Source organism: Kitasatospora sp. UYEF31 (assembly GCF_057291755.1).
Genome location: NZ_JBXAWK010000019.1, coordinates 1 through 101,209, shown reverse-complemented (window position 1 = coordinate 101,209; position 101,209 = coordinate 1). Strand labels below are relative to the sequence as shown.

The following is a 101,209-nucleotide window of genomic DNA, read 5'->3' as shown; positions in this document are numbered from 1 at the left end:
GGCTGCTGCTGAGCGTCGGTCACAAGATCAATCTACCGGCCAGGCAAGACCACTCCGCACCAGACCGCAGCTCACCGACCATCCAAAACAGTCACCTTTAAAGTAGGTACTTGCTGATGGGATCGCGCAAAAGAAACCATGGTGTCAACGCCCCGCCACCTGCGCAGGGGCGAACACCTTGGAGACCCCGTGAGCACGCACAAGAACACCCCGGTCATCGACGGCGGCGACTACACCACCACCGAGGTCATGGACCTCAACTTCAACAAGGGCGCCCTGGACAGCATCGTCCAGGTGAGCCTGGACCAGGGCATCGGTGTCGAGGTGATCGCTCCGATCAAGGCCCTCATCGACCGCCAGATCGCGGCCGGGCACGGGGCGGAGAACTTCGTCCGCATCACGGAGGGCATCAAGGCTGATGTCAAAGCGGGTCTGGGAAACCGCTCGGCGTAGCGGCGTAAAGTGGTACTCCAAGTGTGATCAACGCGGGGAGTGCCGCCGTGACCCTGTTGCACGTGTTCGACATGGACGGAACGCTGCTGCGCGGCAGCACCGCGAGCCTGGAGGGCCTGGCGTCGTTCGCCTATGAGGGCGACGACTTGTGGGAGGCCTACACGGCGGCGCGCCGGGCGGCGGGCGTGTGAAGGACGATCTGGGGCTGACGGTCCAGCACAGGGACGATCTGGGGCTGACGGTCCAGCACAAGGACAAGCCGCAACGGGTCGTCTCGCTGGTGCCGTCACTGACGGAGTCGATCGCGGCGACCGCCCCCGGCGTCCTCGTCGGCGCGACGGACTGGTGCTCGCATCCGGCGGACCTGGAGACGACCAGGGTCGGCGGTACGAAGAACCCGGACGTCGAGCGGATCATCGGGCTGGCCCCGGACCTCGTCGTCGCCAACGAGGAGGAGAACCGGGTGCCGGACCTGGACGCTCTGCGCGCGGCGGGGGTGCCGGTCTGGGTGACTCAGATCCGTACGGTGCCTGCGGCTTTCGCGTCGTTGCACCGGCTGCTCACCGTCGCGTGCGGGCTGGACCGGCCCGGGTGGCTCGACGAAGCCGAGGCAGCGTGGGCGGCCGTGACGCCGGGGGTAATCCGTACGGCCGTCGTTCCCGTCTGGCGAAAGCCCTGGATGGTCGTCGGCCGGGACACGTTCACGGGTGACGTCCTGGCCCGGCTCGGGATCGGGAATCTGTACGGGGAGCACCCTGAGCGCTATCCCAAGGTGCCGATCGGGGAACTGCGGGCGGCGGGGCCTGACCTGGTCGTCCTGCCGGATGAGCCCTATGCCTTCACGGCGGAGGACGGCCCTGAAGCCTTCCCCGGGATCGAGTGCGTGCTGGTGAGCGGGCGGCTGCTGACCTGGTACGGGCCATCCCTGGCTGACGCGCCGGGGCTGTTCGGTTAATGCTTTGCGGTGCCGCCGTACGAGCTTGGAATATGGCGGCATGAGACTTCCCCGCGCCCCGCGGCCTGTCCCTGCCGCAGACGGCGGACACCGACAACAGAACGCCACCTCACCGAAGGCCGCGAACCTGCCGCAGCGGTGACCGCCGCGTTGGTCGCGGGGCTGCTGGCCGCCGGCGGCGGTCTTGTCGGCCGGATCCTCACCGGACCGCGCGGCCAGCTGGTCACCGCGCTCACCTCCAGTGTGGTGATCGGAGTATTGGCGATCCTGCTGATCGTTTCCGGATGACACCATGGGCCCATGACGCTCAACGTTGAATCAGTCAGTCCCGGACAGGTGGAGGAAGCGGTCGCAGCAGCGGTGGACTGCCTCAAGGACGGCGGCGACGCCGACTGGACCGTACGGGCCGGGAGCCTGGCGTGGGACTGCCGGTTCACCGTGCAGCACGTGGCGAGTGAGCTGGCCGCCTACGCCGGGCAGTTGGCGGGCCGGGCGCAGCAGGGCTACGTCCCGTACGACCTCGTCATCGACAAGGACTCCGACCTCGAGGAGTTGCTGAGCGTCCTGACGACGACCGGCGCGCTGCTCTCCTCGGTCGTGCGTACGACTCCGGAGGGCGTGGTCGCGTGGCACCCGGCGGGGATGGCGGACGCCGGGGGGTTCGCGGCGATGGGTGTGGCCGAGGTCCTGGTGCACACGCACGACCTCGCCGAGGGCCTCGGTCTTGGGTGGGACCCGCCGCGCGGACTGTGCGCGGCCGTGCTGAACCGACTGTTCCCCGACGCGCCTGACACCGCGGAAGGTGTCGACCCGTGGCCGGTGCTGCTGTGGGCCACGGGCCGGGGTGAGCTGGACGGGCACAAACGGCTCACGGTGTGGCGCTGGCACAACTAGGGCTTGTTAGCGACAACGTTCGTACGGATTTCATCGTGGCCGCGCGCCGGAACCGCGACCGCTAACCTCTCCCAGTCGATCCACTGACGGTGGATCACTTATCGGGAGAGATCGCATGAGCACGACCGACCGAACCACGCTGCGGCGCGCCAAGGACAAGGGCCGCCACGACCGCGGCTCCCTGCTCGCCGTACTGAACGCCGGTTTCCTGTGCCACCTGGGTGTCGTCGTCGACGGGCATCCGATGGTCGTGCCGACGGTGTACGGAGTCTTCGGCGACGAGCTGCTCTTCCACGGTTCGGTGGCCTCCCGCAGTCTGGCCGCCGACCCGGCGGCGGTCGTGTGCGTCACGGTGACGCACGTGAACGCGCTGATCGTGGCCCGGTCGGTGTTCGAGCACTCGGTGCGGTACCGCAGTGCGATGGTCTACGGCGTGCCGCGGGTCGTGACCGACCCGGTAGAGAAGCTGGCCGGACTGCGGGCGATCACTGAGCGTGTGACACCGGGGCAGTGGGACTACGCCCGGCAGCCGATCCGCAAGGAACTGGCCGCGACCACGCTGCTGGCATTGTCGATCGACGAATCTTCGGTGAAGATCAGCGACGGCTGGCCGGACGATGAGGACGAGGACCGGGCGCTGGACGTGTGGGCCGGGGTGCTGCCGGTGGAGCAGGTGTGGGGGAGTCCTGTCCCTGATCCGGATCTGCGGGCAGGTATTGAGCTGCCGGAGCACTTGAAGCGGGGCTGATCCGCCGTACGGGGTGGACTTCCTCCGTACGGCCCACTCAATCCGCCGTTGTCGGTGCCCGCTGTTAATTTTCCAGCAACAACCACAGTGCGGTCACCACCACGCGTCGCCAAGGAACAGCCACCATGCGCATGATCTTCGTTAACCTTCCCGTCAAGAATGTCGCCAAGTCCCGCGAGTTCTTCGGCGCGCTGGGTTTCGGGTTCAACCCGGTGTTCTCCGACGCGACGACCGCGTGCATGATCGTCGACGAGAACATCTTCGTGATGCTCCTTGAGGAAGCCCGGTTCAAGGACTTCATCAACGGCGGGATCAGTGACGCCACGAAGGCGACCGAGGTGCTCACCGCCCTGTCCGCGGAGAGCCGCGCGGAGGTCGACGACACCCTCGCCAAGGCCCTCGCCGCCGGTGCCACCGCGTGGAAGCCGGTCATGGACATGGGCCCGATGTACGGCGCCAGTTTCCAGGACCTGGACGGCCACGTCTGGGAGTTGATGTACATGGACATGAGCCAGGCGCAGTAGAAGACGTGCCGTGCCCGCCCTCTTTGCGGGCGGGCACAGTGCTTTCATGATGCGGATGACATCCCCTCGACTTGAACCGCACTTCACCTTCCACGCTGATCACCTGTCGGTTCGCAGGGATCAACTCGGGGAGTGCCGCGATGTCAGCAAAGACGGTTGTACGGGGAGGCGCACGCATATCCGTGCCGGTGCTGGTCGTCCCGGCCGCACTGCTGATCCGGCCGGCCCTCCGTACGATCACGGTCGTCGGATCGTCGGAACGCCCCGACACCCGGCGCACCCTGTGGGCCGTGGCCACGGCGGCCGGCGCGGTCGCGCTGCACATCGGCGGCCAGGAGCGCGGCCTGACCGCCGGGCTGGTCATCGGCGCGGGAGTCGCCGTACTGATCGTCTCCGCCCCGAAACTGCTGCCCCGGGGAACCTTCCGGATGAAGCGCGGACTCCCGTCCGTGATCGTGCTGCGCGGCCTGGCCGGATCCGCGATGGTCGGCACGGAGGTGTTCATCCCCCTACTGCTCGTCCGCGAACGCGGCCTGTCGACCACGGCCGCGGGTTTCGCCCTCACCGCGGGGGCCCTCGCCTGGTTCGGCGGTTCCTGGTACCAGGGCCGACGCCCCGTCACAGCCGCACGCACGCGCTTGCTCCGCTTCGGCATGCTGCTGCTCCTGGCGGCCGTCGGCTCGGCCGCGCTGACCGTGTCCCAACAGATCCCAGTGTTCATCGGAATGGCGGGTTGAGCACTGAGCGGCCTGGGGATGGGTCTCATCTATCCCGTGTTGTCCACCCTGACGTTGGAACTGTCCAGGCCTGAGGAGCAGGGCGTCAACAGCTCTGCGCTGCAATTGGGGGAATCCTTGTTCACCACCACGGTGCTCGCACTGGGCGGAACGGTGTTCGCGGTGCTACTGAGCCACTCAGCCGACGCGGCCTATCTGACCAGCTTCGGCATCAGCGCGATGCTCGCCGCAGTCGGCTACGTCGTCGCCGGGCGGATCGAATGACCGGCGGGCGGGCCACTCCCCGGAGGTGAACCTTCAGACGTGGCCCGCCCGGTGGTCAGCCGAGCAGGCGCCGGCAGTCGGCCCAGGCGGGCTCACTCAGGAACGGCCTGAACCCGGTGAGCAGGTCCAGCACTCTTCCGCCCCACTGTTCGCGGGCCCGCGGGTTGATCCGCATGATGTCCAGTTCGTTGGCCGCCGTCAGCTCCGCGAAGTCGCGCAGCCGCTGGGGGGCCGGTTCGTACGACTCCCCGGTGAACCGGTCGCGGAAATCGGCGAGATCACCGTACGACGCCTTCCGGTCGCAACTGGCGTAGAAGTAGACCAGCGCTTCGGCCTCCTCGCCGATCGTGTCCTTGAGCACAGCGCGCTGCTCCAGCGGGAGCAGTGCGGTCCCGAAGCCGTCGGTTCCGTAGAACGCGTGGCAGACCCCGGCGGTGACCAACACCGGCCGGGCGCCCCAGGTTTCCAGGAGTCCGCCGGTGCGTTCGAGGTGGGCGAGCAGCGTGCCGCCGGGGTGTTCGATGCCCTCCGCGCCGTACCTGATGAGCAGTTCCCTCAACATGGTTCCCCCTTGTGTCTAGAGACATCGGCAGGCTGCCGTCCTATAGTCCCGCCAACGACACCAGGGGTGGAACATGGCCGACACAACCGGCAACAAGAAGCTGGTCGAGCAGTTCTGGCAGGACCTGTACGTACGGGACTTCGACAAGGTCGGGGCCTACTTCGCCGAGGACGGCCACTACACCGACGTCCCCGCACCCGGACCGGGCGCGACCGGCCCGCAGGCCATCGCGGCACGCCTGCGCCTCGGTCTGGACCAGCTGTCCGGATACGAGCACTTCCTCAAGAACATGGTGGCCGAGGGCGACCTCGTCATCACCGAGCACGCCGAGGAATGGCACTGGAAGACCGGCGAGAAGGTCCTGCTCCCGTTTGTGTCGGTGCACGAGTTCCGCGCGGGCAAGCTCATCCGCTGGCACGACTACTGGGACTTCAACACCCTGATGAACGCGGCCCCCGCGTGGTGGCTCGAACACATCGCCAAGGGTTACGTCTGAGCTGTGTACGGGGGCGGGGGTAGTGGTCTGATAGTGACCATGCCTCCGTCCCGTATCGCCGTAGCCGTCGACACCCCCGCCAGCGCCGGGCAGTTGTTCGACACGCTGACCGACTGGCCGCGCCACTCCGAGTGGATGTTCCTCACCTCGGCAACCGTCGAGACCGGCGACGGCCGCTCCGTCGGCACCCGCCTCGCGGCGTTCACCGGCGTGGGACGGCTCGGTTTCCTGGACACGATGGAGATCACCGAGTGGCAGGCGCCTTCACTGGTGACCGTCACCCACACAGGTCTTTTCGTACGGGGGACGGGCTTCTTCCGGATCACTCCCACGGCCGCTGGAAGCCGGATCATCTGGGCTGAGGAGTTGGAGCTCCCGCTCGGCGCGCTCGGCCGGTTCGGCTGGGTTTTTGTGAAACCCGTGGTCGCGTTGCTGCTCCGCAGGTCACTGCGCAGACTCGGTCAGGTCGCGACGGCTGCGACGACAGCCCGCAGATAGCTGTCGATCGCCAGCCGCTGGATCAGCCGGCTGACCGGAGTCCCGAGCCGGGCGTACCACGTCGCCATCTTCGAGAAGGCCGTCACCGCGAACCAGACGTCGCCGTCGGCGTCCCTGGACACCATGAACGCCTCTTCGCCGCACTCCGGGTGGCCGGGGAGCGTTCCGTACGCGAAGCCGACCCGGCCGGGCTCGTCGACCGACCACACGATGCGGCACGGGATCACCAGGTGCAGTGCTTTGGGGTGCGGAAAACGGATCTTCATCAGCACGGTGTCGCCCGGCGTGGTCGACGGTCCGGGGTAGAGCGCAAAACCGGACCCGCGCTGCGCACCCCAGCTCTGGACCGCGGCGCCCGCCCGTTCGAAGACCCGCTGCCCGTTCCCGAGCCGGATCCTGCGGTCCACATACGTGTAACCGGCCGACATCGGCCGGTCGAGCGTCGCTCCGACCTCGGGGTAGGTGGGCGCCGCGGCGCGCGCGGACCGGAATCGGCGCTGGAGATCACGTGGCACGGCTGAAACTGTAGGCCACCACAAGGACTGTGCGGTCCACAGCCCCCGTGGAATAACCCGGTGCAGCGTGCATGTTCCCCACATGTCCAGCCCACCGAGTACATGGAGTAACAGCAATGCGCGTCGAGATCTGGTCCGACATCGTCTGCCCGTGGTGTCAGGATTGACAAACATTAAAACCGCAGGTCACCCTACCTGTGTGGGTATACCTAGAGCACTCCTGATGACCCGTCTGTCCCGAGCTGACGAAGGCTTGACCTCCGCCGTTCACCATATGGAGACCGTGGAGGGGTTCTCTACCGCGCACGGCTTCGAAGTAGTCGCCCGAGTCCCCGACCTCCGCACACGAGGCGACCTCGACCTCTGGGAGCGCCCCTTGGTGTCTCCATGGCTGACCACCAAGAAGGACGAGTGGGATGTGATGGTCTGGCCAGCCATCGACCGAATAAGCCGGAAGGTCAAGCACATGGCCGGCTTCCTCGACTGGTGCAAAGACCACGGCAAGAAGATCTACGTAGCCGACAAGGGCTACGACCTCCTAGACCCCCTCGTTGGGTCGATCATCGTCTACGTCTTCACGGCACTGGCCGAAGGCGAACACGACAAGATCAAGGAGCGCTTCGCCGCCGGCCGTGCAAGCTCACTCAAAACGGGCAGGTGGATCGGCGGTCGCGTGCCGTACGGGTACATGCCCGTCACCACCTCTGACGGAGTGGTACGCCTGGAGATCGACCCTGAGACCGTGGGATACGTCCGCGAGGCGGTGGCGCGAGTCATCAGCGGCGAGCCGGTCACAAGCGTGTCCAAGGACTTCTCCGCGCGGCAAATACCTCCGGGATACGTCCGCACCGCTCAGAGGGACAAGAAGGACCCTGAGGCCCCGGACGTCGAGCTGAAGCCATGGCACAACACATCACTACGCAAATTACTTCAAAGCCGGGCGCTCCTCGGCGAACTGGTCTACAAGGGCACGGTGGTACGCGGCTCAGACGGGTTGCCGTTGAAGAGAGCGGAGCCACTGATCAGCCAGGGCGAGTATGGCGAACTTCAGAAGAGGTTCAACAAGATGGCCCCCCGGAGCAGGAAGACGAGCAACTTGCTTGGAATCCTCACCTGCGGCAACTGCGGCCGCAACCTCAACTCTGTCCGCTCCACCCATGAACTTAAGGCACGGCAGGTCACCTACTACAAGTTCCGTTGCTACGTCCCTGACCGGGTAACACAGTGCGGAGTTTTCGTTTTGGGCCTTGCCATCGAGGAGTACATCGAGGGCGCGCTCAAGGACCTGGTCGGCGACCTCCCCGAAGAGCGGCGGATCTTCATCGTGGGGGAGGACCACACAGAACGCATGGACTTCATCAAGAGCGCTCGGGCTGACCTGCTCGAAGACCGCGCTGCCGGGGTCTACGTCACCAAGAGCGAAGTCACAGAGTTCCAAGAGCGCATGGTCTCCTTGGGACAAGAACTGGTCCGTTTGGAAGCACTTCCACAGGTCGAGTCCGGATACGCATGGGAGAAGACCGGCAGGACCTACGCCGAACACTGGGATGCCGCAGAGTGGCCCGAGCGACGGAAGCTGCTGCTCAACCTCGGCGTCAAAATCGTGGTCCACTCCGAGAACAAGTGGGATGCAGACTTCAGCAAGCTGCGGGACCGCATCCGCGATGTGGTGGCCGCGACCTACGAAGAGTGAGGCCGGCCGCCCCCTAAATTGCGGATTGCAGGCCCCAGAAGTAGGCGATGCCCCGCCGAGAACCGGCGGGGCATCGAGTAGCGCGGGCAGGGGCTACGCAACGCCTTCGAGGAACTTGGCCCATGCCTCACGGGGGAAGCACAGAACAGGGCTGCTGCCCGGCTGCACCCTCTCAAGCTTGGTGTCACGGACGGGAACCACACTGTTCAGGTTGGTGGCGCAGTCCACGCAGTCCCCACCCTGCCCGTTGCTGTAGGTGCTCTTGTGGAACTTGGCTTGGCTCAGGTCGTACTCACGGGGGGTGGTGCTCATATCGGTAGTGCCTCCATCGCCTTACGAATCACGGCCACTGAGTGCTTGCGCGAGAGTGAACTCTCTACTAGCAAATCGTAGGTTAGGCCGAACTCGGCGACTAGTTGCGGAACCTCAATCAACTGCCCAGTGAAGCTGCCTTCGAGGTAGGCCACGGACGGGCCGTTAGGCAGTCCGAGGAGAGTGAGGCCGCCACCCATTGCGGCGTGCGCTCCAGCGACTAACGGCAACACCTGGACGCGGACATGCCGGTTTTCGCAGATGCTCAGGAGGCGTGAGAGCTGCGCTCGCCACACATCTGGGGCTCCCACCTGGCGCAGGAAAATCGCCTCGTCCAGCACAAAGGACAGGACCGGGGGGGCCTCGCGATGCAGTACCTCCTGACGCTCCAGCCGAGCGTGCACACGGACCTCAATTTCCTCGGCGGAGTCACGTGGCCGGCCTGCGGCCAAGATCTCGCGGGCGTATCCCTGTGTCTGAAGTAGGCCGGGCACGATGACCGAGTACTGCCGAATCGAAGTAGCCAGCTCCGACAGTTCGATGTACCGACGTACCCAGTCGGGGTAGCTGGCGACCTTGTCGACCAGACGCCACAGCTCCTCAAAGACACCAGCCAACCCAAAGGCGGCATCGAACGCTAGTGCGTTCTCTCGGCTTGGGGCAACGTGCCCACCTTCGATCTGAGCGACGCGGGACTGAGACATCAGGCCGGATTTGTCGCCGAGTTCGCTCTGCTTCCAGCCTGCTCGCAGGCGCATGCGTCTCAAGATCACACCAAACGTCTGCACTGGCCCATCGTGCTCGCCGTGCGTTTCCATACGCAGCGCCCCCACATTACGACTGAGAGTTAATGTCGTCAGTCCTTGGACTGTAGCGCCGTCGAGAGGAGTGTGGGTGTGAGAAGGAAACAAGACACCCCAGCTTGATGTGACGGAAGGCGTTCCGATGGGCAGCGCGCGGTACCTGGTGGACACCCGAGACGGGAGGATCGGCGAAGTCCTCTTTGAGAACAGGCAGTTCGTTCGCCTGCGTTCGCCTGAAGGCGGAGACGAGTGGGTGTGCGGGTACCTCGACTCACGGCCGGCCACGCCGGTTGAGCACATGACTTTCCTGGTGAGCGAGGCCGCTGCCGAGCAGCGCGGGGGGTCGGTAGCGTGCCCGCAAAAACTGACGTAGAACTCATGGGTCACCGCGCATCCATGACCGAGGCCTCCCGTCGTTCACACAGGAGTCCTACCCAGGGTCGGCGGGTATTGCTGGTCGCGTGGGGAGCTACCAGCGCGGACCTGGCCCTCGCCGAGTGGGCGGCGGCCAGGCAGGCGCAGGGTGCCGGACTTAGCGTGTTCTCGACAATTCGCAGCGTCGGCGGCTCCATCCGGGATGCCATGTTGTTCGCGCAGGCGTCGGCGCTCGCAGTGGAGAAGGGCTCTGACTACTTCCAATCGTGGTGGTTTGTGCCGCATGATGCGATTCACCCGGATGTGCTGGCTGCCGCGAGGCTGCGTAATTCTCGGGACCTCAGCTTTGCGGCTACCCGCCCCGACTACGCCAGTCCTCAGGCCCTTGCTGATCGGCAGGACGAGGCGATCTAACCCAAAGACTCCCGCCGGGGACAAACCGGCGGGGTGTGGCCGTTGGATCAGCACCGGTTCGGACAGGACGTGGACACCGCACCGTCCGTCCGGAGAAGCACGGCACGCTGGTCCGTCGTACGGGGACCTCGTGAACCCCCGTGCGGTGGCGAACGGCCACACAACTGCCTCGGTCGGTGTGCACTCCCACCCCGCCGGCCGGGGCACCTAATCGGCCCCGCCTGTGAGCTCCTGGTCGATCCCCACAGGCGGGGCGCACCACACCTAGTGATCTCTATCGAGGGAGCATCTGTGAGGTACATCCGTATTGCGGACGTGTTCACCCTGAGTTCAGGAGAGACGACCACCTGTCCGACCTGCGGACAACTGGTCGGGAAGAACGGCACCCCGAGGGGCACCCGAACGCCCCACCAGAACAAACAAGGCAAGCTATGCGCAGGCAGTAACGGATAGCGCCCAATAAAGAAGGCCCGAGCCCTAGTGGGCTCGGGCCTTTTCTGTGTTCGCAGGTGTTAGAGGACCGCGGGGAAGTTGTAGGCGTTGCCGTTCGGCCACGGCGTCGGACGGTCACCGGAGCGGAGAAGGTGGCGGATCTGCACGAAGTTTTTGGCGCCGCTATGGCTGAGCACCCGGCAGCCGTACGACGTGGTGGAGTAGATGCTTGGCGCAGTGCTGGAGGGGGTGACCGTTTTGATTTCGTCACTCCCAGCACTGACCACGGCAGAAGCGATGATGTGCTCGACATACGCGGCGTGGATTCTTCCGTCTGTCGGCGCCGGGAATTCGGGCAGCTGAGAGGCGGGCTCGCCGAGCTTGACCGGTTCCTCCCCGAGCATCTTCAAATCCGCCTCCGGGGCGGTGCAGACGATGCCGATGAGGGCGGCAGCTCCGCCGGGGAGGTCCAGGACGAATCCGAACTGCCCCTCGGGGGGGTAGCCCGCCTCGTCGATCGTCCGGACGGTGTGCCCAGCAGCCATTAGGGAGTCGATGAGAAGCTGATGGAACCTGGCAGGGCGCATGATGGGAGTCCTTCTCAGGGTCGGCCGACACGGGGTTCCAGGGTATCGAAGCGGCGGCGTCCACCAGCGGGACGCCATCAGTCACGGCGGCTAGCACCGCATCTCGCTGGGCAGACCGTGGCGCGCCGGCCGGGCCGCGACAGCCCAGTGATTCTCTCCCCCCGGAGTGGTCCTCATCGCTGGTGACATGGGGGGGCGGAGGGGGTTCCACGCAGTATCCGCAGATCAACGCAGGCGACGACGTCGTGGTGGAGATTCGAGACATCCCCCGCTCGTCCCTGCGTGCGGAGAGCGCCGACAAGTACGAGATCGTGGAGCAGAGCGTAAATTTTGACGCCCTACGCAGTGAGCGGAAGCAGCTCCAGGCCAGTCATACTGAGATCGACGCCTTGCTAGCCTCCGCGCAGGTCACGCAGTAGCTTCAGCACCTCCGCTACCCCTGAGTACCCCGCCTGGACCTACCGGGCGGGTGTTTGTGCGCGCGCCCCTTCGTGGTGGGGGTGTCGGCCGGGCTCTGTGCACTGGCTGATGGCAAGCTCACCTGACCCCCAGGAATTAATTAGTTAGCACGAGACTCCTTCAGGGGAGTCTCGGCAGCTGAGGTCCTCAGGTATATAACCCCTCACCTAATTTGTACGTGTCGGGAGCCGGTTCGGCCGACAAGATTCGCTCAGAAGAGACGTAGATCACAAGAAAGAGGCTCCGGAAAGGCTTGACGGGGCGAGGAAGAGGCCAATCAGGGCCTCAGAGAAGGCCGGCGGGAGGCCGCGGAGCCCTGGTCACGCAGAGTGAGTCGAGTTAGCCATACCTGTCCACGAAGGACGGAAGGCACTCCTTGTGGGTGCTCTTGAGATCGAACAGAGCATTACCCCCCATATGCACATGGATACAGACATCTATTAGAACATGAAATGCGCGCTAACTGATTCATCTATTAGTTAGCACGAGACGATTCAACAATCGGGTACCCATGGGAAATGCCTGCGGATATCTATTCGGCACACAGGAGTGCGAATAGGCGTACGTGCGTGGCAGGCATTCACGCCCGACACCTCTACCCATAGGCACGAGCACAACGGGCCACGTAGGGCCCTCACAGGCGAGGCGACGCGGCCCGTACGACATTCGGTCGCAGGCGTCAGACACGACCGGCGGTCGTCACCGTGGAGCACCCTTAGCACATAGGCAGCGGACCCGCGACATCAGGGTGACCATACACACTCCATACCAGATGTCACGAACACGCCTCACGCCGGGATCAAGAGAGCATTTGAACACGTTCAATGTCGACTATTGAACACGTTCAACATGTGACCTGCCTCACGTCAAAAGCATTACTTCATGTGTGGTATGACGCGGGTGCGCGGCGCGCGAACAGTGCGGACCCATGCATTCAAAGTTGGCATACAGGACGCTTGACCACCTGTGTTCAGAAGAGGAGTGTTCTCCCCGTCAGCACCGCAGCAACCGCCCGACAAGCGCCACTCAGTACCGGCCAGAGCGAACCGCTCGGCACTCAGGGAACGGCAGGCAAACGCAACGGGGTCCGGTAAGCGCGACCGACAGAGTGCCAGAAGCCGCTCACAAAGCGGCCTAAGGGAACTCCAGCTCATTGAGAACTAAATACCGAGAATCACCCGTAGCAACCACTACGAATGCCTCCGGATACTGCAAGGCAAATGCCATGCAAGCCCGGTAGACAGCGCCAACGTAAGCCGTGCCACTAGGTACGCCGTATCAGCCGCTGTAGGGGTTCATAGAGGCCGGTAGCGGGGCGAGTGATCGGAGAGTGTAGATAGCCGCTTAGAGGTGCCTTTACGGGCCGTGTGTGCGGGTCTCACTGAGTAGCTACACAAGCCGCTTTCGAACGTCTGGCAAGACGTGTCCGTTAATTGCATGACAACGGATGGATGACAAATGCGAAGACTGCCCAGACATTGCCCGGCAGTTCCCTTATGCAGAAACACGCCTTTCGGGGTGTGTCTGCCGCTAATAAGCGGTGCCGAATGAAGCTGGGGAGACATGAATATGAGCGTCCACTTTGACGAGATTCAAATCGAATTGGACCGCGCCATTCGGCGTGAGAATATGTGGGAAGAATGGTCCGAACTCAATCGAGCTGGGTACATAACGAGTGGCGATAGCATCCGCCCGAACGGTTACCCGCTTAGCCGCGTAATTTACGTAACCGTTAGCAGGTCCGGGAGAAATGCCTTCGTTGAATTTGCGAGTTACCAGACAGGAGAACCTTACGAAATTATGGTCCCTGTCGAGTCCTCCATTCCTTGGATGCAAGGTTAAGGAGAGTCCTAGGTCGGGTCCGTAAGGACGCCGTGCGCAGCAAAGCGGCCTAGGGCGCTAGGGATTCGATCGAGTCCCTCACAGAGGCACACAGACGCCTTTAAGGGGTGCGTGGTGGTTGACTTCAAAAAGCGCCAGTGTGAATTCGTCGTAACATCCTCCGGCGAGTGGGTTATGCACTGCCTGAATCGCGGGTACCGGGGGTACTTCGCGTCCTACTCGAATAACGGAATAACGAGTGGCGCATTCTGCGAAAGGTGCGCCATGGAAATGATGCGCTCCAATTCGGTTCGGGGCGATTTCTGGATCACGGAGTCCGAGGCAAACGCCATGGACTACGAGGGGTCCGTTACGTACGTCTGCCCCAACGGGTACAACGAATTCGCATGTGATGGGTTTTGCGGTCCGCACCAACATGGTGATGTCGGATTCACCGCAATGTTTATGAGCTAGTGGATTCAGTGGCGCACGGATATACACCGTGCGTTTGCTGTGGCCAATAGGTCAATCGGTAGGCATCACACTCAGGGAGAAAGCATGTCTGTAACCCTTTTCCGCGCCGACCGCATTACCCTTTCGGAAGATGTTTCCCGCTATATCCAGGACTATGCCGGATACTGTTTCGACCATGATGATGTGCGGGAATTGGCCGCTGAGAACGAGTGGGTGTCTGTAGGGGTTGTGGTAAGCGTCAACGGCCCCATTAACGACCCTGGCGACTACTGGTCCGGACATGAGTGTGAGTGGAACTTGGACGTCGTTAACTATGTGGCGGTCAAGTCCTTCTTTAAGCACGAGGCAAAGCCTAGCGATTGGGCGGAAGTTCGTGAAGGATTCTTCTACAACGCGGCGAACCCCGCGCTTGTGGCGCTTGTCCAGTCACTGGAGCACGCCATTAGTGACGGGGGATTGCGGGACTCTGAGGAGTACTCCGATAGGGAGTACGACACGGCCGTAAAGCTGATTGACAACTGCCACTCCCTCCCCGGTGGGGTTGACGCGGGGGATGTGATTTCCAATCACCCGGACGGGTATTTCGCATTCTCGTGCTCCGGCTGCGGCACGGAAGATGCTGACGAGGTTATCAAGAGTCTTGGTTACCGTGAGTGCGACTCTTGCGACGGATGGATAAAGACGGAGCATTCCCGTGCGGTTTGTTACGACTGCACAGACTCCTTTCGGGTGTCCGACGATTGCGAATGCATCCCGGTAATGGTTGATACCTACCGGCACGGCGGTCATGTCGTGACTGTGCCTGATCTCAACGCTACTTTGCAGGGTTGTGATACGTGCTACCCGGACGCTTACCCCTATGGAAAGTAGCGATGACTCTCACCCTGGATCATGTGGGGACGGTCGGAAAGTCGAGCAACCCATATTTCATGCGCGCTGGTCTTTATGGCCGTACGGCATGCGGAAAGCAAACTGCCCATGTGTGTGCACCGTTCAAATCTGACGCTGTTCTGACGGTCAAATGCGGGAGTTGTTGGCGAATACATGGGAAGGCCGCAAACGTTGCGGACTCTCTGTGTCAGCTCCTGCTGTTCTAAGAGTCTGCCGGGTAACGGCGGGGGCCTTCCTAAGGGACGGCCCTCCCCGTGGCCTTACAGGGTCACTCAGTGAATCAAGTAGAAGGCGAGAAAGTCATGACATGGGGTTACGAGCAAATTTCCCAGGCCATTAACGATGGTACGGATATGGTCGCAGATGAGTTCAATGCGGGAGACCGTGACACGGATTTGCTGAATCTCGTGGTGAATGCTGCCTTGCATCTCCTGAAGAACCCTGGCACATCGATGGAAGAAATCGTGAACGAGTGCTATAGCGAAAGCCTGGAAGAAATTCGTTCGTGGTGGAGCGACTGGGCCTAAGCACCACGATCAAGCGATGTTCAGCAGCTAGAAGGAGGATTACGCATGTCTGCCAGCAAGCTTGCGGACTGGTTCATCAGTACCGCTCTAGTCGTCAAGGATGGCGATCTCTACTCGGATCGCTTTGTGATTCTTGATGCGGAAAAGGCCGAGGTGAAGATACCCGCGCGGGTTTCGGAGGATGGTATTTACGAGCTGTTCAAGACTCGACCGGCGGTCAAGACGGGTAATCGCTTTCCCCCGTTGGCTGGGCACTTTCCGAAACACGGTTCGGACGGAGATCGGGTAAATGTGAGTGCGTGGACGTGCAATAACAGTGGCGTTCCCTATCGAGTGTGCGTCTCAGAGGGTGAGTACTTCGGAATCAATGAGGAGTGGATCTCTCGGCTGCCCAAGGGTTTCTATCTTATGAGGGTGAAGAGCCAGGAAATCCTGTCGATCGTTCGGGGGGCGGTCACCGTCGGTGGAATCCTTCCGATACGTGTCCATAGCGGGACGGCTGTACATGAGGCGATAGCAAAAAGCTCGTAGCGGCCTCTCTCGCTAGCTAGTGAGACACGGGAAACCCGTGCCTTGCCAGGTGGCGTGAGCGACCTTTCCGCAGTCGCCGAACACGTGCGGGACGGGATAAATCCGGATGAGTTCCCCGCGTGGGCACACCTTCACTTCCGTGCGATCTCCGAGAGTGAGGCACACGATCGGATTATGGGTGGCGACACGTACGGAGTTTATGCGGGCACCCATGTTTGGCGCCTTCTCCGCAGCAACTGAGGCAATTACACAGAGTTCGGTCAACCGCGACTCTATGCGACACGGGTGCGAGCTTTAAAGCGACGTAGAGACGCACCTGTTGCCTGTCAATGCCGTGGATGCAACGTATATATAGCCCTAGGCCGGGTCCGTAAGGACGCCGTACGCAGCAAAGCGACCTAGGGCACCGGGCGCTCAATCGAGCGCCTTACACGGCAGAAGAGACCATCTAGGGGATTCCATGTCCATGATGGACGAATACATAAACTTGGGCGACTACGTGGACGAGCGAGCGGACCACATTCGATCGCTGGCCGACGTATTCCAGATGCCTTACGAGTTGCTGAAACTCCTACAGGAGGTCGAGACCGCATGCGAGCGGTTCGCCAACCCGGATGCGTGCGAGGTCAAGTTCAATTCTCAGGCTCTCTACCGGTTCCGGCTGGATGAGTGGATTTCCAACCACAAGCCTGAGGGCTACAACGTCTGGACCATCGCAGTTGCAGGAAGCGAGCATCACGGCGGGGAGGACGAGCCGTACACCTTCGTTCTTAACGCTCATGAGTTCCGCGACGCCTACTCCAAGGCCCTTGCTCACCACATCCTCAACACGTGTGGCGACGACTCCGATTTGCTCATCGTTACGGGGCTGAGCCACAAAAACACCCCTGCTGTCGACTGTGGTTACCACTGGCAGGACTGCCGCTGATGACCGCCCCTGCCGAGATCCTCGCACTCATCGACAACTTCTTTGCGGGTTGGGATGAGCACCTCGTAAATCACTACCCGGGGTACCACCCCGAGCGCGAGATTTACGACGACGTTCCGTTTGACATGAACGATTTCAACGAGGCCGACACGGAACGCTCACACGACGCGAAGTTCCTGCTCGGCGAAATTCGCGAAATGCTCGCACCGAACCCCGCTAACGCCCTGAAAGAGGATATCAAGATGATTCCCGCAGTCACCCGATTCACAGGATGGCGCCAAGTGGGCGCCCGCAAGTTCCCCGTGCGGGAGATCGTGGAGCCCTCGCGTGAGGTCAACAACGAGGACCGCGTTAAGTGGGGGATTGCCGGGCTCGTTGCGTACTCGGAAGCATGCGGGGAGGGGATTGAGGAGGAAAACCCGGATTTGATTGTTCGTAACTTCCTGGTAGAGCTTCGCCACGTGTGCGACAAGTGGGGAGTTAATTTCGCAGAGCAGATCGAGTCTTCCGAAATGCACTACGCATACGAGAAAGAGGACGCCGAGTTGATCGCAAAGCACGAAGGGTACCCCAAGGCTGTTTAGCAGCAATCGCCCGTAAGGGCGTCCTAGCTGCTTAGGCGCGCAGCCCGTTCAAGTCGGGCCTAGGACACAGGGCGCTCAAATTGAGCACCCCAGAAGGGCAACAACTGTGATTGCGCGCACCTGGAACTACTGGGCCGTTCTCGTCCCGCTCGAAGACGGGACTTTTGCTCACGTCCTCGTATCTACACGGGGCCGTCCGGCGGACCGCCTCATTGAGGAGCACGCGGCGGACAATGCGAAGCGGATCGGGTTGTCTGAAATTGACTACAGCGAGCCGTGGATTATCAGAGGCCCGTATCTCACGTACACACATGCGCAATCAGTCGCGCTCTGACGTGATGTGAATTTGTTCTGCTCGTAAACGGATGCCGGAAGAATGGAAAGTTCAATGTTTGTGATGGTCAAAGGAGTGCGTCGGTTCGGGGAGTCTCGCCATTTCTTCGACTTCCCGAGACCCGAGGAACGCGTTCAGGCATACGCGCCCCGGTTCGAGGTGCTGTTCTCCGTGCTTCTCGAATGGAGCAAGGAAATTGACCACGAAATATGCGCCTTCGTGGAGTATGCGAACGACGAATCCTCACTCAAACTTCCGCAGGGGGGACGGCTCTCTCTGTCAAGAACTGACGATGAGATGTTTTGGCGACTCGACACGATGCCGGGCGGCTGGGTGAAGGTCGGTCAGTACTAGTCCGGTGATGTTTGGCGGCGGATTTCAGAAATGAAGTCCGTTGTCATGGGTCCCCGAACTGGAAGGCTGAACCGTGGCAAGAAAGGTAGTCGAAATGGTGACCTGTGACGCCTGTTTCAAGCGGGACGGTTCGGAGGTTCCCGCCACACGTGAGATGACGTTCCCTCATGGGTTGTCTGATCACGCCGTAGATCTGTGCGACATGCACGCCGAGCGGTTCGGCGGGATGCTCGCCGAGGCGTTCGGGCTCCCTGCTGACGCGGTCGAGAGCGAGCGGGAAAAGGGAGACGGAGACCAGGACTTCGCGGATTACTGCGAGCGGATCACGGACATCCGGAAGGCCCGAAAGGGCAAGGCGCTGGAGTTCGGCTCGCAGGCCGCCCGGGTTCAGTACCGGACGCACCTCGCACGGTTCGCGAAGGCTTCGGCTAAGGAGCGGGAGCACCTGGCCGAGTGGTGCGAGCAGCACGGCCACGACAGGGGTCTCACTGCCTCGCACGTCATGTTCCGTGGGTGGCTCCGCGACAATTTCCCGCAGATCTCCGAGCGGTACACGCCGGCCTGAGTACCTTGCGCGGGCGGGGGCTCCCTCCCGCTGGCCTCTTGGCACACGTCTGTGCCGACATAGGCGCTCAAGTAAGCATCAGCAACTAATTAGGGCAGAAGGTAGTCATGTCGATTGACGCTCAGTACGTGAAGTCCGTGCGCAAGCTCGCGGACATGCAGCCCACCGCTAAGACACTGAACGCATTCCGGGACATCCTTGTGTTGGCCAAACAACTCAAAGACGCCGACGCGGCCGAACGGCTCGCCATGCGGAATCTCGGCGAAGCCCTGAGCGAAACCCTTGAATCTCTCTCCGATTTGGACGCCCTCGGCCTCGGCGACTCCGATCTCTTGGAGTCGCTGGAGGGCCTCCAGGGCGGCTTGCCTGATGACGAGTTGGACGATATCGAAGAGATCTACTACGAGCTTGAGTCCAGCGCGGACGCACTGGGCATTTTGCTTGACGACGGAGCTTCACGCGATGAGTGCGATGAACTGTGGGACGCAACGGGCGGAGAACTGGACCGTCTTGCGGACGCCGTAGAGGTCCTGATCAAGCGAGCCAACTAAACCGATGAGATCTCCGGGCGGCGTTTCGGACGCCCGTCGCTTCACGACCGACCCGGGGAGCTAAACCGCGCGTGCACTGTCGTACGCGCGCACTCAGACGCTGTTGAGAACACAAAGGAGGGCCTTTCTATGTCCGCGTTCAAGCCCATGGCCTATGGCCCCATCGGGGCAGCCGTTCACGAAGCGATGCCGCACACGGAGGCCGACCCCATCGGAGTGTTCGCGGCGGTCCTGGCGCTGTTCTCGTCGGCAATCAATGGTCATGTGATGTACGAGAGCGGGCGACCCGTCGTCGTCTGGACGGTCCTTGCGGGAGCCTCCTCGGTGGGCCGCAAGGGTTACGCGCTCAACACCGCAGAGAGGATCGTGCGGACGGGAATCGGGAAGTTCCTGGCCGCTCGTAGGACTGCCAATCTTTCCAGCGGGCCAAGCCTCGTCAACCACCTCTACACGCTCGAACAGGAAACGTTGACCCATGAAAATGGGGTCGACGGCCGGGCTGTGATCGTGGAGGACGAGTGGACGTCGACGCTGAAGCGCTCGCGGCGGTGCCCGACGTTCACCACTCAGCTACGGCAGGCATGGGAAGGACGGGAGATCCGGAACGTCACCAAGTTGGAGAGTCAGGAGATCGGCACGCCACTGCTCGGCTTCCATGCGCACATCACTCCTGGCGAGTGGGCCGAGTACGTACGCCCGAGCGATGCGCTCGGCGGAAGTTTCAACCGCCTCCTGCCCGTTATGGTGCAGCGCTCGAAGTACCTCCGGGGCAACCCCACACACTTTATTGAGGGGTCCAAGGATCTCCTGACGGCGTACCAGTGGGCCACGGAAAAGCCTCGGATCATGCGCATGAGCGGAGAGGCGGAAGACCGGCACTTTGAACTCCGTATGGAGATCGACCAACGCATTGAACTTATGCCTGAGCTGCTGTCCAGCTTCATGGAGCGGAGCGCCGAGCAGGTCATCCGCGTGGCCGCTGTCCTGACTGCGGCCGAGTGCCGGACTGAGATTTCACTAGAGGCCGTAGAGGCTGCCTGGGCCTTCGTCTCGTACTCCATGGCATCGGTCGAGCAGCTCGTCAACGATGCAGCCTCGAAGAGCGTTAGCACGCGCACGGTCAAGCCCGCCGAGGACATCATCCGAGACACCCTCGACAAGTACGACGGTCCCGTGAGCGCAACATTTATCGTCCGGGCGATGGGCTCCAGGGGAAACCTCGCTCTCCTGATGGAGACGATCGAGCACATGGACGACGTAGAGGCTTTCGTCCGGGAGGTGCCAGGGAAACGCGGTCCGAAGCCTACGTACTTCCGGTACATCGAGAACGCCTCCACGCCAGCGGAACCGGACGACGAAACGGCCAGCGGAAACCCGGAGCCTAAGGTGGTCCAGGTGCGATCCGTACCTCGCGCCCGCAAGGTCGAGCCGAAGCCTGAACCGGTCCCAACTCCCGCATCTACGGCGCCGTCCCAGAAGCCGACCGCAAAGAAGGCCGCAGCGAAAAAGGTCCCGGTTGAGCTGACCCCTGTCCCCGCGCGCGCGGTTCCTTGCCCCTTCTGTGGAGCTGAGGAAGACGCCCCGTGCATGAGTCACAGCGGAACTCGCGTAATGCGTAGCAACGTCCACCAGCCGCGAACGGCGGCGTTCAACGCGTCCGTGTCCGAGGCTTGCGCTAGGACTCAGCCCAAAGCTACTTCCGCCAAGCTCCCTGCCAAGAAGGTGCCCGCAACGAACCCCTTCGCGGCCCTCATTTGAGCAAGATGCCCAGAAACAGAGAAAGCCCCACCTCCAGATCTGGAGGTGGGGCTTTTTTGTTTTGTCCCAACAATCAATTAGTTAACACGGGCTCTCTCATTTAACCCAAGCGGCATCTCACCTCCGCTTAGCTGGTGGGGTGGCGGAACACGGTAGCCGTGCCCTCGTCCAAGTCGAGGCTCACAAGCTCGACCACCTCAGGCGCCACTGGGGCGACCTGGACTCGCTGATGAAGCTCTGCCTGTCGGAGGGTCGCGAGGTCCCACGGAGCGGACTCGTTCAGTGCCTCCTCAGTCTTCCGGTCCTCTGTCCGCTGGGCGACCTCGCCCACACTTAGTAGTGCGGCAGAGGCTGCGATGATGACTTCCCACGGGACATTTGGGTACGTGACCAGAAGCCACGGGGTCAGTGCTGCGAGAGCGGCGAGGATACGGACTACGTGAGCGCGGAAAAGGGTCATGATGCATCACTTTCGTTGAGCGAAACCGCCTTGCTAGGTACGGTGGTTGGCTTGGCGTCGGGCACAAGCACGACAGGCTTGACCGCGGTCTTCGGCTTCGCCTTGATCCGGGCCTTGAGTGCGGCTAGCTCCTTCTCCAGGGCGTCAAGGCGCTTGTCCTGCTGAAAATCTTTCGCCGAGGTCAATACGCGCGCGGGGTCGATCTTGGTCGGCTTCGGCTTGGCGTGCTTGGGCACGTAGGGCTTGGTCGGCACGGGCTTCGGAGCAGCCTTAGGGACTGCCTTCGGCTTCACCGCAGAACCTCCGAGGTTCAGCTTCTGGCCGGCGAGGATCAGGTTCTGATTGGCGACCTGGGGGTTGAGCCCCAGGAGACGGACGAGGGAAAGGCCGTGGGCACGGGCGATGCCGGAAAGGGTGTCTCCCGAGCGGATGACATATTCTCCTGTGGTCGCCGATCGGTGAGTCGGGTCCTTTGCGTCCTCACCGTCAACCACGCCGGTCGGCGGCACACCTTCCGCCAGTTCGGCCACGATGTCCGCCGCGGCCTCCTCGTACTTCGCAGGCTCCTTCGGGTGTGCGGACCGCTGGATCTTGTCCGACGCCTCCCAGAGGGGGAGTCGCTCCCAGCCGCTGATCTTCTCCAACTCGCGGTAGAACTTCGAGACGCTGACACGCACGTCCAGGCGCTCATTCGCCGGACCCCACCACGCGTTCCCCGGGCCGGGACGCTGCTGGAGGATGCCGAGGGAATCGGAGTCTCCGTAGGTCAGGTTCCTCATGCCGGACTCCTGGAGTCCGGTAGCGATGGCGATGACCGCGGCGCGGTCCCCTAGGCCGGCCTTTCGTGCCTCCTCGATGAACGTCTTTGCGTTCGCCTTCTGTTCACTCGTCCACGGCCACGGCTTCTGGATTCCCACGACAGGAACGGTAGTCGGGTCTGCATTCGTGGGCGGGGTCGGCTTGGTCTCAGGCTTCACAGGGACCGGCTTCGCAGCCGGTGGGACGTTGATCTCCTGACCCTCCGAGACCTTGTCGGGATTCTTGATCTGAGGGTTCACCGCCAGGAGCGCGGCGAGTGAAACACCCAGGAGCGCGGCAATACCGCTGAGGGTCTGTCCACGGCTGATGCGGTACTTCCCGCCGGAAACGGGCGGGGTGACCGTACCTGCACCGGTGTAAGCCGGGCGGCAGTACCCGTAGGGCCGGGACATCGGCACCCACTTCAGGTAGACCCCGTCGCCGTTCGCAGCCCCCGAGTTGTTGGTGTTGCCACCGATGGTCTGGATGCGCCGGCCCGCGGGGTCGACGGCCACGCAAAGTTCAACGTGCGTGGCGCCGTTGGCGCCGAACATGACCAGGTCGCCAGGCTTGGGATTCGAGGTGTAGAAGCGCCCACGGGCCTTGTACCAACTCGTGCACTCCGCACAGGAGGCGGTCTTAGGGATGACGTCGGAGTTGCCCGACTTGTAGGCAAGCCAGGACTGGAACGACTGGCACCACGGGTACCCGTAGCCTTCCGCCGGATAGCCGGGAATCTTGCCGAACCAGTGGTTGTATTTGGTGTCGTTAGACGGGCCTTCGCGGTAGCCGACCTCAGGTCGAGAGGCGTTAATCATTGACGCAGCGGTATTCGCCACGGTCCCTCCTCGGGGTATACGAAAGGCCCCGGCAACTGCCGCGGGGCCTCATAGTGTTTGGTTACTCGGGCCTCTTCGCGGTCGTTATCGGGACGATGCCGTTCGCCTTGAGCTGGTACGCGTAGTCCGCGCTCACCGAGCGGTAATACTCCACCAGCTCCTGAAGCTCATGGACGGTCTCTTGCAGCTCCGCGCGCCACTCGGCCAAGTCTTGGATGTGCTGCGACCGGGCTTTGTTGAATCCGTCTCGGCGAACCTGTAGCGCTCGTGCCACGGCTAGAGCGGAGGTGGCGATACCTCCACCGATGATGGTTATAAGAAGTTCAATAGCCACTGCGACACCTCTGCGCTGAAGAAATTAAATGCGATTTACCCAAATGCGGATATGGCTGTGATGTTGATGTAGAGCTCAGTAAGACTGCTCGTTCTGGTGCCCATATTCCATCGGAACACCGCCGCGTTGATAACAGTGGGCGTTTCTGGCTGAGAGATAAGCGTGTAACTTCCGTTAAGGTACTGGGTCGCACTGTTTTCATACGGGGCGCCAGCTCCGGCGCCACAGCTCCTGTCAGAAAATGCGCCAGTAGAGGATGAGATCAGTCCGGAGTTTGCCCAGGGAGGCGCTACGGGGGTCGCATCACCAGCAAAGAAGCGACCCCCAAAGTCAACTAGAAGCAGCCTCTTTCTACTCGTTGCTGGTACGGTCAAAGTCAGGGCAGGGATATTGGTGAGGCCATCCGCCGAAAATCGGAAATCAGCACACGTAGTGCCGTAAATTGCCGGATCATTTTTAAGCTGCGAAGCTACGGAATCAACCCTCGCACTTACGGCAGCTACGGTATTAGTCGTGCGACTAAGGTCCGTACCGATCTGCTCGACAACACTGACCAATTCTTTAAAGTTTGCATGAACGGCCTCGCCGTTATCCTTGATCTCTTTGTTCATTTTGACTGCTGAGACAACCTCGTCCGGTGCCCAGCTCTGGAATGCGGGATACTGCATGGCTGCCTCACATGATTTTCGTAGTGGTCCCCAACTTTGAGTGGGTGGAGCTGCCTAGAATCCAGTACGGCGGAAGCTCGGTAAGGCCGCCAGGAATCTGAAGTGAGACGTACGCGGTGTACGGAACCGCGGTGTCGAATCGGAGCTGAGTGACTGCATTCGGCGCGTTCTCAACATCTGCGACAACGAGACTCATAGAGGAGTTCCCGTGACCTTCAATGGCGCCGAACTCCGCGGCCCTGGCATTGAACCTCTCGGGCCACTGCACGGCCGTCAGATCGACGGATAGCGGCATCGCCACTACGACCTGAGTGCACCCGCCCTCGAAGGGCGTAAAGTTAATTGCGCTTACGTTTTTCACGATCGTAATGGAACTCATCTTCGGAATCTGCGGCGTAAGGTCTGCAAACCTGTAAACCATGCTCACGAGAACACCATCGAAAAGTGCGCTGGTATCAACGGGCATCTCGGATGTTCCTGTGGTGTAGGGCAGCAGCCATGCCGAGAATTGCGAGCCATCATTGTACTCCCTGATGGCTAGATTGTTGGGCTGAGGCGGATTGGTTGCACGCCCGCCAGAGGCGGGCGATTTCATCCGACCACCCATGACGAAGAGAATTAGATCTCCGACACGGGTTTCTACAGGTATGGCTGCGGAAGTTACCTCCTGGCCTTTGAACCTGATGGCTTCGACCCCGATGCAGACGGGATACTTCACAATCGGGGCGACACTCCCTGTAGGAACCCACCGGGCGCCGTCGTACGTGAAGGACTCGCCCGGAACCCACCCTGCCCCGTTGAACACCTGAGGCCCGACAGGGAGCCAGGCGTTCCCGCTTCTGACGAATGCCGAGTTAGCCATACTTCACCCACACATCTCCGGCGACTGGAGACACCGGAGCTGTAGGCCCGGAGAACACACGGGCCGTGCCGACATTCGACGCCACGACCTGCCCCGTGGTGGTGACGTTGCCTCCCTTGGGAAGGTTGAGGTCCCCGGACTTCTGCACATTCAGGAGATCGACACTCCCGCCGGCCCTACCGTCGGAGATGACGAAAGCCTTACCTGTGCCTCCGTTCGTGCCGACTACGAGCGGGATATGAGGTCCGTTGGCGTCGACGTACAGTGCGCCTGACGCCTTAAGCCGGGTGAAGACCCGCTCGTTCTGCCAGGACGGAGCCTCGGTGGCGAGGCGGAAGACATCGCCGCCGGTGTCGCCCTTGCCCTGAGCATCGATTCCCGCAACTACCGCTTCCAGCCAGCCGGTTCCCTTAGCAACCAGGGCCTGATTGACGCCGGCCTTCGCCACGTAGCCCTGAAGTCGGCGGTTGGCCTCGGCCACACTGCCGTGCGGGTCGTCCGCGGTCTTGTGCGCCTGAAGCTCCGAATAGGCGGCCGTTGTGTCGAGCGCTACACGACCATCGCCGAAGTCCACCCAGACCCGGCTGCGGCCATCCGCAGGGCCGTAGAACTCGGGGACCATGCCTCGGTGATCAGAAGTCACGCTCTCAATGCGAGCACCATCAACAGTCAGAAGATCGGTGATACGTGACGCTGCCGCGTCTGCTCCAGTCCAGACGTGCCCCGAGGCGTTCGGTACACGTGCTCCGCGCGAATCCTCTGCGGCCTCGGAGGCGGTACCACCAAAAAGGTTACGTGCCATATCTGCTCCCAATTATCCGAACTGTCCGGTCTCGTACGTTCCTGTGAAATGCAGAATCGCACCTGCATGGAACTGGAACATGTAGTACAAATGCCCATCATCGTTGCCGCTTTGGTTCAAAATCCGAGCGTAGGTGCCACCCCAGTCCTTCCATGACATAGCGGCGATAGTTCGGAAGCTGCCTCGCCTAGCGTTGTGGTAGACCCCGCTGTGCACCTGCGCGGTAAAGCCGCTGGCACTCAGAGGCAGGGTGAAACTCAAGCCCTCGTGGGCTACGACGTCGTAGTCATTACGGTTCTCAATCGTCATCGAATACCACACCTGGCTTGGCCCGACATGCCGATAGAACCCCTCAAAGGAGATTCCATTTACTGGACCGTTGTGTCCAACGAGCTGCGGTGTATACGGGAACGTTTTTCCGTAGTTAACGACCGGAGTAGTTCCGTACTTCGTCTTGACCTGCGTCCGGTAGTCACCAGAATTATTAACGTCTGTGTCAAGCAGCTCTGAGTGAATGGGAAGGTGCTTCAGCACGTAATCGGCGTACCAAGGCGCCGCTACGGTCTGCGGCATCCGGTAAGGCAACGTCGGGATGATCGAGGAGGCGTTGTTGGACTTTGGCTCAATGCGGACTTCTGCGACGGCCATTTCCCAGATCCCACCTTTGGTTCGCTCAGGTGTGGGGGAAACCGGATTGGAAGCCGGCAGGCCCTTCTTCACGGCGAGGTTGACCGATCCCTGCGCAAGGTCGGCACGAAGGACTATGAGGTCAATCCGAGGCTGAGTCGAGAGGTTCTCCGAGAGAGTCACCATTGCCTGTTCGGTCAACTTGTAGTAGAAGCCGCCGATCCAGGCATTACCAGGCTCCACCGCGAGCACCCGGGCCGCGTTTGTATTCGTAACCCTCAGCGGGTGGTCGATTCCGTTGCCGTCCTTCAGTTCGAAGTCGGCACAGTCGGTCGCCCACAGAGTCGACATGGACTGCCAATCGGCTTGAGTGACAAGATCTGTACCACCTGTCAGGCTCTTGGCATTGAATGGGTAGCTAATCTCAGGCATGGGTTACTTCCTCGACTCCAGCCGCGCAAGGCGGGTACGCATTTCGTTGACTTGCTTGTAGAGGTTCAGCGGCATTCCCGTGCCTTGCTCGCCCAACTTGGGGGTGACCGTCGCCTTGCCCTGCTCAACTGAGATGGAGACCTCGTTCACGAATTCCTGGTACTCGACACCGTCAATAGAGACGGTGACTTTGTCGCCCACGAAGTAGTCACGGCCGAACTGGATCTGCTCCGTGTCGATGGGGTAGATCTGGAAGTTTCCGGTCTTCTCGCCTTCGGCAAGCGCGTCCTTAGCCGCCTCCTCGGCGGAGTCCAGCGCCGCCTTGAGGGCCTTCACAGGGTCGAGCGGCTTACCGTCGTCGCCCTGTGGAAGCTCGTCGTCCGGAGTCGCCAGGACGGGTTTTCCGTCCGGGCCTGTCTTGACGGGCAGGTCTCGGCGGTCAATGAACTTCTCAGCGATGACCCCCCATTCGGCCTCAGCCGCGGTGGCCCTCCGCTCCAGGAGGAAGCGGTCCTTCCCCTCGCCCTGGCACGCCACGATTGCCCGAGTGACCTTCGGAGCTTCGAGGGTCCAGGTGAGCTCACGCAGGTTGCCGAGCTCCTTGGCGAAGCGGATCTCCGCGGACAGGTCGCGAGGCTTGAAGAACTTGAACTCGATCTTCCGGGTATCCGGGTTGTAGACGAATCGGTAACCGAACTTCCGATCCTTGAGCCACTTCTCAAGCAGCTCCCCGAGGGCGTCATACCTCACGGTGTCCTTGACGCCGTCGGCCCACTGCGAACCCCAGAAAGAGCCCATCTCCACGCCCGCGACCCTGCGGTCAGCCAAGGCGCCGGCGCCCACGGCACGGTTGATCTCCCACCAGGACGCCGAGCCATACTCTCCGCTCGCCGAGCGGTTCGGCTGCGCGGTGAACTGCTTGTCAATCGCCTTGTCTGGATCGGGGAACGCCACCCGGCCATACGGGATGGCGTTGTCGCAGGTGCCGGAGAAGTAGGTGGACCCCGGCCCGGTGTGGTGCTCGGTCGTCCAGTAGCGGTTGAACTTCGTCACCGGTCCGGATAGAACCGGCTCGGTGACGCCGTCCTGCCAGACGACGATGCCGTACCCCATCTGGAGAAGCTGAGACTGCTCAGTGCCGTCCTTCAGAAGGAGCTGCCAGGAGCCCACGCGGCAGAACTTGACCACGAACTCAAGCTTGGTGAACTGGTCGATCTCTCCTACCCGGCGAAGCTCTCGATCCCTTACCTCGATGCGGTATCCCATTAGTAACACTCGTATCGTGCGCGGTAGTTCAGTCGAACCTCGGCCTGTGTTCCGCCCGTACTGCCGGGCGTGATGCTCACCGTGGGAGTGGAAGCGCCTGCGGGCAGTGCCCACAGGTGTGGATTGGCGCCAAGGCCGGGCCACCTGTTCGCGCCGAGGTCGTCACGGACGGTCTTGTAACCGGGACGGGTGTCGACGGTCAACGTCCGACCGGACGGAACGGCGTCCTGTCCGTTTTTGCCTGCGGCCTCGAAGGACTCGCCGGCCTCGGAGGTGAAGCGGAAGGATTGGACCGGACCCTTGATCTTCCAGATCGGCCACGCCTTCACGTCTCCCGGGTTGTCGATCGTGACCTTGTTGTCCACGATCCGGTTGTTCGAAAGCGAGATGGGCAGGAGGGGCTTCTGTGTGCCAGGCCGGGTCAAGAGGCCCCGGCCTTCGCTGAAGCTCCACTTCGCGGCCTGTGTCAGGTCGTCATAGAACCAAGGATCAAACGCTGTGAACTGGAGCCCGTACTTCGTCCAGGAGAAGCCCGCCTGATCGTCGGACTCGTTCCCCTGCATGCCGTCCTTGTAGTAGCAATACAGGTAGCGGTCCGAGCCGTCGGACTCGGTAAACCGGAGGACGCAGAAGCCGTTCTCGGCGTTGAGTTCCCGAATGAGCTGGGCCTTCAATGCCCGCACTGATCTGCGGTCGATCCCGTGGAGGTATACCGGCAGCATGATTTCGCGGGCCGCGGTGCGGGCACTGCGGAACATGGAGCCGTCCAGGTTCGGGCTCTCATCTGAGTGCAGTTCACGGGGCGCCGCATCTAGGCCGGTTGCGCCGGCCTGCATGAGAATCCCCGGCCACATGGGGCCTCTGAAGCCGGTCAGGGAGATCTCTCTGCCCTTCCCGCCCCTGCCGGTGATAGTGACCGACGTCCGCGCCCACTTCACGGGTGTGGGCGGCCTTTGCGATGGGTCAACTATCTCGCCTGAGTCGACGTCGTACTTTGAGGGGATTGGCATGTGTCGGACCTCCTTTTGGGCATGGGAAAGGAGGGGCGGAGTATTCGCCCCTCCCGTCCTCTTGCTTAGGCGTACATCGTTTCGGCGTACTGAAGAGCCCGCACGATTTCACGCTCGGTGGGTGCACCGGTCGTGTTGTGGATGTGAATCTCGTACCTCTTGCCGCCGAGGAGATCGCTCGTCGCTTCTGCGGTGTGGACACGCTCACCGCCACGGAAGTTCACCAGTTCCGGTCCCTTCTCCCCGAGGAGGGCGAGTCCCGGACTGGCGCTACCGGTTCCGTTCTCGTACCAGTGGTTCCGCTGCCAGAAGTCCCACGCCCCGTTGGGGTCGCCGTATCGGCCCTTGATGTAGTCCATCCCCCACTTGATCTGTGTGGCCGGGTTGGTCGCCCAGTCAGATCCTGCGGAGTCCATCTTGGATGCGGGGAGTGCCTGGAACAGGCCGTAGGCCCCCGAGGAAGGGTTCTTGGCCTGAGGGTTCCAACTTGATTCCCGGGTGAGGATGTTGTTCAGCGCATCCCACTGGGTCGACCAGCCCATTTGAGCGAGGGCCTGTCGAGCCGTGTCCTGAATGGAGCCGTCAAGGCCACCGTCGAAGGTTCCCCCGATCTTGGAAACCGAGCCAGGCCAGGCGTTGAAACTCGGCCCGTCGGCGTTCACGGCACCGCCTGTGGGACGGAGAGCTGCCGTAGCCGAACGCCAGTAACCCTGCGAGCGCTTCAGCGAGTTGGACTCGTTGCCTCCAACGGTCTCATCAGCACCCGTACGGATGTTGATGTGGCCGTTACCGCCGTAGGTCATCAGGTCGCCAGGACGCGACTCCGATATGGGTACGTGTTGCATGGCCGCGTTCCAGGTGGCCACCGCGGGCCACCGATTTCCCGGTGCTCCCATGGGGCTCCCGCCGTACGCGGCGTTCGCGCCGGCCTGGTCGACTACGTACGAGACGAAGTCAGCGCACCACGCCTCAAAGTTGCCCTGGTTGTACTTCGCTCCGCCCACCAACGGGGCTTCCTTAGCGAACTCCGCCAGGGCGGTTTTGACGACCGCCCCACCACCAGCGTTGACGTGCTCGTCTACCCACGACGCCCACTTCCCGAAGTGCGGCTTGCCCTTTTCGAACATGCCGGAAACGATCCCGCCGGACGTCCCGAAGACCCTGCGGATCTGTCCGAGCATGGGATCGAGAACCTCGGACCATCCTTTCCCGAACGCCGTAGCGTAGTCAGGGAGTTCATCATCCTTGTGCTTGCCGACCCAGTCAGCACCGCCCACGATGCCGCCGTTGGCGTAGATGTTTCCACCCTGCTTAGCCTGAGCGTTCCATCGGTGGATGGTCTCTACTCCCAGAGCCCGGACGACCTCCGGGCGAAGGATGCCTTCGCCCTCGGAGAGCATGGCAGGCACTGTGTCTACGCCGGGCCGGTAGCCCGGCACGACACCACCAGTCGCAAAGTGGAGCTCGGTCAACGGAGCCGGAGCCCCGGCGAGCCGGGCCATCGCCGACATCATCCCGACCGCACCTCGGTTGTACGGCCCTCCGACCGTGCTCCTGGTGGACGAGTCCACGTGGGACATCGCCGAGGACCAGGCGCTCCGGATCGTGGAGCCGGAGTTCTCGAAGTGGCCCTTCAGGCCCGTGATGCTGCCCTGAAGACCAGCGAACGAGGCCGCGAGGCTGGCCGCCATAGACGCGGCCAGGCCCTGAATCCCTGAGGTGGCAGATCCGACCGTGGACTGAATCCCCATCCAAACGGATCGGACCGTGGCCTCGAACTGTCGCTCGGTCTGCGTGAGCGGCCCTGAGAGGTGAGCGGACCACCGAACCTGTGCAGGGACGATTCCCTGATCAACCGAGGTCTGTACCGAGGTGGTGACGGCGGTCCAGGTGGACGCGGAGAAGACCCCGAAACTACCGAGGTCATCACGAACTCCCTTAAGGACAAGCCTGATCCGAGCTGCCGCATCCTCGAACGCCTTCGCATCCGGGACGACCGCCACATCATCGGCGGCACCCCCACCCGCGAGCGTCCCGTTCTTGGCTCCAGCGTTCAGGCCGTTGATCGCCTGAGCGCCGAGGGCTCGTACAGCCTCCGGACGGAGGACACCCTCACCCGGCGAAAGCCGGGCGTGAACAGTGTCATGCCCCGGGCTGTAGCCCGGAACGATCCCGCCGTCAGCGAAGTCGAAAAGTCCTGTCGTGTTCGGGAGCGCGTCCTTGGCCTGTCCGTAGACGTCCTGGAGGACCTGCTTCGAGTACGCGAGGGGGCTGTCCGCTATCTCCTTGTAGCCCCCGATGGTGTCCTTGACCATGTCGAACGTGCCGAAGACCATGTCTTGGATCTCAGAAATGGCTGCCTTGACCGTTGCCGTGGGGTCAGTCACGAGCTGCTTTCCGATACTCCAGAGGGACTTTGCCGAGTCCCAGACACCCTCGCCGGTGTCCTTCAGCATCTGCCAGATCGTTTCGGGGTTCAGAAGATCCTTAACAAACTTTCCGCCGCGCTGGAGGATGTTGCCGTCACCCTTCCAGACGTCGTCCCAAAAAAGCTGGCCGGCGGATGGGAGGACGCCTCCCGCGATGGCGCCGACGATCTGACCGACACCGCTCGGGGTTCGCTTCATGATGTCCGGCAGCTTGTCCGTGATGAAGTCGCCGACACCGTAGAACTTCTGAGCCAGGCCCTGACCTGTGCGGCCACCGCCCGACCTGGAGCCGAACGCCATAGCGTTCGTGCCCAGGGCGCCGGGGAGCCCGGCTGCCTTGTCCAGGAACCCGACGGTCGTGCCGAACAGCTTGATCAGCGGTGCGATATTGAATGTCTCGCGCTGCTCTTGAATCATCGAAAGGCCGGGAACCACGCCTCCGTTGGCGAACGGCATCGCATCAGGCCCGAAGCCCCTACTGCCGATCTTGCCCTTAATCGCTTGGGCGTTCCAATGGTCGATGGTGCCAGCGCCCAGAGCTCTGACGACTTCCGGGCGGAGGATGCCTTCACCGGGGGAGAGGTAGGCGTATACGGAGTCGACTCCCGGCGAGTAGCCGCGAAGGACACCACCACGCGCCCTCCTGGTGTCCGGCTTCTTGTTGGAGCCCCCAGGGCCGTTGGAGCCGGGCAGGCCCATCTTCTCGTTGATGCCGTTGATGCCGCCGTCAAGGTCACTCGCCTTCTTGGCGGCCTCGTCCAGGGCCGACTTGAGGTTGTCGACCTCGGTCTTGACTGTGTTCAGCTTGATGGCGTCGAGCGCATCAAGCCGGGATGCGAGCCCGGCGTTCGGGCCGCGCCCCTTCGGCGTGCCGACCTGATCCCAGGCGTTCCGGGCGGCGGTCGTCACGTCATCGAACTGAGACTTCAGCGCTGAAAGCGATTGCGCCTTGAGGGCCTCGACACGGCCCACCGCTGAGTCGATCTTGTCTCGTGCACCATCAGCCGCAGACTTCAGAGCGTCGAACGCCTGAATAAGCGCTGACAGTGACTGTCCGGCAAGTGCCCGGGTCTTGCTGTCGGCCTGGCCGATCTCGGCGCCGGCCTGGCGGGCGTTGGTCTCAAGCTGCATGAACGCGGAGTGGACCGTACCCAGCCCCTGGCCATTGAGCTGGGACACCTGAGTCTGTGCCTGGTTGACCTGCGTGCCAGCGTTGTTGGCGCTGGTGCCAAGCTGGTTGACCTGCCCATGGACAGTGCCGAGGCCCTGGCCGTTGAGCTGCTCAATGCCCTTGATTTTAAGGTCTCGGACCGCACCTTCAGTGAGTCCCACATCGCGCTTGAGCGCGTCAAACTCGGCTTGGAGCTGAGTCAGTTTGGCGTCGTTGACCGGTGAGACACCCCGTGTCTTGACGTCCTTCAATGCCTGCTCAGCGTCCTTCGCCGCCTGCTCAAGGGACTGCCCTGAGGAGCCTGCGATCTGGCCGGCCAGAGTCGTGAGGTTCTGCCGGTTGACGGTCTTCAGCTCTTCCTGGACGTCCTTCAACTTCTGCTTCAGGTCCTGGAGGGACCGCTCTGCTGCGGTCGTATCCATCGCGATTCGCTGAGACGGAGTCTGGTTGCGTGCAGCGTGACGGGGAGGCCGGTTGGCTCGTGCATCCTGTCGGGCAGACCTGCGGTCGTCCTGGTCCCGAGCCAGGCCCGAGTCAGATTCGAACCGTTCAAGGTTGCGCTGTGCCCGAACCCTGGTCGCCGGGTCCGTCGAACGGGCGTCGTCCCGAGCGTTCTCGTTGCGGATTCGCTGGCGCCTGCGGACGTCCCGCTCCTCCGTGGAACCGAAGCCTCCGGTGAGAATCTCTCCACCGCGTCGGCCGTAGCGTCCAGCTGTACGGAAGCGGCCGTTCTCACGGGCGCTCTCCTGGAATCGGCCTGACCTTGTCTCACGGTTTCGGATGTCATCCCGACGGTTGTCGTAACCCTCTAGGAAGGTTCCGCCGTTACGTCTGGACCTGGCGCCCTCTCGCACCTGCGATCCGTACCGTGCGGTACCTCGCGCACCTCGACCAGCGGCACCGACCAACGCTGCCATGGGGCCGAGCATCTTGCCGAACTTGCCCAGGGCCTTGGTGGCCAGGCCGAAGGCGATAAGGAAAGGTGCGGCAAAGGCGAGGGCCTTCACCAGGGTTGCCAGCTTCTCGCGCACGTCAGGGTGCGCGGCCATCCAGTCGGCGACGTTCTTGACCCAGCCCATCACGACCTCTAGGCCCTCGAAGAACGTAGTCAGGATGGTCACAGCGCTTGGTTTGAGCGCCTTCGCGATTTCCTGCACCTTGTTGATCAGGCCGCCGTCATAGCCGGTGACGACGCCGTTCTCGCCCTTGACCGGCGTTCCCATGATCTTGGTGCCGAGCTTGGTGTATTGGACGTCGCCGTTCTCATCGACCTTGCCGAACATCCGACTGAGGCCGTCGACGCTGCGTTCCTTGATGGCCTGGACACGACCGGTCATAGTCATGTTCGTGGCGTTCTTCGCCGCATTCGCGTAGCTGCCAGTGTTGCCCTGTTTGGCCACAGCATCAGCAAGGAGGTTGGCCGAGACTCCGACGCCCGTCCGATCACCCATCATCTTGTAGAGGAGCTGGGAGTCCTCCATGTCGTCTACCTCGGTGTCGACCTCCGTCTTGTACTCCCCCTTCTGGGGAGTCTTCGGGGCGATGGGCGACTTGGTGGTCTTCCGCTTCTCTGGCGAGAGATTGTCGTAAGCGGCCTTGTCCTTCTTGTAGTTGGCCATCTTCTCGTTGTAGATCCGCTGGTCCGCGATCCAGTCAGAGTCCACGGACGAGTTGTACGAGGTGACCTTCGATGCCTTGTCCTTAAGACCTACCTGCTTCTTCGCCCGGAACGCTTCAACGTCGATGCCCATCATCTGGGCGAGGACTTCAACCGGAGTGTTGGTCCCCCGCGCGAACTGTTTCAGGTACCGAGCGTCAACCTTGCCGCGGTCGAGCATCATGTCGAGCGCGTACATCGCCGAGTTGACCTTCTCGGGCGTCGGTGTTCCGTGAAGGCCGGCCATGTTGCCGATGCCGGTGATGACCTTTGAGCCCTGGTCCAGGGCCTTCTTGCCGGTGCCCTTGGGGTCCTTCGCGCGGTTGTCGTCGTGGTAGTAGTAGTTCTGGCTGAACTGCCGGAGGTACTCGTACATCGCCGTGACCTCATACGGCGTCTGGAACGCATACTCCTTGATCGCTCCCACCGCAGAGGCGACGTCCTTACCGTCGAAGCCCTGCGCCTTGAGGCCCTGAGTCGCAAGGACCTGCTGATCGAAACTCTTCACACCGACTGCCGACATAAGGCCGGCGGCGGTCGAGAGCGGGGCAATCAGGCTGGTGGTGATGGTCCGACCCAGCTCGCTCACGTTCTGGCCGAACGTCTCCAGTCCTCGGCTCGCGCTGCCCCACTGCGTAGTCAGCGTGGTCGTGTGAAGACCGTTCTGTTTGGTCAGATCTCGAAGCGCCCGGTTGTTGGCCTCGATGGTGCTGCGGAAGTGGTCGCGCATCTGGTTGAGCGTGGAGATTTCGCCAGCCAACCGCTGTTGCTGAAGACTCCGCTGTTCCCGGGCCTGCTCCAGCATCAGGGCCTTGTGCTCAGCGAGGTTGGCCCTCGTTGCCGCCAAAGCTTCCCGGCCTGAGGCAATTTCTACCTGATACGCGGCACGCGCCTCGGTCTTGAGCTGAGCGAACAGCGATGTGACTTCGGCCTTCTTCGCCGACGCGGCGCGCTTGGCATCCTGGAGCGCTAGGTCCGCTTCCATGCGCTCTGCCCGGTAGGCGGTCTTGGCCGCCTGCTCCTGGGCCTTCGCGGCGTCCACCGCGGCCTTGGTCTCCATCTCCCGGTTGAGCTTGATCGCCCGGGAATGGTCGCGGTCCAAGCGTTCCACGGCGGTGAGCCGGTCCCGCTCCGCCTTCTCCTTAGCCACGGCAGCGGCCTTCGCCGCCGCTACCGCCTCATCGAGGATCTTCTTCTCCACCACGATGGCGCTCTGAAGCGCCTTCTTCTGCTCGGACGAGGCTTCCTTCATCAGCTTCGTCTTGGCGGTCTCGAACTTCTCGAAATCCTTGAATCTCTGGGCCATCTCTTCGCCGCTGAACTTAGTCAGTGACTTGACGATCACCTTGCGTGCGGCCGAGGAATCCTTCTCAGTGGACTCCGCAGACTGGGCGGCCTTCTTAGTCTCACCTTCGACCGCCTTCCGGGTATCCTGGGCGGCCTTCGTGCCGCCGGTAACGATCCCCTTGAATCCCGCAGTCAGAGCCGTAGAGAACCCCTCGCCACTTTCCTTGCCCGCTGCGGTGAGGCCCCGGACTAGATCCTTCTGGATCTTCGCTAGGGCAGCCGCGTCAATTTGCGGCTTGACATCAATGTATCCACTGCCGACCTTTACTGCATCGCGGCCACGGGTAGCCATACGCGCCTCCTAAAGGGGACTCATGTGAGTGAAGAAGGCGGCGACATCTTCGCCGGACGCAAAGCTCTCAGGCGCGGGCGTAGCCGCCGTGGACTGCCCCGGCCGCCAAATAGGCTCGGGCGGTTCAAAGTCATCGGAGTCAGAATTGGCCCGGAGGAACAGATAGTTCGACACCTCGATACCGTCAGAGATGCGGGCGAGGATGTGATCTGTCACACCCCAAACGGACGACTCATCGACCTCGGCCAGAAGCAGAGATCGGCCAGGTTTGTTGAGTAGCGATCGGATCAGCACCGATACGCGGCGGATTGACAACCGCCCCCGCCAGAGGTCAGCGAGGTCTACTCTGAAGAATTCGAGGAGATCCGCTTCCAGTTCATCGGGGTGTTCCCGGATGGCGAGGACGGTTCGCGTTAGTTTCCCGACTCACCGTAGCCAGCGGCCGTGGAGACCTTGTCTGCGAACACGGCGAAGTCTCGGAGGGTGGCGCCACTGGCCTTGTACTCCTCCCACTTCGCATAGCCGATGATGATCTTGATCATCTCGACCTCATCGTCCGCTTCCAGCAGGGAGACCGGCATGTCGAGCGGGGCCGGAACGGTGAACTCGATGCCGGCGTGCTCGAAAACGGTCGACTGCTCCGCGGCCTCCGCCTCGATGGCGGGCTTAACGGCGGCGGTCTTCTTTGCAGTGGTCTTGGTAGGCATGGGCGCTCCAGTGGTGAGATGTCCGGGGTGAGATGAGAGAGGCCGGGGAATACGAGCCCTCCCCGGCAGGGGGTTCAGCTAGCGGTGCTTCTTAGACGCCCGCAGATTCATCGGGGCCGGCTCCGGAGTTTCTTGAGGTTCTGACCTCAGGACTACGGAGCCACCGGGTTTCCCGCAGGGTCCTTGTCGGACAGCAGGTAACCGAGGGTGCCGTCGGAATCGAGCGCGTCAATCGTCAGTTCGAACTTCTGGTTTTCGGTCCGGGTAAGCGTGATCGCGCCCCGGTCGGAAATCATTGCCCGGGAGATCACCGCCCGGTATGCGCCCTTGGCGTCACTCCAGTCCACGACAAGGGAAATCTCATCGAGTTCCGGGTTCGACGCCAGGTCCAGACGCCAGATCTCCTTGCCGACTTCGCCGGACTTCGCCCACTTGGCGCCGAAGAACAGCTCGGTGTTGAGTTGCGAGAATTCCATCAGAGTCGCCTTGACCTGGAAACTCGCCGACTTCACGGTGTAGAGCACAGGGGTAGCCGACTGCCAGACATTCACCGCGTCGGACTGGATAGACGGGGTGATGGTCACGCCCGACTCGTCCACATAGCCGAGCGGCTTAAACGCGGGGTCGAGCGCCTTGACGTCCACCGGGACCTTCGGCTTGATGCCGGTCTTCGGGATGGGGGCAATAGAGATCGAGCCCGAAGGCGCGAAGCGAATCTTGCTGGCATCACCAGTAGCAGCCATATGAACTCCTAAAAAGGGTATGAAAAAACCCCCGACGACGCGGGGGTCAAAGGGGGTTGACTGGAAGTCAGCTCAGGAACACGGCGACTTCGCCGAGATAGCGATGCTCACGAGAGGTCGAGTCCGGCATGTACTTGGGCGAGGAGATCTCGTCCACATCGAGCACCTGGACCACGCCGGCCGTAGACGACGGCAGACGTTCAAGGAGAAGCTCACGGACGAGGTACGCCAGCTCTACGGCTGCGTATCGGTCCTCGGCATAGACGGAGTACGCGATGTCCGCGCGGTCCATGGCGTCACGGATGACGCGGAAGCCGCCGGAGTGCTCTAGATAGACAGCCGTCCGGCCTGGTTCTCTGCCGACCAGGTCACCGGTCACGGCGCCGGGGGGGACCTCCGGCGAGGTGGTGAGGAAGTCGTGGACGATCATTACGGGGTCCGCTTTCACTGGGACCTCGACTTCATGAGGGCCGTCTTCAGCGTGTGCCAGCCTGGGTGCCAGGTGCCGCCTCTGTCCGTCCACCCGTACTCCACGAGGAGCGCGTGGCGGTCGGCTACGACGTAGCCCACGGGGGTGCCGTCAACCCGCTTGATGCCCGAGTTGATGTTGCGGCTGTGCATGTTCCACGACCCCTTCTTGTTCTTCGGGGCGTAGGACTTGGCATAGCCGATGATCAGCGAAGTCTTGGCCTTCAGCTCCTGAGTCATGGCGGGGGAGTCCAGGGCGCGGAGGAGGGCGGCGGGATCGATCTCGACGCCGGCCATCAGTGCTCCACCCGCCAGGCCCGGACCCGTACATGCCGGATGGTCAGGCCGTAGCGCCACTCCATCGGGTCGCCGTCGACTTCGTACCAGAGCCCCCCATAGAGGATCTGATCTGCCGAGTCCACACCGGTTCCGGCGGGAAGGTAGACCATGAGCCGTTCCTGTGCAGTCTCCCTCTCGGGGGAGCGGGACTCGAAGCCTCGGTCGGGCTGGACGTTGGCGGGGCCTTCGTAGACCACCGCGGCTTTTGCCCAGTCCCGCCGCTTGGTGTAGGCGTTCGCTTCCAGCGCGGCCCGGCGGATTTTCACCCGATCATCGAACAGATACATAGCCGCCCTCCGGAGCCCAAAGGGAGTCCTCACGAGTGAGGTCGATGGAGGAGAACTTCTTCCGGTATCGCTTCAACGTCGTACGTGCGGCAGGGGACAGGGTCTGTGCTGACGCGGTGGAACCGAACGTCACCTCGATGTCGCCAACTCGCTCAGAGACGATGCCGGGCTGTACGGCAAGCCACCGGATCACCTCGGCACAGATGATCGCCTTGACTCCCGCCGTGATGGGGGAGGGGAAGCCCGCGCCGCAGTAGTCGGCAGCGAGGGCCGAGGCGTCCTCAATGAACACCTCGACCCTTGCGCGTTCCGCGGCCTCGAACGTGCGCCCCAAGCGGACCTCAATGTCTGAAACCGTGATGGTCATGGGAACACCTCCGCCTACTTCGTGGAAGCTGGCACTACGGCGATCTGCTCCGGACGGATGATCTTCGCGTCGTAGAAGACGCGGGACTTCACGGCGGTGGTGAAGGACTTCTCCGGCTCGTACGCCTTCGTCTCGGCGTTCGGGATCAGGAGGGAGACCGCGTTGGCCGCGCCCATGATCATGTCCAGGCCGCGAGCCTCGTCGTGGGCATCGCGGACCAACTTCTGAACCGGGCGGTTACGGCGCTTGCCGAGCGTGCTGGACACGTAGACCGGCACGCCGAGAATCTGGCCGATCTGACCAGACGGGATGACCGCGGTGCCGCCGTAGTAGCTGGCATTGATGAACTTGTCCGAGAGTAGGAGCTTCGACCGGACGGACGGGGAGATCAGGAGGTAGCGGTCCTCGGGGGCGTAGTTGCCGTCCAGGATCTCGATAAGCTCGATGACCTTCTTATAGACGTCGTCCGGGGTGTCCGCGGCCGTCTTGGACGCCTCGACCGTGCCGTGAAGGTCCTTCAGCGCGGCGGTAGCCGGCGCATCCACGGGGTAGGACTTCTCGCCGTTGAAGTCCTTGCCCTTAGTCGCGAGGTTGATCGTCTGGGCCACCAGGCGGTCCACGTTGATGGCCAGCTCGCGGGCTCGCTCGGTGAGCAGGGAGTCAAACAGCGAGATGCCGTCCTTGGTCTGCCACTGGTGAACGCTGTCGATCTCGATGTTGAAGCTGGAGCCCTTACGGACTCGAACGTCCATGTACTCAAGCGACGCGTGGTCGGCGTCACCCATGGTGTCGTAGGCGCCCTTAACGCCCTGGTCGGTCACCCGGGTCGTGAAGTGGGGGACGTGCAGGACGTCACCCTCGCGCCGGAATTCGCCCTCGAAGTCCCGGTTGCAAATCTGCGAGGAACCGAGGACGAGCGACTCGTCAAGGTCGTGCAGTAGCTGAGCCGTGTACAGCTCAGGGACGAAGACATTGCCGGACTTGGCCTGGTAGGCGTCGCCCTTGGTGGTGTTAAAGCCTGCGGCAAACGTGGGGGCAGCAGTCATGGTTTCTCCAAACGAATGAGGCCCCCCGAAGGGGGCCTCATTAGGTGATTAATCAGGCGTCACCTCGGAGCAGGGAATTGAACTTCCCTTCCTTCCGTGCGGCAACGATCTGAGAGGGGGTCATGCGGGACATGTCGCTGTGGGAGAGCTGCGACACAGAGCTGCCGCCTTGTCGACCCAGGCCGAGATTCTGAGCGAACTTGGGTCGGGCTGCCGGCTGGGGGAGAGACGAGACGAACGAGCCGATCCGGCCGGTGTCCGGGGCGCCGTCTTCTCCGACAAAGGTGGTGATGTTCAGAAACTCGGAGCCCGGGAGAGTCACACCGGCCGTTGCGGCGTGGGCTCGAAGTTCCGCCTCAGCGAGGCGGGTGCCGTACTCGGCGACGGTCGCGTTTCGCGCCTCGGCCTTGGCTGCCTCAATGACCTTCTCCGTATCGGAGAGCTGCGACGTACGGAAGCCCTCAAGCTCTGTCGACGCCTGCTTGAAGCTGGCCTCGTTCTTACGAGACAGGGCCTTCCACTTCTCAAGGTCCGCCTGGAGCTGCGCGACGTCTGGCGTCGACTCCTGCGGCTCGGACTCAGATGCGGTGACGTGGTTCGGGTTGTCGCTCATGTGGTTCGTCCATTTCGGATCAGAAAGAAAAAGGACCCCGTTTCAGGGTCCGCGGAGTGGTGCTGTGCTGGGCTACTTCTTAGTGGTGTCCCTCATCTTCCGAGCGGAGTTACCGGCGTTGCCCTGCGGTGACTTCATTGCGGCCTTGCTGGCGTCCCCGGCCTTGGCGCCCTTGCCAGGGTCCGTCAGAGCGGCCTTGTCCGCCTCGGTCTGGTACTTGTCGGCCCGTGCCATTTCGGTCTTGGCCTCGTCCTCAAGCTGCCCGTCAAACCGTTCGATCTGCTGCGGCGTGTATCCGGCATCGAGCCAGAGCTGCCGCTTGGGGACGTTGAGCATCTGGAGCTTCAGCAGGGCGTCAACGTGTTGGGCCTCGGTGCGGTTCTCCGGGTCGCGCCACATGACCTCGGCCTCGAAGGCGTCAGCGCGGGCCTGGTCCTTCTTCACGAGGAAGCACAGCCTCATCACTCGCTCCCACGCCTCACCGAAGTGAGTCATCCTCTCCCGGGTCTTGGAGATGAGGCCGGCCTCAGCCGACGTGATCGCCTCGCCGCTCGGGGCGGAGCCCCCGTTCAGGAGGAAGTAATGGAAGGGGATGCGACTGATCGAGGCCATGTGCTGAACCAGCATGTTCACCAGGGTCACGTAGTTTCCGAGGTCGGCAGCCTCAAACTGCCCGAACTTCGCATTCGGGTCTTCAGCCTGAAGAAGTTTGTCGACAGCGACCTTGAACGGCTCCTTCGGGGTGCCGTTCTCGTCCTCCTCGATCTCCATACCGGAGACGTAGCGCTGTGGCCAGGCCGCGTATTCGGAGGCAACAAGACTGTCCGAAACCGTTTTGTTGATCGCGTCCTGAATCGGGATCACGACGTGGAGGTCTGAGATCGGATCGCCGACCAGTCGCCGCCGGTTCTGGATGGGTACAACCGGCACCACGCCCAGCGGATTGTCTTCCCGCTCGTCGATCCTGTAGCCGGCCAGCGTAGGTCCGCCCCTATATACAGCGTCGGGGAGCCACAGTGAGGTGTGCTCTCGACCCCAATCGTCGGTGTAGAACTTCGCTGCGGCCTCGATCTCACGGCGGCTGCCCGGCTTGTACTGCACCACTACGTCTTCCGCTGACTCAATCGTGATCGCTGGGTCGCCGGCCTCGTCAGCCCAAACAACCGCGTACGAAGCGCCACACACCATCGAGTCGAGATGTGCAGTCGACGCCTCGGAGTCCATGAAGTTCCGTTGCCAGATCTCTCGGGCTTCCTTATCCGATGTCGGTTCGTCGGCCATGCGGAATCCGTCAACGACCAGGCGCTCGTTCACCGAGTCCACGAGTAGGCCGCAGAAGTTGTCGTTCCAACTCTCGAAGACGTGGGCGTACTCGGCCTTGTACTTCGACTGTGCGAAGAGCATCCGCTGATGCTTACCGTCGTAGTACTCCCCATACCGGCGGTACCGACTACGGGTCGTCAGGAGCTTAGAGTGGAGGTAGCCCATCCATGCCTGCGGCGTAGTCGGGGGAGAGTTGATGTGGTCCGCAGGACCGGTCTTCTTAGGTGCTGTCTGCATGCTGGGCCCTTACTGTGCGGGGCTAGAAGCCAACGACACGGCGGCGGTTGATGGTTATTCGGCCGTCTGCGATAGCGTCGGCCCTCGCCTCCAGGGCGAGGACAGCTGCAACCGCGAGGTCGATCTTGCGCTTGGAACGGGGCGAGTCCTTGATAATCAAGTCGCCTTGGGGGACCTCACGGACTACGGCTTGGAGCACATGGCGGGTGAGCTCCTGGTCCCCAATGTGGGACAGGTCGCCGACGAGAACTGCCGTGCGGAAACGCTCCACGGCCTGAGCCATGCGGGTCGGCTTGTTGGTCCAGAACTCGAAGACGTACTCCGTATCCTTGTCGGAGTGCGCAATGGACCAGCGGCCGATGTTCTCTTGCCACCACGGGGGGTCGCAGTACATCCACTCGACGCGGTAGGTGTCGAAGGCCCGCTTCACGGCGGCCTCGACAGAGAGAACGTCGACTTCCCACTCATCGGTAGCGTGCTCGGGCCTCAGCCATGTGCCGAGGACAAAGAGCTTGGCGTCCCGCAGGCGGACACCCACCAGCGCCGTGCCGTCACCGCGGACCGAGCCGTCAAAGCCGATGGCTATCTGATCACCTGGGCGGATGTCATTCTCGGAGATGCAGGCGTCCCATTCGGCCTTGCTCATCCAGCCGTCAGACGACTTCGAGATCTGGTTGAAGAAGAAGCGACAGTAGGTGCTGTCTGGCGTCGTCCGGTCGTGGAGGATCGTTCGCGTCAGACCTTCGATGTCCGCCCAGGTGGCGTCACCGTAAGCCTCGATCAGGGAGGCCCGGACGAGATTCTCGTCCCTGAGGTGCTCCACCTCGATGGAGCCCTCTAGGCAGTCGTAGAGCCAGAAGCCTTGAGTGACCATGTCGGACTCATGGATGATCTGAGCTACGGAATCTTCGTTGGGGTTGTAGGCGTTGGTGGTGCACACCCATCGCGACCCCGCGCGCGCGGTCTTCTCGACGTTGCGCTTGATCGTCTGGAAGAAGTCCGGCCCACCGGTGGAGCCGACCCAGTGATGTACCTCATCGAGGAGGGCGAAGGTTGGTCTGTTGCCCTCGTTGGTGCGGCCAGCGGTGGCCTTCGGGGAGATGGAGCCGGGCTTACCGCTCTTGAACTGGACCATCGACTTGGAGATCTCAAGTCCGTACTCAGCTTCGGCCGGCGACTCCGAAAGCATGCCTCGGATCATGTCGAGCGTCTGGCCGGTCTGCTCCAGGGCCGTAGCACCGATCTGAATGATCGGCAGCGGGACGCGCTTGCCCACAGGGAGGCCGCGGTGGTCGAAGTGGGAGAAACGGCAAGGGCCGATGAACTCCACGATCGCCAGCGCCGCGAGGAGCGGTGTCTTGCCCCAGCCCTTGGCCCGGCGGAGTGTGGCGGCGGTGTACTTCCAGGAGCCATCGGGGTTGATGGCGTAGAACCAGAGCACGAACCGGAGTTGCTCAGAGGTGAACTGCCACGGCTCGCCGGCCGTGTCTCCATCAGGCTGGACGATGTACTTCGAGGCCCAGCGGATGACGCCGTAGCCGAGAGTCTCATTCGGGGCTGGCACGCCCTGCGGCAGGTTCCCGCTCTGCATAGTCGCTCACCAGTTATCCCTTCGATAGCAGCTTGAAAAGCTCCCTATCCATCTCGTCTTCGGAAGGCCCGTCCGGGGCCGTGGTGTCCTGCTCAACCTGCTTGTCGAAGCTCATACGCAATCGGGCGCGGTCTTCCGTGGTCGCGCCCCACTTGCCGACCCGTTGCCGGATCTCACCGGCGAGCTTCACCTCACCGAGGTAGAAAGCGTCCACCAACTTCGTGGTGACCTCTAGCTCCGACCAATCCGTCTCCATCCAACCCTCTGTCTGAGGGGCCTTGGCCCAGGTCTTCCAGAAGCGCTTAGCGCCGCTGGTCTCGATGCCGAGGGCCTTCGGAAGTTCGCGGCCTTGGCCGGCCTCACCGGTGAGCTTCTGAGTGCCGAGTGCGTGACTTGTGTTCCGTCGTACTGCGTTGGGGTTCGGGGCAGGCCCCCGGCGGGAGACCATCAGGCCATCACCACCTGGTCGAAGTCGTCGCAGAGCTTGAACAGCTCCACGAGGTCGCCCAGGTCGTCAATCTCTTCCCGTGCCTCCAGCTCCCAACGGCGCTTCTCAGCAGCCCGAGAAGGGCGCTTGTACCGGCGCTCAGGCTGCTCGTCCTCCTGGACGTCGAACATGCGTCACTTCCGATCGGTGTAATACGTCTTGTACTTGTGGCAGGGGTGGCACAGGGTCCAGAGATTGGAGGGGTCCCAGGTCCCGCCCTTGGAGACGGGAATCAGGTGGTCGACCTCCAGGCGCTCACGACTGCCGCATTTCTGGCAGGTGAAGCGATCCCGTGCGAGGGTGGTTGTACGCCTTCTCGACCAGTCGCCGGGGCGATTCTTGTTACGCACCGAGGGCTGCCAGCCACGTACCGGCGGGGCATGTGTTTCACATCGACCTGAACGAACAGTCACCGAGGTACACCCGCTCACAAGGCAAATTGATTTGGCTCTTGGCATTGGCCCTCCTCGGTGACTTAGCAGGTCCAGCAGGGCTCGAACCTGCGCATACGGTGTTGGAAACCGCCGCTCTTCCAGTTGAGCTACAGACCTGAATCCCGTGGTGAACGGCACGGGCACCTCGTGAACCGTGCGGGAGTCGAACCCGCTCTTCCGCCCTGGTGGGCGGAGTGCACACCTACACCGCAGCTCCGACGAGGGGCGACCTCGCCTTAGTCCCTGCCAGGGATCAGCCGGTAGGGATCGTCTAAGGCCCCGGAGGTTGCTTGTCTGGCTCCGGGGCCGGTTGCTTCCTGGGCCTCCCTGGAGAGGCTTTCCTCAATCTCAGGTGCTCTACAGGAAGAGTCTTTAAGTAAGGAATCCCTTCGGGGGGATTCCTTTAGGGGAGGACCATCGATCTATGTTCGAGGTCAGGTTCGGTCGCTTCGCTCCCTCTCCTTCCCTCTCACTACTTACGTACGTGTCGGTAACCAGGTTTCCCGACAACTTTGAATGAAATGTGGCGCAGATCACACGTGATCACTCAACGTTCCATCCGGTTGGTTGCCGCCAAGGAAGGCATGTCGACCACTCCGGTGCAGGTCAGGCCACCTATCGAGCGCTCGTTCGACTGCTTAAGTAGCCGCTGGAGCGCGGCCTGAGCACGGCTTGCAAAGGCACTGCGCGTAAGCCATACTCCAACTATGGATCAGTTTGGCGGAGGAATTTAACACCCTGACTGAGCCTCACTCGGGAAGACAGGGCAGGAGACAGCTAGTATGGCTAGAGCAGCGATACTCAAGACCGAAGACCTGTCAGCGCTCATTGCGCTCTCGATGAGCGGCATGAGTGACAGGGCCATTGGCGAAAAATACGGGGTGAGCGGACAGGCAGTAAACAAGTACTTTATTCGACACGGTTACGTTCGTCGCGGCTTCGTCAAGATTGCCAGTGATTTGCTGGCGCCCTTGGGGATCGGACCCAAAGTCCAGGCCCGTCATCGGAACCAACAATTGCGCGCCTTCATGCGTCTTCGGCTAGGTGATCCAGATCTCACCCCCGATAACCTTGAAATGGCAGCACAGCTTGAGACAAGATTGAGGGCAGACAACGTGGTCATGTTGTTTGCCCCTGACAATCCCATGGGGTTCGAGTTCGTACCTCGGGAGGAATCAGACGGAGGTCTGATCGTCAGGTGGCCAGGTGGGGTACCAACGCCGCCGGACGGACTTAAGAGGGCGCTGGAACTGCCGTCAGTGGACTCATAAGACCTATCGCCTTAAACTCTTCCACATGGAGAGCTTTAGGTTTTAGACCCCTAAAAAACAAAGGGACCCTAAGCTGCGGCTGGGGTCTTTTTTGTTGCAAAAACCTAATAGTAGTTGACTAGCCCCCGGGGAGGGATTATGTTTAATACAATGATTAAAGCTGCGATCCATGAAAATGCTGCGGATTTTGCTCAGCGGAGAGCGGGAAAGTCATGCTGCGTCGAGGGGACCCCCGTCCTTCCGGGCCACCGACAAGGGATTGTTGGGACCTGCGTACGGGTGGACGGCGTGGGCCGAGAGTGGGTTCTGTGCCTTCCCGACGCCTGCGACTACCCGTTGAACGTTGAGTACCTAGCCCACGTGGTGAAGCAGGTCGGCGGACCACTCGATGAGCGCGTCATTGCTCTGGAGATCATCGACGGCCCGCACCCATCCTTTCCCGGGTCCAGCCGGTTCATAGTCGCCACCATTGCGGAGATGCCGTGACAGTCGAAGCCAACTACGTGCGTCTTCGGGACGCGCCTCGGAGCGTCTCTCAGACGGAGAGCTATGAGAAGTGTCCACACCAGTCCTGGCTAAAGCGCGTCGAACGCGTGGCCGAGGCGCCGGCGGCCTGGAGCCACCACGGCACCGCCTTCCACACCGCGACTGAGGTCTACGACCGTTCGGCCGGCACCAAGACTGTAGGCGAGATCCTCGACGTCTTCCGGGACGAGTACACGAAAGGAATCAACCGGGGCTTGGAGAAGGAACCTGACACCTCGACATGGATGCACGCCAACCGAGGCACCGCGGACGAGGACATCGAGGAGCGGTACAACCTCGGCGTGGAGCAGACGCGACGGTACGTGCAGTGGTCGGAGGAGACGGAGCCGAAGATCTGGACGACGCCCGACGGAACGCCGGCCATCGAGCTTGAGTTCATGGTCGAGCTGGGCGGTGTCAAGGTCCGGGGCTTCATTGATCGACTCATGGAAGAGCCTGACGGCTCTGTACGGGTCCGGGACCTGAAGACCGGGACCACGAAGTCAGCCTTCCAGTTGGAGACGTACAAGGTCGCCACGGAGGCTTTCTATGGCGTCGACGTGCACGCGGGCGACTGGTACCAGGGGAAGAAGCATGGCCTCTCCAAGACAGTCGACCTGTCGAAGGTCGATGCCGACGCCATCGGGGAGCGGTACGCGGCGATGGATGCCGAGGTCAAGGCCGGAAACTTTCCCCCCAAGCCCGGGTTCATGTGCCGCTTCTGCGACGTCGCACAGCACTGCGATTACCGCTGACCCGATTGCTTTTTTTTGACCAATTAATTGGCATCTAGGATCTTGATAACTTCATGAAAGGTAATCATGTACTCGCTAGCGCAAGCTCAGAGACTGCGAGGCAACACCGGGGAGCCTCTCCCTAGTCCATTCGTTGCGCTCTCGAAGCTGGGCGTTGAGTTCCGCAGAGGTGAGTTGTCCCTGGTGTGCTCCGGCCCTGGGACCGGCAAGTCGTTGTTCTCCTCGAACCTGGCGATGCACGCCAATGTGCCGAGCCTCTACGCCTCGGCGGACTCGAACGCTGCGACCCAGCTCACCCGGGCCGCAGCGATTTTGTCGGGCGACGACGTAGGCGACGTCTCTGCCCGGCTGCGGGCTGACGACTTCGGCAAGTACGGCGAGGTCCTGTCCAAGCGGTTCTGGATCAGGTTCAACTTCTCAGCGCGTCCGACGCCAGCCGAACTGGAACTTGACCTTGCCTGCTATGAGGAGATCTTCGGCGTACCGCCGAGTCTGATCGTCGTAGACAACGTCACCGACGTCGACGCGGGTGACGCCTCTACGGCGGATTCGTACTCCTTGGGCCTCGACGGCATCTGTAGCTATCTCAACGAAATGGCTCGGGAAACACAGGCTCACGTTCTGGCACTGCACCACGTCACCGGTGAATACAGTTCGGGAACGTCCCCTATACCCTTGTCGGGCGTCAAGGGGAAGATCGGGCGTGTGCCGAGTCTCATTCTTACGATTCACGCCGAGGTCGACGGCATGGACGGCCGCAGGCTGCATGTCTCCCCGGTAAAGAACCGGGAAGGGTTTGCTGACCCTTCTGGCAATACCTTCGCGTCGTTTGAGTTGAATGTCACAAATCTACGCCTGGAGGCTGTGAAGGAGGAAATCTTTTGACTTCAAAGTTGGAGTATGGGATACTGAAGACATGCAGGAAGGGGTACAGACAATGCGTCGAGTGTTACCAGTGCAGGTCGGAGAAGTTTTTCTCTGGACCTAAGGGGAGAATCTGTTCTTCCTGTCGCAAGAAGAAGCGCAGAAAAACTTCCCATGCGAACCGAGTCCAATCCACATACGGCCTCGCGCCAGGCGATTACGACACGCTATTTGACCTCCAGGGCGGCACCTGCGCCATCTGCAAACAGCATCGATCGAGTCGTCTGGACATAGACCATGACCATAAGTCAGGTCTCGTGCGTGGCCTGTGCTGTGCGCGCTGCAATCGACAGCTCCTCGCCCGCGGCCTGAGAGACGACCCAGCGATAGCCCGTAGCGCTGCCGAATACCTGGAAGACCCTCCAGCCCCCCGGCTCATCGGGGAGCGGTTCCATTACGAGGACGGCAAGACGTAATGATTACGTTCGAGGATGGCAAGATAATCGTCGCCATTTCAAAGCGGACGAACTTTGCCAGGCTTCTGCGTGAGCTAGAAATTGAGTACCGATTCAGCGGTGGAGGCCAGGTTCCCGTAACGGTCTGTTCCGAGTTCTACTCGGGACCCCAAGAGGTTGTCATCTGGCTCGGAGACGTCGTAGCCAGTGTTCGAGGTTGTATCAAGGACAAGCGTGACATGCGACTTGAGCGCGCCATCAAAGTTGGAGTATGAGATGTCGATACGTGTCGTAGCTCTTCCCATTGATCGTCGCGTTTGGTTGGCCGAGCATGACGTCCGTCTCCAGGTGAGCCGGCGCTACGACTTCCCGGTGACGACTCGGAAAGTCAATGAAACCCCCGATCACTGACCTCTTCAGCAAGTACTACCCAGAAGTTCGAGTCCGGGGCACAGGTCGGTGGGAAAAGATTCTGTGCCCCGAGCACTCCGAGAGCAACCCCAGCGCTTCCATCAATACGGAGAAGCAGTGTTGGGGTTGTTTTAGTTGCGGCATCTCCGAGGACTCTTACGACCTCATCATGAGGAAAGAAGGAATCACATACCGTGAAGCCGCAGAACGCTGCGCTACTGAAAGCAGCGAAGAGCTACGCCAATCAGTTCAAGGGCAGCCCGGCCGAGGCGTATATCAACGCCCGCGGTTTGGGGGAGATGGCCAGCCGGGCAGGGCTGGGCTACGTCGGTACGGCGATCACCGGCCATGAGAAGTACACCGGCCGCCTCGCGATTCCGTACCTGCGGCCGGCCGCTGAGCGGCCGGTGATTACCATCCGATTCCGGAAGATCCACGACGACCAGCCAGGCCCTAAGTACCTCGGCATCCCGGGTCATGTGCCGCACCTCTACAACACTCAACCGCTGGTCATCCCCGGTAGCTACGTCGCCATCTGCGAAGGCGAACTAGACGCGCTAGCGGCAGAGATGGCAGGAATCCCCGCTGTGGGCGTTCCTGGCGTCTCGTCGTGGAGGCCGCACTTTGAGCGAGCTTTCCTCGGCTTCGAAAAGGTCTACGCCCTGGCCGATGGAGACGAACCGGGAAGGAGGTTCACAGAGAGGACGGTCGAGTCTATGGCGAACGCGGTAATGATCGACCTGCCCGACGGGGAGGACACCAATTCGTTTGTGCAGGCAGAGGGGCCTCAGGCGCTCAGGAAGAAGTGTGGACTGTGACTTACGCAGTGGAAGACCGGGTCTATATCAATGACATGAATGGGCTAGTTGACGCTCTCGGGACAGTCGTAGCCATCTTTCCCGAACATGTTGGGCCATACCGCTTTGATGTGATGCTGGACGGCCGCTCGGCTGCGACATGTTATTCGCTAAATGAGATGTCACGGATGGACCCTGGACAGTACATGATCGCGGATACCGAGGGGTCAAACCTCTTCCTGCCTAGAGAGCGCGCCTCCGAGATCGTGTCCTCTGTGTTCGCCAATGAGCTTGTTTCTATGCCTTCAAAGTTGGAACATGGGATAGATCGTCCGAGTCACTACACCAGCCATCCAAGCGGCGTTGAGTGCATCGACATTGTGAAGTGGATGGGATTCCCTCTCGGCTCTGCCATTAAATACATCTGGCGGGCCGACCTGAAGCACGACGACGGCGGTATCCAAGATCTGAAGAAAGCTATTAAAAACATCGAATTCGAGATCGAGAAGCGGATGAATGCCCAGTGAAGACTTTCATATTCATCTCTGACCTTCAGATGCCGTACCACGATAGGAAATCGTGGAACGCGGTTCTGAACTTCATCGGCGACCGCGCTGAGGACATCGCCGAAGTGGTGAACATCGGCGACGTCACCGACTACCCGCAGCCGAGCCGCTGGACGGCTGGCACTAAAGCTGAGTTCGAAGGTGGGGCGCTCAAGGATGCGGCGTACACCCGCCGCTACTACTGCGAGTCGCTCCGGAATGTCTATGACGGACCGTCGTCGCTTCTCGGGTCGAACCACGGGTCGCGGCCGGCTCAGTACTTCGCGAAGAACAGCCCGGCCTTGCTGGATGAGGACCATCCGAACCCCTACACGGAAGACCGACTCCTCCACCTCGATGACTACGGCATCGACTTCCATCAGGACTTTTACGACTTCGCCCCGGGATGGGTGGCGACTCATGGACACCTCGGCTTCTCCCTGAGCCGATATGCCGGCGGCACCGCGATATCCGCCGCCCGGAAGATCGGAAAGTCCGTGGTATGTGGACACACCCACCGCGCCGGCCTCATCTCAGAGAGCCGCGGTTACGCAGGTAAGACCTCGACCCTGACCGGGCTGGAAATCGGAAACCTCATGGACATGCGTCAGGCCGGATATCTCAAGCACGGGGCCGCCAACTGGCAGCAGGCGTTCGGAATCGTCCGAGTCGATGGACAGAGGGTTTTCCCTGAACTAGTAATGATCAAGAAGAATTCACTTGTGGTGGACGGAGAGACGTACAGTGCCTGAGTCTGGCGGGCTTGATTGGGAGCACCTAACAACACTTGCTGAACGTATTGCTTATCAGATCTCTGACAAGTGGCCTGTCGTAGAGATGGAGGACGTAAGGCAGGAGATCCTCAAGGAGGCTTTGGGGCGGAAGAAGTATGTGGTCCAGGCCAAGGGTGACGACGATCTCATTGCAAGGATCTTCCATACCTTCGGCCAGCAGTACGCAGTCAAGGAGCGCAATTACCGCGACCTCGTTGACGACGAGTTCTACTACACGCCGAGCGATGCCCGGCAGGCCCTTCAGAGCCTGGTCTACACCGATGACGAGTTCGCCGAGACCCTCGGCAACAAGGATGACCTCTCCAAATGCAGGGTCACCGACAACATCCTCACGGCACGGTTTGACGTCAAATCCGCCCTTGGCCGCCTTGAGCCTCAAGACCAGGAGCGCCTACTCCGCTACTACGTCGTCGGCCTTCCGGTGACCTCGACCGAGGAGCGGGCGGCACAACGCGCGGTGGACAAGCTCGCCCTTCGAATGAACCGTGACATCCGATCCGCGAAGCGGGTCCACGCGTGATTGAGACCCAGCGCCGGTACGTGCGGGAGGTGACTGCGGACGTGATCGTCACATTCGTTGTGACCTCAGACGACTCACTTACAAACCCTATACACGTATCTATGGAAACCATCGCAGAGACCGTCGAGTTCAACATCCCCCGCCGGGACCTGGCTGCCCTAGCCAAGATCCTCGGCGACGCCTAGGAGACGAATGTTCAAGTCCGACACCGCCAAGAACGTTTTTGACCGCACCTACTCCCGTACCAAACCTGACGGCTCCCGGGAGGACTGGAGCGAGGCGGTTGCGCGCGTGGTCGACGGCAATCTCGCCCTGGTCGACGGAAAGCACATCAAGGCCGGCGAGCGTGACGAGCTGATCGACTTCATTACCGAGTTCAAGATCCTCCCGGCAGGTCGGCACCTGTGGATGTCAGGAGTGCGGACAGGGAACCTCTTCAACTGCTGGCAGCACTCCGGCGGTGAGACGCCCTCCGAGCACGCGGCCTTCACCCTGCTCCGCCTCGCTGAGGGTGGCGGCGTCGGCGCGAACTACAGCGACCGGTACTACAGGCACTATCCCGCGGTTGCGGTCAACACCGAGGTGCACATCGTGTGCAGCCCCGGACACCCGAACCACCAGGCGCTGACGGACCAGGGTCTTCTCTCCACGGAGTTCTCCCATGAGTGGGCCGGAGCCTTCCTCGTTGGAGACAGCAGGGAGGGCTGGTCCGAGGCGTTGATCGACCTCATCGACAACGCACACAGTCCGCACACCGAGCACGTCAACCGCGTCTACGACGTCTCCAACATCCGTGCGGAAGGTGCGGCGCTCAAGACGTCAGGCGGCGTCGCGTCCGGCCCCCTGCCATTCGCCCAGCTTCTCAAATCCGTCAGCCAGGTGCTTGTTGATGCGATGGGATTCCCGCTCAACGGCATGCAAATGATGCAGATCGACCACGAGATTGCAACATGCATTGTGGCCGGCGGGAACCGGCGCTCTGCACGTATGGCGCTAAAACACTGGGACGACTTCGACGTTGACTCCTTCATCGCCTGCAAGGCAGGGTCCTTCTCCCACTGGACGACCAACATTTCGGTAGAACTCGACGATGCGTTCTACGCGGCATATGACGACCCTGCGGACCCCAAGTACAGCCATGCCCACCTCGTCTTGGAAGAGGTAGCGAAGGGAATGCTCGCCAACGGCGAACCTGGCCTTTGGCACTACGATAATTCGATGGCGGGGGAGCCCGGCGAAGTTCGGGGCACCAACCCGTGCGGGGAAATCACCCTTGAGAACTTCGAGCCCTGCAACCTAGGGCATGTGAATCTCACGGCGTTCGTGAATCCCTTCGGGCATGTCGACTACAAGGCACTGCACCGCGCACACGAGCTGGTGACGCGGTACCTCATCCGGGCAACCTTTGGATGGGTCGGCGATCCCCGGAGTCGGGAAACCCTAAACCGCAACCGTCGTATCGGCGTAGGCCACACCGGTTTTCACGGGTTCGTGGCTAAGCGGGGGACTCGGTATTCGGATGCCGCGATGGACCCGGAGGTTCATACGACGCTCCGTCAGTTGGCCTCCGTCGTGGACGAAGCTGCGGCGAGCTACAGTCACGACCTGCGAATCCCGATCCCCGTGAAAAAGCGCACGATCGCTCCGACCGGGACGATTTCCAAGTTGGCCGGCGTCAGTGAGGGAATCCATCCGATCTTCGCCAGGTACTTCACTCGGCGCATCAGGTTCTCGACCCTGAACCCCGTTGAGCGTGAGCTTGTCGAGAAGTACCGCGCCGACGGCTTTACCGTCGAGCCGTGTGTCTACTCGGCGAACACCCTGGTTGTGGAGATCCCCACGAAGGACAGTCTGCTCGCCGAGGTCACGGAGATCTACGGCGAGGAGACCGCGGCAGGGATCGTGGAGTCCGCACACGAGATCTCCTTCGAAGACATGCTCTCCCTCCAGGAGATGTACCAGACCCTGTGGGCCGACAATGCCGTGAGCTTCACCGTGAACCTCGACCCAACAGGCATTGAGGTGGAAGACCTCACTGCCGTGCTGGCAAGGAGCATGCGGACTCTGAAGGGCACCACCGTGTTCCCGGACATCAGCCGACCCCAGAGCCCCTACGAGGTCCTGTCGAAGGCCGACTATGAGGCTTCTCAGGTGCAGTCCGTAGAAGACGGTGTAGATGAGAACTGCGTTACCGGTGCATGCCCGGTTCGTTAATTTCAAAGTTGGCACATAGGGTCAAGATTGGTAGGATGAAGACATGATCAAGAACCCTTTTGATGGCCCTTCCCCCTGGGAAGCTTCCGCTGAATCCACTCCCGACCTCCCGGAGACTCCTGTGACTTCTGAGAACACCAGCGCTGATTTCGACGCCTTCGTTGCGACCTTCAAGCGAGGCGCCGGTTATGACGCCCCGTGGCTGGTGGTCCGAGGTTCCTCCGCTGAGGTCCTGGCCGACCGGATCAAGGGGGCGAAGGAGGATGACCTGTATGACCTGATCAGCAAGGCCGCCGACTATTTCATGACTCTGGCTCCGGAGAAGCCCACTGCGGCGAAGAAGTCGTTCTCCGGTGGGAAGGTCCAGTCCGAAGGCGCCGGAGAGAAGGAGTGCACACACGGCACCCGGAACTTTAAGGATGGCGGCACCTGGAAGGCGTACTTCTGCGGCGCCGGCCGTGACGTCGACAAGTCCGACCAGTGCCCGCCTCTGTGGCTCCAGAAGGACGGCTCTTACAAGGCCAAGTAGGTAGCACCCTAAATACTGATTGTTGAGGGGGCTGGAGTTTGTCCAGCCCCCTTTTTCATGCCCTGATTCGAGGAACTCATGCCGATTTACAAGGTCACCCGCACCGATGAGCCGAATTATGACGAGTTCGAAGCGGTCGTAGTCCGCGCCGCGAATTCCGTCGACGCGAAGAATTACGTGACAGACCGGGGATATTACTACTTCCCGACGACAACGGTTACCGGCCCACTGGCTGACGTCATCATCGGTGATGCCTATTACGGATTCTTCCCTGATGGTTCCAACTCGGAAGCGAACCTCGTCCCTGAGACCGGCGAGCCGGAAATGATCCTCGCCCGCTACATCGGCGGATGAGCTGCGACTACGCACCTGGGCGACTGATGGACTCCGAAGAGTGCGCAATGCGTGCCGACTACCCCGTTGATTGTGCAGTCGAAGAGATGGTGTCGGTCGATATGGACGACATCGAAGATCTTGTGTGCCTGAGCTGCGCTTTTAACTACGAGCGAATAGAGAACTCCTGTGTCGACTGATTTTCAGCGCTGTGCTGCAAGCAGTCCAGGGTGACAATGTGAGCGACCCGCGGAAATACGATTTCATTGCAGGATGCATCGAAACTACTACAACCAGGGTCAAGAGTTGAGGCCAATTAGGTTCCGCTCTAAGCCGGGTACAGTGCGGACATGCTCTGCAAATGAAACAGAGGGAAAGTGTCCCCGCGTCAGATATCTCGGTGATTATTGCCAAACGCACTATCAGCAGTTTGCTAAAGGTCAGGAACTGCGCGATATTCGCAAGTATAGGGCTCGAACTCAATGCATTGCGACAGGTTCGGACTGGTCCTGCGAAAGACTTGCCAGTGCGCACCATTTGTGCGCAACCCATGGTCAGCAGAAAAAATCTGGGGCACCTCTTCGCAAGATTCGACAAGTCCCTAATGGGTCGCTATTTGAGCGCGTAAATTACTATCGCGACGATGCGAATGTTAACTCCGCAGGTTGCTGGGTGCCGATCAAAAAACCATGCCAAAAGGGTTATGTGAAGATTGAATTTCAAGGTCGCCGGAAAGGACTTCACGTTTTCTCGTACGAAGCGCATTTCGGCCCGGTCGGCAATGAAACCGTTCACCATAAATGCGCTAATCCATCATGCTTCAATCCTGACCACTTGGAACTTGCGACCCAGCGGCAAAATGTTGGGGAAATGATGGCTCGTCGAGCTTTCGAAGAGACAATCAAGTCCCAGAGAAAGACGATACTGAAATTTTCTGCTCGGATCACGCAGCTCGAAAAGGCTCTCGCAAATGTCTGAAATTCAGTTCCGTTCTACGTCCACGGTTGAGCTTGTCGCCTCCATGGGCGGTGATCACAGTATCGTCCGAGCTGCCCGGGTCAGTTCTGGGAGCACGGGTGACGGTGAGGCCCGGGACGCCGGCCTCGTCAACATGCTGATGCGGGACCGCCATGGCAGCCCCTTTGAGTCGGCAGTGCTTCAGTTCCGGATCGAGACCCCGCTCTTCGTGGCTCGTGAGGTCATGCGTCACCGTATGGCCTCATACAACGAGGTGAGCGGGCGCTACAAGGTCCTGGAACCGGTCTTCTACACGCCCAATGAGGATCGCCCACTGAAGCAGGTCGGAAAGCCCGGTGCGTACTCCTTCGAACTTGGGTCGCTCGACTCCTTCAAAACCTCCCTGAGCTGCCATGACCTCAGTGCCCGAGCTGCCTGGTTCTACTACGAAGAGATGCTGAATCGGGGAATTGCCCGGGAGGTCGCCAGGAACGCACTGCCGCTGAGCATCTACACCTCGTTCTACATGACGATCAACCTCCGGTCTCTAATGAACTTCCTCAGCCTCCGGAACGTCACAGAAGACACTACGGTCCCAACCTTCCCCCTGTTCGAGATTCAGGGGGTGGCTCGGAAGATGGAGGAACACTTCGCCGAGGTTGCCCCGGTTACGTACGCGGCCTTCATCAAGAACGGCCGGGTGGCGCCGTGATTGATCTGTTCCGTCCAACCCCTGAGAATAAGGTATTTGACTTCACCAACGTGAGAGTTAAGTCCGTCACGATTCAGGTGCTCGACGCCAATGCAGTTAACACGACGGGGGAGAAGATGGGCACGAGCGACCGAGAATACGAAGAACTCGCCGATGAGTACATCAAACAGAAGAAGCGGATCTCAGAGCTTGAGGCCAAGTTTCGGAGCTTGGAGTACGAGCATGGGCTGAGCAAGGCGAGCGAGCGAGCGAAGGCGGGCGTCATTGCCTCTTTGTCGCAGTCCCTGAGCACCGCAACGGGCGAGGCTGCACGACTCAATAGCGAGGCCGCTGCCGTTCGCCAGGAACTCCGCGAGGTCGAAGCCATCTACGGCGGCACACCTCCGTCAGTGAAGATCCCAGTAGTTGACGAATACCTCAGAGCCCGCATCAAGCGGCGCACGGAGAACCTTGAGTACCGGATCGACAAGGCAATTGCGGAAGACCGCATCAAAGAGGCCGGACGACTTGACGCCGGACTTCAGGAGCTTTTGGCGGCACTCCGTTGATGTGTTCCACCTGCCTTGACGGCTACGACGAGAAGTTCGCACGGGATTGCCTCGACTGCGGTAAGCGATACCTCAGCGAGTTCCCAACCGAGATGGACGATTTCGGATCGCACCTGTACCACCCCTCGAAGTCGGTCGATCTCCTGCGGAAGGAGGAGTTCGACAAGTGCCTCTCTGATCATGTCGGCACTTGAGTTGCGAAACCACTTGATATCTGAATAGGAGGCGCTGGAGTGATACGCACTCACACGAAGATCGGGATGGATAAGATCAAGATCAACACTGTGGAGACTCCGGAGGACTTCCCCGAGTTCGTGGCGTGGATCAGGTCGGGCACCTCGTTCGGTCTCGACACGGAGACGACCGGACTCGACTGGTGGGCAGACTCGGACTTCAGGCTTCGGCTCGTGCAGTTCGGCGACGCCAGCGCCTCCTACGTCGTCCCCGTGGGACTCGGTAGTTCCATGCTTGAGGCCGCGGTGGGCGCTATCGAGGACGTGATGCGTCGGGGAGGGAAGTTCGCCCTCCAGAACGGAACCTACGACTTCTTGGTCCTCGACCGCTGGACGCGGCTGCGGATGGAAGACCTCTGGCGGCACTGCATAGACACGAAGATCCTCGCCCACCTGGTCGACAGCCGGGGAGAGATGGAAGGCGGGACGGGACACAGCCTTGAGTCCCTGACGAAGTATTACCTCGACGCCGGTACCGCACTCGGCATCAAAAAGTCGATGGGGGAGCTTGCCAAGGAACTGGGAGTCAAAAAGGCCGAGGTCTGGAAGGCGGTCCCTACCTTCAATCCTACTTACCTCGACTACAGCGGCCTGGACCCAATCCTTGCCTTCAGGTTGGCTGCGAAGCTCAAGCGGCTCGTGCCAACCTCGGCCCGGAAGCTCATCCAGTTCGAGCACGACGTAGCCGAGGTCTGTAGCTACATGTCGCGGAAGGGCGTGAAGCTGAACGTGGCGTACACGGAGGCGCTGAGCAAGCGCCTCGCCGAGGATGAGGCGTACTGGACTGTTGTAGCTCAGGGCCTGGGCGTGGAGAACCCGTGGTCGACTGAGCAGTGTGCCGATGCCTTCGAGGCGCGAGGCGTCAAGATCCCTGGGAAGACACCGACAGGGAACCGGAAGGTCGACAAGATTTTCCTGGAAGGCCGGCGGAAGCTCGGTGACGAGCTGGCCGAAGCCATCCATCAGGCCAAGTCAGCCCGGAAGAAGCGCAACACTTGGGTCAACGGCTTCCTGGAGCAGATGGACGCGGACGGGTACGTCCACCCCAACATCAACAGCTTGCAGGCCCGGACGGCGCGGATGAGCATCACGGGTATCCCTGCCCAGACTCTCCCCGCAGGGGACTACGAGATCCGAGCCTGCTTCGAGGCGGACCCTGACGAGATCGTGATCTCGACCGACTACGTGAACATGGAGCTCCGCTTTCTTGCGGCGCACTCGGGCGACAAGCGAATGCTGGAGGCATTCCGCAACAACGAGGACCTTCATCAGATCACCGCGGATGCGGCTGGTGTCTCTCGGAAGATCGGCAAAATGGCGAACTTCCTCACCGTGTTCGGTGGGGGAGCAGGTGCGCTCACCGAGCAGGCCGGCATCTCTAAGGAGCTGGCAGAAAAGACGCTCAAGGCGTTCATGCAGACCTTCCCCGGGGTCAAGAAGTTCATGGACGAGAAGACCTCGGAGGCCCGCCGGCAGGGCTACATCACGACGCCTTCGGGACGTCGGCTGTACGTCGATAGGTCCCGGGCCTACTCCGGAGCTAACTATTTCGTTCAGTCCGGCTCTCGGGACATCACCTGCCGGGCACTGGTCCGGATGCACAAGGCCGGCCTCACGCCGTACATGCGCCTCCCCATCCACGATGAGGTGCTGTTCTCCGTACCCATCGAACACGCCGAGCAGGCAATGAAGCTGACTGACTATCACATGACCGAGACGGTCAAGGGCCTGGAGATTCCCACCGACCCCGACCGCGGAGGCTCGTCGTGGGGCTCGCTCTACATGAAGGACCTGGAGACCATGACGTCTCTGGACACGTACTACCACGAATTCTCTGATCAAGCAGCCATTGACCTTGCCCGGAGAGGTGTTTAATGAATGAGAACCCGCTGGATGGCTTCATCAGTGAAATGAATGATCGGCAGCTTCGAGAGGCAGTCAATCAATTCGAGGTTGCTGCAAGGCTTGCGGCGCTGATATCGGCAAGGATTTACCGAGATGCCCGAGCTGAAGGACTTCCCCGTCGATCTGCCCGAGCAATGGCAGAATCCTCATTTGAAATAATTCTCGGTGGTGGTAAGTGACCTCTGAGAGAGTGCGGCAAATTCCGTGGACCGACTACTTCATGGGGATTGCCCAGGCGGTAGCCAAGCGTGGGGACTGCACGCGAAGCCAGGTGGGGGCGGTGCTCGTTGGCGCCGACCGCAGGATCATCAGCACCGGGTACAACGGGGGGCCGAGCGGCGGCCCGTCCTGTCTGGCTGGCGAATGCCCTAGGGGGCGTCTGGACTACCTAGTCAAGGCTCCTGGAGGTGATTATGGCGACTGCATCTCGCTCCATGCTGAATGCAATGCGGTCGTCTACGCCGGGCGAGAGAAGGCGATGGGCGGAACCCTGTTCATCACGAGGGAGCCGTGTGACGGATGTCGCAAGATCATTCGAGCCGCTGGAGTTGTTGAAGTTATATATATTCCCCAATGCAATGAAGATCTCTTCGTTGTGGATCACCCCTGAGGTAGAGTTGACATCCAGAAGCTTGGATGAGCATCTGATGGGGATTTAAAACGGAGATTTAAAGATGATCACTGTCATGGTGCAGGGTGTCACCTATCAGGGCAGCGTAAGTGGGGATGGGGAAGAGCTGGAGCTTAATGAAGTCGTCGCAAGGCATGAATCAGCAGTGAAGGACCTTCAGGCAGTACTGAAGCGGCTTGGTTTTGAGGACTCAGGACTCACGCAGGTAACGCCCGGGAACATGAAGGTCTCCGCCCTTCAACCATCCGACGTGGGCGCGACTGGCAGTGAGATCCGCCTGTGGGCGGCAAGGGCCGGGATGAAGGTCAACCGGACCGGACGCATCCCAGCGGAGGTAATCGAGGCGTACGCCGCAGCTAGCACGCGTTGAACAGCACTTCTCGGTTTCGCCTGCGTGGCGTTGGCCGCTCGGTGGAGTGTCGGAGACATAGGTTCCGACCGCCCATCTAACGGCCGGAGCCCGTGAAGCCCCCTACCCATCTGGGTAGGGGGCTTCTGTGCGTTTAGGGGCTACGCGGCGAACATGGCCGGCTGATGGACAGAGAGCGGGAGCTTCCGGGGCCTGCCCGGTCCCCGCTTGACCAACGCAGCGGCAGGAGCCGCTTCTTCTAGCTCCTGAGGAGCTTCGAGGACCTCTTCCAGGACAGGAGCAGGCGAGATTTCAACCTCGGCCTCCCAAACCACCGCTTCCCGAGACTCCTCGGTGACTGCGGCTGCGACAACTTCGTCAGCACGCTGGCCGATGAGCCCGATGTGCATCATGTGGGCAACCACTACGGGCGGGATCATTGAGACCAGGGCGACCAAAATCGCCGAGGTGCTCATGTAGTCGGCCTTGATCAGGTGAGCTATCACCTGAGCCGTAGAGGCCAGGATAAGCGCCGCAGCAGCACCGAAGATCGCCGATCCCCTCCGCTTGTGGCCCTCCGGGAGGCTGGACACGATCGAGGCCGCTACAGCGGCGTACAGGGATACGACCAGCGGCATCAACCAGGCGACTTCGGGTTCCCATCCGGCGACTAGGGCGAGGTTGTACTCACCGGGGGCAGCCATTGCGAGACCGGCGGCCAGGACCAGGGGGCGACCGTGACGAGAGGCGAAGCGGGCATACCAGGGCAGCATGTTGAAACTCCGGTTCTAGATGCGGGTTTTGGTCTGGCGAAGTCAGGCGGTGCGGACGGAACGGTCACGTCGAGACCGAATCTGGTCAATCAGGGCAGCAGCGCCACGGCTCAGCGAAGAGCCCTCAATGACGGGCTCGTCCTCGGGAGTGCGCTCGATGCCGGCGCATGAGCCGCAGATGCCGGCGTGCTGCCCGAAGGGGAGGAACCGCCCGCACTCACCGCAAGTCGGGCGCGGCCGGGGAGTAAAACTCGGCGTGCGGACTGCCGTGGAGAACTTGAATTCAGGCATCTTCCGCTCAAGGCGGGTGGCTATGAGCTTTACCGGCACGGCAACCGCTTCAGGAAGGCCCGCGGTCATTGCCTCGCGGAACTCGGCCCACTTGGCGCCCCGGTCGATCCACTGGACGGCAAGCGGCATCAGGGACTCGACCTCTGCGGCGTTCAGCTTGAGCCGGGGGTCTTCACGGACCAGACCTTCGAGGGCAAAGCGTGCGCGGTCCCGAAGGTCCTCGTCTGCGGTCATCTCGACCACGGGCTCACGGGTGTTCCCGACCCCCTTCGGCTCGACCTCGGCGGGCTCCTGGTGAGCTTCCGTCAGGGAGGGGGAGGGGGAGGGGTTTTCTTTGTTTTTCTTTTTGTTGTTGGTGTTGGTTACTTCAGGGGTTTTACGGCTGGGCGGCCGACGGTCCGGGTTGCTGACGACCGGTGCAGGCCCGTCCGTCATGGGGATGTCTGAGACGTAGACGTCGGTGTGCCACTGGCCGTTGACCTGGCGCTTAACCGTCCTGACGTAGCCGAGCGTCTTGAGTTGCTTCCATGCCTTGGTGACTCGGATCTTGCCTTCCTCGACGTCGTCAGTGATGTCGGCGAGTGTCACTGCGGCCTCAGGGGCCAGGGACAGGCAGTGGATCAGGAGGCCGCGGGCCGTCAGGGAGAGGCCAGTATGCCGAGCCACACTGTTCGGAACGATGGTGAAGTGGGAGGCGTGCGGAGTACGCTGAATACGCATCATGGAGGCTGAATCTCCGTTGGTGTCTAACCCCCGACCTGTTGACGCAGGTGCGGGGGTTCCTTGGTTGGTACATAGGAAGACTAGCCGAACACCGACTACCCATGTTCCAACCTATCGGCGATTTTGTGTGACCTGCGTCACGCCTTTACTCTGCGATCAGGTCCTTTCGGAGCTGATGGAGGTCGACTGCGGCTGCGCGCTGCGCGGGGAGGTCGCCTTCTTCGATGAACCCCCCGAGTTCAGCTCCAAGCCTGCGTATCTCCGCACGCAAGAGGGCGGCTAGCTCTTCTGCACGCTCAGCCCGAAGCCTCTTGATCTCTTGATCGAGCCGCTCGGACTCCGCCTGGACCTCTTCGAGCGTCATTGGTCCAATGGAGTTGATCAGCGCCTCATAGATGGCCAGCGCTGCTTGTCTGTCTGCAAGCTGCCTCAGCAGCCGCCTGCGATATGCCTCGACCATGCCTGTACCTCACCTTTTGTCGATGCGGACACCTCGAATGCCCGTGGTGCTATATCGGGAAGAAGCGCTTCGAGGACGGGCTGGCGCAGTTCGCGCACCGGGATCAGGTCGAGGTCGTGTACCGGTCGTTCCAGTTGGACCCGCAGTCACCCAGGGGGGAGACCGCGCCGGTCATCGAGCGGCTCGCCGAGAAGTACGGCATGAGCCTGGCCGAGGCCAAGAAGGCCTCCGAGCAGGTCGCGGACACCGCCCACGGTGAAGGTCTGGCGTACACCGGCGGACAGCTCTTCGGGAACACCGCCGACGCGCACCGGCTGGTGCACTTCGCCGGGGCCCAGGGCAAGCAGGGCCAGACGCTCGACCTGCTCTACAAGCGCTACTTCGCCGACGGCAAGTCGGTGTTCGACCCGAAGTCGCTCTTCGAGGTCGCGGCGGAGACCGGTCTGGACCGGGACGCGGTGGTGAAGCTGCTCTCGGGTGACGACTTCGCCCAGGCGGTCATCGACGACCAGCTCGAAGCCCAGCAGCTCGGGGCGACGGGTGTGCCGTTCTTTGTGATCGACCGGAAGTACGGCATCTCCGGCGGCCAGCCGGCCGAGGTGTTCCAGAACGCGCTGCGGCAGGCGTGGGAGAACCACACTCCGGAGATCGTCCAGTTGGACGGGGCCGCCGGGGCCGAGGTCTGCGGCGACGACGGCTGTGCGGTTCCGACGCAGGGGTGACACCGGAGGGGTCGCAAGCGTGCGGGATATGAAGTGCGCAGACCGCCCATTTGGCTGAATCCGCCCCGGTAGCGTAGAGTCAGTTCCACGACGCGGGGTGGAGCAGTTCGGTAGCTCGCTGGGCTCATAATCCAGAGGTCGCAGGTTCAAATCCTGTCCCCGCTACCAAGTACAGATAGGCCCGGCACCTGAAAAGGTGCCGGGCCTATCTGCATGTCCAATGCACGCCTAAAGCATGTTCGAGTCGTACATAAATCACGACGGCGGCAAAAGTCCGCGATCCTGAGCTTATGGCCGCCCGGGTCCTGCGCGAGGGGCTCTACACGCTTCAGGCCCCGGCGTACCACGGGGCGGCGAAGCCGTAGCTCCCCCAGGAGCCAGTCTTCCAGGTATCATTTGGCAATAATTTTACTATTCCATGACTCCTTCGGTACTCTTGACGGAGCAGCGGGGAGCACCCCGGCTGCGGCGTTCCCGTCAGTACGGACCGGCACCGGTTCCGGGGCGTCGGTCCGCAGTGCCTGCCAGGCGCTCGGGTGGAAGAGTCCCCTGACAGCGGCGACGCTGATCAGTAGCCGTACGACGCCGGAGGCGCAGTGGACGTTTCAATGACTCTGTGGGTAGCGACCGTCCTAGGTCTGTGCGCCCTCATCGCCGCCGACTTCTTCATCGGGCGCAAGCCCCATGACGTGTCGGTCAAGGAAGCCGGGATCTGGACCGTGGTCTGGATCGCCCTGGCCGTGCTCTTCGGCCTCGGTCTGCTCGTGTTCGGCACCAGCCAGGCGTCCGGAGAGTTCTTCGCCGGTTTCATCACTGAGAAGTCGCTCTCCGTCGACAACCTCTTCGTCTTCATCCTGATCATGGCGAAGTTCTCGGTGCCGTCCCACCTCCAGCAGCGCGTGCTGCTGTTCGGCGTGCTGATCGCCCTCGTGCTCCGGGCGATCTTCATCGCGGCCGGCGCCGCGATCATCGCCAGCTTCTCCTGGGTCTTCTACATCTTCGGCGCGTTCCTGATCTACACCGCCTGGAAGCTCATCCAGGAGGCGCGTTCCCACGAGGAGGAAGAGGAGTTCGAGGAGAACCGCCTCCTCAAGTCCGTCGAGAAGAAGTTCGGCGTCGCCGACAAGTACCACGGCACCAAGCTCTTCATCGTGGAGAACGGCAAGAAGATCATGACGCCGCTCCTGGTCGTCATGCTCGCCATCGGCACCACCGATGTGCTGTTCGCGATGGACTCGATCCCCGCGATCTTCGGCCTCACCCAGGACCCGTACATCGTCTTCACCGCCAACGCCTTCGCCCTGATGGGCCTGCGTCAGCTGTACTTCCTGATCGGCGGCCTCCTGAGGAAGCTGGTCCACCTCAGCTACGGCCTGTCGGTGATCCTCGGCTTCATCGGGGTGAAACTCGTCCTGCACGCCCTGCACGAGAACGGGGTGAACGTCCCCGAGATCTCCATCCCCGTCTCGCTCGCGGTCATCTGCGGCGTGCTCGTCATCACCACCGTCACCAGCCTCATCGCCGCCAAGAAGCAGGCGGAGGCCGAGTCGGCCGGGGAGAAGGACAACGTGGGCGCCTGACGGCCCAACAGGGGGCGTGATTGTGCGAACCCTTCAGTCGATTTCCCCCGTGCGCTCCGATGCCGTAGCGTTAGTTCCACGACGCGGGGTGGAGCAGTTCGGTAGCTCGCTGGGCTCATAATCCAGAGGTCGCAGGTTCAAATCCTGTCCCCGCTACCAAGTACAGATAAGGTCCGGTACCTGAAAAGGTGCCGGGCCTTTCTGCATTCAGAATGCAACATTCGAAACACCGTGGTCAAAATCCGCATTCAAAAATCGCGGCGGTGAGCGCGACACGGGATTCCGCCGACCGGGTGAGACTGACGCCGGGCACCGCGCGCCACCCATAGCCGGGTGGGGCCACGGCCTAGGATCACATCCACCTTGACCCCACCGAGCCCAGCCGCCCGGGAGCACCGTGGACACTCTGATCTTCTCCGGGCTACTGCTGTCGTTTTACAGCATCGCCTCCCGGGCAAAACGCCGCCTGGTGCTCCTGGGCTGGGCGGTAATGCTGGTGTGGACCCTTCTGCTGCTCGCCCACCACATCGGGAGCAGTCTCCGCCTCGGCCTGAGTTTCTGAGGAACGGATCCCGTCGCCGGCATGAGCCCGATCTCCCTCCCCGCCACGGACGACACCGTGCTCCCCGCTGACGCGCCCGCCTGGCGCACGTTCGTGACGCGTGGCCAGTACTGGTTCGCCTGCTTGTTCACGATCGGCTGGACAGGAGTGATCTGCGGCGGGCTGTACTTCCAGTTCGCACTGTGGGAGTACCCTTGCCCGCTCTGCATCGCGCAGCGGATGTTCATGATGCTCGCGCTGCTCGGTCCGGCCCGGATCGTCCGCTGCGCGCTGACCGGCACCGTCACCCGGCGCGACTACATGATGGGCTGGGGGCTGGCTCTCGTCGGCTGTGTCGCCGGCTCCTTCGCTTCGTGGCGGCAGACCACGCTGCACATCCTCCCCGGCGACCAGGGCTACGGCAGTGCCGTGCTCGGCTTGCACCTGTACGTATGGGCGCTGGTCCTGTTCCAGGCCTCGGTCGTGGCCGTCGGCGTAGTCCTCGCGCTCGCCCACGACGACTCCGCGCGCGCCATTCCGCGCGCTGGGCTCTACCGCTCCGTCGGGCTCTTCGCCCTGGGCTTCGCCGGGCTGGTGATCGCGGTGAACATCGTTGCGGTGTTCTGCCTGGAGGGCTTCCACTGGTACCTGCCGGACGACCCCACCCGCTACGAGCTCTTCTACGACCTGGGCATCCTGGACTGACCAAGTTGATTTCGTCCTTGCGCGCCGATGCCGTAATGTTTGTTCCACGACGCGGGGTGGAGCAGTTCGGTAGCTCGCTGGGCTCATAATCCAGAGGTCGCAGGTTCAAATCCTGTCCCCGCTACCAAGTACAGATAAGGCCCGGCACCTGATAAAGGTGCCGGGCCTTATCTGTACTGACTGAGCTATTCGAATTATCCGATGAGCACGGCCGGAAGTTCGCCTGGATGGACGATCCCGAGCCGCTGGGTCGCGCGCGTCAGCGCCACGTACAGGTCGCTGCGCCCACGTGCCGACTCCGCGAGGATCGCCGCCGGGTCGAGCACCAGCACGGAGTCGAACTCCAGCCCCTTGGCCTGCCGGACGGTGCGGGCGCCGGGGAGGCCGGCCAGCGACCCGGGCACGATCACACCCAGGAGCCCGGCGCAGGAAGCGGCCTCGCGGGCGATCAGGTCGGCGTACGAAGCCGGGTCCGCGCGCAGCGTCCAGGGGCCCTCCCCCGCGGTGCGCACGGAGCGCGGCACAGTGCCCTCCACGACCCGGGCGGCCACCGCCATGAACTCGGCGGGTGTGCGGTAGTTGACGGTCAGTTCAGCCAGTCGCCAACGGTCGCGGACGTACGGCGAGAGGACCTGCTCCCATGAGTCGGCCCCGGCCGGGTCGCCGGTCTGCGCGATGTCGCCGACCAGCGTCATCGACCGTAGCGGGCAGCGGCGCATCAGCAGCCGCCAGGCCATCGCGGACAGTTCCTGCGCCTCGTCGACGATGACGTGGCCGAAGGTCCAGGTGCGGTCGGCGGAGGCACGTTCGGCGATCGTGCGGTGTGCGGCCTGCTCATGCCGGCCGGCGAACACGTCGGCTTCGAGGATGTCGCCGGCGGCGAGGATCTCGGAGTCGTCCTCGTCGTCGAACGACGCGGAACCGGTGAGGATGTCCAGAACACCTTGGGCGTAGTCGAGTCCGGAGTCATCCGTACGGACTTCTTCTTCGGCCTCGCCGAGAAGCTCGGCGGCCTCGTCCAGGAGCGGGACGTCGGCGGGCGTCCACCGGGCGTCGGGGGAGCGGAGCAGGGTCGTGGGCAGGCCTGCCGCGTGGAGTCGCAGCTCCGAGCCGTACAGCTCACGCAGGAACTCCTGCGGCGTCAGCTGCGGCCACAGCGCGCCGACGGCGTCGCGGACGTCCGTGTCCCCGGACAACTCCTCGCGGATGTCGGCGATGTCCGACTCCTCAAGGAAGTTTCCGCCTTCGACGACGTCGACGCCGAGCCGGTCGGCGATCTGCCGGGCGAGGGTGTCGAGGACGTCGTCCACGAAGTACGGGCGGGCCTGATTGTGCGGCAGCCCGGTGGCGCGGGCCTTGGCGCGGGCGTCCTCGCATACTTGCCGGGTCAGCAGGAGACCGTCGTACGGGGAGGGGATCTCCAGGTCGGCCGTTTCCTGCCGCCCGCGAACGGCCCGTTCCAGGGCGTGGGCCATGTCGATGCGGCCCTTGACCCCGGCGACGGAGTCCGGTTCGGTGCCGGTGGCGGCCACCCCGGGGAACAGGTCGCCGACGGTCGCGAGCAGCGCGCTGGTCTCGCCGAGCGAGGGCAGGACCTCGCCGATGTAGCGCAGGAAGGCCGTGTTGGGGCCGATGAGCAGGACACCGCGCTTCTCCAGGAGTTCGCGGTGCGAGTAGAGGAGGTAGGCGGCACGGTGCAGTGCGACGGCGGTCTTGCCGGTCCCCGGGCCGCCCTGGACGACCATGACACCGGCCAGGGGCGAGCGGATGACCCTGTCCTGTTCGGACTGGATCGTCCGGACGATGTCCGGCATCGTGCCGGTGCGCTCGGCGTTGAGCGCGGCGAGCAGGGCCGCTTCGCCGGTCAGGCCGCTGTCGGGCGCGGCTGCGAGGTCGAGCACGTCGTCGTCGATCCGGACGACGGTGCGCTGCCGGGTCCTGATGTGGCGGCGGCGGGTGATCCCTTCGGGGCACGCGGCAGTGGCGGTGTAGAAGGGGCGTGCGGCGGGGGCGCGCCAGTCGATGAGGAGCGGGTTGTATTCGTCGGCTTCGTCGAGGATGCCGAGGCGGCCGACGTAGCGGACGGCTCCGCCCCGCTCGTCCAGGCGGCCGAAGCACAGGCCGTTCTCGACTGCGTCCAGGCGGGCGAGCTGCCCGCTGTCGCGGACCACCGCGATGTCGCGTTCGGCCCGCGCCTGGCGGGTACCGGTGTCCCGGCCGAGTGTGCTGGTGAGCCGGGCCGCGGCCTGGTCGCGCAGCCGGTCGAGGCGGGCGTAGAGATCCGAGACGTAAAGCTGTTCCTGATCGAGAGCCACTGTTGACAAACGAACCACCCCATGGCATGATTTGGGAAGAGCCAGTTTCGTACTGGTTTCTTTTTGTGCGCAGAATCAATGACTATACGCCATCCCAAATGATTTCCCATCGTCCCGGTGGATGGCATAGAGTCAGGTTTACCGACGCGGGGTGGAGCAGCTCGGTAGCTCGCTGGGCTCATAACCCAGAGGTCGCAGGTTCAAATCCTGTCCCCGCTACCACGTAGCACAGCTTGGATCAACGCAGCAGGCCCGACACCTTCACGGTGTCGGGCCTGCTGCGTTCTCCAAGGTTTTCCGGGAGATCGGCTTCACCCCCGATCTGCCCGACTACGTCGGCGACGTCTCACTGCGCGACGACACCCGGGTCGGCCCCGCCATGCTCCCGGTGACGGACGGGGTGACCCTGACCCGCGAACGGGCCTGACCCCGCGTCACCTCAGGTTGCGGACGACAGCCCACAACACCGCGCACACCAGCAGTACGGCGACGCCGCGTCGCCTGAGCGGGACTCGGTACGTACGACCGCGTAGTCCCGTGTAGAGCCACTGTCCGTAGACGACGGCGACCAGCGGCAGGCTCAGCAGCAGGGCGGAGTTGTCGGACCAGGCCTGCGCCCAGTGCCGGTGCAGCAGGTCGTAGGCCAGCCGGGTGCCGCCGCAGGCCGGGCACAGCAGGCCGGTGACCTTGTGCCAGGGGCAGAACAGCATGGGCTCGCCCGGGTCGTGCGGGTTGTGGCCCCACAGCCAGGCCGGGCCGGCGACGGCACCGGCGGCGAGCACCAGGGGTGCGACGGCCGGGTGCTTCCAGGCCGGACGCACACGTGACCGCGCCGCCGCAGGTGCGGGGGCGCGGTCACGTGAAGTGCGTTGTGTCATCAGCCGTGCAGCACGAAGCCCTTGGCGTCGGTGCGGTCGTTGCTGGTGAGGAAGAGGATTCCGTCGATCAGCGACCAGACGCCCAGGCCACCACAGGTCAGCAGCTGTGCGATACCCATGCCGACGTGACCGGTGTAGAAGCGGCCGACGCCCAGGCTGCCCAGGAGGATCGACAGGATACCCGCGGTGATCTTGGACTTCTCCGAGTACGGGCGGCCCTGGGGGTCTACACCGTTCGGGGCGCCGGAGACGGGCTGGCCGGGGAACGGCGGGGGGGGTACGACATGCGGATGCTTCTCCTGGTCTGCGGAAAACGTGGGACACGGTCAGGTCCAGGGCGGGAAGGCACCGTGCGGACAGACACGGTGGAGCGCTCCCGAGTCGCACTTCCTCTACACGCGGCGACCGTCCTTGACGGACAGGAAGCTGACATGGAGCCAACTGTGCGACAGTGACCCGGTGAACCGGTCTCGGAGATTGTCCGATCATGCCATTGACCTGCAATAAGGAATTCCATCGGGAATTACCTGCGCCAGGCACGTAGAATCAGGGGTACCTTCCGACCCGCCTTCCGACGCACCGTCAGTTGTGCCGTCAACCCGGCGAGACGAAGCCCGCCTCGTAGGCCGCGATGACCGCCTGCGTGCGGTCGCGGGCCCCGAGTTTCGCCAGAACCGCACTGACGTGGGTCTTCACCGTCTGGACGCCGAGGAACAGAGCTCCGGCGATCTCCGCGTTGGACAGGCCGCGGGCCATCAGCCGCAGCACCTCCCCCTCACGGTCGGTCAGCGCGGCCCGGTCGACGGCGTCCGAGCCGCCCGCGTGCGCGCCCGCGAAAGCCCGGATCGCGGCCGGGAACAGCAAAGACTCCCCGGCGGCGACGGTGCGGACGGCCTGCGCGATCTCCTCCGGGCGCGAGCGCTTGAGCAGGAACCCGTCGGGGTCCTGGCGGAGCAGGACGGTGCGCAGTTCGAGTTCGGCGAGTTGTTCGGCGGGGCTGGGGCCCAGGAGGTTGCGGGCGACGGCGAGGGTGCAGAGCCCCGCGGCGTGGACTGCGTAGAGTCCGGCGATCCCGCAGAGCACGGTCGGGACGACGGTGGCGCCGACGAAGACGCTCACCGCCGATTCGGTGCCGGCGACCAGCAGACAGACTGCGGCGAACGGCCTGGACCTTGACCGCGGTGGGTGCGCAGGTCGCAGGTTTCCTCATGATCCGTGACGATCGGGCGATGACCACGGGCGAAGCCGTACGGACGACCCTCGGCGCGAGCCTCTACCTCACGATGCTGTGCCTGATCTGCATGGGCGTGGCCGCGGTGCTGCGCAGCGCGATCATGTCCATGTCGGTCCTGATGCCGTTCTTCTTCCTGGTCTCCACGGGCCTCGAAGCGGTCCCCGGCGTCCGCTCGGTGGCCCGCTACCTGCCGGACCGGGCGGGCCGGGTGTCGTGGTTCGTGGATCCGCAGTTGCGGGACTCCGGTGCGGTGGACTGCCGCGTCAGTCATGCGCTCAAGTCCCCTGTGGGGATCGTTGAGGGGATTTGAGTACCTGACCGCCGCGAGACTCTATTTCAGGCGCTTCGGCAGCAGCCACGCTGCGGCCGATGCCGTCAGCAGGATCACGGCGGCCACTTCGAAGGCCGTGCTGTAGCCCGCGGTCAATACCTCCTCCGGCGAACCGGTGGCCGACGCGGAGCGGCTGGCTGCGAGGGTGACCAGTCCGGCCAGACCGAGGGTGCCGCCGAACTGGCGGGCGGTGTTCAGCATCCCGGCGGCCAGGCCGGCCTGGGAGCGGTCCACGCCCGAGGTCGCCGCGGCGGCGAGCGGGGTCATCGCCAGGCCCACGCCGAAGGCGGCGGCCAGGCCGGGCCCGGCCACCGCGGTCCAGTAGCCGTCGGCCGCGCCGGCCAGGGACATCCACCAGAACCCGGTCGCGGCGAGCAGCGTGCCGAAGCTGACGATCATCCGCAGGTCGTACTTCGCCGCGAGGCGGGTGGCCAGTTGGGAGGCGGCGATGATGCCCAGGGTGTGCGGCAGGAACCCGGCGCCTGACCTGATCGCGCTCATGTGCAGGACGTTCTGCTGGTAGAGCGACATGAAGTACCACATGCTGAAGAACCCGGAGCCGATGAGCAGCGCGACAGTGTCGGCGGAGGCCACTGAGCGGTTGCGGAACAGGCTGAGCGGCATCAGCGGTTCAGCCGCCCACTTCGCCTCGATCAGTACGAACAGGGCGAGGAGCGCGACACCTGCCAGCCCGGGGATGAGTGTGTGCGGGTCGCCCCAGCCGTACGTCTCGGCCTGGACCACGCCGTAGGTGACGGCCGCGAGGCCGCCGGTGACGGTGACCGCGCCGGGGATGTCGACCCGCGGCCGGGGTCCGGTGCGCGCGTCACGGGTCAACACCAGGACCGCCGCGACGCAGGTCACCGCGCCGATCGGCACGTTGATCAGCAGCACCCAGCGCCACGACAGGAGGTCGGTGAGCAGACCGCCGACCACCGCTCCCGAGGCGCCGCCGGCCGCGCCGACAGCCATCCAGATGCCCAGCGCCCGGGCCCGCTTGGGGCCTTCGGGGAAGGACGTGCTGAGGATGGTCATGGTCGCCGGGGCGAGCACCGCGGCACCGACGCCCTGGAGCGCGCGGGCGACGATCAGCATCCCGGAGGACTGGGCCAGGCCGCCGAGCAGGGAGGCGGCGGTGAACAGCCCGATGCCGGTGAGGAACGCGGCCCGGCGGCCGAACAGGTCGGCGAGCCGTCCGCCGAGCAGCAGCAGCCCGGCGAAGGTGAGGGTGTACGCGTTGACCACCCAGCTCAGGTTCGCGGGATCGAACCCCAGGCCGGTGCGGATGGACGGCAGTGCGACGTTGACAACGGAGACGTCGAGCACCACCAGGAACTGGCCTACGCAGGCCAGGACGAGTATCCAGAGCGCGGACCGGGGCTGGGGCGGTCCTTCGACCGCGGCCTCCCGGTCTTCGACCACCGTCTCTTCGTAAACTGCTGACGCCATCGGTTCTCCTCCTGCTGGTCGGGGTGCGCGCAGGAGGCTGCGAGCCGTGCCTGCCGGGGCGTGTCAGGTATGCCGTGCGGGGCTTCCACACCGCGGTTCGGTTTCCTGGTGCAACATCGGCTGTACGGAAAGAATGCCGGTTGAAGCGCACTTGAAGTCAAGAACTTACTTGGGCCCCGGTCGCGGTATGACCGATGATGGCTCCCATGCCAGCACACCCTTCCTCGGACCTCGACCTGCGGCGCCTGCGGGTGCTGCGCGAACTCGACGAGCGCGGCACTGTCACCGCGGTGGCCGAGGCCCTGCACCTGACACCGTCCGCCGTGTCGCAGCAGCTCACCGTGCTGGCCAGGGAGGTCGGCGTCCCGCTCCTGGAGCCGGCCGGGCGGCGGGTCCGGCTCACCGGCGCGGCGCGCATCCTGCTGCGGCACGCCGACGGCCTGTTCGCCCAGCTGGAACGGGTGCACGCGGACCTCGCGGCGTACGCGGACGGTGCGGCCGGGCAGGTGCGCCTGACTTCGTTCGGCACGGCGATCACCGGCCTGGTGCTGCCCGCGCTGCGGGAACTGCGGATGTCCCGGCCCGGCATCGAGGTGCTGGTGTCCGAGTCGGACCGGCCCGAGCGGCTGATCGCGCTGGTCCACGGCGAGGTGGACGTCGCGCTCATCATCGAGGCGATCGACGGCCCGTCACCCGCCGACGACCGGTTCGACCGGATGCCCATGCTCGTCGACCCGATGGACGTGGCGCTGCCGGTCGGGCACCGCCTCGCGGGGAAGGCCGAGGTCCGGCTGACCGACCTGGCCGAGGAATCGTGGATCACCGGCGCGGTCGGCGCGTGCCGCCAGCTGACCGAGACCGCGTGCGCGGCGGCCGGGTTCTCCCCGCGCGTCGTGCACCAGGCCGACGAGTGGGCCACCATCTTCGCGATGGTCGAAGTCGGGCTCGGCCTTGCGCTCGTGCCGCGACTGGCGCACAGTCGGCTGGTCGGCGACCCTGCCGCCTCCGGGCTGCTGATCCGGCCGCTGACGGGGCGTCGGGTGGACCGGCACGTGACCGCTCTGGTCCGCCGCGGCTCGGCCACCGCACCGGATGTCGCAGCGGTTCTGGGCGCTCTCGACGGCATCGCCACCGCGCATCGGGCCGCCCCGCAGCTCACCCGACATCTTTCAGTTACTGCTTAACATTTACGTACGAATCTATGTGATAGACGTGAATGGTTCCCTCGCGTCATCCTTGCCCCTGGGAGCGGTTCACCAGTAGCGCTCGCTCAACCAGGGGAGTGGAAATGAAGGGCACAGCAATGCGCGGAGGCGGTGCCGTCCGGCTGGGCCTGCTGGCGCTCATCTGGGGTTCGAGTTTCCTGTGGATGAAGATCGGGCTACGCGGCGTGCCGCCGGTGGGCATCGCCCTGGTCCGCATCGGTCTGGGCGCACTGGTCCTGCTGAGCATCGTCTGGGTCCGGGGGACGAAGCTCCCCAGAGGCAGAAAGGTGTACGGGCATATAGCCGTTGTCGCGCTGTTCCTCAACGCACTCCCGTACACCCTCTTCGCCATCGGTGAACAGACGGTCGACTCCAGCCTCGCCGGTGTCCTGAACTCGACCACCCCGCTGTGGACGCTGCTCATCGCGTTCGGCATCGGGCGGCGGCCGACGGTGACCCAGGTGTCCGGGCTGGCCATCGGCTTCGCCGGAGTGATGCTGATCCTCGCGCCGTGGCAGGCCGCGGGGGTCTTCGGGTTCGGGTCGCTGATCATCCTCGCCGCGGCCCTGTCGTACGGCGTCGCGTACCTCTACATGGAGAAGTACATCTCCGACTACAACCTCGACCCGGTCGCGCTGTGCGCAGCGCAACTGGCCGTCGCCACCGCGATGGTCGGTGTGACCGTGCCGTTCTACAGCGACACACACGTCGAGTTCCGCTGGGACTCGGCCGGCGCACTGGTCATCCTCGGCGTCTTCGGCACCGGCATCGCGATCCTGCTGAACTACTACATCCTCAAGGCGGACGGCGCGCAGGCCGCGACGATGGTCGGCTACCTGCTGCCGGTGGTCTCGGTGCTGCTCGGCGCGGTGGCCCTGAGCGAGGATCTGACACTGACCATGCTCGGCGGCATGGCCGTGGTCATCTTCGCGGTGTGGCTGACCCGCCGGCCGCGCAAGGAGTCCGCCGGACCGGTGGTCGCGGCCGACCTGGTGGAGGGCCTGTCTGTGGAGGGCTTGCCTGTGGAAGACGACTGCCCGCTGCCCGCACGCTGAGCCCCCGGAGGCCCGACGGGCCGCCCCCCGACGACCGACATGCTGGTCGTCGGGGGGGCAGACCGGTGGGCCTTCCCGCGCCTGTGGGTTCTGACGACTTTCTCAACCTAGCTCTGCCTGTGGACGCTGACGGGCTTCTCCAGCGGCACCCGCACGCTCCCGGCCACCGGCACCGACGGGCTGTCGCGGAACGGCCGGGCGCGGTACATCCCCAGCAGGCCGATGATCGCCAGGCCCGCAGCGAAGTACGGCAGCACCCCGATGCCCAGGCCGTCGTACGCCAGGCCGCCGAGCAGTGCGCCGCTGCCTATCCCGATGTTGAACGAGGCGGTCATGATGCTGGTCGCCGCGTCGGTCGCCTGCGGGGCGAAGCGCAGGAGCGCGGTCTGCAGGGCGACGGGCATCGCGGTGAAGAACGCGCCCCAGACGATGATGACGGGCACAGCCGCGCCGGTGGTCGCGCCGAAGACGCCGAGCAGCACCAGGACCAGCGTGAGCGCCCCCGCCGCCGTGAACAGCAGGGCGCGGGGGCGGCGGTCGATGATGATGCCGGTGAGCCACATCCCGAGCAGACCCGCCGCGCCGTAGCCGAGCAGGACCGGGCTGACCATCGACTCGGAGACGCCGACGTGCTCGGTGAGGTAGGGGGAGATGTAGGTGTAGAGGAAGAAGTGACCCAGCATGAACACCAGCGTGGCCGCGGAGATCAGCGCCACCCCGGGGATCTTCACGACCTTCCGGATCGGCATCGCCGTCCCGCGCTCAACGCCGGGGAACTCCGGCAGGACCCGCCACGCGATGAACAGCAGGACCGCGCCGGCCGCCGAGACCACGATGTACGTGCCGCGCCAGCCGACAGCGGAGCCCAGGGCCGTACCGAGCGGAATGCCGCCGACCAGCGCCAGGGAGTTGCCGGTCATCGCGATCGCCAGCGCCCGGCCCATGCGCTCCGGCGGGACCATCCGGGCGGCGTAACCGGCCACCAGGGAGAAGAACACACCGTGCGCCACGCCGCCGACCACCCGGGCGGTCACCGCGATCGGGTACACCGAGGCCATCGCCATGATGACGTTGCTGAAAGTGAAGACGCCGAGCACCGTGAGCAGCAGCCTGCGGCGCGGCCAGCGGCTGGTCATGCCGGTCAACGGAGCTGCGGTCGCGCCGACGACGAACGCGTAGGCGGTGATCAGCAGGCCGAGCTTCGACTCGGAGACGCCCAGGTCACCGCTCATCTTCGGCAGCAGGCCGACGGGCAGGAACTCGGTGGTCACCGCGAGGAACACCGCCGCGGACAGGGTGATCAGCCCCGCCACGGGCCAGGGTGCCGCCGCCGGAGCGGGGTTCGTCCGGGCAGGCGGGCCCGGTATGCCGGAATCCGGAGCGGAATTCACAGAAGGGGTCCTCAGGGTCAGGGCCGACAAACGGGTAGTGCGGGAACCTGCACAAGGATCAGCGCGACAATGGGTCAGGTGTACAAAAACGCCGGTCGCCCTGGAATCCTTCCCGGGCGACCGGCCCTGCGGACATGACAGGATCGCGCCATAGAGACACAGAAGATCAATGCGTACGGACTGCGGACAGCACAGCAGATCAACGAGTACAGGCTGCGGACAGCGCACGAACACGATGCGCACAGACCAGAGACACAGCTGAGGAGCCGGTGGATGACCAAGGTGTGCCGTGTCCGATGACCACCGCGACCTCCTGGACCAGGTGGAGACGCTGGTCGAGGAAGGCCACATGGACGAGGCCGTCGAGCTGTGCCGACAGGCCGTCGCGGCCGGTCTGGCGGGCTCCGTGTGCCGCCTCGGTGAGCTCCTGCTCGACTCCGGCGAGGAAGCCGAAGCCGAGCCGTACCTCCGGCAGGCGATCGACTCCGGTGACCTCGACGCGTACGACGCGCTGAGCTCGCTGCTCGTGGTCACCGGCCGCGCCCAGGAGGCCGCGCGCCTTCTGGAGGACCGGTACAACGCGGGCGGCACGTACTGGGCGCTGAAACTCGCCGACATCCACGGCTCCGAGCTCGACGACCGGGCCGGTGCCGAGCGCTGGTACAAGACCGCGCTGGCGGACGGCAACGCGGACGCCCCCAACGACTACGGCACCTACCTGCTTGAGACGGGCCGTACGGATGAGGCGCTGGTGCTGCTGCGCCGGGGCATCGACGAGGGCGACCCGATGGCGATGGCCAACCTGGGCCGCCACTTCGCGGAGCACGGTCAGCCCGGCGAGGGCATCACGTGGATGCGACGCGCGGTGGCCGAGGGGTATCTCCCGGTTCTGGGTGATCTGGCCCAGGCCGAGCTGGACGAAGGCATGTTCGAGGACGCCCGGGTGCACGTGACCGAGGCACTGGCCGAGGACATCCCCGACGTCAACCTGGTCTACGCGAACTACCTCGACGCGATCGAGGACCCCGCCACTGAGGCCGCGTACCTTGCCGCGCTCTCGCAGGGCGACGACGGCGCTACGTTCCACTACGCACTGTGGCTCTCCGACCGGGACAACCGGGCGTCGGAGGCCGTGCCGTTCTATGAGGCCGCGATCTCCGAGGGCGTGGACGAGGCCTATCTGAACCTCGGGATCCTGTACGAGCGCCTCGGTGACCTGGAACAGGCGGAGCGCTTCATGCGCGGCGGGATCACCTCCGGCGACCTGCAGGCGGTGCTGACGTACGCGCACTTCCTCGACGACCACGACCGCACGGACGAGATCCCCGAGGTGATCGCGGACGCCCGCCGACTCGGCGCGTCGGCGGATCAGATCACCGAGCTGGAGCAGTTGCTCGACGAGGAGTAGCAACGCGGTCCCGGCTCCCGGCCTGGCCGGGCTCCGCCCCGGCGATCATGACGAAGTGCCCCGTTCCGACGACCGGAGCGGGGCACTTCGTCATGATCGCCGGGGCAGCCGGCCCATCCGGTCGGCGTCAGTCGAGCAGCCCGCGCCAGTGCCGCACCGCAGCGCTCCCCACCTGCATGTCCCAGCTCCCGGCCAGCCGTGCGGCGGCACCGATGTGGAAAGCGTCGAGGCCACTGGAGCGCAGCGTCCCGACGTGGCGTTCGCGCAGCCCGCCGCCGACGATGATCCGCGGGTCGGACACTCTCCGTTCCAACTGGTCCGCCGCGATCGTGGCGAGTCCGGTCTCAGCGCCCTCCGGCCCCCCGGACGTGAGGACGAAGTCCAGTCCGGGCAGCCCGCGGACGGCGTCCCACACCTGCGCCCGGTCCACGGCGAAGTCGATGGCCCGGTGGAAGGTCCAATTGCGCCCGTCGAGCACCTCGACCACGGCTTCCACCGCTCCCAGATCCACTGCGCCGTCCGCGTTGAGGAACCCCAGGACGAACTCGTCCGCACCCGCGTCGATCAGCTCCACCGCGGTCTTGCGGAGCGCTGGGATATCCCCGGCCGTGAAGCCGTCGTTCTCCCGCAGCATCACCCTGACGGGCAGGTCCACAGCCGCGCGGACCGCGCGGAACGTCTCCACCGAGGGTGTGAGTCCGGAGCTGGCCATGTCCCGGACCAGCTCGATCCGGTCCGCGCCGCCGCGCTTGGCCGCGCGGGCGTCCTCGGCGTCCAAGGCGATGACTTCGAGCAGTGGTCTAGACATGTCGGGATCATTTCACATGGCGCTGCGTCAGGCGGTGCGCAGCGCGCAACCCTTCACGCAACGTTGCGCGGCGCGTAACCCGCGGGACGGCGCTGCGTCAGGCGGTGCGCAGCGCTCGGCCCAGCCGCCCCAGCCCCTCGGTGATCTCCGCGGGCGTCTGGGTGACGAACGACAGTCGCAGCGTCGCCGGGTCGGGGTCCGCCGCGTAGAAGGGCGCACCTGGGACGTACGCGACGTCGTGCTTGACCACGGACGGCAGCAGCGCGGTCGCGTCGTAGCCGTCAGGCAGCTTCGCCCAGATGAACATGCCGCCGTCCGGGTCGTTCCACGTGCTGCCCTCGGGCAGGGCGGCAGCGAGCCCGGCGAGCATGGCGTCGCGGCGTTCGCGGTACGCGCCGCGCACCCTGGCCAGGTGTGCGTCCAAGTCGCTGGCCCGCAGGTACGCGGCTGCGGCGGCCTGGTCGACGGTGGAGGTGTGCAGGTCGGCGGCCTGCTTGGCGACCACGCAGGCACGCAGCAGCCCGGCTGGCGCGCGCAGGTAGCCCAGGCGCATGCCGGGGGCCATCACCTTCGAGAAGCTGCTGAGGTACACCGTCCGGTCCGCGGATTCCGGGAGTGCGGCCAGCGGCGGCAGCGGTTCGCCCCGGTAGCGCAGTTCGCCGTACGGGTCGTCCTCCAGGAGCCACAGCCCCAGCCGGGCGGCGACCGACGCGACGGCGCGGCGCCGGTGCGGCGGCATCGTCCGGCCTGTCGGGTTCTGGAAGGTGGGGATCGTGTAGAGGACCTTGGGCCGTTCGCGGACGACCGCCGCGGCCAGCGCGTCCGGGTCCACGCCGTGTTCGTCGCAGGCCACCGAGACGATGCGCGCCCCCGCGAAGCGGAAGGTCTGGAGCGCGGCGAGGTAGGTGGGCTCCTCGACCAGGACGACGTCGCCCGGTTCGAGCAGGACGGTGGCCGCGAGGGTCAGGGCCTGCTGGGAACCGGTGGTGATGAGGAGGTCCGCGGGTGAAGTGGCCAGGTGGCCGCGGCTCAGCCGGTCGGCTATCGCCGCGCGCAGGCCGGGATCGCCCTCGGTCGTCGAATACTGCAGTGCCCTGCGGGCGTCCAGGCGCAGGACCGAGTCGTACGCAGCGCGCAGCCCCTCCGCGTCGAAGAACTCCGGTGCGGGCAGTCCGCCCGCGAAGGAGATGACCTCAGGACGCTCGGTCAGTGCCAGGATCTCGCGTACGGCCGACCCGCCGACACTGCGGGCGCGGGCGGACAGTTCGGGGACTGCGGCGGGAGCGACGGCCATGGGTGACTCCTCATCAGGCGTGGTCGCTTGCGCGCGACGGAACCGTTCATACCGCATTGATGTCCAGTGGTGTAGTCCGCGTGCGTCATCCGGACCGCGGGCCGGACTGCCGCTAACGTGATCCACCCCTGTCAGCCACGGAAGCAAGGGCCCGCCCGCACGATGCCTCGACGAACCACCACCACGGCGGGCGCGCTGGTCGCCTGCGTCGCCTTTGTGCTCACCGGCTGCTCGGACGGTTCGTCCGGAGCCACGAAGGAGAGCCCCACCGCGCGCGGCGCGGACCGTACGCCGTCGTCTTTGTCCGTGACCTCCACGCCTCCGGCCGCGGTGCCCCTCGCCGTCCCGTCCACGGCACCGACCCTGCCGTTCGGCAAGGACGGCCTCCCGCAGGTCCTCGAACACGGGCCGCGGGCCGCTAAGAAGGTCGCGTTGACCTTCGACGCGGACATGACCGTCGGTATGGAGCGCAACCTCGACAGCGGCAAGGTCACGTCGTACGTGAACGACAAACTCATCGGCGAGCTCAAGGTGGGGAAGATCCCCGCGACGATTTTTGTGGCCGGAATGTGGGCCGAGCGCTACCCGGCCAAGGCCAGGGAACTTGCCGCGGACCCGTTGTTCGAGCTGGCCAGTCATTCCTACTCGCACCGCGGCTTCGCCGGTACCTGCTACGGCCTGGGGAAGATCCCCGAGCCGGAGATGGCCGGGGAGGCGGCCCGGCCGCTGGAGATCATGCGTGGTCTGGGCATCAGTCCCGTCCCGTACTTCCGCTTCCCCGGCGGCTGCTACGACCAGGCCGCGCTCAAAGCCATCGCCCCCGCGCAGGTGCTGCCCGTCCAGTGGGACGTCATCAGCGGCGACGCCGACGCCAGAAGCGCCCAGGTGATCGTCGACAAGACCCTCAAAGAGGTCAAGGACGGCTCGATTGTCGTGATGCACGTGTCTGCGGGCCCCGCGAAGTACACCGCCGAAGCCGTTCCGCAGATCGCCGCCGAGCTGCGCCGCCGCGGATTCGACCTGGTGAAGGTCTCTGACCTGCTGCGTTGACGGTAGATCGGAATCCGATACGTTCCAGGGGCATCTATGCACACCTCCCCTGGGTAGGGGGTGAGGAGGGGCGCGACGCAGGTTGCGCCCTCCGTCTCAGGGCCTAAGCCGGGGTTAGGCCCTGGGCAGGATCCGATCCGTTCGGAAAATCGGGAAGCTGGACGTACAGCGCGCACGTTGCACTCATAAAGGGACGTGGCCGAAGCAGCGCCGCAAACGGGAGGTCCACGTGTCCGCCGTGCACGATCTGGTCGGCTGGATAGACCAGCTGCCGCCATTTTCGGTGTACCTCCTCCTCGCGGGGGCGGTACTGGTGGAGACTGCCTTGCTCATCGGCCTCTTCATGCCCGCCGAGCCGGTGCTGATAGCCACCGGCGTACTGACCACCACCGGGCACATCGACCTGGTGCCAGCGCTGATAGTGGCGACCGTGGCCGCGCTCGTGGGCGACTCCACCGGCTACCTGACCGGCCGCCGCCAGAGCAGCCGGATCCACACCGGTTTTGTCGGCCGGAAGGTCGGCGAGCGGCGGTGGCGGCGCGCGGAGAAGCTCTTCACCAGCGGAAAGGGTGCCGGAGGCACCACTGTGATGCTCGGCCGGTGGGTGGCCTTCGCCCGGACCCTGCTGCCGCGCCTGGCCGGGGCGGCCGGGATGGAATACCGGCGGTTCCTGCCGTGGAACGCGATAGGCATCATCGTGTGGGTGCCCGGTTCGATCATGCTGGGCCGGGTCGCCGGGACACAGGCGGCGAAAATGCAGAGCTGGATCGGGATGACCGTCGTCGGTGTCGTGCTCCTGGCGATCATGGTGACGACCGGGTGGCGCTGGCGGAACCGCCGGCGCAGGGCCGCGGCGGAGCAGCCGGTGATCGGCCCGCAGCGCACCGGGGAGCACGACGAGGGGCCGCCGGAGCCGGTGGTCGTCTGGCAGAGCGCGCACTCGGAGCGGTGCCAGCAGTAACCGGTTCCGCCGCGAGGACTCCGCCGCGTCGGGCATGTGCGGAACGCCCGTTAACGATCTCTGTGGGGGCTTTTTTCACATGCCCGACCCGGCGGATTCGACACGGTGGATTGGAAGACCCCGGCCCGAGGGGAAGACGGGCCGGGGTGGCTGGGGAAGGGGCGGGCCAGCGGGTCACCCCCCGGCGTCCGCCACCGCTTCGGCGATGCGTCGCGCGGCGACCCGGGCGGGCTCCGGGCACGGTTGTACTCCTGTGTATTTGATATGACGGATCGTCAACACACGGTGATCAATGGAGAGTTGACCATAGCTTGCAGGCACGTGCGGTTACCAGGGGGTGAGAAGACCAGGACGAACATGCGCCGACGGGCCGCCTGGTGAGACGTAGCTTATGTCCCGGTAAGCGGCCCGTCGGGGTCCTGCGCGGACGTTGAACTTGGACACGACTGAGTCCCCCTCAGCTGGAATGCGGGGGACAGTCGTACAGGGGCACCCGGGAACCAGTCGGCGTCGGTGACTGTGCCGAAACACATCGCGTGCTCTGTCCGTTGAGCTACCGTGCCGGCTGCTGCCGACGACGGCCGGGACTCGAACCCGCGGCCTGCCCATTAAGAGTGGAAGTAACCGCGGCCTGCGCATCCGGACCAGGGAAAACACCAGACCGCGAGGCCGCTCGCACGCACCGGGTTTTCGACCGGCGGCCGGAGGCTGCCTACGGGAGACCCGGACCCGGCAGACTCCTCCCCATGCGAGCATCCCGACTCCTCACCATCCTCCTCACCCTCCAGACCCAGGGCCAGGTGACCGCCCAGGAACTCGCCGACAGGCTGGAGGTCTCCGTACGGACGGTCTACCGCGACGTGGAGTCGTTGAGCGCCGCCGGGATCCCGGTCTACGCCGAGCGCGGCCCGGCCGGCGGCTACCGGCTGCTCGACGGGTTCCGCACCCGCGTCAACGGGCTCACCAACGATGAGGCCGACTCCCTCTTCCTGGCCGGGCTGCCGGGCCAGGCGCAGGAGCTGGGCCTGGGTGCCACCGTCGCCTCGGCGCAGCTGAAGGTCATGGCTGGCATGCCCAAGGAGCTCCAGGAGCGCGCGGGGCGGGTGCGTGACCGGTTCCACCTGGACGCGGTCGGCTGGTACCGCGACGCCGACGAGACGCCCTTCCTGGCGGAGGTGGCCTCCGCGGTGTGGAGTGAGCAGCGGATCTGGATGCGGTACCGCCGGTGGGGCGGCGAGGTGGAGCGGGAGATGGAGCCGTACGGCCTCGTGCTGAAGGGCGGCGCCTGGTACATGGTCGCGCGGGCCACGTACGAGACCGACGTGCCGTTCCGGACCTACCGGGTCACCCGGATCATCGAACTGAAGACGCTCGACGTGCCGTTCACCCGTGATCCGGACTTCGACCTGGGGAAGTTCTGGGCGAAGTCCTCCGAGCGTTTCGGCAACGAGATGTACCGGATCACCGCGACCGTGCGGCTGTCCGCGCACGCGCGCGGGGTCGTCCGCGGGCAGTTCAGTTCGGCGGCTGGCCGGATGCTGGACAGCACCGCCGGAGAGCCCGACGAGAACGACTGGCTGACGGCGAAGCTCCCGATCGAGACGCTGTGGGTCGGCACGACCGAGTTGTTGCAGCTCGGCCCGGAGGTGGAGGTCCTCGACCCGCCGGAGCTGCGCGAGGCCGTCGCAGAGGCCGCGCGGGCGACTGTCCGGCTCTACGAGGGGTAGCGGAGGCCGTCTGAACCTCCTCCTCATAGGGTTGGAAACATGACTGACGCAGCGGACAGCACTCTGGTTTATGTGGGGTCCTACACCCCCGAGCAGAACGGTCGCGGCTGCGGAATCACCGTGTGCCACCAGGACCCGGCGACCGGGCGGCTGGACCGGGTCGGCCAGGTGGAGACGGTCGCGCCGTCGTACCTCGCGCTGCACCCTTCGGGGCGCGTTCTCTACGCGGTCAACGAGCTCGACCCGTCCGGGCGGGTCGGCGCGTACAAGCTCGATGGTGTGGAGATCAAGCCACTGGGTGAGAACTCCACCGGCGGTGACGCCCCGTGCCACCTGACCGTGGACCCCACCGGGCAGTACGTGATCACGGCGAACTACCTGGACGGCAGCGTCACCGCCAGTCCACTCGGCCTGGACGGCGGGATGCGCTCGTACACCGACCGGATCGCGCTCGAAGCCGTGCCCGGTCCGGTGGCCGGCCGTCAGGACGGCTCGCACGCGCACCAGGTGACGTTCACGCCCGACGGTCTGTGGCTGGTGGCGGTCAATCTGGGCGGGGACCTGCTTCACCACTTCCGCTTCGACCCGAACTCCGGGCTGTTCGCTGAGGGCAAGCGGTTGTCGCTCGCCCCGGGGACCGGCCCGCGGCACCTGGTCTACGGGCCGGGCCGTACGGCCTGGCTCGTCGGTGAGCTGAACCCGTCGTTGGTGCCGTTGCGGCGCAACGACGACACCGGGGAGCTGGAGACCGCGGGCGAGGCCGTGCCGGTCGTCGCCTCCGGCGGCGGGGACAACCTGCCGTCGGCGATCGTCCAGTCGGCCGACGGCCGGTTCCTGTACGTGGGCAACCGCGGTCCGGATTCCATCACCGTGTTCGAGGTGGACGGTGTCACCGCCCGCCAGGTGGCCGAGGTGCCGGTGGGCGGCGCGTGGCCGCGTGACCTCGCGATCGTGGGCTCGTACGTGTACGCCGCGGCGCAGGAGTCGGACGTGGTGACGGTGTTCCGCCGCGACGGGGCGACCGGCGCGCTGGAGCCGCTGGGTGTGGCGCTGGAGACCGGCAGCCCGACCTGCGTGGTGGCGCTGCGGCAGTAGCAGCCCCGAAGTAGTGCCGGCCCTGAGAGTAGTGCCGGCCCCGAAGTAGTGGCGGCCTGACGTGGGTGTCTTCTTGACCGGGTGACACATCATCCCGGGGAGCCGCGAGGATGTGTCACCCAGGAAACATCCTGCCCCGCCACGCGCTACACGGGCAGCGGCATCACCATCAGCGGCGCCCCGCTCGGTGCTGCGGACCCGCCCGCCGGCTCCACCGTGACCGCGACACTCCGCGCGTCGCCGAGGCCGGGGACCGGGACCATCCTGCCGTCCGCCGGGGTCAGCCCGGACGGACGCGGCGGACCGCCGGGCCCGATGAGCCAGAACTGGTACACCGACCCGGCCGGGGGAGCCGGTCCGGAGAGCACCGCCATCGCGCGGTCCCGGCCGTGCGACGCGAACACGGTGACGTCCATGCCGTCGCCGGACTTCCTGGCGACCTTCAGGTCGTCGGCTTTCCAGTCCCGTACGACGGACGGGACACCGTCGGCCCGCTTGTTCGAATCGTCCTGCTGCGCGAGGTGCACGCCGAGCACCGCGCCCGCCGGGATCAGCGTCGCGGCGAGCCCCCAGGCGATCCGGGTGGTCCAGCGTCGCGGGACTCTGCGGTGCCCGGCGGGGACCGGCGGCAGTTGCCGGGTCTCGGCCACCTCCCCCATGACCGCGGCGCGCAGTCTGGCGGGCGGGCCCGCGGCCACCGCCAGGCCCAGGACCGCGGTGGTGGCCCGGAGTTCGCGGACCTCCTGGTGGCAGTCGGGACATGCGTCCAGGTGCCGGCGGAAAGCCGTACGCTCGTCCGGTTCCAAGGCGTCGCAGGCGTAGGCGCCGGTGAGCGTGTGGAGGTCTGCGGCACTGGTCGTCATCGGGCTACCACTCCCAGGCAGTCGCGCAGGCGGATCAGACCGTCGCGCAGGCGGGTCTTGACTGTTCCGAGCGGGGAGCCGAGCAGGGTGGCGACCTCGCTGTAGGTGTAACCGCCGTAGTACGCCAACGTGACCGACTCGCGCTGGAGTTCGGTGAGTCCGCCGATGCAGCGGCGGACCTGCTCGCGTTCGATGCGGGTCTCCACCTCCTCGACCACGTCGTCGTACGGGACGGTCGCCGAGTGCCGGGCGTCGTGCATCTCCCGGTCGTGCCCGGCCTGTTCGGAGCGCACCCGGTCCACCGCCCGGTGGTGCGCGAGGGTCATGATCCAGGTGTGCGCCGAGCCGCGTTCCGGGTCGAACCGGGTGGCGGTGCGCCACACCTGGACGAGGACTTCCTGCGCGACCTCCTCGGCGTGCGAGGTGCTGCACAGGATCCGTTTGACCAGTCCGTACACCGGGCCGGAGATCTCGGAGTAGACGGCCTCGAACGCGGCGACGTCCCCTCTGCCCACCTGCTGCAGGAGTTCGTCGAGAGGGGGCGCCGCATCAGGGACGTCGGGGACGCTGCGCGGTCGCGGCGCGGCACTCATGGGCGGACCTCCACGGGCCGGGTGTGTATTGGGCTCACATAGCGCATTCGTAGCCGGAGTCCCCACGGATTGCCGATCTACGTCACCTTTCACCCGTAAGGATCAATCTCAAAGTCGGACCCATCCGACCGGGGGGTCGGCTGCGAACAAGCGGCATGAACCCAGAAGAGCGCACCCAGAGCACGCTCCGCAGGCGAATGACCCGCCTCGCGGCGGGTGCCGCCGTGGGCGTGTGTTCAGCCGGGTTCGCGCTCGGCGTCGGTGAACTCGTCGCCGTGGCGGTCAGCCCGTACAGCGCCCCGGTGACAGCGGTGGGCTCGGCGGTGATCGACCTGACGCCGCACGAGCTGAAGGACTACGCGATCCGCCAGTTCGGCACGAAGGACAAGTTCGTCCTCCTGACCAGCGTCTACGCGGTGCTCGCACTGTTCGCGGCGGGTGCCGGCGTCCTCGCCCTGCGGTTCCGCCGCAGTGGCGCGGTCGCCGTGAGCGCGCTGGGCGCGGTCGGCATGTGGGCGGCACTGAGCCGTCCTTTCGCGGGTGCCACCGCGGCGCTTCCGTCCCTCGCCGCCGCCGTGACCGGTGCGGCCGCCCTGTGGTTCCTGGTCAAGCTGTACGAGGCCAGGCCGCTCGCCGACAGCATGCCGGCCTTCGACCGCCGCCGGTTCCTGGCGGTCCTGGCGGGCACCGCCGCCGTGGCCTCCGTCGCCGGAGTGGGCGGGCGTGCCCTGTCCAGGCAGCGGTTCAACATCAATGCCGTACGCAATTCCCTGCGTATCCCGCCGCCCAAGGTGTCGGCACCACCGGTCCCGGCCGGTGCGCAGGTCCGCGGCCTGGCGCCGTTCATCACCCCTAACCGCGACTTCTACCGCGTGGACACCGCGCTGGTGCTGCCGCAGGTGGACCCCCGGGACTGGACCCTGCGCATCCACGGCATGGTCGACCGCCCGGTGGAGATCTCCTTCGACGAACTGCTGGCCATGCCGCTCGTGGAGCAGACAACCACGGTGTCCTGTGTCTCCAACGAGGTCGGCGGACCTTACGTCGGTACGGCGACCTGGGTGGGCGTTCCGCTGGCCACGCTCCTGCGCCGGGCCGGCATCCGCTCCGGAGCCGACCAGGTGGTGGGCCGCAGCGCGGAAGGGATGACCATCGGTACCCCGGTGGACACCCTGCTCGACGGCCGGGCCGGACTGCTCGCAGTGGCCATGAACGGTGAGCCGCTCCCGGTGGCCCACGGCTTCCCGTGCCGGATGCTCGTCCCCGGACTGTTCGGCTACGCGTCGGCCACCAAGTGGCTCGTGGATCTGAACGTCACCAAGTTCGCCTCCTTCGACGCGTACTGGGTGGAGCGCGGCTGGGCCCAGCAAGGCCCGGTCAAGACGGCCTCCCGGATTGAGATCCCCCGACCGTTCGCGCAGGTCAAGGCCGGAACGGTCAGCGTGGCCGGCACGGCCTGGGCGACCGGGCGCGGCATCTCCGCCGTACAGGTCCGGGTCGACAAGGGCCCGTGGCAGAACGCCGAACTCGCCGCGACCGTCGGAGTCGACACCTGGACGCAGTGGTCCTGGCAGTGGTCGGCGACAGCCGGCCAGCACCGCCTGGAGGTCCGCGCCGCGGACGGCCGCGGCGATGTGCAGCCGGAGGACCGTACGGCGCCCTTCCCCTCCGGGGCCACCGGCTGGCACTCGACGGTCGTGACCGTCACCTAGAACTTTCCTCCCTGACGGAACCCCCCGCCAGGAATCCCAGCGAAAAGCAGATCCAAGGAGACCCTCGTGTTCCTCACCACCTTCCAGTCCTCGACCGGCCGCCGTACCGCCGCCGGTGTGGGCGCCCTGGCGCTCGCCCTGTCCCTCGCCGCCTGCGGCGGGGACAAGGACTCCGACAAGAAGACCGATGCCGCCAAGTCCCCGGCCGCCTCGGCCCCGATGGCCGACCCGTCGATGCCCGCCGCCGGCGCGGCCAGTACTGAAAAGCCCTTCGGCGCGGCCTGTTCGGCCGTCCCGGCGACCGGCTCGGGCAGCTTCACCGGCATGGCGACGGACCCGGTCGCCACCGCCGCGTCGAACAACCCGGTCCTGTCCACCCTGGTCACCGCCGTCAAGGCGGCCGGTCTGGTCGACACCTTGAACACGGCGAAGGACATCACCGTGTTCGCCCCGTACAACGACGCCTTCACCAAGATCCCGAAGGCCGACCTGGACGCGGTCCTGGCCGACAAGGACAAGCTGACCAAGATCCTGACCTACCACGTCGTCTCCGGCCGTCTGACCCCGGCGCAGCTCGCCGGCACGCACAAGACCCTTCAGGGCAGCGACGTCACGGCCACCGGCTCGGGTTCGGACTACAGCGTCAACGGCGCGAAGGTCCTGTGCGGCAACGTCCAGACGGCCAACGCGACGGTGTACATCATCGACACGGTGATGATGCCGAAGTAGCACCCACTGCCTTCATCGGCGCTCATGCCGCGTCGGCTGCGGTGAACACGCACGCCGGCGTCGTGTGATCACCACGACGGCCCCGTGGCCGGCGCACAGAGTCCGTCGGCCCCGCCCCCCTCCGCCCTGACCGGAGGGGGGCGGGGCCGGCGGTTTTCCAGGTCTGCCCGCGTGCCCGGTGACGATCACCGCCGGCGGCCACTGGTACGGGCGAGACCGTCGAGCACCTGGCCACCTTCGGCAACCGGTGTGCGACGTCTCCGGTGCTGGTCTACGACATCTGAGCCCACGCGGGGGGAACGCACCAGGGGCCGGAGAACGCTCACGGAAAGGGCCCACGAAAAGGGCGCAGAACGTAAGGCGGCCCCAACACCGGGAAACAACAGGTCACGGGTGTTGGGGCCTAGCCGCCACACAAGGCGAGTCGTAATGGCGGCTGGGTCCTACTTTACCCGCAACCGGACGGATGGAATTACCACGCGATGTTCACATCAAGGGGATGCCGTCTGACCCGCGGTGGCGCGATCGGCAACTCGAAGATCTCCTTGGCGTTCAGACACAATGACTTGTACCTACAAGAAAAGGGAGACCCCATAGTGACGACCGGATCAGCGCGCTGCTCCTGGACCGGCTCGGCGTCCAGCGCATCGCCTCCTCAATGGTCCTGGAGGGCGGCGCGATCACGGTCGACGGTGCGGGGACGCTGATCACCACCGAGCAGTGCCTGCTCCACCCCAACCGCAACCCCGGGATGAGCAAGGCGGAGGTCGAGGCCGAACTCATCGCCCGACTGGGCGTCACCCGGGTGATCTGGCTGCCGTACGGCGGTCTGGACGACTTTGAGACCGACGGGCACATCGACGGGGTCTGCGCGTTCGTCGCACCCGGCAGAGTCCTGGCGCAGCTCCCGGACGACCCCCGGCACCCCGACTTCGAACGGATGCGCGCCAACCGCGCTGTGCTGGAAGCCGCCACCGACGCCCGCGGTCGTCGGCTGGAGATCCTGGACCTTGCTGGATGTTCTGGAGTTCAGTCACGCGAGCTTCCAGGACTACCTGGCCGGCCCCTTCCTGGCCGCCATCCGCGCCCGCCGCGAAGCACAAGAGGCACAGTCACCCCACCAGCCCGACTAGCGAAAGCCCCGCCGCATGCCCGCCGACACCACCCCCGCCTGGTCCTGGTCCCGCGCCCGTTTCTGCCTGGTCCTCCTGCGCCGTATGGCCGACTACCAGCCCGGCCGCGTCGAGGACGCCGTACGGGAACTCGGTTTCTCCCGTACCGACATGCGCGAGGCGAACGCCCGTTGGCAGCGCACCATCCGGGCCGCCGGGACCGCCCAGGCGTATGCGAAGGCCCTCGGCGCCAGGGATTCCGTACGCCCGCAGGCTTTTGGCGATGTGACCGCCGAAGCCTCCGGCTGGCAACTGCCCCTGTGGCCCGATCTGCGGTTCGAGATGCTGCGCGGGCCGGACGGACGCGTCTGGCACGAGTGGCTCGTCCGCGCCGGCGGAAAGCCCGAACTCGCCCCGTGGGGCTGCGTGGTCGGGGACATCGAGCGCGGCTTCGCACCGGTCAGGCACCTGGAAGGCTCCGCGCCGAGCCGCTGGTCGACGGTGTTCAGCGATTCCGGGACGCGCTACCGCGCGGACTTCGTGTGGGGACTGCTCCAGAAGCTCGAACCCGTCGCCTGACCTCGAAGCGCCCCGGCAGCGGCAGCGGGCATACGGTGATCCCCATGCAGCTCACAAAACTCGGACACGCCTGCGTACGCATCGACACCGGAAACGCCGTGATCGTCGTCGACCCCGGGGCGTTCAGCGAACCGGACGCCGCCGACGGCGCTGACGTCGTACTGATCACGCATGAGCACTTCGACCACGTGGTGCCCGAGCAGCTGCGGGCGAACCTCGCGCAGAACCCCGACCTCGAGGTCTGGGCGGCCCCGGCGGTCGCCGCGCTGTTCGCCGACCTCAAGGGGCGCGTCCGCGCCGTGACGCACGGCGACTCCTTCGACGTCGCGGGCACGCCCGTGCACGTGTACGGCGAGAAGCACGCGAACATCTACCGCGACCTGCCCGGCGTCGACAACGTCGGCTTCCTGATCGGCGGCCAGGTGTTCCACCCGGGCGACGCGCTGACCGTGCCGGAGGAGAAGGTGCCGACGCTCCTCGCGCCGATCGGCGCGCCGTGGCTGAAGCTCTCGGAGCTGATCGAGTACGTCCTGGAGGTCGACCCGCGGCGGGTGCACCCGATCCACGAGGCGCTGTTCAGCGAGATCGGCATGAACGGCACCGTGGCCTGGGTCGACAAAATCGTCGCCACGAAGACCCGGGAGATCACCAGGCTACTGCCCGGCGAGTCGGTCAAACTCGGCTGAGGATCTCCGCACGTCACGCGTCAGTGGACCCGTACACCCGCTGACCCTCGACGAATGTCTGCAGGACCTTCGTGTCACCGATCTCATCAGCCCGGCCCGCGAACGGGTCGCGGTCGACGACGATGAGGTCGGCGAGGTTGCCCACGCGGATGCTGCCGGTGTCGTCGAGGTGGTTCACGTAGGCGCTGCCGGCCGTGTACGCGGCCACGGCCGTGCCCAGGTCGATGCGCTGGTCCGCGATGAACACGGGGGAGTCCGAGCCGGGGTTGCGACGGTTGACCGCGGTGTGGACGCCGAGCCACGGGTTGGGGCTGCTGACCGGCCAGTCGCTGCCGGCGGCCAGGGTCGCGCCGCTGCGCGACAGTCCGGCGAAGGGGTACTGCCACTGCGCCCGCTCGTCGCCCAGGAACGGGATGGTGAGCGTGTCCATCTGCGCCTCGTGCGCGGCCCACAGCGGCTGGATGTTCGCGGTCGCGCCGAGTTTCGCAAAGCGCGCCACGTCGTCGGGGTGGACGATCTGGAGGTGCGCGAGGTGGTGCCGGTTGTCGGTCCAGCCGTTGGTGGTGCGGGCGGCCTCGACGGCGTCGAGGGCTTCGCGTACGGCCCGGTCACCGAGCGCGTGGAAGTGCACCTGGAAGCCGTGGGCGTCCAACTCGGCGACGTAGCCGCGCAGCGCCTCGGGGTCGATGAAGCTGATGCCGCTGTTGTCCGAGGCGCAGCCGCACTTGGTCAGGTAGGGGTTGATCATCGCGGCGGTGTGGTTCTCCGCGACGCCGTCCTGCATGATCTTCACGCTGCTCGCGTGGAAGCGCCCGGCCTGCCCGGCGGCCCTGCGCTCAAGGAGTTCGGGGATCTGTTCGGCACCGCGCGCGCGGTCCCACCACAGGGAGCCGACGACCCGCGCGGTCAGCCGCCCGTCCCTGGCCGCCGCGAGGTAGGCCGGGGTGGCGTCGGTGATGTTGGCGTGGCTGCCGAGCAGCGCGTCCTGCCAGGCGGTGATGCCCAGCGAGTGCAGGAGTTCCTGGGCCCGCAGCAGTGCGGTGATCTGCTCGTCGAGCGTGGTGACCGGCAGCAGGCGGCCGACGGTCTCCATCGCGCCTTCCTGGAGCATGCCCGTGGGGTTTCCGTCGGCGTCGCGTTCGATGCGTCCGTCGGACGGGTCGGGCGTACGGGCGTCCACTCCGGCCAGTTCGAGTGCCCGGGTGTTGACCCACGCGCCGTGGTGGTCGCAGTTGGGCAGGTAGACGGGCCGGTCGGAGACGACCGTGTCGAGGAACTCCTTGGTGGGGGTCCCGCCGGGGAAGGCGTCCAGGGACCAGCCGCCGCCGGTGATCCACTCCAGTCCGGGGTTGCCCGCCGCGTACTCCCCGATGATCCGCAGGTAGTCGTCGGCGTCCTCGCCTTCGCTCAGGTCGCACTGCCCCATCTCCATGCCGCCGCCCACCGGGTGGATGTGCGCGTCCTGGAAGCCGGGGAGGAGCAGCTTGCCCGTGAGGTCGACCACTTCGGTGCCGGGGCCGATGAGGTCGCGCACCTCATCGTGGCCGACCGCGGTGATGCGTCCGGCGGTGACGGCCACTGAGGTGGCGCGGCTGCGCGCGGCGTCGACGGTGTGGACGGGGCCGCCGGTGAAGACCAGGTCGGCTGTGGGGTGCGACATACGGGTGGTGCTCCTTGTCGGAAAAAAGTCGGCCGTACGGATGACTCACGCGTCCTGCGTGACCCGCGGGTCCGTGGAGAGCTCCAGCGCGTCGCCGTCGGTGCCGCGCCCGGTGGTGAAGTACGCCGACTTGCGCACGTACTTGGCCACGGCGGCCATCGCGAACCCGGAGACGACGATCGCGACCGGCACGCTGAGCATGAACCAGCCGTTGTCCGGGCTGAGTTCGAAGCTGTCGCTCATCGTGAGGTAGTTGTAGGCGAGGTAGCCGCCGGCGCCGAACAGGCACAGCGCGGACAGCGCCGGGATGACGACCGCGAGCAGTGCCTCACGCGGTCCGTCGCGCAGACTGGCCCGGTAGCGGACCGCGCAGGCGGTGGCGGTCAGCCCGTAGTAGAGGGCGACGATCAGGCCGATGGAGTTGACCGCGGCCAGGATCATGTCGCTGAGCTTGGGGATGCCGATGGCGAACAGGGCGACACCGGTGACGATCGCCATGATCAGCGCGGTGCCGACCGCCGGGGTCCCGTACTTCGGGTGGATCTTCGTCCAGACCGGGCCCATCGTGCTGTCCCGGCCCATCGCGAGCATGCCGCGGGCGGCGGGGATCACGCCGGACTGCAGGGACGCCACGGCGGAGAACATCAGGGCGAGCAACGGCAGCGAAGCCAGCGGCTCGTCGGCGATCTTCGCGCCGAGGTGGGTCAGGCCCTGCGGGCCGTTCTCCACCAGTTCGGCCAGGCCCATCTCACGCTGCATGGCGATCGCGCCGAACAGGAACAGGCCGAGCATCGCGAACAGGGCGATGAATCCGCCACGGGCCGCGTCGCCGGTCTTGCGGGTCTCCTCGGTGACGCTGAACGCCGAGTCCCAGCCCCAGTAGAAGAACACCGCCAGGACCAGGCCCTGGGCAAATCCCTTGGCGGAGTCGATCTCGAAGGGGTTGAGCCAGGAGAGGGAGAACGCGTTGTCGCCGGTGACCGCGCTGGTGTACGCCATGAAGATCACCGAGGCGACCAGCGTCACCCAGCCGGTGAGGAACCCGGCCCACGGACCCAGCGAGCGGCCGACCCAGACGTAGCCGTTGCCGCAGTTGGGCTCGTCCCGGTTGAGCCGGGCGTACGCCAGGGCGATGCCCAGGATCGGCACGATCGCCACAAGGAGCATCGCCGGGGACTGGAACCCGACGACCGCCGCGAGCGACCCCATGCCGATGCCGATGCCGATGCCGATGCTGGTGATCGGCGCGGTGCTCGACGCGGCGATCGCAACTCCGTCGGCCACGCCGAGGGAACGGCGCAGGACGGGGGGTCCTGAGGTGGAGACAGACATCAGCGGGGCTCCCGGAGAGCGAGGAGTGGACGTCCGGGCCTGCCCGGCGTTGCTGATCAAACACTTGGCGTCAAAGTTACGTCAATAGTGTTGACTTAAGGTTTTCCAGACTGACACGCTGACGGGGGCACGGGAAACGCAGTGGAAACCCCCGGCCACCACCAGAGGGACCGCACGCCATGACCGCCACACCCGACCGTGTTGTCGCCGAGCGCCGACGCCGTCGGCCCACCCGTTCGGGCACAGTCCTGACCACGGACCTCATCGTCGACTGCGCGCTGCGCCTGATCGGCGAACACGGCGCCGAGGGCCTGAGCGTGCGCCGCCTGGGCGCGGCCCTGGGCTGCGATCCGACGGCCGTCTACCGCTACTTCACCAACACCGACGATCTCCAACTGGCCATCGCCGACCGGATCATCGGCGACTCGATGCGCGGCTTCACCCCCGGGCCCGACTGGGTGGCGGCGCTGCGTGAGATAGCCCACCGCGTGTGCGCCGGATACCGCGCCCACCCGAAGGTCGCCGCGATGGCCGCGACGCGCGTCACCCGCCGGGAGAACGAGTTCCACGCAGTCGAACAGGGCATCGGGCTGCTGCGCGGGGCGGGCTTCTGCGACGCCGACGCCGTGCGGTTCTACCAGGCGTTCATCGACACGGTCCTGGGCCACTCGATACTCGAGGCGAACTTCCTGTCGCTGAGCGTGGAGCAGAAGGACGCCGACGAGCGGGCGTGGACCCAGGCCTACCGGGAACTCCCCGGGGAGACCCACCCGAACCTGGCGGCCGTCCGCGACGAACTGCGCACGATGGCGGCGAGTTCGTTCGAAACGTCAGTGGAACTGCTCCTCGCGGCACTGGTGGCGCAGGCACCGGACCGTAGCTGAAACATCACGAACGGCGGGGCCGCGCGCTCAGAGGGCGGTGGACTCCGCGGCGGTCTCGTTGTGGACGCCCGCGTACTCCTGGTCCGTCAGCTTCTGGATCGCCTCGACGACCTCGTCGACGATCTCGCGGCGGACCTTGCCGACGTCCTTGCGCTCGTAGTAGCGCGCGAAGTCCAGCGGTTCACCGAAGCGCACCGTCGGGCGCACGACCGGCTTGGGGACGTTGGAGCCGATCGGCTGGATCCTGTCCGTACCGGTCACGCCGACCGGGATGATCGGGCACCTGGCGGCCAGGGCCAGCCACGCCACGCCGGTCCGGCCGCGGTACAGCCGGCCGTCGCGCGAGCGGGTGCCCTCCGGGTAGATGCCGAACGCGCCGTCGCGCTGGAGCACGCCGAGCGCGGCCTCAAGTGCGGCCATCGCACCGCGCTTGGCGTCGCGCGGGACCGGGACGTTGCCGATCGCGCCGAAGAACGCCCTGTCCACCGCGCCCTTGACGCCGGTGCCCTCGAAGTACTCCGCCTTGGCCAGGAACGACACCCGGCGCGGCAGCGCCATCGGGATGACCATCGAGTCGAAGAACGACAGGTGGTTGCTGGCGATGATGACCGGCCCGGTGCGGGGCACGTTCTCCCGGCCTTCGACGTGCGGCCGGTAGATGAGCTTCATGGTGGGTTTGACCACCCCGTGCATGAAGTGCTCGAGCAGCACGGACATCCCCCTGCGGTGGTCTTCGACGGCTATCAAGGCTTGTGGGCAGGGAAAACGATAGCTGAGACCGGAAGGGCGAAGCGCGCCGCGTCCACCGTGCGGTCACTTTTCGTCTCACCGGTCTCACTCAGCGCAGTGCGCGGAAGCGCTTCCGCACGTCCTCGACCAGCGGTTCGGGCGCCTGCATGGCCGCGAAGTGGCCGCCGCGCGGCATGCCGGTCCCACGGGTGGCGTTGCAGTGCCGGGCCGACGGTCGCCGTCGTCGCGCTGCCGCCGGCCCGCCGTCAACCCGCTGAGCGCGCCGCCACCCAGTCGGCTAGGTAGGCAGGGAGTTCAGCGCCGGTGTCGGAGACCGGGGTGCCGGCCCGGGTCCGGAGCGGGACCACTCCGGCCCAGTGCGGCAGGTCCTGGTCCGCGGCGTCCTCGGACAGGCCGTGGTCCCGTACCTTCGCCGCGACCTGGTCGAGTTCCAGGACGAACAGCCCGGTCATCGCCAGTTCCTTGGCGTCCGGCTCGCGGCAGTCGGCGCTGCGCCCGGGGACCATGTGATCGAGGACCGCCGCGAAGCCGCGCCGCCGCGTCGCGACGTCGGTCACCTGGCGCAGCGGCCCGTGGGCGACCACGCAGCGGTAGTCCGCGGAGTGGTGCATCGCCGACCGGGACAGCACCAGGGCGTCGGTGTGGGTGACCGCGAAGGAGACGGGCAACCCCGCCGCACCGGCGTCGCGTACGGCGCGGGCCAGGTGGGAGCCGGTGGAGGCGTGCAGGTAGATCTCGGCCCCGGCGCGGCCGTAGACCAGCGGCAGGAGCTGGGGCTGCCCGTGTGCGATGAAGGAGAGGTGCCCTATGCAGGACTCGTCGAGGATCGCGTGGACGGTGTCGGCGTCGTAGCGCATCCGCTCGCGGTTTCGGGTGGGGGTCGTCGCGGGGGACGGGGGATAGGCGGGGGCCGCACGCTGCGGCTCAGTCCCGGACTGGATTCGGGTGGTCATCACAGCACCTCACTTTTTGTACTAGCACAAACACTGGAATGCGCCAGTACAATGACGCATCCTGTGATGCAGCGTCAAGCTCCTTTCGTCACCGAATCGTCTCCGAGGAGTCCCCTTGCCTCCCGTCGGCCGTACCGCCTCCGACATCGCCACGTCCGTCGAGCAGGACCTGCACACGGGAAAGCTCGCCCCCGGCGACGCGCTGCCGCCGGTGCGCACCCTCGCGGCGCGGCTGGCGGTCAGCCCCACCACGGTGGCCGCCGCCTACCGGCTGCTCCGGGACCGGGGCATCGTGGAGACGGCCGGCCGCGGGGGTACGCACGTACGATCGCGTCCTTCGTCGACGCCGCGGAACGTGCTGGGCCCGGCCGCGCCGCCCGGGGCACGCGATCTCTCCGTCGGGGAGCCCGACCCGCTGCTGCTGCCCGCCCCGCTTTTTCCGGACCCGGTGACGTGGCGTCCGCTGTACAACCACGCCCCGGTGTATCCGCCGCTGGCCGGGGCCGCGCGGGTGCGGTTCGCCGCCGACGGCGTCCCGGCCGATCATCTGGCGGTGACTTCCGGGGCGCTGGACGCGATCGAACGCGGGCTGCTCGCGCACCTGCGTCCCGGTGACAAGGTGGCCGTCGAGGATCCGGGCTGGGCGAACCTGCTGGATCTGCTCGCCGCGCTCAGCCTGGTGCCGTACGCGGTCCCGGTCGACGACGACGGGCCGCTGGCGGAGGCTGTGGACGCGGCGTTGAAGGCCGGGTGCCGGGCGGTTGTGATCACGTCCCGGGCGCAGAACCCGACGGGCGCTTCGGTGTCGGCCGGGCGGGCGGCGCAACTGCGCGGCGTCCTCGCCGCGCATCCGGAGACGCTGGTCCTGGAGGACGACCACGGCAACGACATCGCCGGGACGGAGCTGGCGGTGACCGTCGGGTCCACCGCGCACTGGTTGTACGTGTGTTCGGCTTCCAAGGCGTACGGCCCTGATCTGCGGTGCGCGGTGGTCGCAGGTGACCAGGTGACGGTGGGCCGGATCACCGGTCGGCAGCGGCTGGGGCCGGGGTGGGTGAGTCATGCGCTGCAGCACGCGGTGGCCGCGGCGTGGACTGATCCGGCGACGCGGGCGCTGGTGCGGCGGGCGCGGGAGGTCTATGCGGCGCGGCGGGTGATGCTGGTCGACGCGCTGGCCGACAAGGGGTTCCCGGCCCATGGGAAGTCCGGGATCAACGTGTGGGTTCCGGTGCGCGACGAGGCGGAGACGGTGGCGAAGATGCTGCTGTCCCATTTGGTGGTGGCGCCTGGGGCGCGCTACCGCATCCGTTCGGGCCCGGCGGTGCGGATCACTGTGGCCACGCTGACACAGCCGGAGGCGGTGTGGGTGGCGGAGGCGGTGTCGGCCTACGTGTTCGAGCCGTGGCTGCTGCGGACAGTCTGAACGGGCAGGGCTGGCAGGACGGGGAGGGCAAAAAACGCCGGGCACGGGGGACGTTCCCGTACCTGGCGTTCTTGGACCTGGATGGTCTTACCGGCGGCGGAACTTCACCAGCAGGACGACCACGACGATCAGGATGATGATGAGGATGATCCCGCCGAAGAGGAACTTCCCGATCTTCTTGAAGAAGCCCTTCTTCTTTTTCTTCTTCGCCTTCTTGGTGACCGACTCGCTGCCCTTGGCCACGTGACCGGCTTGCGCCACGGTCCCGGTGCTCGCGGCGGCGGCCAGCGGGGTGGTGTTCCCGGCGGTTCCGCTCACCGAGGAAGGCGCGGCGGCGGCACGCGTGACGCTCTGGGTGGGGGCTGCGGAGGCGGGCCCGGCGGCCAGCCCGAAGGCGATCAGGAGTGCGACGAGCACGCCCGCGGTTCTGTACTTGGCGGTACCGATCATTTACAGCCCCCATGTCTCACGTTGTGTGCACTGGCCGGAACCTCCCGCGTCGCGTCGCGGATCAGGTTCGGCGGTGCGAGGTTACAGGCACCCCTGCCCGTCGCATCGGGGGATACGCCCCACGTTTCGCGGGAGTCCCGTCAGTCTTTGTACTCCGGTGCCCGCTTCTCCCTGCGGGCTTCGACCGCCTCTTCGAAGTTGCGGGTGGTCAGGCGTACGTACAACTGGGCCTGGCCTTCGTAGTCCATGTGCGAGTGCATGCTGCCGGCCTCCAGGCCGGCCCACAGGGTCCGTTTGGTCACTTCGACGCCGACGCGGCTGAAACCCGCGATGCGGTCGGCGAGGTCGAAGCATGCGCCGAGGAGTTCACCGGCGGGGACGGTGCGGGAGACCAGGCCGATGCGCATGGCTTCGTCGGCGTCGACGTCGCGCCCGGAGAGCATGATCTCGAAGGCCCGGGAGGAGCCGATCGCGCGCGGCAGTACATAGCTGAGGCCCAGTTCGCTGGCGGTGAGCCCGTTGTTGATCCCGGCGGCGCGGAAGTACGCGGTGTCGGACGCGAGGCGGATGTCTGTGGCGGCGGCGAGGCAGAACCCGCCGCCGATGGCCGGGCCGTTGACGGCGGCGATGACCGGCTGGTGCATTTTGCGCAGGGCGTGGATGACGTCGTCGAGGATGCCCAGCGAGCGGCGCGCTATCGATGTCTTGGTCAGGCCGCCGATGCCGGGGATGTGCCCGGAGCCCTCCAGGTCGGCGCCGGAGCAGAAGCCGCGGCCCGCGCCGGTGAGGACGACCACGCGGGTGTCGTTGTCGGCGCTGACCTCCTCCAGGGCCTCGCGGAACGGCACCATCACGTCGAATGACATGGCGTTCAGGCGTTCGGGCCGGTTGAGGGTGATGAGGGTGGTGTGCGGGCGGGGCTTCTCGATGAGCACGTAGGACATGAGGCCTCGTTCAGGTATGCGGGGCGGGGCGCCGGATGCCTCTGATCGCACCGGAAAACCCGCACATAATCAAGCTTCCTGTCTACTTCTCCCTGGCCGGCGGCCCGGGAGGCCACCGGCAAAACGGTGGCGGCCGTACGCCCCGCTTTGACAGGCTCGGCCCGCGGACAGACCGGCCCGCGGACAGCTCGACCCACAGACAGTCCGGCCCACAACTATCAGCGGAGCGCACCGTGCAGGTAGCCATCGTCACGTTCGACGGTTTCAACGAGATCGACAGTTTCGTCGCCAACAGCATCGTCAACCGGGCGGTGGGGATCCGGGCCTACATAACCACCCCGACGCCGACCGTCACCTCGCTCAACGGCGTCGAGACCACCGGCCAGCGACCGCTGGAGTTCGCCACCGAGGCTGACGTGGTGCTGATCGGGTCGGGTTCCAAGACCAGGGACGTCGTACGGGACGACAGCCTGATGGAGCGACTCGTGCTCGACCCGGAACGCCAGTGGATCGGCTCACAGTGCTCGGGCGCACTGGTCCTGGCGCGGCTCGGCCTCGTCGACGGCATGCCGGTGTGCGCGGACGCGACGAGCAAGCCGTTCGCGGAGGCGGCCGGCCTGACCGTGCTCGACCAGGCGTTCCACACGCGCGGCCGGATCGCGACCGCCGGGGGCTGCCTGGCCTCGCAGTACCTGGCCGCGTGGGCGATCGCGCGGACGGTCGGCGAGGAAGAGGCGCGGCGCGCGCTGGAGTACGTCGCACCAGTGGGCGAGGAGAACGTCTTTGTGGAGCGGGCACTGAAACACGTGCGGTGACCGGCACTGCGGGCAGGTGACTGACAGTGAGATGACGCATGGCCTGACGTGCACTCAGGACCGAGCGGCACAGGGCCTCGTGTCACAGGTCACGCGACCCCATCACCGCTGGTCGACACGTGTCGAGCGGGGAGTGACCGGGACGGGTGATCCTGGTCTCAGAGCCCGCCCGTACGCCATACGCGCCCGTACGGCTCGATGGATGAGGGATACATTCTGTGACGGCCGGTCGGCCTGCGACGGCCGTCGGACGACGTGACTTCGCGGAAGCACTGGCGCGACGTCGGACGGTGGCGTTCCCCCGCAGCCCGACCGGCCCATCACGTCACTCCGCACCACCCAGGAGATACCTCCGGATGCGCATCCCCACTTCACAGCGCTTCGCGTACGGCGTCCTCGCCACCACGCTGACCTTCGGCGCGGCCACCACCGCGTTCGCGCCGGCCGCACAGGCCGGGATCTTCGTCACCTCGATGCTCTCCGACGCCTCGGCGACCCGCAGCACCGACGGCGTCTACACGCTGAGCTGGGACAAGAAGAACGGCGCGAAGTACGTCGACGTGTACGCGTCGACCGACCCCACCGACGACGGCGTCCTGTTCATGGACGCGGTCAAGGTCGCCACCTCGACCACCGAGTCGGCCACCGTCACCGGACTCGACCCGGCCAAGCGCTGGTACTTCGAACTGGTCCCCAGCAACCAGCAGTTCAAAGGCCTGCCGGTCGCCGTGCGCGGCCTGGGCCTGCAGACCGCGCCCAACGCCCGCGACCTGGGCGGCTACACGACCAAGGACAAGGCACACGTGCGCTGGGGTCAGGTCCTGCGCACCGACGCGCTCGGCAAGGCCAACGCCTCCGACGTCGCCAAGCTCGGCAACCTGAAGCTCAAGCAGGCCGTCGACTTCCGCACACCCGGCGAGATCGCCTCCGACCACGCGGACATCCTGCCCGCCGGTGTCACGCCGATCGCCTCGCCGGTCACCGACCGGGGCATGTTCCTGACGATGACGGGCGCGATCGGCTCAAAGGACCCGGTCAAGCAGGAAGCGATGCTCGGCGGCGGCAAGTCCGAGCAACTGCTCAAGGACATCTACACGTCCTTCGTCACCGACTCCGCGTCCCGCGCGCAGTTCGCGGAGACGCTGCGCCTCATCGCGCAGGGCGACGTGACCCTGTTCCACTGCACCTCGGGCAAGGACCGCACCGGCTGGATGAGCTACATCCTGCTGACCGCGCTCGGTGTGTCGGAGGAGGACGCGAAGACGGACTACCTGGCGAGCAACGAGTTCCGCGCCACGGCCGACAAGGCCACGCGTGACCAGATGAAGCAGTACGGGATGATGCAGAACCCCGACCTGCTGATCCCCCTGCAGATCGTCAGCTCCGACTACCTGCAGGCCGCACTGGACGCCGTCAAGGCGAACTACGGCACCGTGGACAACTACATCACCAAGGGTCTGGGCGTCGACCGACTGACCCTGCTTCAGCTGAAGGTGAACCTGCTCGTCAAGTAAGCGAGGCGAGCGGTAGTAGGCCGGGCGGGGGGGGGGGGGCCCCCCCCGGGGGGGCCCCCCCCCCCCGGGGGGGGGGGGGGGGGGGGGCCCGGCCCGGGGGGGGGGGGGGGGGGGGGGGGGGGGGGGCCCCCGCCGGGGGGGGGGGGGGGGGGGGCTACCCGGCCGGGTGGGGGACCGGTGGGCCAAGCGGG

The 101,209-nt window shown here is 64.6% G+C and carries 109 protein-coding genes, 5 tRNA genes and 2 pseudogenes; 69 read left to right on the top strand and 47 right to left on the bottom strand.

Features of this window, described 5'->3' with window-relative positions:
* Positions 1-189 precede the first annotated feature (189 nt).
* The 9 genes from AC0Z36_RS12520 to AC0Z36_RS12480 all read left to right on the top strand — a co-directional run bounded on the left by AC0Z36_RS12520 (position 190) and on the right by AC0Z36_RS12480 (position 4,575).
* Positions 190-453 (top strand): imine reductase family protein, encoded by a 264-nt coding sequence (locus AC0Z36_RS12520; RefSeq protein WP_485462883.1) that lies wholly within the window; start codon positions 190-192, stop codon positions 451-453.
* Positions 454-500: 47 nt separating this feature from the next.
* Positions 501-644, top strand: coding sequence for a hypothetical protein (locus tag AC0Z36_RS12515; protein ID WP_485462882.1), 144 nt, complete (start codon positions 501-503; stop codon positions 642-644).
* 44 nt (positions 645-688) lie between these two features.
* Positions 689-1,408, top strand: coding sequence for a helical backbone metal receptor (locus AC0Z36_RS12510; RefSeq protein ID WP_485462886.1), 720 nt, complete (start codon positions 689-691; stop codon positions 1,406-1,408).
* Positions 1,409-1,546: 138 nt separating this feature from the next.
* Entirely contained in the window at positions 1,547-1,696 is a 150-nt protein-coding gene (locus AC0Z36_RS12505) for a hypothetical protein (RefSeq protein WP_485462881.1), read from the top strand.
* A gap of 12 nt (positions 1,697-1,708) precedes the next feature.
* Positions 1,709-2,302 (top strand): maleylpyruvate isomerase N-terminal domain-containing protein, encoded by a 594-nt coding sequence (locus tag AC0Z36_RS12500; protein WP_485462880.1) that lies wholly within the window; start codon positions 1,709-1,711, stop codon positions 2,300-2,302.
* Positions 2,303-2,417: 115 nt separating this feature from the next.
* Positions 2,418-3,050, top strand: a complete 633-nt coding sequence (locus AC0Z36_RS12495; protein WP_485462879.1) for a pyridoxamine 5'-phosphate oxidase family protein — start codon at positions 2,418-2,420, stop codon at positions 3,048-3,050.
* Positions 3,051-3,181: 131 nt separating this feature from the next.
* Positions 3,182-3,574 (top strand): VOC family protein, encoded by a 393-nt coding sequence (locus AC0Z36_RS12490; RefSeq protein ID WP_485462878.1) that lies wholly within the window; start codon positions 3,182-3,184, stop codon positions 3,572-3,574.
* Between the two features lie 140 nt (positions 3,575-3,714).
* The gene (locus AC0Z36_RS12485) at positions 3,715-4,311 is read left to right on the top strand and encodes a hypothetical protein (protein ID WP_485462877.1); all 597 of its coding nucleotides are present in this window, start codon (positions 3,715-3,717) and stop codon (positions 4,309-4,311) included.
* Between the two features lie 36 nt (positions 4,312-4,347).
* The gene (locus AC0Z36_RS12480; RefSeq protein ID WP_485462876.1) at positions 4,348-4,575 is read left to right on the top strand and encodes a hypothetical protein; all 228 of its coding nucleotides are present in this window, start codon (positions 4,348-4,350) and stop codon (positions 4,573-4,575) included.
* A 55-nt stretch (positions 4,576-4,630) separates the two neighbouring features.
* On the opposite strand, the gene AC0Z36_RS12475 is transcribed toward AC0Z36_RS12480, so the two are convergent.
* Entirely contained in the window at positions 4,631-5,137 is a 507-nt protein-coding gene (locus tag AC0Z36_RS12475) for a DUF6817 domain-containing protein (protein ID WP_485462875.1), read from the bottom strand.
* A gap of 73 nt (positions 5,138-5,210) precedes the next feature.
* On the opposite strand from AC0Z36_RS12475, the gene AC0Z36_RS12470 reads away from it, so the two are divergent.
* A complete protein-coding gene (locus AC0Z36_RS12470) occupies positions 5,211-5,633 on the top strand; it encodes a nuclear transport factor 2 family protein (RefSeq protein ID WP_485462874.1) in 423 nt (140 codons plus the stop codon).
* A gap of 39 nt (positions 5,634-5,672) precedes the next feature.
* On the top strand, positions 5,673-6,131 hold the full coding sequence (locus AC0Z36_RS12465) for an SRPBCC family protein (protein ID WP_485462873.1): 459 nt from the start codon (positions 5,673-5,675) through the stop codon (positions 6,129-6,131).
* Here AC0Z36_RS12465 and AC0Z36_RS12460 read toward each other — a convergent pair.
* Positions 6,095-6,646, bottom strand: a complete 552-nt coding sequence (locus tag AC0Z36_RS12460; RefSeq protein WP_485462872.1) for a DUF1990 domain-containing protein — start codon at positions 6,644-6,646, stop codon at positions 6,095-6,097. The two genes, AC0Z36_RS12465 and AC0Z36_RS12460, sit on opposite strands and share 37 nt — an antisense overlap.
* 82 nt (positions 6,647-6,728) lie before the next feature.
* On the opposite strand from AC0Z36_RS12460, the gene AC0Z36_RS12455 reads away from it, so the two are divergent.
* Entirely contained in the window at positions 6,729-8,339 is a 1,611-nt protein-coding gene (locus tag AC0Z36_RS12455) for a recombinase family protein (protein WP_485462871.1), read from the top strand.
* Between the two features lie 93 nt (positions 8,340-8,432).
* Here AC0Z36_RS12455 and AC0Z36_RS12450 read toward each other — a convergent pair whose 3' ends face one another.
* Positions 8,433-8,651, bottom strand: coding sequence for a DUF397 domain-containing protein (locus tag AC0Z36_RS12450; RefSeq protein WP_485462870.1), 219 nt, complete (start codon positions 8,649-8,651; stop codon positions 8,433-8,435).
* Positions 8,648-9,469 (bottom strand): helix-turn-helix domain-containing protein, encoded by an 822-nt coding sequence (locus AC0Z36_RS12445; protein ID WP_485462869.1) that lies wholly within the window; start codon positions 9,467-9,469, stop codon positions 8,648-8,650. Before AC0Z36_RS12445 ends, AC0Z36_RS12450 begins: the two co-directional genes overlap by 4 nt.
* Positions 9,470-9,991: 522 nt before the next feature.
* Between AC0Z36_RS12445 and AC0Z36_RS12440 the strand changes: the two genes are divergently transcribed.
* Complete coding sequence (locus tag AC0Z36_RS12440) at positions 9,992-10,243, top strand: hypothetical protein (protein ID WP_485462868.1); 252 nt, start codon at positions 9,992-9,994, stop codon at positions 10,241-10,243.
* Positions 10,244-10,755: 512 nt separating this feature from the next.
* On the opposite strand, the gene AC0Z36_RS12435 is transcribed toward AC0Z36_RS12440, so the two are convergent.
* Positions 10,756-11,220: a hypothetical protein gene (locus AC0Z36_RS12435; protein WP_485462867.1), complete on the bottom strand. Its 465-nt coding sequence runs from the start codon at positions 11,218-11,220 to the stop codon at positions 10,756-10,758.
* 287 nt (positions 11,221-11,507) lie between these two features.
* Between AC0Z36_RS12435 and AC0Z36_RS12430 the strand changes: the two genes are divergently transcribed.
* From AC0Z36_RS12430 to AC0Z36_RS12385, 10 genes are all read left to right on the top strand, one after another.
* Positions 11,508-11,681, top strand: coding sequence for a hypothetical protein (locus AC0Z36_RS12430; RefSeq protein WP_485462866.1), 174 nt, complete (start codon positions 11,508-11,510; stop codon positions 11,679-11,681).
* Between the two features lie 2,419 nt (positions 11,682-14,100).
* Positions 14,101-14,886, top strand: coding sequence for a hypothetical protein (locus AC0Z36_RS12425; protein ID WP_485462865.1), 786 nt, complete (start codon positions 14,101-14,103; stop codon positions 14,884-14,886).
* A gap of 296 nt (positions 14,887-15,182) precedes the next feature.
* A complete protein-coding gene (locus AC0Z36_RS12420) occupies positions 15,183-15,434 on the top strand; it encodes a hypothetical protein (protein WP_485462864.1) in 252 nt (83 codons plus the stop codon).
* A gap of 45 nt (positions 15,435-15,479) precedes the next feature.
* Positions 15,480-15,965 carry a hypothetical protein gene (locus AC0Z36_RS12415; RefSeq protein ID WP_485462863.1) on the top strand — a complete coding sequence of 162 codons (486 nt, stop codon included), beginning with the start codon at positions 15,480-15,482 and terminating at the stop codon, positions 15,963-15,965.
* A 460-nt stretch (positions 15,966-16,425) separates the two neighbouring features.
* Complete coding sequence (locus AC0Z36_RS12410) at positions 16,426-16,893, top strand: hypothetical protein (RefSeq protein ID WP_485462862.1); 468 nt, start codon at positions 16,426-16,428, stop codon at positions 16,891-16,893.
* Entirely contained in the window at positions 16,893-17,477 is a 585-nt protein-coding gene (locus AC0Z36_RS12405) for a hypothetical protein (protein WP_485462861.1), read from the top strand. Before AC0Z36_RS12410 ends, AC0Z36_RS12405 begins: the two co-directional genes overlap by 1 nt.
* 388 nt (positions 17,478-17,865) lie before the next feature.
* A complete protein-coding gene (locus AC0Z36_RS12400) occupies positions 17,866-18,165 on the top strand; it encodes a hypothetical protein (RefSeq protein WP_485462860.1) in 300 nt (99 codons plus the stop codon).
* A gap of 172 nt (positions 18,166-18,337) precedes the next feature.
* A complete protein-coding gene (locus AC0Z36_RS12395) occupies positions 18,338-18,730 on the top strand; it encodes a hypothetical protein (protein ID WP_485462859.1) in 393 nt (130 codons plus the stop codon).
* 107 nt (positions 18,731-18,837) lie between these two features.
* Entirely contained in the window at positions 18,838-19,281 is a 444-nt protein-coding gene (locus AC0Z36_RS12390) for a hypothetical protein (protein WP_485462858.1), read from the top strand.
* 129 nt (positions 19,282-19,410) lie between these two features.
* Entirely contained in the window at positions 19,411-21,039 is a 1,629-nt protein-coding gene (locus tag AC0Z36_RS12385) for a DUF3987 domain-containing protein (protein WP_485462857.1), read from the top strand.
* A 456-nt stretch (positions 21,040-21,495) separates the two neighbouring features.
* Here the strand turns inward: AC0Z36_RS12385 and AC0Z36_RS12380 are convergent, their stop codons facing one another.
* The 23 genes from AC0Z36_RS12380 to AC0Z36_RS12270 form a co-directional block, all read right to left on the bottom strand.
* Complete coding sequence (locus tag AC0Z36_RS12380) at positions 21,496-23,115, bottom strand: LysM peptidoglycan-binding domain-containing protein (RefSeq protein WP_485462856.1); 1,620 nt, start codon at positions 23,113-23,115, stop codon at positions 21,496-21,498.
* Between the two features lie 82 nt (positions 23,116-23,197).
* Positions 23,198-23,470 carry a hypothetical protein gene (locus AC0Z36_RS12375; RefSeq protein WP_485462855.1) on the bottom strand — a complete coding sequence of 91 codons (273 nt, stop codon included), beginning with the start codon at positions 23,468-23,470 and terminating at the stop codon, positions 23,198-23,200.
* Positions 23,471-23,505: 35 nt separating this feature from the next.
* Positions 23,506-24,081, bottom strand: coding sequence for a hypothetical protein (locus AC0Z36_RS12370; protein ID WP_485462854.1), 576 nt, complete (start codon positions 24,079-24,081; stop codon positions 23,506-23,508).
* 64 nt (positions 24,082-24,145) lie between these two features.
* Positions 24,146-24,856: a hypothetical protein gene (locus AC0Z36_RS12365; protein WP_485462853.1), complete on the bottom strand. Its 711-nt coding sequence runs from the start codon at positions 24,854-24,856 to the stop codon at positions 24,146-24,148.
* Positions 24,857-24,992: 136 nt separating this feature from the next.
* Entirely contained in the window at positions 24,993-25,643 is a 651-nt protein-coding gene (locus tag AC0Z36_RS12360; RefSeq protein ID WP_485462852.1) for a hypothetical protein, read from the bottom strand.
* Between the two features lie 171 nt (positions 25,644-25,814).
* Positions 25,815-26,861, bottom strand: a complete 1,047-nt coding sequence (locus tag AC0Z36_RS12355; protein WP_485462851.1) for a hypothetical protein — start codon at positions 26,859-26,861, stop codon at positions 25,815-25,817.
* Between the two features lie 3 nt (positions 26,862-26,864).
* Positions 26,865-28,127, bottom strand: a complete 1,263-nt coding sequence (locus AC0Z36_RS12350) for a siphovirus ReqiPepy6 Gp37-like family protein (RefSeq protein WP_485462850.1) — start codon at positions 28,125-28,127, stop codon at positions 26,865-26,867.
* Complete coding sequence (locus AC0Z36_RS12345; RefSeq protein WP_485462849.1) at positions 28,127-28,963, bottom strand: phage tail family protein; 837 nt, start codon at positions 28,961-28,963, stop codon at positions 28,127-28,129. The genes AC0Z36_RS12350 and AC0Z36_RS12345 overlap by 1 nt, the downstream gene beginning before the upstream one ends.
* 239 nt (positions 28,964-29,202) lie before the next feature.
* A complete protein-coding gene (locus AC0Z36_RS12340) occupies positions 29,203-36,033 on the bottom strand; it encodes an aggregation-promoting factor C-terminal-like domain-containing protein (protein ID WP_485462887.1) in 6,831 nt (2,276 codons plus the stop codon).
* Between the two features lie 413 nt (positions 36,034-36,446).
* Positions 36,447-36,740, bottom strand: a complete 294-nt coding sequence (locus AC0Z36_RS12335) for a hypothetical protein (protein WP_485462848.1) — start codon at positions 36,738-36,740, stop codon at positions 36,447-36,449.
* A 152-nt stretch (positions 36,741-36,892) separates the two neighbouring features.
* Positions 36,893-37,483: a phage tail tube protein gene (locus AC0Z36_RS12330; RefSeq protein WP_485462847.1), complete on the bottom strand. Its 591-nt coding sequence runs from the start codon at positions 37,481-37,483 to the stop codon at positions 36,893-36,895.
* 67 nt (positions 37,484-37,550) lie between these two features.
* Positions 37,551-37,913 carry a hypothetical protein gene (locus AC0Z36_RS12325; RefSeq protein ID WP_485462846.1) on the bottom strand — a complete coding sequence of 121 codons (363 nt, stop codon included), beginning with the start codon at positions 37,911-37,913 and terminating at the stop codon, positions 37,551-37,553.
* Positions 37,914-37,927: 14 nt separating this feature from the next.
* Positions 37,928-38,248, bottom strand: coding sequence for a hypothetical protein (locus AC0Z36_RS12320; protein ID WP_485462845.1), 321 nt, complete (start codon positions 38,246-38,248; stop codon positions 37,928-37,930).
* Positions 38,248-38,577, bottom strand: a complete 330-nt coding sequence (locus AC0Z36_RS12315; protein ID WP_485462844.1) for a hypothetical protein — start codon at positions 38,575-38,577, stop codon at positions 38,248-38,250. The genes AC0Z36_RS12320 and AC0Z36_RS12315 overlap by 1 nt, the downstream gene beginning before the upstream one ends.
* Complete coding sequence (locus tag AC0Z36_RS12310) at positions 38,561-38,944, bottom strand: head-tail connector protein (RefSeq protein ID WP_485462843.1); 384 nt, start codon at positions 38,942-38,944, stop codon at positions 38,561-38,563. The genes AC0Z36_RS12315 and AC0Z36_RS12310 overlap by 17 nt, the downstream gene beginning before the upstream one ends.
* A 14-nt stretch (positions 38,945-38,958) precedes the next feature.
* Positions 38,959-39,990 (bottom strand): hypothetical protein, encoded by a 1,032-nt coding sequence (locus tag AC0Z36_RS12305; RefSeq protein ID WP_485462842.1) that lies wholly within the window; start codon positions 39,988-39,990, stop codon positions 38,959-38,961.
* Between the two features lie 52 nt (positions 39,991-40,042).
* Positions 40,043-40,603: a hypothetical protein gene (locus AC0Z36_RS12300; RefSeq protein WP_485462841.1), complete on the bottom strand. Its 561-nt coding sequence runs from the start codon at positions 40,601-40,603 to the stop codon at positions 40,043-40,045.
* 72 nt (positions 40,604-40,675) lie between these two features.
* Positions 40,676-42,091 (bottom strand): phage portal protein, encoded by a 1,416-nt coding sequence (locus tag AC0Z36_RS12295; RefSeq protein WP_485462885.1) that lies wholly within the window; start codon positions 42,089-42,091, stop codon positions 40,676-40,678.
* A gap of 94 nt (positions 42,092-42,185) precedes the next feature.
* The gene (locus AC0Z36_RS12290) at positions 42,186-43,754 is read right to left on the bottom strand and encodes a hypothetical protein (RefSeq protein ID WP_485462840.1); all 1,569 of its coding nucleotides are present in this window, start codon (positions 43,752-43,754) and stop codon (positions 42,186-42,188) included.
* 13 nt (positions 43,755-43,767) lie between these two features.
* Entirely contained in the window at positions 43,768-44,202 is a 435-nt protein-coding gene (locus AC0Z36_RS12285) for a phage terminase small subunit (RefSeq protein ID WP_485462839.1), read from the bottom strand.
* Positions 44,202-44,372 (bottom strand): hypothetical protein, encoded by a 171-nt coding sequence (locus tag AC0Z36_RS12280; RefSeq protein ID WP_485462838.1) that lies wholly within the window; start codon positions 44,370-44,372, stop codon positions 44,202-44,204. Before AC0Z36_RS12280 ends, AC0Z36_RS12285 begins: the two co-directional genes overlap by 1 nt.
* Before the next feature lie 3 nt (positions 44,373-44,375).
* A complete protein-coding gene (locus AC0Z36_RS12275) occupies positions 44,376-44,699 on the bottom strand; it encodes an HNH endonuclease (protein WP_485462837.1) in 324 nt (107 codons plus the stop codon).
* A 21-nt stretch (positions 44,700-44,720) separates the two neighbouring features.
* A tRNA-Trp gene (locus tag AC0Z36_RS12270) sits at positions 44,721-44,792 on the bottom strand.
* A gap of 665 nt (positions 44,793-45,457) precedes the next feature.
* Here AC0Z36_RS12270 and AC0Z36_RS12265 point away from each other — a divergent pair.
* The 20 genes and pseudogenes from AC0Z36_RS12265 to AC0Z36_RS12170 all read left to right on the top strand — a co-directional run bounded on the left by AC0Z36_RS12265 (position 45,458) and on the right by AC0Z36_RS12170 (position 60,044).
* Positions 45,458-45,946 (top strand): hypothetical protein, encoded by a 489-nt coding sequence (locus AC0Z36_RS12265; protein WP_485462836.1) that lies wholly within the window; start codon positions 45,458-45,460, stop codon positions 45,944-45,946.
* Between the two features lie 482 nt (positions 45,947-46,428).
* Positions 46,429-47,226, top strand: coding sequence for a RecB family exonuclease (locus AC0Z36_RS12260; protein ID WP_485462835.1), 798 nt, complete (start codon positions 46,429-46,431; stop codon positions 47,224-47,226).
* A 66-nt stretch (positions 47,227-47,292) separates the two neighbouring features.
* Positions 47,293-48,111 (top strand): AAA family ATPase, encoded by an 819-nt coding sequence (locus AC0Z36_RS12255; RefSeq protein WP_485462834.1) that lies wholly within the window; start codon positions 47,293-47,295, stop codon positions 48,109-48,111.
* Positions 48,108-48,566 (top strand): endonuclease domain-containing protein, encoded by a 459-nt coding sequence (locus AC0Z36_RS12250; protein ID WP_485462833.1) that lies wholly within the window; start codon positions 48,108-48,110, stop codon positions 48,564-48,566. Before AC0Z36_RS12255 ends, AC0Z36_RS12250 begins: the two co-directional genes overlap by 4 nt.
* Positions 48,567-48,936: 370 nt before the next feature.
* Positions 48,937-49,137 (top strand): annotated as a pseudogene (locus AC0Z36_RS12245) (CHC2 zinc finger domain-containing protein); the annotation flags it as partial.
* 13 nt (positions 49,138-49,150) lie between these two features.
* Positions 49,151-49,774, top strand: coding sequence for a toprim domain-containing protein (locus AC0Z36_RS12240; protein WP_485462832.1), 624 nt, complete (start codon positions 49,151-49,153; stop codon positions 49,772-49,774).
* Positions 49,771-50,280 carry a DUF3310 domain-containing protein gene (locus AC0Z36_RS12235; RefSeq protein WP_485462831.1) on the top strand — a complete coding sequence of 170 codons (510 nt, stop codon included), beginning with the start codon at positions 49,771-49,773 and terminating at the stop codon, positions 50,278-50,280. The genes AC0Z36_RS12240 and AC0Z36_RS12235 overlap by 4 nt, the downstream gene beginning before the upstream one ends.
* Positions 50,277-51,050, top strand: a complete 774-nt coding sequence (locus AC0Z36_RS12230) for a hypothetical protein (protein ID WP_485462830.1) — start codon at positions 50,277-50,279, stop codon at positions 51,048-51,050. The genes AC0Z36_RS12235 and AC0Z36_RS12230 overlap by 4 nt, the downstream gene beginning before the upstream one ends.
* Positions 51,043-51,612 (top strand): hypothetical protein, encoded by a 570-nt coding sequence (locus AC0Z36_RS12225; RefSeq protein ID WP_485462829.1) that lies wholly within the window; start codon positions 51,043-51,045, stop codon positions 51,610-51,612. The genes AC0Z36_RS12230 and AC0Z36_RS12225 overlap by 8 nt, the downstream gene beginning before the upstream one ends.
* On the top strand, positions 51,609-51,797 hold the full coding sequence (locus AC0Z36_RS12220) for a hypothetical protein (RefSeq protein ID WP_485462828.1): 189 nt from the start codon (positions 51,609-51,611) through the stop codon (positions 51,795-51,797). The genes AC0Z36_RS12225 and AC0Z36_RS12220 overlap by 4 nt, the downstream gene beginning before the upstream one ends.
* A gap of 7 nt (positions 51,798-51,804) precedes the next feature.
* The gene (gene nrdJ, locus AC0Z36_RS12215; RefSeq protein WP_485462827.1) at positions 51,805-53,826 is read left to right on the top strand and encodes a ribonucleoside-triphosphate reductase, adenosylcobalamin-dependent; all 2,022 of its coding nucleotides are present in this window, start codon (positions 51,805-51,807) and stop codon (positions 53,824-53,826) included.
* A gap of 43 nt (positions 53,827-53,869) precedes the next feature.
* Positions 53,870-54,355 carry a hypothetical protein gene (locus AC0Z36_RS12210; protein WP_485462826.1) on the top strand — a complete coding sequence of 162 codons (486 nt, stop codon included), beginning with the start codon at positions 53,870-53,872 and terminating at the stop codon, positions 54,353-54,355.
* A gap of 78 nt (positions 54,356-54,433) precedes the next feature.
* Complete coding sequence (locus AC0Z36_RS12205) at positions 54,434-54,709, top strand: hypothetical protein (RefSeq protein ID WP_485462825.1); 276 nt, start codon at positions 54,434-54,436, stop codon at positions 54,707-54,709.
* A 651-nt stretch (positions 54,710-55,360) separates the two neighbouring features.
* The gene (locus AC0Z36_RS12200; RefSeq protein ID WP_485462824.1) at positions 55,361-55,666 is read left to right on the top strand and encodes an HNH endonuclease signature motif containing protein; all 306 of its coding nucleotides are present in this window, start codon (positions 55,361-55,363) and stop codon (positions 55,664-55,666) included.
* Positions 55,659-56,357: an FAD-dependent thymidylate synthase gene (gene thyX, locus AC0Z36_RS12195; protein WP_485462823.1), complete on the top strand. Its 699-nt coding sequence runs from the start codon at positions 55,659-55,661 to the stop codon at positions 56,355-56,357. The genes AC0Z36_RS12200 and thyX overlap by 8 nt, the downstream gene beginning before the upstream one ends.
* A complete protein-coding gene (locus AC0Z36_RS12190; RefSeq protein WP_485462822.1) occupies positions 56,354-56,905 on the top strand; it encodes a hypothetical protein in 552 nt (183 codons plus the stop codon). Before thyX ends, AC0Z36_RS12190 begins: the two co-directional genes overlap by 4 nt.
* Before the next feature lie 260 nt (positions 56,906-57,165).
* Positions 57,166-59,013 carry a DNA polymerase gene (locus AC0Z36_RS12185; RefSeq protein WP_485462821.1) on the top strand — a complete coding sequence of 616 codons (1,848 nt, stop codon included), beginning with the start codon at positions 57,166-57,168 and terminating at the stop codon, positions 59,011-59,013.
* The gene (locus AC0Z36_RS12180) at positions 59,013-59,222 is read left to right on the top strand and encodes a hypothetical protein (protein ID WP_485462820.1); all 210 of its coding nucleotides are present in this window, start codon (positions 59,013-59,015) and stop codon (positions 59,220-59,222) included. Before AC0Z36_RS12185 ends, AC0Z36_RS12180 begins: the two co-directional genes overlap by 1 nt.
* A complete protein-coding gene (locus AC0Z36_RS12175; protein ID WP_485462819.1) occupies positions 59,219-59,653 on the top strand; it encodes a deoxycytidylate deaminase in 435 nt (144 codons plus the stop codon). The genes AC0Z36_RS12180 and AC0Z36_RS12175 overlap by 4 nt, the downstream gene beginning before the upstream one ends.
* A gap of 64 nt (positions 59,654-59,717) precedes the next feature.
* Entirely contained in the window at positions 59,718-60,044 is a 327-nt protein-coding gene (locus tag AC0Z36_RS12170; protein ID WP_485462818.1) for an Lsr2 family DNA-binding protein, read from the top strand.
* 140 nt (positions 60,045-60,184) lie between these two features.
* Here the strand turns inward: AC0Z36_RS12170 and AC0Z36_RS12165 are convergent, their stop codons facing one another.
* The 3 genes from AC0Z36_RS12165 to AC0Z36_RS12155 all read right to left on the bottom strand — a co-directional run bounded on the left by AC0Z36_RS12165 (position 60,185) and on the right by AC0Z36_RS12155 (position 62,270).
* Positions 60,185-60,727, bottom strand: coding sequence for a hypothetical protein (locus AC0Z36_RS12165; RefSeq protein ID WP_485462817.1), 543 nt, complete (start codon positions 60,725-60,727; stop codon positions 60,185-60,187).
* 111 nt (positions 60,728-60,838) lie between these two features.
* Positions 60,839-61,810, bottom strand: coding sequence for a hypothetical protein (locus tag AC0Z36_RS12160; protein ID WP_485462816.1), 972 nt, complete (start codon positions 61,808-61,810; stop codon positions 60,839-60,841).
* 145 nt (positions 61,811-61,955) lie between these two features.
* Positions 61,956-62,270: a hypothetical protein gene (locus AC0Z36_RS12155; protein WP_485462815.1), complete on the bottom strand. Its 315-nt coding sequence runs from the start codon at positions 62,268-62,270 to the stop codon at positions 61,956-61,958.
* On the opposite strand from AC0Z36_RS12155, the gene AC0Z36_RS12150 reads away from it, so the two are divergent.
* The 7 genes from AC0Z36_RS12150 to AC0Z36_RS12120 all read left to right on the top strand — a co-directional run bounded on the left by AC0Z36_RS12150 (position 62,258) and on the right by AC0Z36_RS12120 (position 65,945).
* Complete coding sequence (locus AC0Z36_RS12150) at positions 62,258-62,992, top strand: DsbA family oxidoreductase (RefSeq protein ID WP_485462814.1); 735 nt, start codon at positions 62,258-62,260, stop codon at positions 62,990-62,992. The genes AC0Z36_RS12155 and AC0Z36_RS12150 overlap by 13 nt on opposite strands.
* A 91-nt stretch (positions 62,993-63,083) precedes the next feature.
* Positions 63,084-63,160, top strand: a tRNA-Met gene (locus tag AC0Z36_RS12145).
* Between the two features lie 428 nt (positions 63,161-63,588).
* Positions 63,589-64,572, top strand: coding sequence for a TerC family protein (locus AC0Z36_RS12140; RefSeq protein ID WP_485462813.1), 984 nt, complete (start codon positions 63,589-63,591; stop codon positions 64,570-64,572).
* An 82-nt stretch (positions 64,573-64,654) separates the two neighbouring features.
* Positions 64,655-64,731, top strand: a tRNA-Met gene (locus AC0Z36_RS12135).
* A gap of 238 nt (positions 64,732-64,969) precedes the next feature.
* The gene (locus AC0Z36_RS12130) at positions 64,970-65,134 is read left to right on the top strand and encodes a DUF5993 family protein (RefSeq protein WP_485462812.1); all 165 of its coding nucleotides are present in this window, start codon (positions 64,970-64,972) and stop codon (positions 65,132-65,134) included.
* A 21-nt stretch (positions 65,135-65,155) separates the two neighbouring features.
* A complete protein-coding gene (locus AC0Z36_RS12125; RefSeq protein ID WP_485462811.1) occupies positions 65,156-65,818 on the top strand; it encodes a disulfide bond formation protein B in 663 nt (220 codons plus the stop codon).
* A 50-nt stretch (positions 65,819-65,868) separates the two neighbouring features.
* A tRNA-Met gene (locus AC0Z36_RS12120) sits at positions 65,869-65,945 on the top strand.
* A gap of 67 nt (positions 65,946-66,012) precedes the next feature.
* On the opposite strand, the gene AC0Z36_RS12115 is transcribed toward AC0Z36_RS12120, so the two are convergent.
* Positions 66,013-68,142, bottom strand: coding sequence for a HelD family protein (locus tag AC0Z36_RS12115; protein ID WP_485462810.1), 2,130 nt, complete (start codon positions 68,140-68,142; stop codon positions 66,013-66,015).
* Between the two features lie 136 nt (positions 68,143-68,278).
* On the opposite strand from AC0Z36_RS12115, the gene AC0Z36_RS12110 reads away from it, so the two are divergent.
* Positions 68,279-68,355 (top strand) — tRNA-Met (locus AC0Z36_RS12110).
* A gap of 212 nt (positions 68,356-68,567) precedes the next feature.
* Here the strand turns inward: AC0Z36_RS12110 and AC0Z36_RS12105 are convergent.
* The 3 genes from AC0Z36_RS12105 to AC0Z36_RS12095 form a co-directional block, all read right to left on the bottom strand.
* Positions 68,568-69,011, bottom strand: coding sequence for a DUF2752 domain-containing protein (locus AC0Z36_RS12105; RefSeq protein ID WP_485462809.1), 444 nt, complete (start codon positions 69,009-69,011; stop codon positions 68,568-68,570).
* Positions 69,011-69,166: an NINE protein gene (locus AC0Z36_RS12100; RefSeq protein WP_485462884.1), complete on the bottom strand. Its 156-nt coding sequence runs from the start codon at positions 69,164-69,166 to the stop codon at positions 69,011-69,013. The genes AC0Z36_RS12105 and AC0Z36_RS12100 overlap by 1 nt, the downstream gene beginning before the upstream one ends.
* A 439-nt stretch (positions 69,167-69,605) precedes the next feature.
* Positions 69,606-70,130 carry a helix-turn-helix transcriptional regulator gene (locus tag AC0Z36_RS12095; RefSeq protein ID WP_485462808.1) on the bottom strand — a complete coding sequence of 175 codons (525 nt, stop codon included), beginning with the start codon at positions 70,128-70,130 and terminating at the stop codon, positions 69,606-69,608.
* Between the two features lie 89 nt (positions 70,131-70,219).
* Here AC0Z36_RS12095 and AC0Z36_RS12090 point away from each other — a divergent pair, with 89 nt between their 5' ends.
* Positions 70,220-70,555 (top strand): hypothetical protein, encoded by a 336-nt coding sequence (locus tag AC0Z36_RS12090; protein WP_485462807.1) that lies wholly within the window; start codon positions 70,220-70,222, stop codon positions 70,553-70,555.
* Between the two features lie 21 nt (positions 70,556-70,576).
* Here the strand turns inward: AC0Z36_RS12090 and AC0Z36_RS12085 are convergent, their stop codons facing one another.
* Positions 70,577-72,025, bottom strand: a complete 1,449-nt coding sequence (locus AC0Z36_RS12085; RefSeq protein ID WP_485462806.1) for an MFS transporter — start codon at positions 72,023-72,025, stop codon at positions 70,577-70,579.
* Between the two features lie 206 nt (positions 72,026-72,231).
* Between AC0Z36_RS12085 and AC0Z36_RS12080 the strand changes: the two genes are divergently transcribed.
* Both AC0Z36_RS12080 and AC0Z36_RS12075 read left to right on the top strand, forming a co-directional pair.
* Complete coding sequence (locus AC0Z36_RS12080; protein WP_485462805.1) at positions 72,232-73,209, top strand: LysR family transcriptional regulator; 978 nt, start codon at positions 72,232-72,234, stop codon at positions 73,207-73,209.
* 104 nt (positions 73,210-73,313) lie between these two features.
* On the top strand, positions 73,314-74,285 hold the full coding sequence (locus tag AC0Z36_RS12075) for a DMT family transporter (RefSeq protein ID WP_485462804.1): 972 nt from the start codon (positions 73,314-73,316) through the stop codon (positions 74,283-74,285).
* A 107-nt stretch (positions 74,286-74,392) separates the two neighbouring features.
* Here the strand turns inward: AC0Z36_RS12075 and AC0Z36_RS12070 are convergent, their stop codons facing one another.
* Complete coding sequence (locus tag AC0Z36_RS12070; RefSeq protein WP_485462803.1) at positions 74,393-75,676, bottom strand: MFS transporter; 1,284 nt, start codon at positions 75,674-75,676, stop codon at positions 74,393-74,395.
* Between the two features lie 289 nt (positions 75,677-75,965).
* Here AC0Z36_RS12070 and AC0Z36_RS12065 point away from each other — a divergent pair, with 289 nt between their 5' ends.
* Positions 75,966-77,084, top strand: coding sequence for a tetratricopeptide repeat protein (locus AC0Z36_RS12065; RefSeq protein WP_485462802.1), 1,119 nt, complete (start codon positions 75,966-75,968; stop codon positions 77,082-77,084).
* A 127-nt stretch (positions 77,085-77,211) separates the two neighbouring features.
* Here AC0Z36_RS12065 and AC0Z36_RS12060 read toward each other — a convergent pair whose 3' ends face one another.
* Positions 77,212-77,892, bottom strand: a complete 681-nt coding sequence (locus AC0Z36_RS12060; protein ID WP_485462801.1) for a copper homeostasis protein CutC — start codon at positions 77,890-77,892, stop codon at positions 77,212-77,214.
* Positions 77,893-77,989: 97 nt separating this feature from the next.
* Positions 77,990-79,186, bottom strand: coding sequence for an aminotransferase-like domain-containing protein (locus AC0Z36_RS12055; RefSeq protein ID WP_485462800.1), 1,197 nt, complete (start codon positions 79,184-79,186; stop codon positions 77,990-77,992).
* Between the two features lie 162 nt (positions 79,187-79,348).
* Here AC0Z36_RS12055 and AC0Z36_RS12050 point away from each other — a divergent pair, with 162 nt between their 5' ends.
* From AC0Z36_RS12050 to AC0Z36_RS12035, 4 genes are all read left to right on the top strand, one after another.
* Complete coding sequence (locus AC0Z36_RS12050) at positions 79,349-80,236, top strand: polysaccharide deacetylase family protein (protein WP_485462799.1); 888 nt, start codon at positions 79,349-79,351, stop codon at positions 80,234-80,236.
* A gap of 229 nt (positions 80,237-80,465) precedes the next feature.
* The gene (locus AC0Z36_RS12045) at positions 80,466-81,197 is read left to right on the top strand and encodes a DedA family protein (RefSeq protein WP_485462798.1); all 732 of its coding nucleotides are present in this window, start codon (positions 80,466-80,468) and stop codon (positions 81,195-81,197) included.
* A gap of 746 nt (positions 81,198-81,943) precedes the next feature.
* Entirely contained in the window at positions 81,944-82,924 is a 981-nt protein-coding gene (locus AC0Z36_RS12040) for a helix-turn-helix transcriptional regulator (protein WP_485462797.1), read from the top strand.
* A gap of 39 nt (positions 82,925-82,963) precedes the next feature.
* The gene (locus AC0Z36_RS12035) at positions 82,964-84,019 is read left to right on the top strand and encodes a lactonase family protein (RefSeq protein WP_485462796.1); all 1,056 of its coding nucleotides are present in this window, start codon (positions 82,964-82,966) and stop codon (positions 84,017-84,019) included.
* A 146-nt stretch (positions 84,020-84,165) separates the two neighbouring features.
* Here the strand turns inward: AC0Z36_RS12035 and AC0Z36_RS12030 are convergent, their stop codons facing one another.
* Both AC0Z36_RS12030 and sigK read right to left on the bottom strand, forming a co-directional pair.
* Positions 84,166-84,882 carry an anti-sigma factor gene (locus AC0Z36_RS12030; RefSeq protein ID WP_485462795.1) on the bottom strand — a complete coding sequence of 239 codons (717 nt, stop codon included), beginning with the start codon at positions 84,880-84,882 and terminating at the stop codon, positions 84,166-84,168.
* Positions 84,879-85,475, bottom strand: coding sequence for an ECF RNA polymerase sigma factor SigK (sigK, locus tag AC0Z36_RS12025; protein ID WP_485462794.1), 597 nt, complete (start codon positions 85,473-85,475; stop codon positions 84,879-84,881). The genes AC0Z36_RS12030 and sigK overlap by 4 nt, the downstream gene beginning before the upstream one ends.
* Positions 85,476-85,672: 197 nt before the next feature.
* Here sigK and AC0Z36_RS12020 point away from each other — a divergent pair, with 197 nt between their 5' ends.
* The 6 genes and pseudogenes from AC0Z36_RS12020 (at position 85,673) to AC0Z36_RS11995 (ending at position 90,293) form a co-directional block, all read left to right on the top strand.
* Positions 85,673-87,187 carry a molybdopterin-dependent oxidoreductase gene (locus AC0Z36_RS12020; protein ID WP_485462793.1) on the top strand — a complete coding sequence of 505 codons (1,515 nt, stop codon included), beginning with the start codon at positions 85,673-85,675 and terminating at the stop codon, positions 87,185-87,187.
* Between the two features lie 66 nt (positions 87,188-87,253).
* Entirely contained in the window at positions 87,254-87,916 is a 663-nt protein-coding gene (locus AC0Z36_RS12015) for a fasciclin domain-containing protein (protein WP_485462792.1), read from the top strand.
* Between the two features lie 607 nt (positions 87,917-88,523).
* A pseudogene (locus AC0Z36_RS12010) lies at positions 88,524-88,880 on the top strand (agmatine deiminase family protein); the annotation flags it as partial.
* A gap of 46 nt (positions 88,881-88,926) precedes the next feature.
* Positions 88,927-89,049: a hypothetical protein gene (locus AC0Z36_RS12005; protein ID WP_485462791.1), complete on the top strand. Its 123-nt coding sequence runs from the start codon at positions 88,927-88,929 to the stop codon at positions 89,047-89,049.
* Positions 89,050-89,064: 15 nt separating this feature from the next.
* Positions 89,065-89,607, top strand: coding sequence for a hypothetical protein (locus tag AC0Z36_RS12000; RefSeq protein WP_485462790.1), 543 nt, complete (start codon positions 89,065-89,067; stop codon positions 89,605-89,607).
* Between the two features lie 44 nt (positions 89,608-89,651).
* Positions 89,652-90,293: an MBL fold metallo-hydrolase gene (locus tag AC0Z36_RS11995; RefSeq protein ID WP_485462789.1), complete on the top strand. Its 642-nt coding sequence runs from the start codon at positions 89,652-89,654 to the stop codon at positions 90,291-90,293.
* 13 nt (positions 90,294-90,306) lie between these two features.
* Here AC0Z36_RS11995 and AC0Z36_RS11990 read toward each other — a convergent pair whose 3' ends face one another.
* Together AC0Z36_RS11990 and AC0Z36_RS11985 are read right to left on the bottom strand one after the other, a co-directional pair.
* Positions 90,307-91,953, bottom strand: a complete 1,647-nt coding sequence (locus AC0Z36_RS11990) for an amidohydrolase (RefSeq protein ID WP_485462788.1) — start codon at positions 91,951-91,953, stop codon at positions 90,307-90,309.
* Between the two features lie 45 nt (positions 91,954-91,998).
* Positions 91,999-93,285, bottom strand: a complete 1,287-nt coding sequence (locus tag AC0Z36_RS11985; RefSeq protein ID WP_485462787.1) for an APC family permease — start codon at positions 93,283-93,285, stop codon at positions 91,999-92,001.
* Between the two features lie 179 nt (positions 93,286-93,464).
* On the opposite strand from AC0Z36_RS11985, the gene AC0Z36_RS11980 reads away from it, so the two are divergent.
* Positions 93,465-94,169, top strand: coding sequence for a TetR/AcrR family transcriptional regulator (locus AC0Z36_RS11980; protein WP_485462786.1), 705 nt, complete (start codon positions 93,465-93,467; stop codon positions 94,167-94,169).
* Between the two features lie 27 nt (positions 94,170-94,196).
* Here the strand turns inward: AC0Z36_RS11980 and AC0Z36_RS11975 are convergent, their stop codons facing one another.
* Together AC0Z36_RS11975 and AC0Z36_RS11970 are read right to left on the bottom strand one after the other, a co-directional pair.
* Entirely contained in the window at positions 94,197-94,886 is a 690-nt protein-coding gene (locus AC0Z36_RS11975; protein WP_485462785.1) for a lysophospholipid acyltransferase family protein, read from the bottom strand.
* 278 nt (positions 94,887-95,164) lie between these two features.
* Positions 95,165-95,872 (bottom strand): pyridoxamine 5'-phosphate oxidase family protein, encoded by a 708-nt coding sequence (locus AC0Z36_RS11970; RefSeq protein ID WP_485462784.1) that lies wholly within the window; start codon positions 95,870-95,872, stop codon positions 95,165-95,167.
* A gap of 115 nt (positions 95,873-95,987) precedes the next feature.
* Between AC0Z36_RS11970 and AC0Z36_RS11965 the strand changes: the two genes are divergently transcribed.
* Positions 95,988-97,295, top strand: a complete 1,308-nt coding sequence (locus AC0Z36_RS11965) for an aminotransferase class I/II-fold pyridoxal phosphate-dependent enzyme (RefSeq protein ID WP_485462783.1) — start codon at positions 95,988-95,990, stop codon at positions 97,293-97,295.
* Between the two features lie 87 nt (positions 97,296-97,382).
* Here AC0Z36_RS11965 and AC0Z36_RS11960 read toward each other — a convergent pair whose 3' ends face one another.
* Positions 97,383-97,745: a hypothetical protein gene (locus AC0Z36_RS11960; protein ID WP_485462782.1), complete on the bottom strand. Its 363-nt coding sequence runs from the start codon at positions 97,743-97,745 to the stop codon at positions 97,383-97,385.
* Between the two features lie 140 nt (positions 97,746-97,885).
* The gene (locus tag AC0Z36_RS11955) at positions 97,886-98,689 is read right to left on the bottom strand and encodes an enoyl-CoA hydratase (protein WP_485462781.1); all 804 of its coding nucleotides are present in this window, start codon (positions 98,687-98,689) and stop codon (positions 97,886-97,888) included.
* Positions 98,690-98,922: 233 nt separating this feature from the next.
* Here AC0Z36_RS11955 and AC0Z36_RS11950 point away from each other — a divergent pair, with 233 nt between their 5' ends.
* Entirely contained in the window at positions 98,923-99,504 is a 582-nt protein-coding gene (locus tag AC0Z36_RS11950) for a DJ-1/PfpI family protein (RefSeq protein ID WP_485462780.1), read from the top strand.
* A gap of 356 nt (positions 99,505-99,860) precedes the next feature.
* Positions 99,861-101,018: a tyrosine-protein phosphatase gene (locus tag AC0Z36_RS11945; RefSeq protein ID WP_485462779.1), complete on the top strand. Its 1,158-nt coding sequence runs from the start codon at positions 99,861-99,863 to the stop codon at positions 101,016-101,018.
* Positions 101,019-101,209 lie beyond the last annotated feature (191 nt).

Coding starts and splice junctions, on each gene's coding strand:
- AC0Z36_RS11980 (WP_485462786.1), top strand. CDS start 93,465: ATGACCGCCACACCCGACCGTGTTGTCGCCGAGCGCCGACGCCGTCGG.
- AC0Z36_RS12060 (WP_485462801.1), bottom strand. CDS start 77,892: ATGTCTAGACCACTGCTCGAAGTCATCGCCTTGGACGCCGAGGACGCC.
- AC0Z36_RS12495 (WP_485462879.1), top strand. CDS start 2,418: ATGAGCACGACCGACCGAACCACGCTGCGGCGCGCCAAGGACAAGGGC.
- thyX (WP_485462823.1), top strand. CDS start 55,659: ATGTCTGAAATTCAGTTCCGTTCTACGTCCACGGTTGAGCTTGTCGCC.
- AC0Z36_RS12280 (WP_485462838.1), bottom strand. CDS start 44,372: ATGTTCGACGTCCAGGAGGACGAGCAGCCTGAGCGCCGGTACAAGCGC.
- AC0Z36_RS12470 (WP_485462874.1), top strand. CDS start 5,211: ATGGCCGACACAACCGGCAACAAGAAGCTGGTCGAGCAGTTCTGGCAG.
- AC0Z36_RS12465 (WP_485462873.1), top strand. CDS start 5,673: ATGCCTCCGTCCCGTATCGCCGTAGCCGTCGACACCCCCGCCAGCGCC.
- AC0Z36_RS12090 (WP_485462807.1), top strand. CDS start 70,220: ATGATCCGTGACGATCGGGCGATGACCACGGGCGAAGCCGTACGGACG.
- AC0Z36_RS12275 (WP_485462837.1), bottom strand. CDS start 44,699: ATGCCAAGAGCCAAATCAATTTGCCTTGTGAGCGGGTGTACCTCGGTG.
- AC0Z36_RS12030 (WP_485462795.1), bottom strand. CDS start 84,882: ATGACGACCAGTGCCGCAGACCTCCACACGCTCACCGGCGCCTACGCC.
- AC0Z36_RS12475 (WP_485462875.1), bottom strand. CDS start 5,137: ATGTTGAGGGAACTGCTCATCAGGTACGGCGCGGAGGGCATCGAACAC.
- AC0Z36_RS12295 (WP_485462885.1), bottom strand. CDS start 42,091: ATGGGCTACCTCCACTCTAAGCTCCTGACGACCCGTAGTCGGTACCGC.
- AC0Z36_RS12320 (WP_485462845.1), bottom strand. CDS start 38,248: ATGGCCGGCGTCGAGATCGATCCCGCCGCCCTCCTCCGCGCCCTGGAC.
- AC0Z36_RS12370 (WP_485462854.1), bottom strand. CDS start 24,081: ATGAACAAAGAGATCAAGGATAACGGCGAGGCCGTTCATGCAAACTTT.
- AC0Z36_RS12105 (WP_485462809.1), bottom strand. CDS start 69,011: ATGACACAACGCACTTCACGTGACCGCGCCCCCGCACCTGCGGCGGCG.
- AC0Z36_RS12000 (WP_485462790.1), top strand. CDS start 89,065: ATGCCCGCCGACACCACCCCCGCCTGGTCCTGGTCCCGCGCCCGTTTC.
- AC0Z36_RS12210 (WP_485462826.1), top strand. CDS start 53,870: ATGATCAAGAACCCTTTTGATGGCCCTTCCCCCTGGGAAGCTTCCGCT.
- AC0Z36_RS12350 (WP_485462850.1), bottom strand. CDS start 28,127: ATGGGATACCGCATCGAGGTAAGGGATCGAGAGCTTCGCCGGGTAGGA.
- AC0Z36_RS11970 (WP_485462784.1), bottom strand. CDS start 95,872: ATGACCACCCGAATCCAGTCCGGGACTGAGCCGCAGCGTGCGGCCCCC.
- AC0Z36_RS12410 (WP_485462862.1), top strand. CDS start 16,426: ATGTCCATGATGGACGAATACATAAACTTGGGCGACTACGTGGACGAG.
- AC0Z36_RS12390 (WP_485462858.1), top strand. CDS start 18,838: ATGTCGATTGACGCTCAGTACGTGAAGTCCGTGCGCAAGCTCGCGGAC.
- AC0Z36_RS12290 (WP_485462840.1), bottom strand. CDS start 43,754: ATGCAGAGCGGGAACCTGCCGCAGGGCGTGCCAGCCCCGAATGAGACT.
- AC0Z36_RS12500 (WP_485462880.1), top strand. CDS start 1,709: ATGACGCTCAACGTTGAATCAGTCAGTCCCGGACAGGTGGAGGAAGCG.
- AC0Z36_RS12080 (WP_485462805.1), top strand. CDS start 72,232: ATGCCAGCACACCCTTCCTCGGACCTCGACCTGCGGCGCCTGCGGGTG.
- AC0Z36_RS12340 (WP_485462887.1), bottom strand. CDS start 36,033: ATGGCTACCCGTGGCCGCGATGCAGTAAAGGTCGGCAGTGGATACATT.
- AC0Z36_RS12385 (WP_485462857.1), top strand. CDS start 19,411: ATGTCCGCGTTCAAGCCCATGGCCTATGGCCCCATCGGGGCAGCCGTT.
- AC0Z36_RS12055 (WP_485462800.1), bottom strand. CDS start 79,186: ATGGCCGTCGCTCCCGCCGCAGTCCCCGAACTGTCCGCCCGCGCCCGC.
- sigK (WP_485462794.1), bottom strand. CDS start 85,475: ATGAGTGCCGCGCCGCGACCGCGCAGCGTCCCCGACGTCCCTGATGCG.
- AC0Z36_RS12400 (WP_485462860.1), top strand. CDS start 17,866: ATGTTTGTGATGGTCAAAGGAGTGCGTCGGTTCGGGGAGTCTCGCCAT.
- AC0Z36_RS11990 (WP_485462788.1), bottom strand. CDS start 91,953: ATGTCGCACCCCACAGCCGACCTGGTCTTCACCGGCGGCCCCGTCCAC.
- AC0Z36_RS12150 (WP_485462814.1), top strand. CDS start 62,258: ATGCCTCGACCATGCCTGTACCTCACCTTTTGTCGATGCGGACACCTC.
- AC0Z36_RS12265 (WP_485462836.1), top strand. CDS start 45,458: ATGGCTAGAGCAGCGATACTCAAGACCGAAGACCTGTCAGCGCTCATT.
- AC0Z36_RS12125 (WP_485462811.1), top strand. CDS start 65,156: ATGAGCCCGATCTCCCTCCCCGCCACGGACGACACCGTGCTCCCCGCT.
- AC0Z36_RS12050 (WP_485462799.1), top strand. CDS start 79,349: ATGCCTCGACGAACCACCACCACGGCGGGCGCGCTGGTCGCCTGCGTC.
- AC0Z36_RS12315 (WP_485462844.1), bottom strand. CDS start 38,577: ATGTATCTGTTCGATGATCGGGTGAAAATCCGCCGGGCCGCGCTGGAA.
- AC0Z36_RS12160 (WP_485462816.1), bottom strand. CDS start 61,810: ATGATGCGTATTCAGCGTACTCCGCACGCCTCCCACTTCACCATCGTT.
- AC0Z36_RS12155 (WP_485462815.1), bottom strand. CDS start 62,270: ATGGTCGAGGCATATCGCAGGCGGCTGCTGAGGCAGCTTGCAGACAGA.
- AC0Z36_RS12415 (WP_485462863.1), top strand. CDS start 15,480: ATGTCTGCCAGCAAGCTTGCGGACTGGTTCATCAGTACCGCTCTAGTC.
- AC0Z36_RS12310 (WP_485462843.1), bottom strand. CDS start 38,944: ATGACCATCACGGTTTCAGACATTGAGGTCCGCTTGGGGCGCACGTTC.
- AC0Z36_RS12345 (WP_485462849.1), bottom strand. CDS start 28,963: ATGCAGGCCGGCGCAACCGGCCTAGATGCGGCGCCCCGTGAACTGCAC.
- AC0Z36_RS12435 (WP_485462867.1), bottom strand. CDS start 11,220: ATGGCTGCTGGGCACACCGTCCGGACGATCGACGAGGCGGGCTACCCC.
- AC0Z36_RS11955 (WP_485462781.1), bottom strand. CDS start 98,689: ATGTCCTACGTGCTCATCGAGAAGCCCCGCCCGCACACCACCCTCATC.
- AC0Z36_RS12020 (WP_485462793.1), top strand. CDS start 85,673: ATGACCCGCCTCGCGGCGGGTGCCGCCGTGGGCGTGTGTTCAGCCGGG.
- AC0Z36_RS12355 (WP_485462851.1), bottom strand. CDS start 26,861: ATGCCTGAGATTAGCTACCCATTCAATGCCAAGAGCCTGACAGGTGGT.
- AC0Z36_RS12180 (WP_485462820.1), top strand. CDS start 59,013: ATGAATGAGAACCCGCTGGATGGCTTCATCAGTGAAATGAATGATCGG.
- AC0Z36_RS12405 (WP_485462861.1), top strand. CDS start 16,893: ATGACCGCCCCTGCCGAGATCCTCGCACTCATCGACAACTTCTTTGCG.
- AC0Z36_RS12085 (WP_485462806.1), bottom strand. CDS start 72,025: ATGGCGTCAGCAGTTTACGAAGAGACGGTGGTCGAAGACCGGGAGGCC.
- AC0Z36_RS11945 (WP_485462779.1), top strand. CDS start 99,861: ATGCGCATCCCCACTTCACAGCGCTTCGCGTACGGCGTCCTCGCCACC.
- AC0Z36_RS12205 (WP_485462825.1), top strand. CDS start 54,434: ATGCCGATTTACAAGGTCACCCGCACCGATGAGCCGAATTATGACGAG.
- AC0Z36_RS12445 (WP_485462869.1), bottom strand. CDS start 9,469: ATGGAAACGCACGGCGAGCACGATGGGCCAGTGCAGACGTTTGGTGTG.
- AC0Z36_RS12450 (WP_485462870.1), bottom strand. CDS start 8,651: ATGAGCACCACCCCCCGTGAGTACGACCTGAGCCAAGCCAAGTTCCAC.
- AC0Z36_RS12185 (WP_485462821.1), top strand. CDS start 57,166: ATGGATAAGATCAAGATCAACACTGTGGAGACTCCGGAGGACTTCCCC.
- AC0Z36_RS12075 (WP_485462804.1), top strand. CDS start 73,314: ATGAAGGGCACAGCAATGCGCGGAGGCGGTGCCGTCCGGCTGGGCCTG.
- AC0Z36_RS12165 (WP_485462817.1), bottom strand. CDS start 60,727: ATGGCTGCCCCCGGTGAGTACAACCTCGCCCTAGTCGCCGGATGGGAA.
- AC0Z36_RS12330 (WP_485462847.1), bottom strand. CDS start 37,483: ATGGCTGCTACTGGTGATGCCAGCAAGATTCGCTTCGCGCCTTCGGGC.
- AC0Z36_RS12335 (WP_485462848.1), bottom strand. CDS start 36,740: ATGCCTACCAAGACCACTGCAAAGAAGACCGCCGCCGTTAAGCCCGCC.
- AC0Z36_RS12170 (WP_485462818.1), top strand. CDS start 59,718: ATGATCACTGTCATGGTGCAGGGTGTCACCTATCAGGGCAGCGTAAGT.
- AC0Z36_RS11960 (WP_485462782.1), bottom strand. CDS start 97,745: ATGATCGGTACCGCCAAGTACAGAACCGCGGGCGTGCTCGTCGCACTC.
- AC0Z36_RS12285 (WP_485462839.1), bottom strand. CDS start 44,202: ATGGTCTCCCGCCGGGGGCCTGCCCCGAACCCCAACGCAGTACGACGG.
- AC0Z36_RS12485 (WP_485462877.1), top strand. CDS start 3,715: ATGTCAGCAAAGACGGTTGTACGGGGAGGCGCACGCATATCCGTGCCG.
- AC0Z36_RS12325 (WP_485462846.1), bottom strand. CDS start 37,913: ATGATCGTCCACGACTTCCTCACCACCTCGCCGGAGGTCCCCCCCGGC.
- AC0Z36_RS12305 (WP_485462842.1), bottom strand. CDS start 39,990: ATGACTGCTGCCCCCACGTTTGCCGCAGGCTTTAACACCACCAAGGGC.
- AC0Z36_RS12255 (WP_485462834.1), top strand. CDS start 47,293: ATGTACTCGCTAGCGCAAGCTCAGAGACTGCGAGGCAACACCGGGGAG.
- AC0Z36_RS11975 (WP_485462785.1), bottom strand. CDS start 94,886: ATGTCCGTGCTGCTCGAGCACTTCATGCACGGGGTGGTCAAACCCACC.
- AC0Z36_RS12040 (WP_485462797.1), top strand. CDS start 81,944: ATGCGAGCATCCCGACTCCTCACCATCCTCCTCACCCTCCAGACCCAG.
- AC0Z36_RS12035 (WP_485462796.1), top strand. CDS start 82,964: ATGACTGACGCAGCGGACAGCACTCTGGTTTATGTGGGGTCCTACACC.
- AC0Z36_RS11985 (WP_485462787.1), bottom strand. CDS start 93,285: ATGTCTGTCTCCACCTCAGGACCCCCCGTCCTGCGCCGTTCCCTCGGC.
- nrdJ (WP_485462827.1), top strand. CDS start 51,805: ATGTTCAAGTCCGACACCGCCAAGAACGTTTTTGACCGCACCTACTCC.
- AC0Z36_RS12380 (WP_485462856.1), bottom strand. CDS start 23,115: ATGATTAACGCCTCTCGACCTGAGGTCGGCTACCGCGAAGGCCCGTCT.
- AC0Z36_RS12425 (WP_485462865.1), top strand. CDS start 14,101: ATGTCTGTAACCCTTTTCCGCGCCGACCGCATTACCCTTTCGGAAGAT.
- AC0Z36_RS12300 (WP_485462841.1), bottom strand. CDS start 40,603: ATGAGCGACAACCCGAACCACGTCACCGCATCTGAGTCCGAGCCGCAG.
- AC0Z36_RS12455 (WP_485462871.1), top strand. CDS start 6,729: ATGTCCAGCCCACCGAGTACATGGAGTAACAGCAATGCGCGTCGAGAT.
- AC0Z36_RS12490 (WP_485462878.1), top strand. CDS start 3,182: ATGATCTTCGTTAACCTTCCCGTCAAGAATGTCGCCAAGTCCCGCGAG.
- AC0Z36_RS11995 (WP_485462789.1), top strand. CDS start 89,652: ATGCAGCTCACAAAACTCGGACACGCCTGCGTACGCATCGACACCGGA.